This window comes from Parahaemophilus parainfluenzae, assembly GCF_001055095.1.
Classification (GTDB): domain Bacteria; phylum Pseudomonadota; class Gammaproteobacteria; order Enterobacterales; family Pasteurellaceae; genus Haemophilus_D; species Haemophilus_D parainfluenzae_Z.
Map to the genome: position 1 here is coordinate 57,672 of NZ_JVHG01000024.1, position 97,539 is coordinate 155,210.

Below are 97,539 nucleotides of genomic sequence, written 5' to 3' on the forward strand. Positions count from 1 at the left end.
AGAATCTTTCATCACAATACTGAGTGTTAAACCACCTCCGAATAAAACGAGTACGCCCCATTCAACACGTTCTTGGATTTCTTTCCAGCTTGCCACACCTGAGATACAAATAAAGATCACCACACATAGTGCAATCACCGTATCAAAATTTTCGATTTTTTTCGGCAATTCAAGAAGAGAGCTAATCCATGGATTTAGAAGAGAACTGAAAAGCAGCATAATCGCCATGCCGATAAAGATCAGTAAGGTAATGATATTTTTTCGGTTAAAACTGACTTTCTCAAGTGATGGATTAAATTCCACAGAAAAGTCTGGACGTAAAATCACCCATAAAGAAAAAATCATTGAAGGTACAAGCAATACCATCACTGGGAAACCATAACCTAGCCATTCCGTGAAAGTCACTGGAATTTGAGATGCCAAAATCGCATTCGGCGCACTTCCCACTAAGGTACCAATACCACCAATACTTGCACTAAATGCCATGCCTAATAACACGAAGGCGTACAACCGATGATTTTTTTCAGCATTGATACCTTTTAACATCCCCATCGTAAGCGGCAACATCATCGCTGCTACGGCGGTGTTGTTAATCCACATAGAAAGAAATGTAGTTGCAGTAAACAGATAGGTGATAGAAAGTTTTAAGTTTCCTTTCGCCAAACGGATAATGTAATTCGCAATAATCTTATCTAGATTCTGAATTTGTAACACCGCCGCCACCACAAATCCCCCAAAGAACATATAAATAATTGGCGTAGAGAATGGTGCAAGCGCTTTTTGTGTATTAATCAAGCCTAATCCTATGGCCACAACAGGTACCATCAGGGATGTTACGGTAATATTAAAGGCTTCCGTTAACCATAAGATACCAATAAAAATGAGCAAGGCTAGCCCGCGATTCTCTTGAGCAGAAAATGGCAATATTTTGATTAACACCAACATGAAGACAAAGTCTAGCGCAAGAATAATGAGACTTTTATATTTAGAGAGAAAGGTTTGTTGAGTTTGCATATACAATCTCCTATAAAACGATAGGGGAGATTATTAATTAGCATTTAACCGAAAAAATTGAAACATATTTTTAACAAATTTGTGACACGCTTCAAACTATTTTTGTATAAACAACAAACCGCACCTAAAAGTGCGGTCTGTTTTACTTTCGTTTTTTATCGTTGCACACGTGCTTGAATACGTTCTGGCAATCTTAATCCAACGAGAGCAACAAGGACAATTGTCCAGAATAAGGTCACATACACAAGAGCTGAACCAAGTCCGACTCTTTCGCTAAGTGCGGCGGCAATCACAGGAGATACCCCTCCACCAATCGCGGCAAAGTTATAGATGAAACCAATACCTGTGCTTCGCATTTCAGCTGGGAAGAAAGTCGCCATATATTTTGGTACTAAACCCGCAATCCCTAAGTTAGTTGCAAGTAAGAAAAAGAGCAACGCGCCAAGGGCTAATACATTATTTTCTGGCAAATAGAATACAGGGAAGAGGAAGAAAAGTGATAACAATAAGCTATACACAAAGGTTTTCTTCTCACCCAATTTATCACCGATAAAGCCTGCAATTAAGGTACCAATGAGGATACCAAATCCAGCCCAGAACATCAGTGATTTCACATTTTCAGCATAGCCGTTTTCTTTGAGATAAAGTGGAAGCAGCCCTACTACCGGCCAGTTTACGGAGAAAATTGAATAACAAACTAAGAAAATAATTAAGGTAATTGGTAATTGTTTTTTAGTGAATAGGTCAGTAAGTGGAACTTTATTCACTTTACCCGCCGCTTTTGCTTGTGCCCATTCCTCACTTTCAGGTGCATGACGACGAACGTAGAGCACTAAAGCGACTGGTGCTAAACCAATGAAGAAAGCCATACGCCAACCATAAGTTTGAGACACCCAAGGAATCACTTGAGAAGCAAGAATATTACCAATGGAGAAGCCACTCACTAAGAATGCACTGGCTTTTGTACGTAAATGTTGTGGCCAGCTTTCAATGGCATAAGAGGAAGAACACGCATATTCACCAGCCATCCCCATACCGATAATCATACGGAAGATGAAAAGCCAAATATAACTGGTGGATAAACCGCACAAGAATGTGCCGACGGAATACGTCACAATGGAAACAATCATTGCTAAACGACGACCATATTTATCGGCAAAGCTACCAAAAATCGCGCCACCTAATGGACGTGCGACGAAAGCTGCAAGTAATAATGTGGATGTTTCCGTTGTGCTCATGGCGAATTCTTTTTGAATATCCAAAAGCACGTAAGTGATAAGCATATAATCGAAGCCATCAAAAACATAACCTAACCAAGCCGCAAATAACGCTTTTTTTTGCGTAGGACTGACTTCTTTATACCATGGTAATGATGTTGCCATAACAACCTCCTTCCTTGTATTTGAGAATTTTGTGGTATAGATCACAGAATTTAAAATCACTGCTAATTTCTGCTTGCATAAATAAAGATAAGACGTATGATGTCTTATGTCAATGCAAGAGAATGAGAGCTGGATCACAAATTCAGAAAATAGGTTAGAAAATGAGAACAGAAATGAAAAAAACAAGTAAAAAAGAAGCAAGTCTCGTTTTGCAGGATAAAATCAAATCGCTCATCATTAAACAAAATCTTAAATCTGGCGATTTGATGCCAACAGAAAATGAACTGATTGAACAGCTTGGTGTGAGCCGTTCCAGTTTGCGTGAAGCCATTAAATCTTTAGAGGCACTACACATTTTAGACATTCGCCATGGTGTCGGCACCTTTGTGAGTGAATCCTCTCTTGTGCCAATGATTCGCGGATTAAGCTTTCACACCCAACTGAATTTGCATAATGATCATAATCAGCTGATTAATATTTTGGATATTCGGGAAATTTTGGAATACGGTTTTGCTCCGATGGTGTTGGGAAAAATTAGCCAAGAACAAACCGCACTTTTGCAAAAATCAGTGGCCGATATGGAAAAAAATGCCCGTGAGCAAAAATTTTCCCCAAAAGATGAATACAACATTCATTTAAAACTTTATGAACCATTAAATAACCCGTTACTGATTCAATATTTAGATGCATTTTGGCAAATTTATCAACAAGTAGAAAAAGGCTTACCGCCACCAATACTTTCTCCTGAAAAATTAGCCATGCAACACCGTGAATTAATTGATGCCGTAGAAGCGCACGATTTGGTGCGCATGCAACGCGCGATCTTGCAATATTTCCAAAGTATTCGCCAACGCTTACAACAAGGAGGGCATGATGCAAACTAATGGATTAAACATCGCCTTAATCGGCTGCGGCTTTTTTGGTGTTCAACTAGCTTCCGCATTTGACAAAGCCCAAGCAAACTTAATTGCAGTGACCGATATTAACCCTTCTCTTGCACAAAAACTCGCCGACCAATACGGCAGCCAAGCCTTTTTTAGTGTAGAAGAAATGTTGGCAGAAACCAAACCTGATTTAGTGGTTATCGCCACCCCAAACTATGCCCATTATTCCCCAGCTATCTTAGCGTTAAATGCTGGCTGTCATGTCTTTATTGAAACGCCTTTTACCTTAAGTTCTTCTCAAGGCCAACATTTACGTCGCCTTGCAGAAGAAAAAGGTAAAGTCATTTTTGTGGGCCATTTAGAACGTACGTTACCTGGCATGTTAAAAGTCAAAGCGGCTTTAGAACAAGGAAAATTAGGTAGAATTACGGTCGCACGAGCCATGCGTCAGCGTTGGATTGAAAACCTACCAAATAAAGAGTGGTGGAAATTAGATGCCAATCTTACGGGCGGCGAGCTTTTCCACCTCATTCACGAACTGGATTTACTCTGTTGGTTATTAGGCGATATTGAGGCTGTTTTTGCTCAAGCGGCTAATCAAGCACATCACGATACGCCAGACAGCCGTGATGTGTTGCAGTTGCTATTACGTTTTAAAAATGGCGTATTAGGTTCGCTCGAAATGGGCACTGCTTATCGATTACACCAATGGGGCATTCAAATTCATGGTGAAAATGGTGTGATTGAAGTCAATTTCTTTACCTCAAGTGTCACATTTAATTATCTAGATGGAAAAATAGAACACGTTGATTTATTTGATGAATTTGAGGCTGATTTATCTTTACGCGAAAGTGCAAAAGGCACTCAGCAATATAATGTCACCCACGCACCTTGCCAACTTTGGTTAAGCCGAGCGGCTGAAATCGAAGTACAAAGCGTGGTAGAGCACTTAACGCAAGGAAAAACCAGCCCATTAAGTCTATGTTTAACTGAAGCCATCGAAGTTGCAGAAGCAGCGAAACAATCCATGGTAACGGAAAAACAAATCTCAGTGAAAAAATAAGGAGTTTATTATGATGCGATATGGTGTTGTTGGCGTTGGCTATTTTGGTGCAGATTTAGCCCGTTTCATGAATGAATTTGATGATGCACAGATTACCATGGTATATGACCCTGAAAATGGTGAAACCATTGCTCAAGAATTACAATGCGTAGCGGCAAAATCTCTTGAAGAATTGGTCACTTCACCTGATGTGGACTGCGTGATTGTTGCCACCCCAAACTACTTACACAAAGAACCTGTCATCCTTGCAGCAAAAAACAAAAAACATGTTTTCTGTGAAAAACCAATCGCCTTAAGTTATCAAGACTGTGACGACATGGTGCGTGCTTGCGAAGAAAATGGCGTCACCTTTATGGCTGGCCATGTGATGAACTTCTTTAACGGTGTTCACCATGCCAAAGAATTAATCAATCAAGGCGTGATCGGTAAAGTGCTTTATTGTCACACTGCACGTAACGGCTGGGAAGAACAACAACCGACTATCTCATGGAAAAAAATCCGTGAAAAATCTGGCGGCCACTTATATCACCATATTCACGAATTAGACTGCGTACAATTCATTATGGGAGGCATGCCAAAAACTGTTACCATGGCAGCCGCCAATGTTGCACACAAAGGCGAAAACTTTGGTGATGAAGACGATATGATTTTTGTCACCATGGAATATGATGATAATCGCTTCGCAGTTCTAGAATGGGGTTCCGCTTTCCGTTGGGGTGAGCATTATGTATTAATTCAAGGGGAAAAAGGTGCGATCAAACTTGATATGTACAATACCAAAGGTACCCTTCGTGTGGATGGAAAAGACACCTATTTCCTTATTCACGAAACCCAAGAAGAAGATGATGACCGTACCCGTATTTACAACAGCACAGAAATGGACGGTGCGATTCAATACGGTAAACCGGGCAAACGCACACCGCTCTGGTTGAGTTCTATCATGAAAAAAGAAATGCGTTATTTAAACGATATTCTCCATGGAATGGAACCAACTGAGGAATTTGTAAAATTACTCACCGGTGAGGCCGCTCGTGCAGCTATTGCTACTGCCGATGCATGTACCCGTTCTCGTTACGAAAACCGCAAAGTTGATTTAGCAGAAATCATCGGTAAATAAAAATAACGTAAAAATAAACCGCACTTTGGTTGAGGAATCAAAGTGCGGTTACTTTGCATGAGATATATTACTCAAGGTTAAAGAAAAAACCTAAAGCTAAAAGCTAAAGGTTTAGATCTGAAAAGACATATAGATAATATTTTGCAGAAACTACAGCTTGCAGTTCTCTATAATAAATTAAAAGGAAAAATAAATGCTATCAGCCATATTACATGGAAAAAAAACCGGTAGTGGACTAGCTGGAACTCAGCTAAAAATAGGAGAAACTCAAGGAGCAGAGGATATTTTGACATCAAGTGTTTTTGAAAGAATAGCTTATTTACCCGATGAAGTATTTAGCCGATTTATTCAAAATCTTCTTGATGGTTATGATTTTGGTCACTTATACGAAATAGAATTCTGGCCATATTGGGAAATAAATAACGCCAAAATCGAGCCCGATGTCGTCTTATTTAATCAAATGCAACAAACCATTATTATCGAAGCCAAACGATACGATAACACCCAACAACAATATGCGCATCAACTCGCTAATGAAATTCAGGCTGCTTATAACAATGAAATAAACGATCCTATTTTACTAACTGTTGGTGGAATGTATGAATATAGCGCCAAAAACAAGAAACAATTAAAGAAACAAATAGACGATATACTACAAGCTAGAAATCTTGAAATCACTTATCAATTATATGTTAAAAGCTGGCAAGATATTTATTTGACTTTAGAGCGAACTATAAAAGAAGACAAAGCTCAATCTCTACAAAGACTACTTAGCGATATTAGGGAGGCTTACAATTGGCATGATATTCGTTATAAACCTTACCAATGGCTAAACGAATTAAAAGAACAAAAGATTACTTATACTGAATACCCTCAATTAATTAAGCAAAAAAACACATGGATTCAATTAAAACCCATTAATTTAACACATGAAAAATTTCCCTCTTTTCTAGGAGAATGCTAATGAACAAAAATGATATGAGCCTTATTCTACAAGATGTCAGGAAAGCCTACCGATTGCTAGCTGATTATCAACAAAGAATTATTGAATTAATTACTTTCATAAAAAAAGAACTAGATATTGAACATTATTACCACTCAATTCCAAACTATTGCGATCCACGTTCCCTTTATAAAATTTATAATATTGAGGATGGTATTGGTTGGCGATTTTTACCAATGATGAACTTAACCTTATTACTGCATAAAACTCGTAGCATTCCAGCTGGTGAAGAATGGCAAAATCACATTAAGCCAAATGATTTAGCCTTTAGTATAGTCATAGCCTCTGATGAAGATAACGACGGAGAGCTATCCCCTATTGACAGTAAAAGTGAGATCCACATCTATATTTATCAATGCCAAAAGCATAAGAGAAAAAAGGACTGGTATAGTGATGTGTGGTGGAATATAGAATACCCAGACTTTGGAACAGTTACTCACTATCAAGATAAATCAGGTGAAATTGAATACCAAATCTATGGAGAATCTTTAGATTTATCTGAAATGTATGACGAGGAAAGTGTGAGATCGACTCTTGATGCCTTTAGAAAACGCGCTTCTGAGAAACTAAAACAAGAAATCTAAAATATACTGTAGAATACCGCACTCCTAACCGCACTTACCAAAAAAGTGCGGTTGTTTTTTTAGAATGTTTTTAAGAAACTTACGGCGATAACCGCTCTATTTCCCATTTTCCATCATTGTATAAATAACAAATTCGGTCATGTAAACGACTTGGGCGACCTTGCCAGAATTCGATGCGATCAGGAATCACAAGATAGCCACCCCAATGTGGTGGGCGTGGGACATTTAATGGGTGTTTTGCTGCAATCAGTGCCGCTTTCGCTAATAAAGATTTGTGGCTAGAAATGACCGCACTTTGCTCACTGGCCCAAGCGCCAATTCGGCTGGTGTAAGGTCGAGTCGCAAAATATTCATCTGATTGTTCAGGCGAGATTTTTTCGGCTTTGCCCTCAATACGAACAGAACGTTCTAATTCTGGCCAAAAGAATGTCAGGGCGACGAAAGGATTATGTTCTATGGCGCGACCTTTTCGACTGTGATAATTCGTGAAAAATACAAAGCCTTGTTCGTTCACTTCTTTCAACAGCACCATTCGACTTGTTGGGCGGCCGTCTGCATTGACTGTCGCAACATTAACACCTGTCGGCTCGTTTACTTTAGCCGTAATCGCTTCGTTGAGCCATTTTTCAAATTGTTTTATTGGATTGGGATCGCAATCATGCTGAGAAAGCGCCTGTTTGCAATAATCCTCACGAATATCATGTAAGTCCATTTTCTTTCTCCTTTTGCTTGAAAACAAAAAGCCCTTGCAACTGCAAGGGCTAGTATAGTCCGTTAATTATTTACCATCAACACTCACGCCATAAAACGCATCATAGCCAAATGGACTTTGTACGTAGCCTTTTACGCGAGGGCTAAGTGGTGCGAAACCAACAGAATGCGCAACTGGAATCCATGGTGCTTGATCATGGAAAATTACTTGTGCTTGTTTATAAAGCGCCGCACGTTCTTCTTTATTCGTTAAGCCAATTGCTTTATCTAATAAGGCATCAAATTCTGCATTTTTGAAACGAGCAAAGTTTGAGTTGCCAGCGTTAGCACTTGCAAGTAATGGAGAAAGGAAGTTATCTGGATCACCGTTATCGCCTGACCAACCAAAGATACCAGCCGTTAATTCGCCTGCTTTAGCACGTTTTTGATAGTCAGCCCATTCAAATGTGACTGGATTTGCTTTTACACCTACTTTCGCCCAGTCTGCCATGACGAGTTCAGCCATACGTTTTGGATTTGGGTTAGATGCACGTACCACCGGTTGAATCCAGAAGTCCGTTTCAAAACCGTTTGGATAACCTGCTTCAGCTAAAAGCTGTTTCGCTTTCTCTGGATCATACGGATAATCTTGGATTTCGTCGTTATAACTCCAAATTGTTGGTGGCAATGGATTTTTCGCTGCAGTGCCTGCACCTTGATAAACCGCTTCAATAATCGCTTTTTTGTCTACCGCATAGTTCAATGCTTGACGCACTTTCACGTTATCAAACGGTGCTTTTTCCGTATTGAATGCGATATATGCCACGTTTAAACCTTTTTGTTCCAAAAGCTGTACTTTTGGATCAGTTTTCATTTTGGCTAAATCTGCCACATTCGGGAATAAAATTAAATCACAAGAACCCGCTTGTAACTTCGCATAACGCGTAGTCGCATCTGGCACGATGCTGATGACTAAGCGGTCAAGTGGTGTACGGCCTTTCCAATAGGTTTCATTCGCCACATATTGTGCCGCTTGGTCAGTTTTGTAATCCACAAAAATAAACGGACCTGTACCCACTGGTTTGTTATCGATTGTTTCTGGTTTACCCGCTTTCAGCATCGCATCTGCATATTCAGCTGAGTAAATTGAGATAAAGTCCATCCCCAAGCTTGCTAAGAAAGTCGCATCTTTTTTATTCAAGGTGATACGAACGGTGTTGTCATCCACTTTCTCAACTGATTTTAATAAATCTGGGAATTTCATTGCTTTGAAATACGGATAAGTCCCTTTTGATACATTGTGGTAAGGGTGATTAGGATCTAACTGACGTTGGAAAGAAAAGATCACGTCATCCGCATTAAAATCACGTGTTGGCGTAAATTCTTTTGTCGTATGGAATTTCACCCCTTTACGTAAATGGAAAGTATAAGTTAAACCATCGTCACTGATCTCCCAGCTTTCAGCCAAGGCTGGCTCAAGATCTGTAGAGCCTTTTTTGAATTCAACCAAACGGTTATACACTTGTTGTGAACTCGCATTGTAAGATGTACCTTCCATTACTAATGCTGGGCTAAAGCTAAGTGGTGCTTTCGCAGTACAGTACACAAATGTGTTATTACCTGAAGGTTTTGCTGTTTCTGCTTTCGTATTTTCTTTTGCCGCAGAACCAGATTGATCACAAGCTGCTAAAAACAAACTTGCAGCAATAAGAGTTAAGGTCGCTTTTAATTTCATAAGTTTTCCTTCTTTAATCGGGCAAAACACCCAAACATGAATATAAAATTTTACCTAAGATATAAGCAAATCAAACTTTTACGAAATAAGAAAAAGATCTTTCTTATAACCAATTAGACTAAGACATTCAATATCAGCATTTTTTCCGCAAATGATCCCCGTCTGTTTTGCGTAAATAACTCAATATCCAAACTAGTGCGATCGCAAAAACAGAAGTGGTCAGAAATGTATAACTGAAAGCATGTTGTAATGCGTCGCCGTCGTTACCCATAAATTGACGATATAACGTCAAAATAATCGATGCTACAGCGATACCAAATCCGATACCCACTTGTTGCACAATACTCAGCACCGTTGAGCCTACACCGCTTTGAGCCTGTGATAGATCGCCAACGGTAAGTGTATTAATTGAGGTAAAAATCATCGACATACAGGCACCATACCACATCAGATTACATATAATCCACGTCGTTGATGATGAGGTATCAAGCCATGACATGGAAACCGTTGAGCCTGCCATTAAAAGTGACGATAAAATTAACGTGGTTTTATAACCTAAAATATTTAAGATGTGCCCAATAAAACGTTTAAATACGACAGACATTAGCGCAATGGGTGCAAGCAACCAGCCTGACTCTTCAGCTGAATAGCCAAAAGAAAGTTGGAACATTAATGGTAATAAGAACGGCACAGCCGAACCGGAAAGGCGAATAAAGATATTGGCTGCAATACCTAATCGGAATGTTCTCGTATTGAAAAGAGATAAAGGTAAAATGGCACGTTCATTACCTTTTGCATAAAAATAATAGGCCACCAATAATGCAATACCAATCGACAATGCACTATATGTAGTCATATTGTCACGGTGACTTTCGCCCAGTAAATCAAGCCCGAGCGTTAAACCAACTAAACCAAATGCAAAGAGTAAAAAGCCTGTCCAGTCTAACTTACTCGCATTGCCCTTATGATTTCCCATCACTTTAGCGGCAGCCCAGAAGCCTAACATGCCGATAGGAATATTGATTAAGAAAATCCAATGCCATGACGTATGCACCACAAGCCAACCACCTAAAATCGGGCCAAGAATCGGACCGATGAGTCCTGCTGTAGCCATTAAATTCCAGGCATTAATTAATTGATTTTTTGGTACGGTTTGAATAATCGCAAGGCGAGCGACAGGCATCATAAATGCCCCGCCAATACCTTGAAGAATCCGTGCAAGTACAAGAGTTTCGAGAGAGGTTGCCATCGCACAAGCGACTGAACCAAATACAAAGGTAAAAACAGCTGAACGGAAAACCGTAAGCGTACCAAATTTCGCTGCTGCCCAAGCAGTTAAAGGAATAAATAAGGCAACGGCAAGAGAATAGGCGATAATCGCCATTTGCATTTCAAAGACCGGGGTTTGAAGATCTGTTGCAATAGTTGGTAAGGCAGTATTTAAAATAGTCGCATCCAAGCTTTGCATAAACAAAGCCATAGAAGCCACCCAAGCCAGCCCTTTATAGTGCTGACTTTCTATTACTGCATCTTTTTCCACCATTGATAAATAAACTCTGCGATCTGTTCAATGTGATTAATATCTAATAAAGTGCGGTCTGTTTCAAGCGAATAATCTGTTGCTAAAGCCAACACGTTTTCATCTAATTCCGGCAAAGGTTTTGTCATCTCTTGTCGATGCAACAGAATCTTTGGAATAGGTTCTTGTTTAAATCCTTCCACCAAAACTAAATCTGTTAAATGACGATCAAATTGTTGGCTTAAATAGGCTAATGAAACCGGCTCTTGAGGCGTTTCTGTCATCAATGCCCAACGAGTATCACAAGCCATAATAACTTGTGCAGACCCCGCCTCTTTCATTCGCCAACTGTCTTTTCCTTCTTTATCCACATGGGCATTGTGATGGCTGTGTTTAATCACTGAAACACGTAGGCCTTTTTTAATTAATTGAGGAAGCAATTTTTCCAGCAATGTGGTTTTACCACTACCGCTGTAACCCGTGATACCAAGAAGAGGAAGGGGATTATTCATTGTAAAAACCTTTAGAAAAATGACCGTACTTGATAAAACAAAACCCCGCAGGACGGGGTTTAGCTATCAAAATCCATTAGGTGAAGAAAGTATAGCAAGGGGAAGCAAAATAGCAACTTTCTTACGTCTACTGAATTATTTTAGGAATGTTACGCCTTGCACAATTCGCTTAGCTGCTGCAATTGGAAGCTGCCCGATAAAGGTAATTTCTTTATCGCCCATGACTTCACTATAAATCGTGTATGCCCCTTGTTTCCATGTATTTTCTGTTGCGGCAGTGCTATCCGCTTTATTGATATAAAGTGTGAAAGTAAAAAGGCCGTCACTAAATAACGCATTTTCAGTTACTTCACCATCTATCACATCATGATTTTGACGAATTAAATCAAAACCTTGTGGTAACCAATCCGTTTTCCAATTGATTGAAAGCGATGACTCTTGTTTCCCTTCATTTAAAAGTGGCGGCACTGACACCTTATTAAGGTAATCAGTCAAACCACGTAGACGATCATCGATATATAATGTCACGACACGGAACTGATCAAGTAACTTGCCTTCTCGATCAAGCATATCGCCACGCAATAACAAACCATTTTCTTCATCTAAGAAAACGAGATATTGATAGCGAAAATCATCTTTTGGCACAATACGAATGGTATCGACAAATCGGCCTGCAATTCGGTCTTTTCCAAGCTTAATAAAATCATAATTCTGACTCAGCTTGCTAAAATCAGTACGAATCACTGCCGGAAGCGCATCCACAATCTCACCACTGTTAATCGTGAAAGCACGTGAACCTGGCTGGAAATAGCTGACTAAATTACCGCGCTGGATGATCTCTTGTTGCTCACCGTCTAATGTCACCAACTGTGCATACACTTTTTGCCCTTGCTTAATATGGCGATAACGGAACGAGTCCATATTTGTTGGTGTCGTTTGCACAAAAGCAATCTCATAATTTAAATCTCGCATGGCTTGCGACATTTTATTTAATGACTGGATTGGCTCTTCTGCAAATGCTGTGAAAGGCGACAAGAATAAGCCTAAAAGTGCGGTTAATTTGAGAAACGTTTTTTTCATAAATAAATCAATTGATCCATAAAAAAATTCACCACGCCTAAGGTGGTGAATTATCGATTAATTGCTGTAATTATTTCGCTTGGTTGCTACCCACATTTAAGCTGTCTGCATGCATACGACGCTGTAATTCATAGTTTTGTAACATCGTACCAATACGGCGATTTTTTTGTTCAACCTGTTCCGAAGTGGCTACATCTTTGGTCGGAGCGTTGTAACTTACTTCTTGAACTGAACTGTTAAATGGTAAGGTTTGTAAAACAGGGTTTTCTGGTGTAACCGACGTGCTTTTCGCATTAAATGATTGCACACCTACTACTGCCACTAAACACACACCTGCAGCCACGGCAATTTGTGTCATTGGTGCAAAGAATGCTTTTAATTTTTGCACGAATGGTAAGCTGTCTGCTTCTTCTGGTGTTGGTTGAGAAACAGTAATCTCTACGTGTTTTACTTCTTCTAATTCAATTAAATCAGCCATTTTCGCAGTAAAATCAGCACCTAATAATACTGGTGACTCTTTACGCATAACTGCTCTTACTGTGTGATACGCCACCCAAGACTCTTGTGAATCTTTATCCTGACAAAGTTGTTCCGTCAACTCGGCACTGACTTCTTCTCCATCCATATAGGCTGAAAGTAACTCTTTTTGCATTTTATAAACTCCGACTTTATTTTAACGTTGCATAAGCGGTTGTATTTTGTTCTCAATCACTTCCCGAGCACGGAAAATGCGAGAACGTACAGTGCCTACTGGGCAATCCATTATTTCTGCGATTTCTTCGTAACTTAACCCTTCAAGTTCACGCAAGGTAATCGCGATTCTTAAATCTTCTGGCAAACTGTGAATGGTATCAAACACCACTTTTTCCAATTCGCTAGATAACATTTCATTTTCAGGGGTATCTACATCACGTAGATGGGTTCCCACATCATAGCTTTCGGCATCTTCAGCCAAAATATCTTCGCTCGGTGGACGGCGCCCCTGTGCCGTTAAGTAATTCTTTGCCGTATTAACGGCAATTCGATATAGCCAAGTGTAGAATGCACTATCGCCCCGAAAGGATTCAATGGAACGATAGGCCTTAATAAAGGATTCTTGTACAACATCTGGAATGTCGTTATGAGAAATGTAGCGGGTTAAAAGTCCGGCTACTTTGTTTTGATAACGAGAAACCAATAAATTAAAGGCTTTTTTATCGCCTTGCTGCACTCTTTCTACCAAAGCCTGATCTGTTAGCTGTTCAGCCATATATCTCCTATGCTACGTCTAACACGCCTTCATATATTCAAGACAGCAAGCTATTGTTGCTTTATCAGACAGAGTTAAAATTGAAAAGTTCCTTATGTATAAAAAATTTCAAAAAAATTAACGGACATTCGTTTTCTGCATATCTTGGATATATTCAACCATCGCTTGCACTTCAGCATCCTCTGATTGACTGCCATTAAAAAACCACGAAAAAAGTTGTAAATCCGTGGCGGCAAGTAAACGAATAAAAATATCTTTTTTGTCGTCAGTTAATTGGTCAAAATGCGCTTTATAAAAAGGCATGATGATTTTATCCAACTCAAGCATACCTCGACGACAATCCCATTCAATGCGGAGTTTATTGTATTTATCCATAATTTCTCCCTAAATCATTGTAATTATACCTGATAAATGAAAAGTGCGGTTAAAAATTACCGCACTTTTTTAATCAAAGAATTGGCTATTCTGTCGTCTTTGGTTTAATCACCGCGTAAACCACACCGGTTAATAATGCCCCCGTTGCAATTGCACCTAAGTAGAGTAATGGTTCTGAAACAAACGGAATCACAAATAAACCACCATGTGGTGCTTGCAGAGAAATATTTAATGCCATTGAAATCGCACCGGCAGTTGCTCCACCGATCACCGAGCTAATAATCACACGCAATGGATCAGCAGCCACAAATGGCAATGCCCCTTCAGAGATAAAGCACAAGCCTAAGACAAAAGAAGCTTTACCTGCATCACGTTGATTACTGGTAAATTTACTGCGTGCAATCCAAGTTGCAATCGCCATCCCAATTGGTGGCACCATACCAGCGGCCATAGCTGCGGCCATTGGGGTGTGAACTTGAGAGGCCAACATTCCCACAGAGAACGTATAAGCTGCTTTGTTTACTGGACCGCCCATATCAATACACATCATGGCACCGATAATTGCACCCAATACCATCGCATTAACTTCACCCATGGATTTTAACCAATCGCTTAAGGTGGTCATAATTTGTGAAACCGGTGGGTTAATCACATAAATCATGGCAAGGCCAACAATCAAGGTACCAAAGAGCGGGAGAATTAAAATCGGTTTTAAGGAGGTTAAACTCGCCGGCAATTTAATGGTTGCATTTAATCCTTTCACCACATAACCTGCTAAGAAACCCGCAATGATCCCACCTAAAATCCCAGCGCCTGCTGTGGTGGCTAACATACCACCAATGAGACCTACCGCAAGCCCCGGACGGTCTGCAATAGAAAAGGCCACATAGCCAGCAAATACTGCAATCATCAAATGGAATGCGGCACCACCACCGATATCCATTAAGGCTTTTGGAATACCATGAAAAATTGTTTCATCTTTGAAGGCTTCGATACCAAACATAAAGGAAATCGCGATTAGCAAACCACCAGCAACCACCAACGGCAGCATGTGCGACACACCGGTCATCAAATGTTTATAAACACCTTTTTTCTCACCGCTTTCTTCTGATTTAGCAGAAGATTTTGCTGCGCCACCTTCATAAATTTTCGCTTCTTTAAATGCCTTATCGAATTCCTGGGCTGTTTTCTTTAACGCTAAACCGGTCGAAGTTCGATACATCGGTTTACCTTGGAATTTATCTAACGGCACATCAATATCGGCCGCAACAAAGACTAAATCTGCTGCTGCAACTTCTTCAGGGGTAATTTCATTACCTGCGCCCACTTGGCCACGCGTTTCGACTTTTACCTGCCAACCTTGTTTTTTTCCATAGGCTTCAATAGCTTCAGCAGACATAAAGGTATGCGCAACCCCTGTCGGACAAGCGGTAACCGCAACAATATTTTTGATACCAGAAACACCGCCAAATCCAACCACACTTTGAGCGGGTTGAACATAGTACACTGCTTGATTGAGTGCATTCGTCAATGTTACTTCAGGTGATGCAATCGCCGCATCTTCGTTGGCTAAAAAGACTTTTTTGCCCACAAGTTCAGCAGAGTTTGGCAAAGTAGATCCGAAAACAATCACTAAATCCGCCTCTTTGGCTTGCTCAACCACAATATGATTGGCTTTTTTCGCTGCCATGCACAATGCTTGGCGAAGTAAATAGGCTTTTGCCGCACCAATTTGCGGAGATTGAGTTAAAAACAAATTCATTACATTATCCTTCAATCACAGAAATTTTGACATTCGCCAGAATTGGCTCAAGCAAGGCGATATCGCTCACGCCCACGTTACTTTGCGAAACTGCAAAGGCAGAAACCGCACTCGCAAATGCTAAGGTTTCCGCTTGAGACAAGCCTTTTTCAATACCGTAAATTAAGCCTGCCACCATAGAATCACCAGCCCCTACGGTACTCACCACGTTTTCACATTTAGGTGGTTGAGCTTGAATAACAGCTTGATCACTCAGCCATAAAGAACCATTCGCGCCCATCGAAATAATAACGTTAGCAATGCCTTCTGTTTTAAGTTTTTTAGCCGCCGCAATAATTTCATCAAGAGAATTTAGTGGGTGACCAATCCACGCTTCCAATTCACGATGATTTGGTTTCACCAACCAAGGATGCGCTTTCAAACCAGCCGTGAGTGCGGCATTACTGCTATCTAATACGACTTTCACACCAGCTTGATGCAACTGATTAAGCCAATCCGCAAACAATTCAGGACTCACACCACGCGGTAAACTGCCACATACCGCGACAATGTCAAAGTTTTGGCAGTACGCTAATGAATCTGCTGTAAATTGCTGCCAAGCTTCTGGGGTGATTTGATAGCCTAAGAAATTTAGGTCCGTCACATCAGCTTCGGTTTCCGTAATTTTTACGTTAATGCGAGTTTTACCTGCTACGCGATGAAATTTGTCTTCCAAGCCTTGTTTTTTAAATAAAGTTTCGAAATCACCAACGTTGTCTTCACCTAAGAAACCACCAACGGCCACATCCACATTCAAGTCTTTCAACACTTTGGCAACATTAATGCCTTTTCCGGCAGGGAAAAGACCAAGGGTTTCTACGGTATTCACTTCGCCGATTTCAATACGTGACAAACGCCCGACTAAGTCGTAAGCGGCATTTAAGGTAATTGTTGCTACTTTTGCCATCACTTACTCCTTACCTTCACCTAAACCACTTTCAATGACTGCACCAATACCGTCAATCGCTTGTTGAGCTTCTTCACCGCTCGCCACAAAACGTAAGCGATGACCTTTCACGACACCGAGCGCCACAATTTTCATCAGACTTTTCGCACTGACTAATTGGGTGTCACGATCTAAGTTTTGTACCGCAACAGATGCATTGTATTTTTTCACTTCATTAACAAGCACTGCACTTGGACGAGCATGTAAACCGTGTTCATTACGAATCATAAATACCGCTTCAATAGCATCCGCTGGTAAACCTGTTTTTTCTTCGTGAATTTGTGGTGCATGCTCACTGCTCACTTCAATGGTATCCGGTTCAGCCGGTGGCAAAGCTGATACGCTTTCGCCAAGCCCGCTAGCAATGATCTTACCTAAGGCTTCAATGGCTTGTTTCGCATCATCACCTTCAGCAACAAAACGTAAGCGATGACCTTGAGTGACACCTAATGCCACAATTTTCATCAAGCTTTTTGCACTAACTGGTGCGGTTTCTCGAGTAAGATTTTGTACGGTAATCTTGGAGGCGAATTTTTTTACTTCATTAACAAGCACTGCACTTGGGCGAGCATGTAAGCCATGTTCATTACGAATAGTAAAGGTACCAATCACTGCACCTGTCGCGATTTGGTCTTCAGATTTAGCAGCTGGCGAAGCCGACACTTTACCGCCATTAAGTGCGGTCAAAATTTGCTGCGTATTACCACTTAATAAAATATTTTGTACTTCATCATCCAATAAACGCGCTAATGTCTCATTGATTTGGTCACTGACAGCCGAAATCGTCAATACACCTTTCACTGCTTTGCCATTATGATTAAAAATGGTTTTCGCACGACTGAATGCCAACGCATTTTTCACGTTACCTGATACGGCATCGGTTACCCATAAACCTTTGCCAAGTGGCAGAGCAGAATTGGAGACCACTTCAGAAACAAAGCTATTTTCAACCGCACTTTGCTGTTGTAATTTGCCTGCATTGATAGCAGTAAGTGTGAGCAAACTTTGCGTTTCAATATCTAAGCTTAATGTTTCTTCAGTCATGCTAAAAGCATCACTTTCGCCTAACAAAATAGCACGGAATTGTTCAACATCTGTTAATGTCGCTAACTGTGCTGCGGTGTCTTCATCACCTAAAACATGCGTTAATTGACGAAGTAAAGCAAGATGTTCATCAGAACGGGCAGCAATACCAATCACAACATAAGCAATATTGCCTTCTCCCCACTCAATACCTTGTGGAAATTGGAAAACTTGCACACCGGTTTTTTTCACCATTGAACGGGTTTCTAATGTACCGTGTGGAATTGCAATCCCATTGCCTAAAAAAGTGGAGGTTTGTTGTTCACGTCCAAGCATGCCTTGCAAATAGCCTTGTTCAACATTGCCAGCTTGCTCTAACGCACTTGCAGCCATTTCAATAGCTTGCAGCTTATTTGTTGCCGTAGCATTTAAATGAATGTTGCTTTCCGAAAGTTCTAACATTCTTGCTCCTTCACATTGATGATTTTAAAAAAGAAAAGCTGCTGATGAGATCGCTCATCAACAGCTCAAATTGATTATTGGCCGGTACAGGCTTTGAGTAGCATTTCGCTACCTTGGGAAATGTAAGCGTCATTTTCACCGCGCTCTTTGCCTTTTTGCAAATCACGCATTGCATCGTAGATCCCTTGTGTCACACTTGGTGAATCCACTTTTTGCCAACAATTCGCGCTTAAGCGGCTGAAGTTGGTTTGTAATGCCTCTGCATGCAACACACCACTGTAGTAAGCATACACATCAGAATCATGGCCACCTGTGTAGAGTTTATCTTGAATTTGTTTGATTGGCACAACAATACGACCGAGATACCAGTCATTTGCACCACTTGCAAAATTATCTACAAAGAAATTTTTTGTTACACGATCTTTATAGGTTGCCACAGTGGCTTCATAAGCGGCGGCATAAGATTTTTGGTCGATTTTATCTTTATCTAAATCAATGACCTTTTTGTCTTTACCCATAAACGGAATATAAGAGGTCATATCTGAAATCGAAGAACAACCCGCAAGCATTACTGCAACAAAGAATATCGAGATTTTTTTAAACATTAAATTTTCCTTATTTATAGGCGGTTAAAACCGCTGTTAATTATACTTAGAATGGGGAGTTAAGCAAGGTAACACCTAGTACTACGCTGATTCTTTGCTCACTCCGCTGTCTTTGACAATCGAAACTAAAATTTGATCAATTTTGAAGTTTTCGGTATCAATGACTTCAAATTTATATTTATCGTATACGACAAAATCGGTTTTTTTCGGAATTTTGCGTAACATATACATCATAAAGCCACTAATAGTCTCGTAATTTTCTGAATCAGGGAAAGATTCAATATCCAAAACGCGCATCACATCTTCAAGTGGCGTTGCCCCATCAATCAACCAAGAGTTTTCATCGCGGCTAACGATTTGCTCTTCTTCGTTAGAAACCAATTCTCCCATCACAATACTCATCACATCGTTCAAGGTAATTAAGCCCATTACAAGCGCATATTCATTGACGATAATCGCAAAATCTTCCCCCGTAGATTTAAACAACTCCAATACTTCGTATAACGACAGCGTATCTGGGATAAATAACGCTTTGCGTAATAAACGGCTATCTGTTAAATCTACTACTTCTTGTTGAAGATAAAGCGTCAACAAAGTATGGGATTCCACATAACCTAAAATCTTGTCCAAACCATTATCACAGATCACTAATTTAGAATGAGAGTCAGCCGATAAGGTATTCAACACTTCCTGACGAGTAAAAGTGCGGTCTAAAAACACGATGTTTTCACGAGTCGTCATGGTTGAAGACACGGTACGCTCTTGCATTTCAAAGATGTTTTCAATCAAATAATGTTCTTGTGTTTTTAGTACGCCCGCTTCGGCACCAGCCTCCACAATCGCCACAATGTCTTCTGGAGTCATATTATCTTCGCGCTTAGTGGATATCCCCATTAAATGGAAGAAGATATTAGAAAGACCATCAAAAAACCATACAATAGGTTTTAAGAAGAAAATGAAGACTTGCATAATGCCAATAGTCCGTAACGCCACACCTTCAGGATTAATCAATGCGAGACGTTTCGGAATTAAATCGGCTAATAAAACAAATGTTGTGGTTACCATGAAAAAAGCAATCCAAGAGGAGGCTGGCTCAACCCATTCTGCCATAGTGTATTCATGTAAAAAACTCTGTAAGTGAAGACTAATGGTTGCTTCACCAATCACACCACCGAGTACGGCAACCATATTAAGTCCAATTTGTACTACAGTAATGAAACGCCCTGGCTGTTCCTGTAATTTTAAAACTTTCTCCGCTTTGATATTGCCTTCATTGGCCAACGTTTGTAGTTTAATGCGTCTTGCACCCGCGAGAGAAATCTCAGCTGATGACAAGATTGCACTGACAATAATTAATACGATTAAAATAAAAATCGCTGCAGATAAACTCATAATGTTCTCTTTATTGGCTTTAAAGTGCGGTCAATTTACCGCTGGTTTTTAAGCTAGAAATGTTATTATTAAATTGTGAGGGCGTTCTATGACGCCCCATATTTGAGAAACGCTAATTTTCGCTGTCGAACCAGCCACGTACAAATTGGATAGAAAGGAAAAGAGTAATTAATAAGAAAGCATAGAATACCCAAGATAAAATCGGATGGCTTGGTGTCACATCGCCACTGATTTCTTTCACTGCAACGGCATTGCGATATTCATCGAACATCGTCATCCGCCAACCGTAATACTTGATTTGCACTAATTTGTTTTCATTACCCAAGGCTTGAACTTGAGCCTGTAAGTTCGCTGAACCAAATTTAAAGTAGAATGGAAAACCCCAACGGGTATCTTCATTACGATACACCATGATTTTGCCATCATCATTTTGTGTATTGATAAAATACACATCGCGCGTTGGACCATCAGCCGGATTCGATTTTGTAATCGGGCCATCTTTATCCACACGTTTCACTTCCACACCGGTTACTCGCGTTACATCATAGTGTGGGAAAACGTAGTCTACCACCGCGAACATAAAGCCGTGGAAAACAAAGACTACTAAAAATAAAAAGTACTTAAAAAACTTACGCATAAAACTCCCTCATTTAAATCGATGATTTATTGTACATTAATTTTAAATAAACGCTCGAAGTTTTGTGTACTAATTTGTGCAAATTCTTCCATAGACAACCCTTTTAACGCTGCCACATACTCACACACTTCACGTGTATAGGCAGGTTGGTTCTCTTTACCACGATAAGGTACAGGTGCTAAATAAGGCGAATCCGTTTCAACTAACAAACGATCTGCCGGCACATAACGAATAGCTTCACGAATACTTTCCGCATTTTTAAAGGTTATAATGCCTGAACAAGAAATATAAAACCCTAAATCAAGTGCCTTTTTCGCAAAATCCAAGGTTTCCGTAAAACAATGAATTAATCCACCACACTTTTCTGCCTGGTGCTCACGCAACATGGCAATGGTATCTTCTGGCGCTGAACGAGTATGAATAATCACGGGTTTATCCACTTCATTAGCAATTCTGATTTGATCCGCAAAAACCGTTTGCTGCAATGCCTTATTATCTGCACTGTAATAATAATCCAAACCAATTTCGCCAATTGCGAGCACTTTTTTATCTTGGGATAAACGTAATAAACGATCGGCATCGTAAGGTTCTTCTTCAAGATCTAGTGGATGTACACCGCAAGCCAAAGACACATTCGGAAATTTTGCTAACTCAGGGTAAGCTTTTTCAAAACGGCTTAATGTTACGCCAATCGCCAATAAATGCTTCACATCTCGTGCTTGGGCTTTGGCCACAACATCAGCAATATCTTTGTGTAAATTTTCATAATCCAATGCATCTAAATGGCAATGGGAATCTACGATAAACATAATTTATTTAGTCCTTAAATACGTCGGTAATTAACTTTGTCAAACCATCTAGTAACATTAATTCCGTGTTAACGCCGTTGATAGTGAGTAAATCCGAGCGCACTTTTTGCATAATTTTATTTGCGGTTAATAACCCAAGCGCTGTTTGCTCGTCTGCAAATTGAGTTACACCTGTTTTAAGATCAAGTGTTTGCCAGCCATTTTGTATTTCGAGTTTGTATTTAATGGCATCACTTAAAAACGCTAAAATCCAATCCACTTGCTGTATGGTGCGTTCTTTTTCAAAGAAAGGCAAAATTTCCAAAGGTGAACGACGACGATAAAACAGCCAAAATTGACGTAGGAAATTTTTTCTCTGTTCAATTAATCCTTGCCGGAGTGTTTCTAATGCTAACAGTGGACGACCCAAATTCATCGCAAGTGCGGTCAATAATTCAGATGTTTCTGCCTGAAATTGAGAAGAAAGCCAAGTTAAGGCTTCTGCTTCCGTTGGCAAAGGCACATTCCACACTTGGCAACGGCTGTAAATAGTCGCTAACAACGAAGAGGAAGGCTCTGTTTGCAATAAGAAATACGTGTTCGGACGCGGCTCTTCCAAAGTTTTGAGCAATGCATTAGCTGCCGCTTCCGTAAGACGTTCTGCATCTTGAATATATACTAATTTATTGCCATTTTGTTGCGCGTGTTGGCTGACAACATCATTAATCGCCCGCACCTGATCAACACCAATGTCTTTGCCTTCTTGAGAGGCTAAAACATGAAAATCAGGGTGGCTGTGCGCTGCCATTAAGTGACAAGCATGGCAATGGCCACAAGGTGCATTATCCGGTGTTTGACACATAATGCGTTTTGTTAAAGCCTCAAACAAACCTTCAGCACCGAGACCTTGATCAGCTTTAATCAATAATGCATGATGCCCCAAACCTTCGCTAAAAGTTTGGCTAATTTTGTGATAAGTAGGCACTAACCAAGGATAAAGTTCGCTCATTTTGTTTGTGAAACCCACCAATTTTTGACCGCACTTTGAATGTCTGCTTGTACTTGTTCCAAAGGCTGACCTGCATTAACAATGGCGGCTTTCGGGTTGTTCTGCACCAATTCCAAATAACGTTGTCGGGTACGATGGAAGAAATCGAGTCCTTGTTGTTCAATGCGGTCTAATTCACCACGACCTCTAGCACGAGCAAGCCCTTCTGCAGGATCAATGTCTAAATACAGTACAAAATCAGGCTCAAAATCGCCTAATACCATATTTTTTAAATTCGCCATAAGTGTTTGGTCAAACTGACGCCCACCGCCTTGATAAGCCTGTGAAGACATATCATGTCGATCGCCAAGCACAATTTTACCTTCTGCCAATGCTGGCTTAATCACATTTTCTACCAATTGAATTCGTGCCGCATAAAGCATCAATAATTCCGCTTTATCCGTAACAAGTTCTTCTGTTTCATGTTTAATTAAATGGCGCAATTTTTCTGCTAATGGTGTACCACCCGGCTCACGAGTAAATACGATATCATTTACACCAAGGGATTTTAATGTATCCACCACCGTTTGCATGGCGGTACTTTTACCTGCACCTTCCAAGCCTTCAATCACGATAAATTTGCCTTGCATTAGTTGGCTCCTTTTTGTTGGCTACGATACCAACGTAAATATTCTTGCACTGCTTTATTATGCTCGTTCAGATTACGAGTAAATTTATGACCGCCACTTCCATCGGCAACAAAATAATAAAAGTCCGTTTTTGCTGGATGAGCCACGGCCTGCAAAGCACTCTCACTCACCATCGCAATTGGTGTTGGTGGTAGCCCCTCAATCATATAGGTATTGTAAGGGGTCATCGTTTCCAAATCTTTTTTACGAATATTGCCGGTATAACGCTCACCCATTCCATAAATCACGGTTGGGTCAGTTTGTAGTTTCATATTGGCTTTTAAACGATTAATAAATACGGAAGCGACTTGTGGGCGCTCCGCCGCAATACCCGTTTCTTTCTCCACAACAGAAGCCAAAATCAGCATCTGATATGGATCCGTTAATGGGAGATTTTCATCACGTTCATTCCACGCTTTATCTAAGGCTTTTTGTAAACGAGTAGTTGAACGCTTTAATAATTCAAGATCAGTCGAGTTAGGCGTGTAATTATAGGTATCTGGATACAACCAGCCATCCATGTTATTCCATTCGTAAACGGCTTTTGCAACGGCTGGAATATCCAATAACGCCATAATTTCTTTATCACTTTTACCTTGCAAGGTTTGTTTTAAGTGCGGTGCATTTTCAAGGTTTTTACGCCATTCCTTGAACGTTTTACCCTCAATAAACTTCACACTAAATTGCGCTTCCTTGCCGGAATTGAGCATATCCAATAAATCTTGCAACGTTTTCACGCCCGTTAAAGAATAAGTCCCCGCTTTCACTTTGTTGAGCTGCGGTTGTAATTTCAATAACCAAGGCAATAAATCGGCATGTTCAAGAATTTTTTCTTGCTCTAATAAAGCGGCGAGTTTACTGCCAGTAGTGCCTCGCTCAATTGTAAGCAATTGATCCTGCGTGACATTCACCGGCGTATGAACAAACTCAGTTAATTTTTGATAACCCCAAAAACCAACACCACCAAGAATTAGCAAGAGAATCAGTAAAAAGACAAAAAATTTTTTCATGCGTCACTCATTTTATAAAAACGACAAAAGGGGCAAAAATGCCCCCTTATTCTAACGGTTTCTGTTACTTATCGAAATATTGAATATCAGCATTTTTACGTAATGCTTTCACCCAGTCTTTGGTTGCATCTTGTAATTGGCTATTCACGATTTGTTCGTAAGCTTTTTGACGATAGGCATCTTCTGTTTTATCGCCATCACGACTACCGGTTACTTCGAGAATATGCCAACCAAATTCAGATTTAAATGGAGCAGAAATAGTACCTTGTGGGGTTGTTTCAACCATTTTTGCAAATGGACCTACATAAGCTTCTGGGAAAGCATAGCCTAAGCTTCCGCCATTCGCACCTGATAAATAATCTTTAGAATATTTTAATGCCGCATCAGCAAATGTCATTTTGCCAGAAATAATCTCGCTACGAATACGCTCTAATTCTGCTTTAGCTTGTGCATCATTCAGTAATGGGTTTAATTTTAATAAAATATGACGAACCTCATACTCTTTGCCCATCACTTTTTGCGCAGTGCCTTTTGCTTTTGCTTCATCGAGCATTTGTTTACCCAATGCATCCACTTGCTCGCGAGTCACATCCACGCTGTTTTGAATAGCATGGTTACGCACGCCCGCCATTAACATTTGGCGAGAAATTTGTTGTTTAAATGCATTTAAGGAAATGCCTTGATAATCCAATGCATCTAAGAATTGACCATAAGTTAAACCATTTTTCGCCGCAATATCTTCTACGATACGGTTTACTTCCGCTTGGTTTACTTTTATACCTGATTCTTTGATAGCTTTCTCTGTCAGCATATCATCAATAATCTTATCTAATGCTGCTCGTTGGCTACCTTTCTTGCCCATTACGGCATTCACTTGGCTTTGTAAAATTGGTGTACCATTTACGGTCGCCACAACGCGTTCTTCTGCTTGTACTTGAGAAAAAGTAAACAGACCGATCATGGCAAACAAAAGAGATTTTAACATTGATTTTTTCATTTTAGTTGTCTTAAAAAATAATAGGATAATGCTCGTTAGATTATCAATTTTATCAAAGGTTCACAATAGGCTGATCGTTATTTAGGCAATAATGCCACTTCATAACAACCATCATATTTTAATGTACGCACCTGAACTTGTTCATCGCGAGAGGTCGGCACATTTTTACCCACATAATCTGCCCGAATCGGCAATTCACGATGTCCACGATCCACTAAAATCACCAACTCAATTTTAGCTGCTCGACCAAAATCCGTTAACGCATCCATCGCGGCACGAATGGTTCTTCCGGTGAATAGAACATCATCGATCAAAATGACTTCTTTACCCTGAATATTCATATAACTGGAGGCACCACTATACACAGGAGTTGGATTTTCAGGTTCAACATACTCTAAGTCATCGCGGTAAAACGTGATATCCAATTCCATCATTGGAAGACTTACACCATTCAATTCTTCAATGCGGCGTTGAATCAATTCTGCAATTTCTGCTCCACGACGTTTTACCCCAACTAAAATCACATTATTGAAATCTTGGTGCTTTTCAATAATTTCATGGGAAATACGTGAAATGGTGCGTAAAAATCTGTCTGCATCAATAATGATTTTTTCCATTTTATCTCTCGCTTTGTTTATATCGCCTAAAGTGCGGTTAAAAAACACTGATTTTTTTGACCGCACTCTTACTGGAATATTAACCGAATTCTAGCTCTACCGCATTTTCACCGAGCAAATTCACCAATTCTGTTAGGATCTCATCTGTTGGTGTAATCGACCATTGAATCCCTAAACGCAACAACGCACGGCCTTTTGCACTTTGATAATATACGTTAATTGGTAAAGTACCGCCACTAACAGGCCCTAACATTTCTTTCAATTTCTTAATAAAACTTGGGCTAATCTGCTCCTCTGACAAACTGATTGCTAGAGATTTTGCATAACGGGAACGCGCCTCATCTAAAGTCATCAAATCCCGTACCGACATTTTTAATCCACCTGAAAAATCGTCAAAACTCACTTGACCAGATACCACCACAACCGTGTCTTTTTGCAGTTTCTCACCAAATTGGTCTAAGCTTTCCCCAAACAGGGTCAGGTCTAAACGCCCAGATCGGTCATCAATGGTTGCGATACCGATACGATTGCCTTTTTTCGTTGTTGCAAAACGCGTTGCCACCAACAAACCAGCTGCAGTGCTAATTTGCCCACGGCGGTTTGGCGTGAGATCTTTTAATCGCGTAGAGCTGTAATGAGAAAGCTCTTTTAAATAACGACTTACTGGATGACTGCTTAAATACAAACCTAGAGTTTCTCGCTCACCATCTAGAATTTGCTTTTCTGTGTAAGGTGGCGTATGGGCGTAAGCATTTTCCACTTCTTCGTGTGTTTCTGTCAGCACACCGAACATGTCGGTTTGCCCCATGGCCTCATCTTTTGCATGCTGATCAGAGGCTTTAAGTGCATCTTCTAGATTCTTAGATAACGCCGCACGATGTGGTCCTAGCTTATCAAATGCGCCCGACATAATCAGACTTTCAAAGGTACGACGATTAATTTTCTTCAAATCAACGCGAGCACATAAATCAAATAAGTCTCTGAAAATCCCACCTTCATTACGAGCGGTAATCAATGCATCAATCGGACCTTCACCCACCCCTTTAATGGCGCCGATACCATAAACAATCTCACCATTTTCATTCACACTGAAATGATGTTTCCCTACGTTGATATCCGGTGGGGTGACTTTTAAGCCCATACGTAAACATTCATCGTACAAGCCAACAATTTTATCGGTATTATCCATTTCCGAGGTCATTACTGCTGCCATAAACTCAGCAGGGAAATGGGTTTTCAGCCAAAGGGTTTGGTAAGATACCAATGCGTAAGCGGCGGAGTGCGATTTATTGAAACCATAGCCGGCAAATTTTTCCACCAAGTCGAAAATCTTCATGGAAAGCTCGCCATCAACGCCGTTTTTTTCCGCGCCTTCTTTAAACACTGAGCGCTGTTTCGCCATTTCTTCTGGCTTTTTCTTACCCATCGCACGGCGTAATAAGTCCGCACCACCAAGAGTATAGCCCGCTAGCACCTGAGCAATCTGCATAACTTGTTCTTGGTACAAAATAATACCGTAAGTTGGCTCTAAAATCGGTTTAAGGCTTTCATGTTGATAGTTTGCGTCAGGATAAGACACTTCTTCTCTACCATGCTTACGGTCAATAAAGTTATCCACCATACCCGATTGTAATGGACCTGGTCGGAATAACGCCACCAACGCGATAATATCTTCAAAACAGTCTGGTTGAAGGCGTTTAATCAAATCTTTCATCCCTCGCGATTCCAACTGGAATACTGCAGTTGTTTCAGATCGCTTCAGCAACTCAAAAGATTCGGGATCATCTAATGGAATAGCGGCAATATCGACTGGCGGTTTGCCTTCACGAGCAAGGCGGGCGTTAATCATATCCAATGCCCATTTGATAATAGTGAGTGTACGCAAACCTAAGAAGTCAAACTTCACTAAACCTGCATATTCCACATCATTTTTATCGAAGTGGGTAACGGGATGAAGCCCCTCGTTGTCACAATAAAGTGGTGCAAAGTCTGTAATCAAAGAAGGGGAAATCACCACGCCACCCGCGTGTTTACCCGCATTTCGCGTTACCCCTTCCAGCTTACGCGCCATATCAATTAGGGCTTTAACTTCTTCATCCGTATCATATGCTGTTTGTAATTGCGGTTCAGCCTCAAAAGCCTTGGCTAAGGTCATGCCGGGATCAGGTGGAATCATTTTCGAAATACGATCCACAAAGCCATAAGGGTGGCCTAATACGCGACCTACATCTCGAATTACTGCTTTTGCCGCCATGGTACCAAAAGTAATAATTTGTGATACCGCACCGCGACCATAGGTTTCTGCGACATGATCGATAACGCGATCCCGTCCATCCATACAGAAATCCACATCGAAATCGGGCATGGAAACACGCTCTGGATTGAGGAAACGCTCAAAAAGAAGATCGAATTCAAGGGGATCCAAATCGGTGATTTTTAGTGCATAAGCCACTAATGAACCCGCACCAGAACCACGTCCTGGTCCAACTGGGATATCATTGTCTTTTGACCACTGAATAAACTCCATAACGATTAAGAAGTAACCCGGGAAGCCCATTTGGTTGATCACATCGAGTTCGACTTGAAGACGCTCATCATATTCTGGTCGTCTTTCTGCCCGCACTTTTTCATCGGGGAATAAAAACGCCAACCGCTCTTCCAAACCTTCTTTGGATTTCATCACCAAATAATCTTCCGTACTCAGATCGCCTGTTGGGAATTTTGGGAGGAAATATTCGCCCAAACGCAAAGTGACATTACAGCGTTGCGCAATTAATACCGTATTTTCAAGTGCAGAAGGAATGTCCGCAAATAAGTCGCACATCTCTTCTTCTGAACGGAAATATTGTTGCTCGGTATAACGTTTTGGACGTTTCGGATCGTCAAGGGTATAGCCATCATGAATAGCAACTCGAATTTCGTGTGCCTCAAAATCATCAGGTGCGAGAAAGACAACATCGTTGGTTGCAACAAGCGGTAAATCATGTTCCTCAGCCAATTTTAATGCGGCTTGAATATAACGCTCTTCATCTGGACGCCCTGTTCTGGAAAGCGAAAGATAAAAATGGTCAGGAAAAAATTCTTGATAAAAACTGACCGCACTTTCCGCTTCGGAAATATTTTCTTTAAGGAGTTTTTTTGCGATATCGCCTTGTGTGCCACCTGATAAAACAATTACACCCTCACGGTGTTCAATCAACCATTCCTGGTCGATATAAGGCAAGTCCACATAGCCGCGTTGATAGGCTTTTGAAAGCAGTAAAGTGATGTTTTTATAGCCTTCATTGTTCTTGGCAAGTAAAGTGAGGGTGAATAATTCCTCGCCGCATAACTCACTTTTAACATGAACATCTGCGCCAATAATCGGTTTAATCCCCGAAGAAAGCGTTTCACCATAAAAACGCACCACACCACAGAAATTGGTAAAATCCGTTAATGCCAATGCAACCATATTGTTTGCAGCACACGCTTTGACTAATGGTTTTACTTTCACGATACCATCAATCATTGAAAAATCGGTGTGTGTACGAAGGTGTACAAAACGCGGTTGAGTTGACATGAATAATCCCTATGTTGATAGTTAAAACGAATAAATTAAGCTTTTTTAATATCTATTTTAGCTAAGCCTTCTTTAAAAGCGTATCCATAACGTCTTGGTATTGATGCTTCAAATCTACCATTCTCTACTGTGGTTTCATAGCTGCAAACTTTAAATTCAGGCACACGAATAAAGGAATAATCGACATTGACCATAGGCGATATTTTTGAATATAACGTCCATCTTACTTTGCACCCTTCTTCAAAAGAGGTTTTCGCATCAAAACTACTTGCTCCTTCGCAATGCGCAATTTGATAATTAGGGTAAAACTCTCCAGGGAAAGGTTTTGCATTGCAGAAATTAAATACCCTATCATGTGAGAATACATCTTGGCGAATATAGCCCCACAAGTCTTCAGCAAGGAAATCCTGATCAGCAAAATGACGAGAGTCATAACCCTTATCAACAAAACGTTGAATTCTCGCTTCCATATCAGGAACAGCGCCGGCTTTTGCTCCCCACATCCCCGCTAAAATAAGTGCGGTATGGGAGCCAGAATCACGCATCGTATGGAATAAACGACCACTTTCAATCCATTCAGCTACGGCCTCAGCTTCGCGGTGAGATACAACTGAGTCAGCATCACGGAAGATCACATACTCAGCTTCAGGATCATTAATTGCAAGAAAACGCCACATTGCACCAGGCCATTTATTCACAGGTGAAGTGACATAAACCACTTCTGCACCATTATTTTTTAATCGTTGAATCGCTTCAGGAGAAACTGAATCATCTACATAAAAACGGCATACCCAATCAGGGAATAACATCGGAGAAACTTGTGTATTTAATACAGCCGGCTCAATATATTTGGAGTTATTACCAAATAAAGAAAAGGCGATAATTCTCTTACCATTTTTAGGCGCAGACGCAGGAACCATTTCCTGTATTGGAACGGGAATAGCTTTATCTTTCAACTCAAGGGCTAAACTACCATAAAAACCTGAGCGCTCCCAATCATCTACTGCACCATAAGCATGTGCCAATAAATCTAAAGCTGGAATATATTGCGCATCTACTTTTAATGTTTTTAATTCTGCCTCAATTGCCTCTTCCCATTTTAATTGTTGCAAATAAACATAAGCAATTTTATGAGAGTATTCGGGATTATTAGGATCAAGTAAGCAAAGCGTTTCAGCCAACTTGACTGCTTCATCATATTCTTTATTTTCAAGTGAGGAAACGTAAGATCGCTCTAGCGCTTTTTGTGCGTCCATATTATTCATAATCAAAATAAATTGGTCATAATTATTACGCCGGAACTATAAAAGCACCGGCGTAACGAAATTTTATATTTAGGTTTTATTATTTTCTTGCCAATGGTGGCACAAAAGTTAAACCTAAATCCCAAGGTTGTTCAATCCAAGTATTTTGTGGAATATCAATCACATAATCATCCACTAACTCAGCACCTGCAGGTTTTGCGAATACTGTGACAAATTTTGCTTTCGGATACATTTCACGAATTGCACGAGCGGTATTGCCGGTATCTACTAAATCGTCTACCACGATCATTCCTTCACCATCACCACCTGCGCGGTGTAACACTTTTAATGCACCTTGTTCATCGTGATCATAACTCGCAATACACACGGTTTCTACGAAACGAATATTTAATTCGCGAGCAAGTACCGCTGCTGGGAACAAACCACCACGGCTTACTGCGATGATACCTTTCCACTGAGTGGCAGGAAGTAAACGTTCCGCTAATTTGCGGGCATGCATTTGGAACATATCCCAAGTCACAACATATTTTTCGCTCATAACAAATACCTTAAACTTTGTCGCTAAATAAAAAAATTGCGGAATTTTAACCTGAAATGGCGTTTTATGCTATGATTTCCGCAAAAATTTTAATGAAAAAAGGAGTTCATTATGTCAGAAATTACCACATTACAACCGCAATTACTTTGGAAATGGTTTGATCAAATTTGTGCGATTCCACATCCTTCTCATCACGAAGATGCGCTCGCAACCTTTATTGTCAACTGGGCGAAAGAAAAACAATTTTTTGCCGAGCGTGATGAAGCCGGTAATGTATTAATTCGTAAACCTGCCACAGCTGGTATGGAAAAAAGCCAACCTGTTGTGTTACAAGCACATTTAGATATGGTTCCGCAAGCGAATGAAGGCAATCCACATAACTTCGTTCAAGACCCAATTCGCCCTTATATTGATGGGGATTGGGTAAAAGCACAAGGTACCACACTTGGCGCAGATAACGGTATCGGTTTAGCCTCTACCTTAGCGGTATTAGAAAGTACCGATATTGCACATCCACCACTTGAAGTGTTACTCACCATGACTGAAGAAACCGGAATGGATGGTGCCGTACACCTTCGCCGTAACTGGTTAAAATCAGAAATCTTAATTAATACCGATACTGAAGAAATCGGTGAAATCTATATTGGTTGTGCTGGTGGGGTAAATGCTAATGTTGAACTACCTGTTCACCGTGAAACCAATTCATTCAACCATACTTTGCAAATTAACTTAAAAGGTTTGCGGGGCGGTCACTCTGGTTGTGATATTCACACCACACGCGCGAATGCAATTAAAGTATTGGCGCGTTTATTAGCAAAACTTTCACAAAATCAACTGCACTTTGTCCTTGCAGAAATTCACGGAGGCTCAATTCGTAATGCGATTCCACGTGAAGCGGCTGCAACCATTTGCTTCAATCATGATGTAGAAAGCGTAAAAAGTGCGGTTAAAAATTTTGAAGTTTTATTGAAAGAAGAGCTTACTATCGCTGAACCAAACTTAACCTTAACCGCTGAGCAAGTTGAAAATCCACAACAAACCTTCACACTTGAAACCACCAAAAAAGTGATTAATTTGCTGAATGTCTTACCAAATGGCGTCATCCGAAACAGCGATGTGATTAAAAATGTCGTGGAAAGCTCATTAAGTATTGGTGTGTTAAAAACCCTTGAAGATAAAATCGAAGGTACCATTCTTATTCGCTCATTGATTGAAAGCGGTAAAGAATATGTAGAAGAAACCTTAACTTCACTCGCCAAACTCACGGGTGCAACAGTTGAATTTTCAGGTTCTTACCCAGGTTGGAAACCAGTAAATGACACAGCAATTTTAGCCTTAATGAAAAAACATTATGCAGAAGTGCTTGGCAAAGAGCCTGAGATTAAAGTAATTCATGCAGGGCTTGAATGTGGCTTGTTGAAAGAACATTATCCGAATATTGAGATGATTTCTGTGGGGCCAACTATTCGCAATGCGCATTCGCCTGATGAAAAAGTCCAAATCTCAACAGTACAAACGTACTGGGAATTACTTACTAAAGTCTTAGCGGATATTAAATAATCTACAAATAAAAAGGGCTAAATATTACATTTAGCCCTTTATTTTTTTATCTTTTATAAACTACGTAATGCTTCGATACGTTTTTCAAGTGGAGGATGACTCATAAAGAGTTCGCTACGTTTGCCGTTAATCATAAAGGCATTAAGTGAACCTTCCATCTCTTGCGGCTCATGAATTTGTTGTAAACGTTGCAATGCTGCAATCATTTTTTCTTTACCAACAAGTTGTGCAGAACCTGCATCTGCGCGGTATTCACGATAGCGTGAGAACCACATCGCGATAATGCTCGCTAAAATACCAAATACAATTTCTAACACCATTGAAACTAAGAAGTAAATGCCTGAGCTGCGGCTTTCTTCATCACCATTACGGGAACTTGCCACCACATTGGCAATCACTCGAGATAAGAAAATCACAAAGGTATTCAATACGCCTTGTAATAAAGTCATCGTCACCATATCGCCGTTCGCGATGTGTGAGACCTCGTGAGCCAATACCGCCTCAGCCTCTTCTTCCGTCATGGAGTTTAGTAAACCCGTACTAATCGCCACTAAAGAATTATTTTTAGTCGCACCTGTAGCAAAAGCATTCGCATCATTAGAATGGTAAATCGCCACATCTGGCATTGGAATACCTGCTTGTTGCGCTTGACGACGTACAGTTTCTACTAACCAACGTTCCGCTTGATTACGCGGTTCAGTAATCACTTCTGCTCCCACAGAGCGCAATGCCATGGTTTTTGATAAAAATAACGAAATCAATGATCCGGCAAAACCGAAAAGCATTGCCATAATTAAAATGCCACCTGTACTATTTCCTGCAATACCAGTCACATTTAAAATAATCCCTAACACAAGCATCACAGCAAAGTTAGTGGCTAAAAATAAAAGGATTCGCATCATAATAAAGTTCCTCAATAAAATAGAAAGTAAACACTGCAATAATGGAGAATTTTTTGCAAAATTCAAGGTTAAACAAATAATTTATTGTAAATCTTCTAAGGTATTAAAATTTACAAATCGTCCTTCTTGTTCGTCAAATTGGACAGCAACCGCGCCATTTTTGTTCATAAATTGTAATAAACGACGTTCGCCTTCGTTTAAATAAGCGCGTAACTTCTCTTTAAGCTGAACGGACATTAAACAAAATGTCGGGTGTTCACGCTCTTTATCTTTTGCATAAGCCATTAAAGTGTGGTCATTTTTAACCGCACTTTTTAGTTTTTCTAATAAGTTTTGCGGAAAATACGGGCTATCACAAGGCACAAAAAGCACAAAATCCGTTTTAGCTTGTTCGAGTGCTGTCAACATACCACTCAATGGCCCCTGAAAATCAGGCAATTCATCTGAAAATACAGGAAAACCCCATTGTGCATATTCCGCATGGTGACGATTAGCATTGATAGAAATATCAACCACTTGAGGTTGTAAGCGTTCAATCACATGGCTAATTAATGGTTTATTTTGTAAAAGCTGCAAGCCTTTATCCGCCCCATTCATTCTCCGTGCTTTTCCACCCGCTAAAATAACCGCACTTATTGTGTATTCCATATTTTCTTATTGCCTTATTTGAAGTATGATCTAGCCTTATTTTTCTCCATTTAAAAGGAAATAGCAATGAAATGTAAGCGTTTAAATGAAGTATTGGAACTTTTACAACCTTATTGGTCTAAAGACCCAGATCTGAGCTTGTTACAAATTTTGCAAAAAATTGCTGATGAAGCAGGTTTTGATAAACCCGTAGCAGAATTATCTGATGAAGTGATTATTTATCATTTAAAAATGCACGGCACAGATAAACTTGAGCCAATCCCAGGCATCAAAAAAGATTATGAAGAAGATTTTAAAACCGCATTGTTAAAAGCGCGCGGAATTATTAAATAAGGAAAACAAATGAAAAAAGTTTTATTTTTACTCGGTGCTTTATTTTCATTTAACGCATTCGCAGCTAATCTAGAAGAAGGTAAACAATACGTTCAAGTGGGCCAAACCGCTTCGGCACAGCCTGAAGTGATTGAATTTTTCTCTTTCTACTGCCCGCATTGCTATGCCTTTGAAATGGAATACCACATTCCAAAACAAGTTGCAGAAAGCTTACCAAAAGGCACTGAATTTAAACAATATCACGTTAATTTCTTAGGTCGTCAATCTGAAAACCTCACTCGTGCATGGGCATTAGCGATGGCACTTGGTGCAGAAAGCAAGGTGAAAGCGCCTTTATTTGAAGCCGCACAGCAAGATAAATTAAGCTCAATGGACGATATTCGTAAAATCTTCATTGATAACGGCGTGACTGCTGAACAATTTGATAACAACATCAATAGCTTTGCTGTAAACGGTTTAGTGAACAAACAAGTGAATGCGGCTGAGCAGTTTAAAGTACATGGCGTACCTGATTTCTATGTCAATGGCAAATATCGTGTGAACCCTGAAGGCTTAAATTACGATGATTTCGTCAAAGATTATGTAGAAACCGTGAAAGGTTTATTGCAAAAATAAAAAAAAATTGGTTTAATGCCTGCCGTTTTTAAATATAAAGAAGAGAGATGATTATGGCTGCTAGTTTCAGTGTTACTCGTCGTTTTTTTGACGACAAAAACTACCCACGCGGATTTTCCCGTCATGGTGATTATACAATCAAAGAATCCCAAGTATTAGAGCAATATGGTCAAGCGTTTAAAGCATTAGATTCAGGCGAGCGCAAGCCGGCGACAAAAGAAGAAAAAGAATTTGTTGCTTTTTGCCGTGGTGAACGTGCACCGGAAACTTTCTTCGAAAAAACCTGGAATAAATATCGTACTCGCATTAACACAACAAAACGTGTTTACACCTTATCAGGTGATGTGAGCGAAGCGGCTTCTAGCGGCGAAGATTATTCTGGCGAATAATACATTTTAAAAGGCAGGCAGAAGCTTGCCTTTTACTTTTTTACTCAATCCCCATGCTTGCCAAGGGCTGTGGGATATTTATCATTCAAACGTAAACATCAATGCAACTACCCATTTCCCAATATACCGAACTCCTGCAAAAAAAGATTGAAAAACTGACCGCACTTTTGCAGCCCTTTAACGCCCCAGAAATAGCCGTGTTTGATTCGCCAACTAGCCATTATAGGATGCGTGCAGAATTTCGTATTTGGCATGATAAAGGCGATTTTTATCACATCATGTTTGATCAAAGCACCTTGCAGCGTTATCGAGTGGATGAGTTCCCGATTGCCAGCGAACTGATCAATCGCATGATAAAAGCCTTACTACCGTTGTTAAAAACTCAGGAAGTACTTCATAAAAAACTGTTTCAAATTGATTATTTGAGCACGCTTAGCAATAAGATTATTGTAAGCCTGCTTTACCACAAGCAACTTACGGAAGAATGGCAAAGCGCTGCTATACGCTTAAAAGAAGAATTACAACAACTTGGTTTTGATGTGCAGCTGATTGGTCGTGCAAGTAAACAAAAAATCTGTTTAGCGCAGGATTTTGTCGATGAAGTATTACCGGTGAAAGGGCGTAATTATGTTTATCGCCAAGTGGAAAACAGCTTTACCCAGCCTAATGCAGCTGTAAATTGCAAGATGTTGGAATGGGCGATTGATTGCACTCAAGGTTCTCAAGGGGATTTATTAGAGCTGTACTGCGGTAACGGCAATTTCTCTATCGCCCTTGCACAAAACTTCCGTAAAGTGCTTGCTACCGAAATCGCCAAGCCATCCGTGGCTGCCGCACAATTTAATATTGCGGAAAATGGTATAGATAATCTGCAGATTATTCGTATGTCCGCAGAAGAATTTACCCAAGCCATGAATGGCGTACGTGAGTTTAATCGCTTAAAAAGCATTGATTTAAAAGCCTATCAATGCAATACGATTTTTGTTGACCCACCACGAGCAGGGCTTGACCCTGACACGGTAAAGCTGGTGCAGAATTACGATCGTATTTTGTATATTTCCTGCAATCCACATACCCTTTGTGAGAATTTGCAAACCCTAAGCCAAACCCACCGAATTGAAAAAGCGGCGTTGTTTGATCAATTTCCTTACACAGATCATATGGAAAGCGGCGTATGGCTGGTGAGAAAATAAAAATTCAACTGCTTGCCGAAGCGGGAACATTGTCAGAATTGACCGCACTTTGTTCCCCTCTTGGTATCGAGCATTGTACTGAAAGTCTGCTTGCATTGGTGCGAACTGAAACCCATCTTGCCTTGCGTAAACTAGATGAGCCTAAATTGGGCGATGTGTTTGTGGATTTTGTTGCCGGTGCGATGGCTCATCGTCGTAAATTCGGTGGTGGACGTGGCGAAGCTGTTGCCAAAGCTGTAGGCATTAAGGGCACAGAATTGCCGAGCGTAATTGATGCCACAGCAGGACTTGGTCGAGATGCCTTTGTTTTAGCTTCTATCGGTTGCCAAGTACGCTTAGTAGAACGCCATCCCGTGGTGTATTTATTATTACAGGATGGGCTCAACCGAGCCTATCAAGATGCAGAAATAGGCGAAATGATGCAACAAAATATGCGTTTACTAGATGTTCATCATATTGCCGAACTTAATCCACAAATCGATAGTGCCGATGTGGTGTATTTGGATCCAATGTATCCACATAAACAAAAATCCGCCCTAGTTAAAAAAGAAATGCGTGTATTCCAATATTTAGTTGGTGCCGATTTGGATGCCGATGAGCTCTTGACACCTGCGTTACAATTAGCCCGTAAACGCGTGGTGGTAAAACGTCCTGATTATGCGGAATTTTTAGCGCAAAAAGCGCCCCATGTCAGTCGTGAAACTAAAAATCACCGCTTTGATATTTATATGGGAGAAGCACAATGCTAAAAGAAAGTGCAGTTGTGATGAGCTATGATGCAGAAACGGGTCTTGCTAAAGTGAAATGTCAATCACAAAGCGCCTGTGGAGCTTGTTCAGCTAGAGAAGCCTGTGGAACAGCTTCCCTTTCTGAGCTTAACGGAAAACGAGGCGAACATATCTTCACATTAGAAACCATCACGCCACTGCGCACAGGCCAAATGGTAGAAATCGGTCTAGAAGAAAAATCCATGCTTTTCTCCGCACTGTTAATGTATATCGTGCCACTTTTCACGCTATTAGTTGCAACATTACTTTCTAGCTATATCAGTGAAAATGAGCTCATCCGTGCAATTTTAATCTTTATTTTGACCGCACTTTCCTTTGTCATGGTTAAACGATATACCCACAAACTCGGCCAACAAACGGAATTTCAGCCTGTTTTGCTGAGAGTTTTATCCTAAATAAAAAGAGCGGTTAAAAACAAATTAATTTTCAACCGCGCTTTTATACTTTAAGTTTATTGCAACTCGAAAGGCCTACATGAAGATGTAGGCTTCTCTTTTTTAATTTGTTTGTGATTTTTTAAGGTCAAATTTGTAAGAAACAAAACCATACAATGTCCAACCGATAAAGGTCACAATTGAACCATATAACATCGCTTGTTCACCAGCTGCATAAAGCGCATAGATACTATAGAGTGAACCAATAAAGGCAACAAAGACGGTTGTTTTATATTTTTGTGGCGCAACATTCTCTGCTTTCAATAACACGGCAAGTGCTGCCATTGAGAGCAAGTATGGAATAACGTTTGTTACTACCGCTAAGTCCACCAACACATTGAATTGTTTATTTAATGATGGGCTGATTGTCATTAAAGAGAGTAAAGTTTGTAAGGCAGTTATGGTAATCATACCAACAACAGGCGCATCTTTACTGGTAACTTTTTTGAAGAATGCTGGGAAATAACCTTCTTCTGCTGAAGATTTGAATACTTGAGCAATAGTGAACTGCCAGCCTAATAATGAACCGAAGCAAGACATCACCATTAAGCCCATGATGACTTTACCGATTGTTTCATTAAACATATGAGCAAAGGCTAAACCGAATGGCGCTGTTGAATTAGCGAGTTCAAGGTTAGGTACAATACCTGCAATCACGTTAGTTGAAACGATATAAATTACCGCTGCCCCTAAAGTACCACCAAGTACTGCGATTGGTACGTTTTTCTCTGGGTTTTCAACGGCATCTGCGTTCGCACAAGCTGATTCTAACCCTAAGAACGCCCATAATGTCATTGAAATAGATACACCGATCGCTTCAAAAGTAGGTACGTTATGTGGGTTCCAAGAGTTTACATACATTGAACCATCAAACCATTTCCAACCGATGATAGAAATACCGACCACAGGAATAATTACGCCCCAAATGGTGAATGAACTGATGTGACCAGTGATTCTTGCACCACCAAAGTTAAGAACGGTTGCAAGCCAAAGGGTGAAGATTGTCCACAATGCGATAGAAAGTGGAGAAAGGGTTGCACCGAGAAGCTCTGAACCATAACCTACAGCAGAAATTGCGATTGCTGTATTCGCAATAACTAATGATACACCGTAAGTGTAGTTTGCCATGAAGTTACCGGCTTTACCGAAAGAGTATTCCGCATAACCGCCCATACCACCAGATTTTTTACTAAACATACCGCATTGTGCGAATGCATAAGCTAAGGCTGTTGAACCAACGGCTGTTACAAGCCAAGAAACGATGGAAATAGTCCCAATTTCGGCTAATTTGGTCGGTAACATAATGATACCGGAACCCATCATATTAACCATGGTAAGAATGGTGAGTTGTACCACACCAATTTTATTACTTTTAGCACTCATAATTTATACTCCTACAAGTGCGGTCAAAAATCAGATGTTTTTAACCGCACTTTTTTTGTTTGTGCTGAGAGGGTTATGAGGAAGAACCTCATAACCTCACTTTATTAATAGTCAGTTAAAACATAGCCATATGCACGAGTACGTCCATCAGGGTCTTTTTGTAAGTAAACCCCTTGGATTTCAGGTGCGAAGCCAGGTAATGTGTTAATACCTTCTTCTAATGCAAGGAAGTATTTTTGTGCAGTTGAACTCCATCTTTCTCCTGGAACCACACATAACACACCTGGAGGATAAGGTAACGCACCTTCCGCAGCCACACGACCAACAATGTCTGTTAATGGAACAAGTTCAACTTTGTTACGAACGAATTCAATATTCGCATCGTGTGGATTTAACGCATATTCCGGTAATGTTGCCTTGCGGAATAGGTCTTTTTGAAGTTGTTTTACATTACGACTTACATAAAGGTCATGCATTTCTTGGCATAATTGGCGGATGGTATAGCCTTTGTAACGGTCTTCATTGTTTTTATACACAGTTGGCAATACATCTTTTAATAAAGAGTCTTGTTTAATGTGTTTTTCAAACAAGGCGATTTGAGCGACCAAAGTTTGCATTTTGGTGAGGGTTTCTGCCGGAGTGAGCAAGAATAAGATTGAGTTCAAATCACATTTTTCCGGAATAATACCGTTTTCACGTAAGTAGTTAGCAAGAATAGTTGCTGGTACACCAAATTTTTCATATTCGCCAGTTTCTAAGCTGATACCTGGAGTGGTAAGCAAGAATTTACATGGGTCAACGAAGTATTGTTCATCAGCATAGCCTTCAAATTTATGCCATGTATCTGTTGGGTGGAATTTGAAGAATTCGAGATTAGTTGCGATTTCTTCTGTGTCATAATCTTGCCATTTTTTACCTTTAATTGTGGTTGGAATAAATGGACGAATTAATTCACAGTGATTTAATACTAATTTACGTGCTTCGATACCGACTTTCACACATTCATGCCATAAACGACGACCTGCTTCACTACCTTGAATTTTCGCATTCACATCTAATGCCGCAAATAATGGATAGAAAGGACTGGTTGATGCATGTAACATAAAGGCATTATTGAAACGTTTGTGGTTTACATAACGATCTTGACCTTTAATGTGTTTATCTTTTTTGTGAATTTGTGAAGTTTGTGAGAAACCTGCTTGTTGTTTATGAACAGATTGAGTCACTAAAATACCAGGATCATTTTCATTTAATTCAAGCAATAATGGAGAGCAGTCTTTCATCATTGGAATGAATTGTTCATAACCTACCCATGCAGAGTCGAATAAGATGTAGTCACAAAGATGACCAATTTTATCTACCACTTGACGAGCGTTATAAATTGTACCGTCATAAGTACCTAATTGAATAACCGCTAAACGGAATGGACGTTTTTGATTTAATTTTTCAGGTGCAACTTCTTTGATTAATGATTTCAAATAATCTTCTTCGAAGCAGTGACTGTCGATACCACCAATGAAACCAAATGGGTTACGTGCAGTTTCTAAGTAAATTGGGGTTGCACCCGCTTGAATTAATGCACCATGGTGGTTTGATTTATGGTTATTACGGTCAAATAATACTAAATCGCCCGGAGCAAGTACTGCGTTTAACGCAACTTTGTTTGAAGAAGATGTACCATTTAATACGAAATAAGTTTTATCTGCATTGAATACTTGAGCCGCATATTTTTGTGCATCACAAGCTGCACCTTCGTGAATTAACAAGTCACCTAATTTCACGTCAGCATTACAAATATCTGAACGGAAAATGTTTTCACCGTAGAAGTCATAAAGGAAACGACCTGCTGGGTGTTTACGATAGTATTGACCACCTTGGTGTCCTGGGCAGTCAAAAGCAATATTACCCATTTCTACATATTCACTTAACATTTTGAAGAATGGAGGCAACATTTTATCTTCATAAAATTTCGCTGCGGTTTCGATTTGACGACTATAAAGCTTAATGTCATAACCATTTAAATCTTGAATATGATAAATAGCATCATAGAATTTCGGATCAACTTGTTCTTCTTCAGTTTGAACAACAAATACTGGAATACCAAAGTTTGTCGCCTGAATACGTTCAAGGTATTCACCCACATCTCCTGAAGTCAACACAATAGCGGCAACATCAGTAAAGTCTGTTTTGTCAATTTCAACTAATTCTCTATTTGTAGAGAAATATTGTTCAACTTTTGGACTATATGCAATTTTTAAGTTTGGCATAATAAACTCCTTTTATTTATTTTTTGACGTAAAGTTACCCTGCATTATTAATTTTAATAACGCACTAGATTTATTTAGAATAAAACAACCCGCTCTAGTTTTTAATATAAAAAACCAAAGTAAGAATTTTTTTATTTTAAATTAAATAAGATTAGGTTAATTTCAAAAAATATTTCTTGTCTGTTCTAGACAATACAAAAATATTCAGAAATTAATCTGTGGAGACTCTCTAAACAGAGAGAACAACTCTGCTTAGAGAGCCGTGTTGGATGGTTTGTTTTGAGAAGCAAATAGTGAGTATGAGAAGCAAGAGCGATGCGACGGCATCATAATATGGCGTGTTCGACGGATATGCGCCATCAAAGAACGACCTTTTATCGGATTAAACCGTAAAAGTCTCAACACTTTTGTATGGACGTATCTGTGTATATATGTACGAAGTAGCATAGAAAAATTCCCTCTTTCTATCTAAACTAACCTTTGTTGGGTACATTCTCTGCTTGTGTAAATATCATGTCAATAATATTTTTCAAAAAATGTGATCATTATCAAAAAATAAATTTAATTTTTCACATAAAAAAATAAAACCACAAAAGTATGGAAATAAATTATTCTTAAAATAGATGATTAATAAATGTACTCATTTATCGAGATCTTTCCTAAGCCAAACTCGCTACCATGACTGCTTTAATCGTATGCATACGGTTTTCTGCTTGATCAAATGCAATATTCATCGGCGATTCAAACACCTCTTCAGTCACTTCAATGCCGTTTGCTAATTCAGGATACTTTTCAGCAATTTGGAGACCCACTTTGGTTTCGCTATTATGGAATGCAGGTAAACAGTGCATGAATTTTACTTTTGGATTACCTGTACGCTTCATGAGTTCTGGCGTTACTTGATAAGGAAGCAATAACTTAATACGTTCTCCCCAAGCCTCTAATGGCTCACCCATTGAGACCCAAACATCAGTATGCACAAAATCAACGCCGCTTACAGCTTTATCGATATCTTCCGTTACAGTAATCCGCGCACCGCTTTCTTTAGCAAAACCTTTACACATTTCAATAAAACTGGCTTCAGGTAATAGGGCCTCAGGGCCGCAAATTCGCACATCCATCCCGAGTTTTGATCCAATTAGTAAAAGAGAATTCCCCATGTTATTGCGTGCGTCACCAATATACACATAACTTATTTGATGAAGTGGCTTGTCACAATGCTCAATCATCGTGAGAACATCCGCAAGCATTTGTGTAGGATGAAACTCATCCGTTAAACCATTAAACACCGGCACACCAGCATAATCTGCAAGTTCTTGGACGGTACTTTGTTTAAAGCCTCGATACTCAATCGCATCATACATTCGTCCGAGGACTCTCGCGGTGTCTTTCATGCTTTCTTTATGTCCAATTTGAGAAGAGTTTGGATCGATATAAGTCACTCGAGCACCTTGATCATAAGCTGCAACTTCAAAAGCACAACGAGTACGAGTTGAGGTTTTTTCAAAAATAAGTGCGATATTTTTACCTTGAAGCTGAGGTTGTTCAGTTCCAGCATATTTAGCACGTTTCAAATCACGTGATAAATCTAACAAATAATTAATTTCGCGTTCTGAATGATGAACAAGACTTAATAGGTGTCTATTTTTAAGATTAAAAGCCATAGCGATCTCCTTATCGGATGCCATCAATAAATGCAGGCTACCTTACTGTGAATGACTTAATTTTTAGTGGATTGGATAGCCTATTTTTGTCCCAAATGCGGAGTTTTGCAACTGAATTCAATCCTTTATTTTGTGATGCTCATCACACTTCATCCCAGAACTTTATATTGCGCTTTCTTTATATATAAAAGAGATTTAAAATCCCGTCGATTCTCACACAACAGGAGCACATATGATCAACAGAAGAGATTTCATCCAACTTGGCGCAAGCAGTATTTTAGCGTTAAGTGCGAGCCGCTTTGCTTTTGCAAAAAGCGACACACAAGTCGATTTACGTATTGTGGCAACGACCGATATTCACAGTTTTTTGACTGACTTCGATTACTACAAAGATGCACCGACTGAGAAATTCGGTTTTACCCGTGCTGCAAGCTTGATTCGTCAAGCGCGTCAAGAGGTGAAAAACAGCGTTTTAGTTGATAACGGTGACTTAATTCAAGGTAACCCAATTGCTGACTATCAAGCAGCGAAAGGTTATAAAGAAGGCAAACCAAACCCTGCTGTAGATTGCTTAAATGCGATGCACTATGAAGTGGGCACATTAGGTAACCACGAATTTAACTATGGCTTAGACTATTTAGCCGATGCGATTAAACAAGCGAAATTCCCTATCATCAATGCCAACGTAGTGAAAGTTGGTACCGAAGAGCCCTATTTCACACCTTATGTGATTCAAACCAAAGAAGTGGTCGATAGCCAAGGTAAAAAGCACAAACTAAACATTGGTTATATCGGTTTTGTGCCACCACAAATTATGGTGTGGGATAAAGCGAACCTACAAGGAAAAGTAGAAACGCGCGATATCGTGAAAACCGCACAAAAATATGTGCCAGAAATGAAACAAAAAGGTGCAGATATTATCGTTGCTCTTGCGCACACAGGCCCATCTGACGAACCATATCAAGAAGGTGCAGAAAACTCAGCATTCTACCTTGCTGATGTACCACACATTGACGCGATTGTGTTTGGGCACTCTCACCGTTTATTCCCGAATAAAGAGTTCGCCAAATCACCAAATGCAGATATTGCTAAAGGTACCGTGAAAGGTGTTCCTGAAAGTATGGCGGGCTACTGGGCAAACAACATCAGTGTGATCGACTTAACCCTTGCTCAACACAATGGCAAATGGTTAGTGGCTGATGGTAAAGCGGCTCTTCGCCCAATTTACGATGCAGAAAACAAAAAAGCAACCACAGAAAGTGATGTCGAATTGACCGCACTTTTAAAACCTGTGCATGAAGCCACCCGTGAATTCGTGGCACAGCCAATCGGTAAAGCGACAGATAACATGTATAGCTACTTAGCCCTAGTGCAAGATGACCCAACCATTCAAATTGTGAACCAAGCACAAAAAGCTTACGTTGAAAAAGTAGCACCAAGTGTTGCAGCAATGGCGGGCTTACCAATTTTAAGTGCGGGCGCACCATTTAAAGCAGGCGGACGTAAAAATGACCCAACGGGCTATACTGAAGTTAACAAAGGTGAATTAACGTTCCGTAATGCAGCAGATTTATACCTCTATCCAAATACCTTAGTTGTTGTCAAAGCAACCGGTGAAGAACTGAAAGAGTGGTTAGAATGTAGCGCAGGTATGTTCAAACAAATCGATCCTACCAGCGACAAACCACAATCTTTACTTGATTGGGACGGTTTCCGTACTTATAACTACGATGTGATTGACGGCGTAAATTATGAATTCGACCTCACTCAACCACCGCGTTATGACGGCGAATGTAAATTGATTAACCCGAATTCACACCGTGTGGTGAATTTAACCTACCAAGGTAAACCGGTTGATCCAAAAGCAGAATTCTTAATTGCGACTAATAACTATCGTGCTTACGGTAATAAATTCCCAGGCACAGGCGATGCGCACATTGTTTACGCTTCTCCAGATGAAAACCGCCAAATTCTTGCGGATTACATCAAAGCAGAAAGCGAAAAAAATGGCCATGTAAACCCAAGTGCGGATAAAAACTGGCGCTTTGCACCGATTAAAGGTAACGATAAATTAGATGTGCGTTTTGAAACCTCACCAAGCGAACAAGCGGCAAAATTCATTCAAGACAATGCGCAATACCCAATGAAGAAAGTCGGCACCGATGAAGTGGGCTTTGCGGTATATCAAATTGATTTATCGAAATAACAAAAAAGGGCGTGCTCAGCACGCCCTACTTATTTCAAAGTGCGGTCAATTTTGACCTTATTTTTCTTCTTTTGGAAGTCTGATTAAGGAAAAGATCAAGCCGCCCCAAATTACTAAAAGCGCCACAATCATCATTGTAATTGCAATACTTGTCATCTTTATTCTCCTTTTTCTTCAAGCTTGAAGTTGTCTTCATTTTTCCATTTTAAACGAGAAAGAATGAACGAAACAACCACTAGCGAAATTGCCATACCCCAACCAAAGATATTTACAAACCAGCTTGGATAGCCTTCATAACCTTCTGTAAATACTTTCGCACCTTCACTCAATAACATAAAGGCGAGAATACCGGTGGTGATGACAATGCATAAACGCCATAGGAAACCGACTTTGAATGAAGAGCTTTGATTTAAGTGGTTGCCTAATAAGCCTAATTTTTCATTTGCTACAATCACAATTAATGAAACAAATGCCACTGCTACAATACCGAAGTAGTTCACGAATTTATCTAATACATCAAGCATTGGTAAGCCGGTTGTCGTACCAAATAAAATGACTGATACCACCATCATTGGTAAACCAACAACAAAGGTCGCTTTTGCTCGACGTAAACGGAGTTTATCTTGAATCGCTGAAATGATTACTTCAATAACAGAGATAAATGAGGTTAATGCCGCAAAGGTTAATGAACCGAAGAATAACACCCCTAATACTTCACCGAATGGTGCTTTGTTAATAATAGTTGGGAATGCAAAGAAGGCTAAACCAATACCACCTTTTGCTACTTCGCTCACTTCTACACCTTGCGCAGTTGCGATGAAACCTAATGCCGCAAATACACCGATACCAGCAAGCACTTCAAAACTTGAGTTCGCAAAACCAACAACCAAACCGCTACCTGTTAAATCTGAATCTTTTTTCAAGTACGATGCATATGTAATCATAATCCCGAAACAGATGGAAAGAGAGAAGAAGATTTGACCGTAAGCCGCAATCCACACACTCGGATTAGAGAGTTTTGACCAGTCTGGTGTAAATAGTGCGTTTAAGCCTTTTTCTGCACCTGGTAAGAATAAAGAATAAACGACCAACGCCACAAACATCACCACTAAAACAGGCATTAAGATATCTGAAGATTTAGAAATCCCTTTTTGAATACCTAAAGAAAGTACGCCTAACGCCACTAACCATACAGCAATTAATGGGCCAGTTACCATGCCGACAAACTCGAAGCTCACGCCGTTACTGATCTCACCCATTTTTAAGAATTCGTGTAGGAAGAAATCAATCGGCTGGTCGCCCCAAGCTGAATTAAGTGAGAAATAGGTATAGCTTGCCGCCCAACCTAATACTACCGCGTAGTAAAGACCGATGATGACATTCACCATTACTTGCCACCAACCAAACACTTCAAAGTGTGGGTTAAAGCGACGATAAGAAAGCGGTGCACCACCACGATGGCGATGACCGATTGCGTAATCTAAGAAAAGCAATGGAATACCAGCTGTTAAAAGTGCAATAAGGTAAGGGATAATAAATGCACCGCCACCGTTTTCATAAGTGGTATAAGGGAAACGCCAGATGTTTCCTAAGCCAACAGCGGATCCAATCGCCGCCATAATAAATGCTTTCCGACCAGAAAAGGTCTCACGCTTTGCGTTTGACTGCGTCATATTAAGTTCCTTTTGAATGAAGAAAGATTTCAATATAATGAATTCTAAAACCGAGTCAAGAATTTGATTTAAAGTGCGGTTAAAAATAATGAATTTTTTTAAAAAATCACTGTCTAAAGGCCGAATTTAATCTCTATTAACAACCAAAAGGAAACATTTATGGATCTCAACAGCATTTTAAATCAAGTTTTAGATGTGGCTAAAAACTCTGCAAGCAAACTTGAAACCGGCAACCAAACAATCGACTCTCTCACCAAAGTAGGCGGTGGTGCAGCATTAGGCGGTATTTTATCAATGATTTTAGGCCGCAGCGGTGGCGCAAGTTTAGCAAAATTAGGCTCACTTGCTGTATTAGGTAATCTTGCTTACCAAGCATACCAAAACTATCAAAAATCCCAACAAAATAGCCAACCAAACATTTCAGAAAATGCGTTTGATGTATTAAATTCATCAAGCCATGTCGATGCGGGTGAATTAATTTTACGTACTATGATCGCCGCAGCGGCAGCAGACGGTGAAATCACTGAAGATGAAAAACAAACTATCGCAAACGAAGCGGGTAACAACCCTGAATTAGCGCAATGGCTTGAACAAGAAATCCAAAATCCAATTTCTATCAATGAAATTGCACGTCTTGTAGGTAACGATACTGCACTTGCAAGCAATGTATACTTAGCGGCTCGTTTAGTAAGCAAAGATTTATCTCGCAAAGAAATCATTTTCTTAGCAGATTTAGCTCAAGCGTTAGGTTTAGATGATGCGCTTGTTGAACAATTAGAAAAACAAGCAGGCTTCTAATTTTGTGTGTAGAAAACATTACGTTTTCTGACCGCACTTCTTATCAAAAAACACGATAATCTTAGTTATCGTGTTTTTTTCATTTGTTTTTTCGCGAAAACCTAACCAAAGGCGAAAAATTCCGCTACAATGCAAAACTTCAATATTCATAAAATTATTTAATAATCATAAAAACGGGAAGCAACATGACAGGCGCACAACTCATTATCGAATGTTTAAAAGCGCACGGTGTAACCGATCTTTTCGGCTACCCAGGCGGGGCAATCATGCCAACCTATGATGCCATCTATGACTCAGGTCTTGACCATCTCCTTTGTCGTAATGAACAAGGTGCTGCAATAGCCGCGATTGGTTATGCGCGCTCTACAGGCAAAGTCGGCGTTTGTGTGGCAACCTCTGGCCCGGGTGCAACCAATTTAATTACCGGTTTAGGCGATGCCTTTGCTGATTCTGTGCCAATCGTGGCATTTACTGGCCAAGTGGCCGCCCCTCTTATCGGTACCGATGCTTTCCAAGAAGCTGATGTTTTAGGTTTATCTCTTGCTTGCACCAAGCACAGCTACATTGTGCAATCCATCGAAGAACTCCCCGAAATTATTGCCTCTGCTTTTCAAATTGCACAAAGTGGCAGACCTGGTCCAGTTCTCATCGATGTACCTCGCAACATCCAAGTGAGCGATGTACCTGAACATATCAAACCCATTGTCAAACCAGTCGTAAAACCAACCGCACTTTCAGAATTAAAATTAGCTGAAGCAAAACAATTATTGGCACAAGCGAAAAAACCAGTGCTTTATGTAGGTGGTGGTGTAGGTATGGCGAAAGCCACACAAGCGGTCAAAAAATTCCTACAAATCACCAAAATGCCATCCGTTTCAACATTGAAAGGTTTAGGCTCAATTGACCCAACCGATCCCGTTTATATGGGCATGATTGGTATGCATGGCACAAGAGCAGCAAATATTGCCGTACAAGAATGTGATTTATTGTTAGTATGCGGTGCGCGTTTTGATGACCGTGTGACCGGTAAATTAGACAGTTTTGCACCACACGCGAAGGTCATTCATTGTGATATTGATGCAGCAGAAATCAACAAACTTCGTGTGGCAAATGTTGCCCTTCAAGGTGATTTAATTCAAGCCTTAGAGGCTTTAAGTATCCCGCTTGCAATTGACGATTGGCGAGCACACATTCAAGCATTGAAAGCGAAACTCGATTTCACTTATATTGACAATGTAGGCAACCGACCTATTGACCCTTGGTCGTTGCTCAACACGCTTTCTCAGCGTAAACCTCAAAATGCGGTGATTTGCACCGATGTGGGCCAACACCAAATGTGGTCTGCACAACATATGCGTCATTTTGCACCAGAAAACTATATTACCTCCGCGGGTTTCGGCACCATGGGATTTGGTTTACCTGCAGCGGTAGGCGCGAAAAAAGCACGCCCTCATGATGAAGTGATTTTAGTGACGGGTGATGGTTCATTGATGATGAACATTCAGGAATTAGGCTCTATCAAACGCGGCAAATTACCGGTAAAAATTTTGCTGTTAGATAACCAACGCCTTGGCATGGTGCGTCAATGGCAAGACCTTTTCTGGAACAAACGCCGTTCTGAAACCATTTTAGAAGATAACCCTGATTTCGTGATGTTGGCAAAAGCCTTTGATATTCCAGCTGAACGCATTGAGCGTACTGATGAGGTGGATGCAGCACTTAATCGCTTATTAAATAGCGAAACCGCTTATTTACTACAAGTATGCATTCCACCGGAGGAATGCGTATGGCCATTAGTTCCACCGGGTGCGTGTAATGCTGATATGTTGGAGGAAATTTAAGATGAACCACTATACTTTTGAATTGACTACTCAACATCGCCCAGAGGTTTTAGAACGCGTATTACGTGTTATTCGTTTACGTGGCTTTACCGTGACCAATATGGATATGGCATTGGTAGACACCCAAGTACAGTTAAAAATCACTGTAAAATCTGACCGCACTTTTGATTTGTTGGTAAATCAGTTGGCGAAATTGCCGGATGTTATGGAAATAAAATAATGAAAAATATATGTTTGTTATTGGAGCTACTTATTACTTTCGTACTATTTGGATGCACTTCATTACAAGATAAAGAACTATCTTCTCAAAAAGAAGTAATACACTCTTTCTTTATAGCAGAAGACAACATTTATGCTATAGGGCAACTTAATAGTTATCACTTTGCCGGTTCAAAATATAGTGAAACTGGAGATTTAATTCGTATCTTACAATCACCTTACGTAAAAAACATATCATCTGTGAAAATTCATTCTATCGCTAAAGATGTTGAAAAAAACAAAGTGAAAGCTACATTAACATTATATTTTAATGATAAAGAGCTTACTCAAAAGCAATCTAATGAGCTCTATGGACAAAAATATTACTATATGCAGGAACATAATATATTTTTTATAATGGAATATGGTGAAATTGTTGATATTAAAAACAAAAATGAGATTTTGAAAAAAGCCAAATTGATTAAACCTTTAGAAACTAAGTACTTAGAATATCGTCAAGAAAAAAGATTCAGTGCTGAAGCAACAGAGGATAACGTTACAGTAGCTGGACGAGCATCAGCGGCAATGATTATTTTTGTACCGTTAGCAATTATCTCATTACCTTTTTATGCAATTCAGTCTTTATCTGGAAAATAAAAATAAACCCTAAAAATTTACTTGGAGAGATTATTTATGCCAAAACTACGTTCGGCGACCAGTACACAAGGTCGTAATATGGCGGGTGCACGTGCCTTATGGCGTGCAACAGGGATGAAAGAAAATGACTTTGGTAAACCGATTATTGCGGTGGTGAACTCATTCACCCAATTTGTACCAGGGCATGTTCATTTAAAAGACATGGGTCAACTAGTCGCGGCTGAAATTGAAAAAGCCGGCGGCGTGGCAAAAGAATTTAACACCATCGCAGTAGATGATGGGATCGCGATGGGTCACGGAGGCATGCTTTATTCCTTACCGAGCCGTGATTTAATCGCGGACAGCGTGGAATATATGGTTAATGCTCACTGTGCTGATGCGATGGTGTGTATTTCCAACTGTGACAAAATCACCCCGGGAATGTTGATGGCAGCAATGCGTTTAAACATTCCAACCATATTCGTTTCAGGTGGTCCGATGGAAGCGGGTAAAACCAAACTTTCCGACCAGCTCATCAAATTAGACTTAATTGATGCCATGATCCAAAGCGCTGATGTGAATGTCAGCGACAAAGATGTTGATGCCATTGAGCGCAGTGCTTGCCCTACTTGTGGTTCTTGCTCAGGGATGTTTACTGCTAACTCAATGAACTGCTTAACCGAAGCCTTAGGTTTATCTTTACCTGGCAATGGCTCGATGTTGGCGACCCATGCTGACCGTAAAGAATTATTCTTACAAGCAGGTCGTCAAATTGTTGAACTTTGCAAACGCTATTACGAGCAAGACGATGAAAGCGTATTACCACGTTCAATCGGCACCTTTGAAGCCTTTGAAAATGCAATGAGTTTAGATATTGCGATGGGTGGTTCAAGTAATACCGTTTTACACTTATTAGCGGCTGCTCAAGAAGCGGGTGTAGATTTCAAAATGGCGGATATTGACCGCTTATCACGCGTTGTGCCTTGCTTAAGCAAAATTGCACCAAACACCAATAAATACCACATGGAAGATGTACACCGTGCAGGTGGGATTATGGGATTATTAGGTGAATTAGATCGCGCAGGATTAATCCACCGTAACACCAAAACTGTGTTAGGTATGACTTTAGAAGAGCAATTAAATCAATACGATATCATTCGTAATAAAGATGAAGAACTACACAAATTCTTCCGTGCAGGTCCTGCAGGTATTCGCACCACGCAAGCCTTTTCACAAGATTGCCGTTGGGATAGCGTAGATGATGACCGTGTAGGCGGTTGTATTCGTAATAAAGAAAATGCGATATCTCAAGAAGGCGGCTTAGCTGTATTATTTGGTAACATCGCAAAAGACGGTTGTATAGTAAAAACTGCAGGTGTGGATGAGTCTATCTGGAAATTCACCGGTCGTGCAATCGTATTTGAAAGCCAAGAAGATGCGGTAGCCGGTATTTTAGGTGGCAAAGTGAAAGAAGGCCATGTGGTAGTCATCCGCTATGAAGGTCCAAAAGGTGGCCCTGGTATGCAAGAAATGTTGTATCCAACCAGCTACTTAAAATCCATGGGCTTAGGTAAGAAATGTGCCTTATTAACAGATGGTCGCTTCTCTGGCGGTACATCTGGTTTATCTATCGGTCACGCTTCTCCTGAAGCAGCTTCTGGCGGTGCGATCGGCTTAGTACATGATGATGATATTATCGAAATCGATATTCCAAATCGCGCGATTAATCTCAAAATCAGCGATGAAGAATTAGCAAAACGCCGTACCGAGCAAGATGCCAAAGGCTGGCAACCAGCTAACCGTGAACGTGAAGTGTCTTTTGCATTAAAAGTATTTGGCCACTTCGCCACTTCTGCGGATAAAGGTGCCGTTCGTGATAAAACACTTTTAAAATAGTGTATGATTCTCCCTCTCTTTTATGAGAGGGAGAAATAAAACAAAGAAAAAATTACCCGCACTTCATCATAAACAACAAATATCATGAAAAACCTACTCACCAATCCTCAACCCTCTCAATCGGATTACATTAACGCGATTGTTAAACTTGGCTCCAGAGTATATGAAGCCGCTACTGTAACCCCGCTACAAAAAATGGAAAAATTATCCGAGCGACTACATAATAATATTTGGATTAAGCGTGAAGACCGCCAGCCAGTAAATAGCTTTAAGCTTCGTGGTGCTTATGCAATGATTTCCAGCCTTTCTGATGAACAAAAACAGGCTGGTGTCATTGCTGCTTCCGCGGGTAATCATGCTCAGGGTGTTGCTTTATCAGCAAAACAGCTTGGATTAAAAGCATTAATTGTTATGCCACAAAATACACCGAGCATTAAAGTGGATGCCGTTCGTGGTTTTGGTGGTGAAGTGTTGTTACACGGAGCCAATTTTGATGAAGCAAAAGCTAAAGCTATTGAGCTTTCAAAATCTAAACATATGACATTTATTCCGCCGTTTGATCATCCATTGGTTATCGCCGGTCAAGGCACATTGGCGATGGAAATGTTGCAACAAGTTGCCGATTTAGATTATGTCTTTGTGCAAGTCGGAGGCGGTGGTCTCGCCGCTGGCGTAGCCATTTTACTCAAACAATTCATGCCGGAAATCAAAGTCATTGGTGTCGAGTCCAAAGATTCAGCTTGTTTGAATGCCGCCTTAGAAAAAGGAGAACCTACAGATCTAGCACATGTTGGGCTATTTGCCGATGGCGTAGCAGTAAAACGTATTGGTGATGAAACATTCCGTTTATGTCAAAAATATTTAGACGGTATGGTATTAGTAGACAGCGATGAAGTTTGTGCGGCAATGAAAGATTTATTCGAAAACGTGCGTGCTGTTGCTGAGCCATCTGGTGCCTTAGGATTAGCTGGTTTGAAGAAATATGTGAAACAAAACAATCTGGAAGGCAAAAATATGGCGGCAATTCTATCTGGCGCTAACCTTAACTTCCATACATTGCGTTATGTTTCAGAACGTTGTGAAATTGGTGAAAACCGTGAGGCTTTATTGGCGGTAACGATGTCTGAACAACCAGGCAGCTTCTTAAAATTTGCCCATGTCATCGGCAACCGTGCAGTAACAGAATTCAGTTATCGTTATGCAGATAATCAAAAAGCCTGTATTTTCGTTGGTGTGCGCACGGCTAATGAAGCTGAAAAATCGGAAATTATTGCTGATTTAACGAAAAATGGCTTTGATGTAGAAGATATGTCTGATGATGATATTGCGAAAACTCACGTGCGTTATTTAATGGGTGGACGAGTTTCTAGTCATCATGAAAGACTTTATAGCTTTGAATTTCCAGAACAAAAAGGCGCTTTACTTAAATTCTTAGAAATTTTGGGTAAACGTTGGAATATTTCATTATTCCATTATCGTGCGCATGGAGCCGATTACGGTAATATTCTTGCAGCTTTCCAATTAGGCGAAAAAGATAACGCAGAATTTGAAAAAGCTTTAGCTGAACTCGGCTATGTTTATGAAGATGTGAGTGAAAGTAAAGCGTATCGATATTTCTTACGATAAAAAACAAAAAGAGCGGTCAAAATAACCGCTCTTTTTTATTATCATTAACTTATCGTTTTGATTTAACGAGTTTTTCAGTAAGTTCGTAAGCACGAAGTTTCGCTAACTCTTTAGAAAGTTTAGCTACAAGTAAATCATGATCCACATCAACAGCGTGATTCACAATATTTTCTTCAGCTTTGCGTTTTGCTTTAAGAATACGATCTGCATCTAACTCGCTACCGCGAATTGCAACATCGGCAAGCACAGTCACTACTTTAGGTTGAACTTCTAAGAAGCCGCCTGAAACATAGATAACTTCTTCTTTGCCATCTTCAAGGGTGAATTTAACAATCCCCGGCTTAATAGCCGTCATTAAAGGGGTGTGGTTTGGTAAAATACCAAGTTCACCTTCCACACCTGTTGCTTGGACTTGTTTCACAGCACCTTCAAAGATTTTTCGCTCTGCGCTGACTATTATTAGGTTAAATGTCGCCATTTTTGTTCTCCTTCAAATGACTTGAAGCGATTACATATTTTTGGCTTTTTCTAGCGCTTCGTCGATTGTACCGACCATGTAGAACGCTTGTTCTGGAATATGGTCGTATTCGCCGTCTAAAATACCTTTAAAGCCGCGGATAGTTTCTTTTAAAGAAACGTATTTACCTGGTGTACCGTTGAATACTTCAGCAACGAAGAACGGTTGTGATAAGAAACGTTCAATTTTACGTGCACGTGCTACCACTAATTTATCTTCTTCAGATAACTCGTCCATACCAAGAATTGCGATGATATCTTTCAATTCTTTATAGCGTTGTAAGATACCTTGTACGCCACGTGCTACATCATAGTGCTCTTGACCGATAACAAGTGGGTCTAATTGGCGTGAAGTTGAATCTAATGGGTCAACCGCAGGGTAAATACCTAAAGACGCAATTTGACGACTTAATACAACTGTTGAGTCTAAGTGCGCAAAAGTTGTTGCCGGAGATGGGTCAGTTAAGTCATCCGCAGGTACGTATACCGCTTGTACAGAGGTGATAGAACCTGTTTTGGTTGAAGTGATACGTTCTTGTAGTACACCCATTTCTTCTGCTAAGGTTGGTTGGTAACCTACCGCAGATGGCATACGACCTAATAACGCAGATACTTCAGTACCAGCAAGGGTATAACGATAGATATTATCCACAAAGAATAATACATCACGACCTTCATCACGGAATTTTTCAGCCATAGTTAAACCGGTTAACGCAACACGTAAACGGTTACCTGGTGGCTCATTCATTTGTCCGTAAACTAATGATACTTTATCCAATACGTTAGAATCTTTCATTTCATGATAGAAGTCGTTACCTTCACGAGTACGTTCACCTACACCCGCAAATACAGAGTAACCTGAGTGCTCGATCGCGATGTTACGGATTAATTCCATCATGTTAACGGTTTTACCTACACCCGCACCACCGAATAGACCAACTTTACCACCTTTTGCGAATGGACAAATTAAGTCGATAACTTTGATACCAGTTTCTAGTAATTCCGTACTGTTAGATTGTTCTTCATAGCTTGGTGCTGGACGATGGATAGACCAATTTTCTTCCGCGCCAATATCACCTTGCTCATCGATTGGTTCACCCAATACGTTCATAATACGACCTAACGTTTTTGTACCTACTGGAACTTGAATTGGGTTACCAGTGTTTTCTACTTTTAAGCCACGTTTTAAGCCATCAGATGTACCTAATGCGATACAGCGAACTGTGCCGCCACCTAATTGTTGTTGAACTTCAAGGGTTAAACCTGATTCAACTTTTAATGCATCGTAAACTTTTGGTACTGCATCTTGTGGGAATTCAACGTCAATCACCGCACCGATGATTTGTACAATTTTTCCTGCTGACATTACCGTTCCTCTTTTATTAAATCGCTGCCGCGCCGGCGACGATTTCGTTTAATTCATTTGTAATACTTGCTTGACGGGCTTTATTGTAAACTAATCGCAAGTCATTGATTAAATTACCTGCATTATCAGTTGCCGCTTTCATTGCTACCATTCTAGCAGCTTGCTCGGAAGCAAGGTTATCTACCACAGATTGATACACTTGTGATTCCAAATAACGAGTAAGCAAACTGTCTAATAAGACTTTTGGCTCTGGCTCGTAAAGGTAATCCCAGGTGCTTTGTCTTTGCTCTAAATTATCGGTTTCTAATGCCGGTAATGGTATTAATTGTTGATAAACGGGTTTTTGTGCCATTGTATTAACGAATTTATTGTAGGCAATATAAACTGCATCTACTTCGCCGTCTTTATAGACATCAAACATGTCGTTTGCGACCCCGATTAAATCTTCCATTGCCGGATTATCACCCAAACCGGAAAGTTGTGCACGAACAGGTAATCCTAATGAGCGGAAAAAGCTGATACCTTTTGAGCCAATTAAGCCCAATTCAACAGTAACACCTTTATCTTTCCATTGTTTGATTTCTGTCATCACAGTTTTAAACAAGTTAATGTTCAAACCGCCACACATTCCGCGGTCAGTCGAGACCACTAAGATCCCGACTCTTTTTACTTCGCGTTGAATTAAAAATGGGTGTTTATAACCAACAGTTGCTTTAGAGACGTGGCTGATAACATTTCGTATTGTTTCAGAATACGGACGAGAAGCCGACATACGATCCTGCGTTTTACGCATTTTCGAGGTCGCCACCATTTCCATTGCCTTTGTAATTTTTTGTGTACTTTGTACACTGGCAATTTTGGTTTTTATCTCTTTTGCACCTGCCATCTTATTTCTCCGTTACTTTTACCACGCGCTGTTGGCTTTAAAGTTATCCAAAATCGATTTCAATGATGCTTTAACTTCATCATTGTAATTACCGGTTTTGGTCAATTCAGCCATAAACTCGCTGTGGTTACGGCGAGCATAATCTAAAAGTGCGGCTTCAAAACTTGCAATTTTTTGCAATTCCACATCTTCTAAATAGCCAAACTCAACCGCGAAAAGCAACACAGATTGGTCTGCTACGCTAAGCGGTACATATTGTTTTTGTTTCAATAATTCAGTAACTTTTTCACCGTGAGAAAGTTGTTTACGGGTTGCATCATCAAGGTCAGATGCGAACTGAGCAAACGCCGCTAATTCACGATATTGAGCCAATGCAGTACGGATACCACCAGCTAATTTTTTCACTACTTTAGTTTGTGCAGAACCACCCACACGAGATACCGAAATACCAGGGTTTACCGCAGGACGAATACCAGCATTAAATAAGTTAGATTCTAAGAAAATCTGACCATCGGTAATCGAAATTACGTTAGTTGGAACGAATGCTGAAACGTCACCCGCTTGAGTTTCAATAATAGGAAGAGCGGTTAAAGAACCTGTTTTTCCTTTTACTGCGCCTTGAGTAAATTTCTCTACGTATTCTTCATTTACGCGTGCTGCACGTTCAAGTAAACGTGAGTGTAAGTAGAATACGTCACCTGGATATGCTTCACGACCCGGTGGACGACGTAATAATAATGAAATTTGACGATAAGCAACAGCTTGTTTTGATAAGTCATCGTAAACGATTAACGCATCTTCACCGCGATCACGGAAATATTCACCCATTGCACAACCTGAGTAAGGTGCAAGGTATTGTAATGCCGCTGATTCAGACGCTGACGCTGCAACAACGATAGTGTTTTCAAGTGCACCGTGTTCTTCTAATTTACGTACTACGTTTGCGATAGTTGAAGCTTTTTGGCCGATCGCAACATAGATACATTTAATACCTGAATCACGTTGGTTGATGATTGCGTCGATTGCTAATGCTGTTTTACCTGTTTGACGGTCACCGATGATTAACTCACGTTGACCACGACCGATTGGCACCATTGAGTCAACCGCTTTATAACCAGTTTGTACTGGTTGATCAACAGATTTACGATCGATAACACCTGGCGCAATAACTTCAACAGGAGAGAAACCATCGTTTTCAATTTCGCCTTTGCCATCGATTGGTTGACCAAGTGTGTTTACCACGCGACCTAGTAAACCACGACCAACTGGTACTTCAAGGATACGACCAGTACATTGTACTTCCATACCTTCCGCTAAGTCTGCGTAAGGACCCATTACTACCGCACCAACAGAATCACGTTCAAGGTTAAGTGCCATTGCGTAACGGTTGCCTGGCAAGGCGATCATTTCACCTTGCATTACATCGCTTAAACCGTGAACACGAATAATCCCATCACTTACAGAAACGATTGTCCCTGTATTACGGGCTTCGCTCACCACGTCGAATTGAGCGATGCGTTTTTTAATCAATTCACTAATTTCAGTTGAATTTAGTTGCATCTTGTATTCCTCTTATAATTGCAACTCGTTTGCGAGACGAGCAAGTTGCCCACGGCTACTTCCGTCAATCACAAAGTCTTCAGTACGAATAACCACACCGGCAATCAGTGAGCTATCTACGTTGCAATTTAATTTTACTTTGCGAGCTAATCTCTTTTCCATTGCAGCTGCAATTTTTTCGATTTGTGTTGCATTCAATGGTTGTGCGGAAGTTACTTCAACTTCTGCAATAGCTTGGTGTTCTTCTACATAATGTTTAAATTCTTCAAACACGGTAGAAATCGCACTCAAACGCTTATTTTCAGCCATTAACCGAATAAGATTTTGCCCATATTGATCCAATTGTTCGCCACAAATAGAAATTACTGTATTAGCTAATTTCTGTGCAGAAAGAGAACTACTTAAGTAAGCTTTTACCGCTTCATCTTCAGCTACGGCAGCAGCGAAACCTAACATTTCAGTCCATTTTTCGACCGCACTTTGTTCAATGGCAAAGTCGAATGCAGCTTTTGCATAAGGGCGAGCTATTGTAGTTAATTCTGACATAAGCTAAGCCTCTTATAACTCTGCAACTAATTTATCAATAATGTCATTGTTTGCCGCTTCGTCAATAGAACGACCCACAATTTTCTCAGCACCAGCCACTGCTAATGAAGCCACTTTAACACGTAATTCTTCTTGAACACGTTTACGTTCTGCTTCTACTTCAGCATAACCTTGAGCAATAATTTTTGCTTTCAGTTCTTCGGCTTCTGCCTTCACTTCGTCTAACACTTCATTGCGACGTTTATTCGCAGCATCTAAAATCTCTTGAGCTTGTACTTTTGCAGATAAAAGTTCTTGTTCCACAAGATTTTTAGTATCTGCTTGCTCTTTTTTCGCTGCTTCAGCTGACGCTAACGCGTTCGCAATTTGGCTCTGACGTTCCTCAATTGCTTTAATAATTGGTGGCCATACATATTTAACACAAAACCATACAAAGATGATAAATGCTATAGTTTGGCCAATTAATGTTGCATTAATATTCACAACATACCCCCTTCTTTAATAGGCTGTTTGTTGTTTATTAACCTAATAATGAGGCAAATGGGTTTGCAAATGCAAAGTACAAGCCGATACCAACTGCAATCATAGCAATCGCATCCAATAGACCTGCAACGATAAACATTTTTGTAAGTAGTGAGTTAGCTAATTCAGGTTGGCGAGCTGCAGATTCTAGGTATTTACCACCTAAAAGACCGAAGCCAATTGCAGTACCTAAAGCAGCAAAAGCAAGCATAATCGCAGATGCAATAATTGTTGCACTAATTACAGTTTCCATAAGATTTCTCCAAGTTGAGTTAAGGCTTTCGCCCGGTTTGTTAATAAAAAAGTTAATTAATGTTCGGCTTTGTTATAAGCGATACTGAGATAAACAACAGTTAACATCATGAAAACAAAGGCTTGCAACGTTATAACCAAAATATGGAATATAGCCCAAACTAAATGCAATGGCACTCCCATAGCAGCAACGAAAGCATTAGCTGAATACATCACTGCGATAAGAATGAAAATCAACTCACCAGCATACATATTACCGAACAAACGTAAAGCAAGAGAGACTGGTTTTGAAATTAAAGTAACAGACTCTAATAGTAAGTTTACGGGAATAAAAGCCCAATGATTAAAAGGATGTAACGTATATTCTTTAACCAATCCTGTAATACCTTTAGATTTCACGGTATAAAACAGAATTAGAATAAATACAGAAATAGACATTGCGAAGGTCATGTTCATATCTGTAGTAGGCACGGCACGTACAGGAATATGATGATCTCCGCTAATTAAAGCAAAAAGTTGAGGGATGTAATCAACAGGTACAAGGTCAATTGCATTCATGATAAACACCCAAACGAAGATAGTTAATGCTAATGGCGCAATAACCCCTCGTTTTCCATGATAGTTTTCACGAACGACACCATCTATCCATTCTACAGCCATTTCAACTGCACACTGCAATTTTCCTGGAACACCGGTTGTCGTTTTTTTAGCTACTTTATAAAAAATACCAATAAAAACTAAACCGCAAACGATAGAAAAGAAAAATGTATCTAAATTAAAGGTCCAAAATCCTTCCCCTGTGGTTAGGTAAGTCAAATGGTGCTGGATATACTCAATCGAGGTTTGTCCTGACATAATAAATACCCTGTATAAAAAATAATAAAATGGATGCTGTTTTATCTAAACAAAAAAGGAAGCAAATTATTCAATAATAATGCCACCATAAAACCGCTAAAAAACAGTAAAAAATTAGTAATTTCAAACCATTTAAAAAAGGTTATAACCAACAAAATAGTGAATAGAAACTTAACTACTTCAGCAAGATAAAATGCCTTTAATTTTGTTGAAAAATCTTGTTTGCGAAAAAAAACAATATAAGCAAAAGCACAAAATGGTACAAAAGCACTGATAAATCCTAAACTGAAATCTACCGCACTTTCACCTTGCCAAATTGCAAGGAATACCCCAAAAACAACAAGACAAACCGACTCAATGATTATCGCCTTTTGATATCGATTTTTAGCCTGTGTTAAAACCTTAGACATTATCTTATTTTTTTAAAATACAAAAACCATCTAATTATACCCGTGCTACAAAGAGTTTCAACTTTTAAACCACTAAAAAATGTTAAACAAATCACACTTTTAAAAAAATATTCACAAAATCGTCACAAAAAAAGTGTGTTTTATCGTAAAACGATTAAATGTCGTTCACCTACAAGCTCAGGAACATGTAAAGTTATTACGTCTTTTACTTCGAATTTTTTGTCTAATTCTTGAACTTCATCTTCGTGATAAATGCCTTTCAAGGCATAAAAATATCCATCTTTCTTTAGCAAATGATGACACCAATCTGTCATATCTTTTAACGAAGCAAATGCACGACTTAGTACACCGTCGAATTTTTGTTCAGGTTGGTATTCCTCAACGCGGCTAAGAATGGGTTCTACATTTGTTAGTCCTAACTCACGTACTGCATTTCGAATAAAGCTAATACGCTTACCTAAACTATCTAACAAGACAAATTGCTTGGTAGGATTAATAATGGCTAAAGGCAGGCCTGGCAAGCCTGGACCCGTTCCCACATCAATAAAACGATCCCCTTGTAAATAAGGACTAACAACAATACTATCCAAGATATGTTTCACTAACATTTCCTGTGGATCACGCACAGAGGTTAAGTTATAGGCTTTATTCCATTTATTGAGTAATTGTACTAACTGGATCAGTTGATCTTTTTGTTGATCTGTTAATTGGATTTCAGCTTGAGTCAGTAAATTTTCGAGTTTTGCTTTCATTTTTCTATCTATCTTGTCTGTTTGTCGTCATTCTACTTGAAAGTGCGGTTAAAATCCTTAGTGTTTTTATTTCAGCAAAAATTTAACCTACTAATTACATCTTTTTAATTTGTAATATAAAAAAGTGCGATGAAAATTCACCGCACTTTTGCTTTCAATACCTGAGAAGTTTACTCCCCACGTTTTAGCATGCCTTGTTTTTTCAAATTCACCAGAATAATTGAAATTGCCGCAGGAGTAATGCCTGAAATTCGGCTCGCTTGACCAATGGAAACTGGACGATGCTGTTCCAACTTCGCACGTACTTCATTAGATAAACCGGAAACTTTGCTGTAATCAAAGTTAGCCGGGATAGCTGTATTTTCGTGGCGTTTTTGTTTTTCAATTTCTTCTTGTTGATGCTCAATATAGCCTTGATACTTAATGGCAATTTCCACTTGTTCTACGGCTTCTCGGTCTTCCATTGCCGGTTTGTATGGCGTTAAAGAAGTCAAAATATCGTAAGTTATTTCCGGACGGCGTAATAAATCTTCACCGTTGGCTTCACGCACAAGTGGGCTGCCAAGCACTTTATTGGCTTCTTCTAAATATTCAGAACGCGGATGCAACCAAATGCTGCGTAAGCGTTGGCGTTCCTGTTCAATATTTTCCATTTTTTGATTAAAGCGTGCCCAACGAGCTTCATCTATTAAGCCTAATTCATGGGCTATTGGCGTTAAACGAATGTCCGCATTATCTTCACGTAATAACAAACGGTATTCTGCACGAGAAGTAAATACGCGATACGGTTCTTTGGTACCAAGCGTGCAAAGGTCATCCACCAATACGCCACTATAGGATTGATCGCGGCGTGGATACCATGCCTCTTTTTCTTGTACATAAAGACCTGCGTTAATCCCCGCCAATAATCCTTGTGCCGCTGCTTCTTCATAACCGGTTGTACCATTAATTTGACCCGCAAAGAATAAACCCGAAATCAATTTAGTTTCTAACGTTGGTTTTAAGTCACGCGGATCAAAATAATCATATTCAATGGCATAACCTGGTTTAATAATGCGAGCTTTTTCCAAACCTTTCATCGAATTCACAATGCCCATTTGCACGTCAAACGGTAAACTGGTAGAAATCCCGTTTGGATACACTTCATTACTGGTTAAGCCTTCTGGTTCCAAATAAATTTGATGTGAATTACGATCTGCAAAACGCATCACTTTATCTTCAATAGATGGACAATAACGCGGACCAATCCCTTCAATTACACCGGTATACATTGGACTGCGATCCAAGTTATTACGGATCACTTCATGAGTTTGTTCATTGGTGTGGGTGATATAACAAGGAATTTGTTGAGGGTGATCATCCACTGATCCCATAAAAGAGAATACCGGTAATACGGCATCACCATGTTGTTTAGCCAATATATCGAAATTGATCGTGCGTGCATCAATACGTGGTGGTGTACCGGTTTTTAAACGATCTACACGTAAATTCAGATCACGTAAACGATGAGAAAGTGTAACAGATGCTGGATCACCTGCGCGACCGCCTTCATAATGTTCTAAACCAATATGGATCTTACCCGCTAAGAAAGTACCGGCAGTTAAAATGACCGATTTAGCACGAAATTTAAGTCCCATTTTGGTTTCCACACCACAAACGCGATTTTGCTCAATTAAAATATCCGTTACTTCTTGTTGGAAAATATCTAAATTTGGTTGATTTTCTAGTGCGATGCGTACGGCTTGACGATATAAAACACGGTCAGCTTGAGCACGAGTTGCACGTACAGCAGGTCCTTTGCTGCTGTTTAAAGTACGAAATTGAATCCCCGCCTTATCTGCAGCATGCGCCATTAACCCGCCCATGGCATCCACTTCTTTCACTAAATGGCCTTTACCAATACCACCAATAGCGGGGTTACATGACATTTGTCCAAGGGTATCAACATTATGTGTCAATAATAGGGTTTTTAATCCCATGCGTGCCGGAGCCAACGCGGCTTCTGTACCGGCATGACCGCCACCCACAACGATCACATCATAATTTTCGGTGTAAAACATATCTCTCTCTTCGTCTTCAATTTGATCTTCGATCTAAAAATAGGCGCTATTCTACTGAAAATTACGTGTGCTTGAAAGTAAGAATTCAATCTGTGATGAGATAAGATCGAGAGGTTATAAAGATAAGATCTATTTATATATAAAGATCTTATTATTGTTACTATTAGGATCCTTTCACCTTGTAAATAAGATCCTTTTCCTTTTTTAAATGAAGAAGTTAGATCGTTTTAGACTATGTTGAAATGTCGTCAGTTTGAAGGCTTTTTCTTGTGGATAACCTTTAATTTTATCCACAGTTAAAACAATCATCATATTTACTCAGTGGAAAAAAACAAGTTTTTGACAGGTTTTATTAAAGTTATCCACAGGTGATTTTTTTAGATAATGGATAAAGAAAAAGCGATAACTCAAATTATCGCTTTATTATGACTAAAGTGCATTTATAAATTGTGGTAGCCAATCTTCAGCAAATTGTTCTTGATCATCAACATGCAAGACATCGATTTTTAAACTGTTGCAAATTTTGACCGCACTTTTTTCACTTAATTGTGTTTCAACTTTATTCACGGCATGACAGAATGTATCGTAATCTGAATTGCCTAAGCCTACAACGGCAAAGCGGAGAGAAGAGAAATCTTTATCTGATGCCGCAATTTGTTCAAAGAGTGGTTTCAAATTATCAGGCAATTCACCTGCACCATGTGTTGAAGTGACAATCAACCAAATATTTTCATCAATCACATCATCAAGTTCTGGTCCGTGGAAAAGTGCGGTAGAAAAATTTTGTGTTTTTAACACCTCTTCTAAATGCTCTGCCACATATTCAGCGCCGCCTAATGTGCTGCCTGAAATCACGCAAATATTCATATTGTTTCCTAATAAGAAAAAAGGCTTAGATTTTCTAAGCCTTTATAGTCATTATACGTTGTCGAATTTACCCAATAATGAACGAATATGTTCTTGCCAGTTGCGGTGTTCATTTTTAAGTTGCTCATTTTCATGTTGCAACGCTTCTACCGCTTGTTGAGATTGATTTTTTTGTTCTTTTAATTCTTCTACTTCAAGTTGAAGTAATTGAATGGTTTCTACTGCTTGTCTAATTTTTTCTTCAAGCTGATCTAAAATTTCTAAAGACATAGTGATTTCCTTTTTTAAAATAAGTCCGAAACGGCTTTATTCTACCCACTTAATCCTATTTTTAAAAGCCTCTTGTCAAAATTTATTATGCAAACGTTTGCTTAGTGATAAAATAGCGAGACTTTTTGCATTGGGAGAGAAAAATGAATCGTGCATTAGCTATTGAATTTTCAAGAGTAACTGAAGCAGCTGCATTAGCGGCTTATACTTGGCTTGGACGTGGTAATAAAAATGCGGCAGATGAGGCGGCGGTCAAAGCCATGCGTTATATGCTGAATTTAATCCATATGGACGGTGAAATTGTGATTGGTGAAGGAGAAATTGACGAAGCACCAATGCTTTATATTGGCGAAAAAGTGGGGTCAGGTAATGGTGAGCTCGTTTCTATTGCGGTTGATCCGATTGATGGTACAAGAATGACCGCTATGGGCCAATCAAACGCCATTTCAGTATTGGCTGCTGGTGGTAAACGTACTTTTTTAAAAGCACCTGATATGTATATGGAAAAATTGGTTGTTGGCCCTGAAGTGAAAGGTATGATCGATTTAAGTTTACCGATTGAACAAAATCTTCGCCGTGTAGCTTCTCGTTTAGGTAAATCCTTATCGGATTTAACGGTGATGGTACTCGCTAAACCACGTCATGATGAAGTGATTAATCAAATGCATAATCTAGGTATTCGCGTGATGGCCATTCCAGATGGTGATGTGGCCGCTTCAGTTTTATGTTGTTTACCGGATGCTGAAGTGGATATGGTTTATGGCATTGGCGGTGCTCCTGAAGGTGTGGCAGCTGCCGCTGCAATTCGTGCATTAGGTGGGGATATGCAAGCTCGCCTGATTCCTCGTAATGAAGTGAAAGGCGATACAGAAGAAAATCGTAAAATTGCCGCTGAAGAAGTTCAACGTTGTGAAGCCTTAGGTGTGAAGGTCAATGAAATCTTAAAATTAGAAGATTTAGTACGTGATGATAACCTTGTTTTTGCTGCAACGGGAATTACGCATGGTGAATTGCTCAAAGGAATTTCTCGCCGTGGCAACTTGGCAACCACAGAAACCTTATTAATTCGTGGTAAATCACGCACCATTCGTAAAATCCAATCCATCCATTATCTCGATAGAAAAGATTCTGAAATCTATGAGATTTTAAGAAATTAGTGAAAATAAAAGAGCGGTCATAAAAAACAATGAATTTTTTGACCGCTCTTTTTATTTCTTATAGCATTTTCTTCAATTGATACAAATAAGCTAAGGCTTGTTTTGGGCTTAATTCATCTGGATCAAGTTGCTCAATGGCTTCGCGTAAAGCATCTGGTTCGGCTTCAAAAGCTAATTCACCTTGATGTTGATTTAACGCTCTTAAATGTTGAATTTGTTGATCACCATTTTGTGCTGACAGTTTTTCTAACTGATGCAATTTTTGCTTCGCCAGTTTAATGACGGATTGAGGCACACCAGCCAGTGCGGCAACAGCAAGACCATAACTTTTACTTGCTGCACCGTCTTGAACAGCGTGCATAAAGGCGATGGTATTGTTATGTTCTAATGCATCTAAATGAATATTAGCAATACCTTCAATTTGTTCTGGCAGCGCAGTGAGTTCAAAATAATGGGTCGCAAATAACGTAAGTGAACGAGTTTTTTTCGCCAACCATTCAGCACAAGCCCAAGCTAAAGAAAGCCCATCATAAGTAGACGTACCTCGTCCAATTTCATCAATCAGAACCAAACTTTGTGAAGTGGCTTGGTGAAGAATATTTGCCATTTCTGTCATTTCTACCATAAATGTAGAACGACCCGAGGCTAAATCATCAGAGGCACCAATTCGAGTGAAAATGCGATCAATTTGCCCGATAACTGCACTATCAGCCGGCACAAAACTGCCTATATAAGCCATTAACGTAATTAAAGCTGTTTGACGCATATAGGTACTTTTACCACCCATATTTGGGCCAGTAATAATCAGTAAATGACGCTGTTGATTGAGATTAACAGGGTTAGCAATAAAGGGGGCTTTTAAGACTTGCTCCACTACAGGATGACGACCATTTTCAATTCTTACACCAATTTCATCGCTAAATTGTGGTGTAACATAATTTAAGGTTTCTGCTCGCTCTGCCAAGTTAACTAACACATCCAATTCCGACAATGCCAAGCTCGCTAACTGTAATTGACCTAAATGTGGCAACAATAAATCAAATAATTCATCATAAAGTTGCTTTTCTAAAGCAAGCGCCGCGCCTTTTGATTTTAAAACCTTATCTTCGTATTCTTTTAATTCAGGAATAATGTAGCGTTCGGCATTTTTTAAGGTTTGACGGCGAACATAATGAATCGGTGCTTTATGAGCTTGTCCTTGGCTAATTTGAATGTAATAACCATGCACCGCATTAAAGCCAATTTTTAAGGTATCAATACCTGTGCTTTCTCGTTCGCGTTGTTCTAAATTTTCTAAATATTGTGTTGCGCCAGCGGAAAGAGTTCGCCATTCATCTAATTCGGCATTATAGCCTTCAGCAATGACTCCACCATCGCGAATTAATAACGGAGGAGTTTCAATAATTGCTTTTTGAAGTAGCTCGATTTGCGCTGAAAAATCCTCAATTTGCGCAGAAAGTGCGGTCAAATTTGATGATGTTTTTATATGAATCAGCGATTTTATTGGTTCAATTTGTTCTAATGCGGTACGTAAACGTGTGAGATCGCGAGGACGTGCAGAACGCAGTGCTACACGGGCAAGAATACGTTCCATATCGCCCACTTGTTGCAAATAAGGCTGCAATTCGTGATACAAATCTTGCTCAATAATTTCACCAATCGTTTTTTGGCGTTTTAATAGAATGTCTGTTTGACGGATAGGCTGATGGATCCAACGTTTTAATAAACGGCTACCCATTGGTGTAACACATTTATCTAATACCGAAGCCAGCGTGTTTTCTGTACCACCCGCAAGATTTTGAGTGAGTTCTAAATTTCGGCGTGTTGCAGCATCTAATTGAATATTATCGTTATTTTGAATAACACTGATGCTTTGAATGTGTGGCAGAGAAGCACGTTGTGTTTCTTTTGCATATTGCAATAAACAGCCTGCTGCTGCCAAGCCAAGAGGTGATTTTTCCACACCAAATGCACGTAAATCTTTCGTACCAAATTGACGATTAAGTTCTGAAATCGCCGTACTGAGTTCAAATTCCCAAATAGGACGACGACGTAGGCCTTTATAATGTTCGATAATGGCCATTTCGGCAAAATCTTCACAATAAAGTAATTCTACGGGATTAATACGCTGTAATTCAGCTTGCAAGGCTTCTTTTGAATGAGGTTCACAAAGCTGAAAGCGTCCAGATGTCATGTCTAATGTGGCTAAACCAAATTTTTCTTTTTCCTGATAAATCGCCACAATTAAGTTATCTTGGCGTTCTGGTAAAAGCGCTTCATCACTTACCGTACCTGGTGTCACAATTCGCACAATTTTGCGTTCAACCGGCCCTTTTGATGTGGCGGGATCACCCACTTGCTCACAAATGGCTACAGGTTCACCTAATTGCACTAATTTTGCTAAATAGCCTTCTACCGCATGATAAGGCACGCCAGCCATGGGTATTGGATTACCTGCTGATTGTCCACGTTTAGTTAAAGAAATATCTAACAACGCTGCTGCTTTTTTTGCATCATCATAAAAAAGTTCATAAAAATCCCCCATTCGATAAAATAACAAAATGTCAGGATTTTCTGCTTTTAACTTGATATATTGCTGCATCATTGGCGTATGCTGTTGGAAATTTTCTTCGGAAATCATCTAATTACCTGCTTTGAAACTTAATAAAGATAGGTTTTGTGGCAGTTATTTTAGGAGCCAAAAAGGGAAAAAGCTAGATAAAAAAGAGCGGTGAATATTTGTTGATATTTTTTCACCGCTCTTTAGGCTGATATTTATCCTTTAAAGGCAGGCAAGTAGTTAAACATTGCTAAAAAATGGAAAATAGCGACAAAAACACCAAATAATGCAATAAAGATTATTAAGCCATTTCCACCACAAACTCGGAATGTTGTTGCTGAATTTATTTTACGGGATTTATAAGCGAGAATAGCTGGAATTATACAGGTCCAAATTGTTGCTACTGCGCCAGCATACCCAATGGCTTTTAAGAAACCCAATGGAAATAAGATTGACATAATTAATGGAGGTAGGAAAGTCACAGCCCATGACTTTGTTCGTCCAATTTTACAATTATCAAATTTAAATAAATCAGCCAAATAATCAAATACTCCTAATCCCACGCCAATAAAAGATGACAAAATTGCAGCGATAGAAAAGGCATTAATCATTTGTTTAACCGTGTTAGATTCTATTACCCCGCCTAAAGCGTTAAGCAATATATCTAGATTTCCATCACTAGCTATTACCGGTGCAAATTGATCGCGAGGCAAATTTCCGAAAATTGAAAAAATCCAAAGTAAATAAAGCGTAAGAGCAATTGCTGTTCCACCTAAAATGGCGTATTTAGCTTTTTTCTCTTCCCCATAGTAGGCTCGCATCGTACAAACAGAATGATGGTAACCAAAAGATGTTAACGCAACAGGAAACATCCCTACCGCATATTTTGCATAGTTTGTATCTTTTCCACCTATATCTAATAAAGTATCTAAACTAATATTAGTTGCTAATCCATAAGTACTAAAAATAAAAGTAAACCCCATGAATACAATCAATAAAACAGATATTCTGTCTACAATGCGAGTGGAATGCCAAACAAAGAAGGAAAAGACTAATACAAATACAGTGGAACAAATTGCCAATGTAGATGAACCAAAATCAATCCACGGTTTAATAAGGTTTTCTAGTATACCGCCAGATGCAGTGGTATAAGCATAAAGCAAAATACCCCCGACAAAATACACCGCAAGATTATTAATAGAATTGATGGTTGAACCTAGCATATCTTTAGTTACGGTACTAAATGATGCTCTTAAATCATAAGTGGAATAGGCCTCAAGTAATAACCAGCCAGATAATGTCATGACTATCATCGTTAAGCAAATTGCTAATGCTGACCATAATGTCCAAGCTCCAACACCAGATGTTGGTAAACCAAGCATTCCAGCTCCAACGCAAACACTAGCAATAATACATGCGCCACCAAAAATGGAAGGTTGTTTTTTCATAGAACATCCTTATCAATAACAAATTATTGAGTTAGCTGTTTATAAAAAATGCAGTTCAAAATGAACTGCATTTTTCGTTATATTATTCAACTTCTTTTAAACGAGCCGTAAAGTGGCGGAGAACTTTTGGTTCATAAGTAAAAGTTAAACCTTTAATATTCTCTGCATTTTCTTTCACTTTTTGGAATGCCTCAATAATGAAATCCATATGAGTTTGTGTATAAGTTGCACGTGGTACAGTTAAGCGTAAAAGCTCTGCCGGACATGGTAGTTGTTTACCCGTCTTCGGATCTCGTCCTAATAAAAATGAGCCAATTTCTACCGCTCTTATACCTGCAACTTTATAAAGTTCGCAAGAAAGTGCTTGTGCTGGGAATTGATCGGCTGGAATATGTGGTAATAATTTACCCGCATCTACGAACGCTGCGTGACCACCTGGTTGTTGGCAAGGTACACCAATTTTTTCTAAGCCAGCAACCAAATATTCAATTTGCGCGATACGATAAGCTAGCCATTCTTGGCGCATACCATCATGCAAGCCAACAGCCAAGCGTTCCATTGCGCCACCTTCTAAACCACCATAAGTAGGGAACCCTTCTTGCACAACACAAAGCGTTCTACATTCGTGATAGACATCCTCCATTGATTTATCTTTAAACGCTAAAATACCCCCCATTGGTACCATAGCATCTTTTTTGGCGGACATCGCTAAACCGTCAGCATAACGATAGCTTTCGTAAGTAATTTGTTCAATAGTCCAGTCTTTATAAGCTTCTTCACGTTGTTGAACAAAATAGGCATTTTCTGCAAAACGAGCTGAATCCATGATGACTGGAATATCGTATTTACGTGCAATCTCATACATGCCTTTTAAGTTTGCAATAGAAACTGGCTGCCCACCCGCAGAGTTACAAGTAATGGTACATACAATGTAAGGTACATTATGTGCTCCTGCCTCTTGAATGCCTTTTTCTAATTTTTCTAAATCGAAATTACCCTTAAATGGATGTTTTGCTGTTGTATCAAATGCCTCTTTTATATAAACATTGCGAACCGTTGCCCCATTAATTTGGCTATGTCCTTGTGTTGTATCAAAGAAATAGTTAGAGAAAACCACCATTTTGCTACGATCTAAACCTTTTTCACGTTCACGTTTAGCAATCAATACCGGAATATAAATTTGTTCAGCACCACGGCCTTGGTGAGTAGGGATTGTATATTCATAACCAAAAATATCTTTCACTGCTTTAGCTAGCGCATAATAACTGCGACTGCCACTATAGGCTTCATCGCCACGTAACATTGCAGCTTGCATATCTTGTGTAACAGCGCCAGTACCGCTATCGGTGAGTAAGTCAATGAAAATATCTTCACTATCCAATAAAAATGGATTCATGCCTGATTTTAAGATCGCTTGTTCACGATACTCACGAGTAGTTCTTTTTACTGGTTCAATAACACGAATGCGGAAAGGTTCAGGTAAATGTTTAAAATTTTCCATAGAAAAATCCCCCAAAATTAATTTTCTTGGTTTAAATAAAAAATTTATTTTCTAAAATGAAAATACTTTGATAATTAATAAGAAAGGATTAATGAATTATGGGGAAATAAAAAGACAATCTTGGATCGATAATAACCCAAGTTTGGTTAGGAGATAGCAAGTTCAGCATATTAAAATCCTTTTAATAGAAGATAAACTTAATACAACTTAACACTTGCTTCCAACTGCGAAGCACCATCAGAATAATCTAAAAATCAAAATTGTCATCTTTTATTTTATCATTTTGTGATATTCGTCACAAAATATTTAAAGATAAAGTACTAATCTTTTATTAGTAATATACTATATTCTAAATATATACACTTAATAAATAATTTTTATTCAGTTTATTTTTGTTGGTAATAGCTATTAGTAATAATTTAATTTTCTACATCCACACTCAAAACTTCATCTTCTGTTTTTAACAGCGTATAGACATCTTTTAGCATTTCATTATCAATGTTGTAGCATCGGACTTGCAAGCGAACTTCGCCACTCGCTTGGTCTTTGACTGAGATATTTTCAATGCGGTAATCATGTTTCAGTAATAAATCCGTCACTTTACTGATGCCGTTAGCGGAGCTCAGTTGAATGGCTAAACGAGTACGTTTTTTATAGGTTTTACGACGAACATAACGTTGCACAATCGGGCTGATACGGATAGCGATTAAAATCATTAAAGTGGCAATAATGGCATCAAAAATAAAGCCTGCACCTGTTGCCACACCGATAGCCGCCGCTGCCCAAATAATGGCAGCTGTGGTTAAGCCTGAAATGGCATCATTTTTCTTGTGTAAAATTACTCCTGCACCTAAGAAACCAATGCCACTGATTACTTGTGCGGCAAGTCGCATAGGGTCAGTTCGAATATTATCTGAAACTTGTGCATAATGTTCTGCAGCTTGAATGGAGACAATCGTCAGTACACAAGTTGTCACCGCAATAATGGCACAGGTTTTGACCCCAACCGGTTTGTGTTTAAGTTCACGTTCTAAACCAATAATCCCGCCAAGTACAAGTGCGAGTAGCATTTTCCCTAGGATAAGTAAATAAGCCGTCTGTTCAAGAGCGGTCGAAAAAAGAAAAGAATTTTCCATGTTAATAATAAATATGAGTAAATAAAAAACGGGCGTTATTCTACCTGAAAAAAGGACTTTAATGGGCAAATTTACAATCAATTTACCTTTAATTTATCGCCTTTCTGCTTGAAATTGAGTAAAATCTAAAATTTTGAAAGATGATGATAGCTGAGAATAAATTTATGCAAAAATCAACGCCGAATATTGGCTTTGTAAGTTTAGGTTGTCCTAAAAATTTAGTGGATTCCGAACGTATTCTGACCGAATTACGTACTGACGGGTATAACATTGTGCCAAGTTATGAAAATGTGGACTTGGTCATTGTGAATACCTGTGGTTTTATTGATAGCGCCGTGCAGGAATCTCTAGAAGCCATTGGAGAGGCGTTGGAAGAAAACGGACGTGTGATTGTGACCGGCTGTTTAGGGGCGAAGGAAGATCAAATTCGCCAAGTTCACCCAAAAGTATTGGAAGTGAGCGGTCCGCACAGTTATGAAGCAGTAATGGCACAAGTACACAAGTACGTTCCGAAACCAGAGCATAATCCTTATACCAGTCTTGTACCAAAACAAGGGGTGAAATTAACACCAAAACACTATGCTTATTTGAAAATCTCAGAAGGCTGTGATCATCGTTGTACATTCTGTATAATCCCTTCATTACGTGGGGATTTAGAAAGCCGCTCTATCACGCAAGTATTGGATGAAGCAAAACGTCTTGCTGATGCGGGTGTGAAAGAATTGTTGGTTGTTTCACAAGATACTTCTGCTTATGCGATGGATACACAACGCAAAGAAGGTGGCGTGAAAACCGCTTTTTGGAATGGCATGCCAATAAAAAATGACTTAATGACCTTGTGTAAACAGCTTGGTAAATTAGGTATTTGGGTACGTTTACATTACGTTTATCCTTATCCGCACGTGGATGATTTAATTCCATTAATGGCGGAAGGTTTATTGTTGCCTTATTTGGATATTCCATTGCAACACGCAAGTCCAAAAATTTTAAAAGCGATGAAAAGACCAGGAAAAATTGACCGCACTTTAGAGCGTATCAAGCAATGGCGTGAGATTTGTCCGGATTTAACCTTGCGTTCAACTTTCATTGTAGGATTCCCAGGTGAAACAGAAGAAGACTTCCAAATGTTATTGGATTTCTTAAAAGAAGCACAACTTGATCGCGTGGGCTGTTTCAAGTTTAGCCCGGTAGAGGGAGCACCAGCTACCGAAATGGCCGACCAAGTGCCTGAAGATGTAAAAGAAGAACGTTTTCACCGCTTTATGCAATTACAACAAGAAATTTCGGCTGAACGATTAAAACAAAAAATTGGCCAAACGCTTGATGTAATCGTGGATGAAATTGATGACGAAGGTATTATCGGCCGTACAAAAGCTGATGCACCAGAAGTTGATGGCTTAGTTTATATTGAAAATCTAAGTGGCGCGCCTGTGAAAGTAGGCGAGTTTATTAAAGTAACCATTACCCATTCAGATGAATATGATCTGTGGGGAACCTGTTAATTATTAATCTTATTTATTTTTTACCAAAGGAATTTAGAAATGGCAGAAACACAAAAACAACCCAGTGTTATCCGTTTTGAACAAGAAGTTGCAGCAAAAAATTATGAAGCAGCTTGCGTAGAATTGCTCGATATTTTAAGCAAAATCGATACTAATTTTGGTGGTATAGAAGGTATTCAAATTGATTATCCTAGTCAATTAAACGATGAATTAGTACAAGAGAAAGTCGAGCATTTTTGTACCCGTGTAGCGGTAGCAATGAGTGAGTTATTTTCTGATCCTAAATTAGATATTTCTGAAGGTGGGGCGCAACGTTTCTTTACCTTACAACGTTGGATTAACATGATTTTCGCATCATCGCCATTTGTGAATGCGGATCATGTTTTGCAAGCTTATAACCGCAATCCAGATAAAACCAATTTATCCGATTTCCATTTAGACAATACGAGATCATCATTAATTAAATTCTGTATTTTCTATCTGCCAGAATCTAATGTGAATGTTAATCTTGATGCTTTATGGAATTTAGATCCAGAGTTATGCGCATCGCTTTGTTTTGCGTTGCAATCACCACGTTTTATTGGTACAGAACAATCGTTTTCTAAGCGTGGTACGCTTTTACAATGGTTCCCTGAAAAATTAGCGACAATTGAAAACTTAAATAATGTACCGAGTGCAATTTCACACGATGTGTATATGCATTGCAGCTACGATATTGCTGAAAATAAACATTGGGTGAAAAAAGCATTAAACCAAGTCATCCGTCGTCATTTATTGCAAGGTGGATGGACAGATCGTGATGTCACGAAATTAGGTGAGCGTAATGGCAAACCCGTCATGGTGGTGTTATTGGAGCATTTCCATTCATCTCATTCAATTTACCGTACGCATTCCACTTCAATGATTGCTGCACGTGAGCGTTTTCATTTAATTGGTGTGGGTAATGAAGCTGTAGATGCAGCAGGCCAAGCGGTGTTTGATGAATTCCATTTATTAAAAGGTGATAATATTTTTGGTAAATTGAATGAATTAAAAGATATTTGTGAAAAAAATGGTGCAGCCGTTCTTTATATGCCAAGTATTGGGATGGATTTAACCACCATTTTTACAAGTAACACCCGTCTTGCAGCGGTTCAAGTAATTGCTTTAGGCCATCCGGCTACGACACATTCTGATTTTATTGAATATGTGATTGTAGAAGATGATTATGTGGGTTCTGAGAAATGCTTTAGTGAGCAATTATTGCGTTTACCGAAAGATGCCTTACCTTATGTGCCTTCAGCACTTGCACCGCAACACATAGAATATCGCTTACGTGAAAATCCTGAAGTGGTGAATATTGGTATTGCTTCTACCACAATGAAGCTTAACCCATATTTCTTGGCGGCATTAAAGGCTATTCGTGATCGTGCTAATGTGAAAGTTCATTTCCACTTTGCATTAGGTCAATCTAGTGGTGTGACACATCCTTATGTTGAGCGTTTTATTAAATCTTATTTAGGCAATGATGCGACAGCTCATCCACATGCACCTTATGATCAATATCTTCGTATTTTGCATAACTGCGATATGATGGTAAACCCATTCCCATTCGGTAACACGAATGGCATTATTGATATGGTGACATTAGGTTTAGTGGGTGTATGTAAAACCGGTGCAGAAGTTCATGAACATATTGATGAAGGTTTGTTTAAACGTTTAGGTTTACCAGAATGGTTAATTGCGAATACGGTAGATGAATATGTTGAACGTGCAGTTCGTTTAGCAGAAAATCATCAAGAACGTTTAGCACTTCGCCGTCATATCATTGAGAATAATGGCCTCCAAACCTTATTTACAGGCGATCCAAGCCCAATGGGTAAAGTATTACTTGAAAAATTTGAGGAATGGAAAGCGGCAAATTTAGCTGAAAAGCCAAAGAAAAAAGCAACTAAATCTGCAACCACAAAAGAGAAGACCACCAAGTCTACCACAACAAAGAAAAGTGCGGTCAAATCTGAAGGTAAATCTGAGCCGAAAAAAACGGTAAAGAAAACCACGAAAAAAGCAGATAAATAATTAATAAATCCCCGAAAGGGGATTTTTTATTGAGAAAAATTAAACAAAGACTCATTTTTTCTAAAAAAACTTGATTTTGTGGCGTAAAGCCTGTAATTAATAGACCCATTCAACACAACATAAAATAAGGAAAAATTCATGAAAAACGTCGGTTTTATCGGTTGGCGCGGAATGGTCGGTTCCGTATTAATGGATCGTATGGTGCAAGAGCAAGATTTTGCCAATATTAATCCAGTTTTCTTCACCACTTCTCAAGCAGGTCAAAAAGCCCCTGTATTTGCAGGCAAAGAGGCAGGTGAACTTAAAAATGCATTCGACATTGAAGAACTTAAAAAATTAGACATTATCGTGACCTGCCAAGGTGGCGACTATACCAATGAAGTTTATCCAAAATTAAAAGCAACAGGTTGGGACGGTTATTGGGTTGATGCGGCGTCTGCACTACGCATGAAAGATGATGCAATTATCGTGCTTGATCCAGTAAACCAACACGTGATTTCTGAAGGTTTGAAAAAAGGCATTAAAACTTTCGTGGGTGGTAACTGTACCGTGAGCTTAATGTTAATGGCTATCGGTGGTTTATTTGAAAAAGATTTAGTGGAATGGGTGTCTGTTGCAACTTATCAAGCGGCTTCAGGTGCAGGCGCAAAAAATATGCGTGAATTGATTTCACAAATGGGCTTGTTAGAGCAAGCGGTTTCAAGCGAATTAAAAGACCCCGCTTCATCAATTTTAGATATTGAACGTAAAGTGACAGCAGAAATGCGTTCTGATAGCTTCCCAACAGATAACTTCGGTGCAGCATTAGGTGGTAGCTTAATCCCTTGGATTGACAAACTTCTTCCTGAAACTGGACAAACTAAAGAAGAATGGAAAGGCTATGCAGAAACCAACAAAATCTTAGGTTTAAGCGACAATCCAATTCCAGTAGATGGTTTATGCGTACGTATCGGTGCATTACGTTGTCATAGCCAAGCGTTCACCATCAAACTGAAAAAAGACTTACCGTTAGAAGAAATCGAACAAATTTTAGCGTCTCACAATGAATGGGTGAAAGTAATTCCAAACGACAAAGAAACCACATTACGTGAATTAACCCCAGCTAAAGTAACAGGTACATTAAGCGTACCAGTTGGTCGTTTACGTAAATTGGCAATGGGTCCAGAATACTTAGCGGCATTCACTGTAGGTGACCAATTATTATGGGGTGCTGCAGAGCCAGTTCGCCGTATCTTAAAACAATTGGTGGCATAAGTTTTATTTTCACGACAAAGGGCGTATTTACTACGCCCTTTTCATTACTACAAAAGATAATATGCTACGATCTATCTTTGTTTTTATTACAATTTCTTTAATGACATTTCTTTTGCAATATTGGTTTGTCTCACGCCTTGGTTATCCTGAAACCTTTGCAACAACATGCCAAGATTACACGGGTGAATTCTTATCTGAGGCACGTTGTGAATATACGTTTAATATATTATTTACAACGATAACTGTTGCGTTTTTAGCATTGTTTCCTTTTATTATTTCTCATAAATTATCTTGCTTTATTATCGGTTGTTTGTGGCTTGGGCTTTTATGGTTATTGGGTTCAGTTTTTATTACCTTTGATAGTACTGATTTAGGAAATACGCTTGAGCTTTCAAGTTTATTTCACTATGCTTGGATCGAATTAAAAATACCTTATATCATCATATCTGTTATTACTATCCCTACACTATTTTTTGTTAAAAAATTATGATCAGAGAACCTCATTTTCATCAATTTGCTCTTGCAGAGTTATTGCCTTTTTTTGAGCAATTTCCGACGCAATATCTTTCTGGCGAACGAAATATCAAATTAGCTTATCGTCATTTGGTTCAGCCTGAAAGTGCGGTCAGAAAATTGATGATTTTGGTCAATGGTCGAGCAGAAAATATGCTGAAATGGACTGAGTTGGCTTATGACTTTTACCAACAAGGTTATGATGTTTTGCTTTTCGATCATCGAGGACAAGGCTATTCACAGCGTATTATTCCTCAAAAAGGGCATTTAGATGAGTTTCGTTTTTATACCGATGATATGGCAAAAATCATTGAAAAAACGACCGCACTTTATGCTTATCAAGCGCAATATATTCTCGCGCACTCCCTCGGTGCGTTGATTTCCACCTATTATCTAGCCAATTACGATCACCATATTAAAAAGGCTGTGCTTTCTTCGCCTTTCTTTGGTGTTCCAATGAAACATCCATTACGAGATGAACTCATCATTGCAACGATGATGGCATTTGGTCAAGGTCATCGCTATGTTTTTGGTAAAGGACATTACAAACCGGCAGATTTAAACTTTAATGAACTTAGCCATTCTAAAACGCGAATGAAATGGATGAACCGTATTAATCGAAAACGTGCTGCTATTCACTTAGGCGGTCCGACTTTCCGCTGGGTACATTTGTGTTTAAATGCAATAAAAGCACTCCCTAAAATCATTCCAAGAGTAGAAACACCTGTGCTTATTTTAAAAGCGGAAAAAGAAAAAATTGTGGATAACAAAAATCTTGAAAAATTGACCGCACTTTTTCCGCATGCAGAATCCATGCTTGTACCTCAAGCAAAACATGAAATTCTTTTTGAAAAGGATAACGTGAGAAAAGCCGTACTTGAACACGTGAATCAATTTCTTCATTCTTAAAGTTGTTTTTTAATCTGCATCAAGTTTTCATCAAATTTTATTAAAAACATCGCTTAAACCTTTACTCGTACTAAATAAGTGGTATCTTTATAACCGCTTATTTAATCGATTGCGTCACGGTCGTTATACGTGATGAATTATTTTTTGTTCATTTATCTAGGAGTTATCCTATGGAAAGTAAAATTCCAGCAGTAGAAGTCAAACTTGGCTTTAAATGGCAGGGGCTGCTGATTGCCGTCATCGTTGGTTTAGGGATTTGGTTAATCCCGACACCAGAAGGTCTATCCGCTAAAGCATGGGGAATGCTGGCACTGTTTGTCGCAACCATTGTCGCTATTATCGCTAAAGCAATGCCTATGGGTGCTGCAACACTCGTTGCCTTGGTGATCAGTGGATTAACTGGGCTTACACCAATTTCGCCAAAACAAGGTGATGTTGGTATGTTATCTGGCTTTGCAAACGGCACAATTTGGTTGATTGCTATTGCTATGTTTTTATCTCGCGCGGTGATTAAAACCGGTTTAGGTAAACGTATCGCGCTGTACTTCGTTGGTCGTTTTGGTAAAAAAATGATGGGTGTGGCCTATGGTATGGCGTTGGCTGATGTTGTTATCGGTCCGGGTATTCCTTCGGCTTCTGCGCGTGGTGGCGGTATTATGTACCCAATTATGCAATCTATTGCTGATGCGTATGAATCCAAACCGGGTCCAACTGCTCGTCGTGCAGGTGCATTCTTAGCGATTGTTGTCTCTCAAATTGATACGATTATTTGTACCATGTTCTTAACTGCGATGGCGGGTAACCCGTTAATTGCAGAACTCGCGAAAAGCCAAGGTGTAGAAATCACTTGGATGACATGGTTCTTAGGGGCGATCGTACCAGGTATTGTGAGCTTAATCGTCTTGCCTTATTTCGTGTATTTAATTTATCCGCCAGAATTAAAAGATACGCCTAAAATGGCAGAAATGGCACGTGAAGAATTAAAAAGCATGGGCCCAATGAGCAAAGCGGAATGGATTCTTGCCCTAGACTTTATCCTTCTTTTATTCCTTTGGACAGTGGGTGATTTAGTCTTCCATATCCCTGCAACAATTTCAGCGTTTATCGGTTTAGTGATTTTATTATTAACCAATATTATGAGCTGGAAAAATATCGTAGCAGAAACCACCGCATGGGATACGATGTTCTGGTTTGCGGTATTGGTGATGATGGCAAATGCACTTAATAAATACGGTGCAATCACTTGGATTTCTACCCACATTTCTTCATCTGTGGGTGGTTTCAGCTGGCCAATTGCCTTTACTATTTTAGTGTTGGTGTATTTCTATACCCGCTATTTCTTTGCTTCAGCCATGGCGCATATTTCCGCAATGTATCTCGCTTTCGTGGCTGCGGCTATTGCTGTGGGTACACCACCAATCATTGCTGCAATTGGTTTAGGTTACACCTCAACATTATCCATGAGTTTAACGCAATACGCAGGTGGTCCTGGCCCAGCTTTATACGGTTCAGGTTATAACTCAACCGGTCAATGGTGGGGCGTGAGCTTTATTGTTTCCATCCTTTCATTAGTGATTTGGTTCGGTGTGGGTGGATTATGGATGAAACTCCTTGGTTGGTGGTAATCCTTATTAATTCATAAATAATCCCTAAAAAAATGACCGCACTTTGATTTGTATCTCAAAAGTGCGGTCATTTTTATCTGTATTTTGGCTTAATCATCCCAGTCATCATCCCAATCACGGTGTTTTCTGTGGTGATGATGGTGTTTTTTATGATGGCGATATTCTCTGTCATCGTAGTCTCCGCCCTTGTTCACTTGACTACCGATTACGCCACCCAATGCTGCGCCGCCGAGTGTTGTGGCAATATCTCCACCTAATAAACCACCGGCTACGCCGCCGATTGCTGCACCTGTTGCAGTATGACGTTGTTGTCTGTCCATTTCACAAGCGGTTAAGCTTCCTGCTAATGCAACAATCACTAACCCTTTCATCAATTTAGATTTCATAAATCTACTCCTCTATTTTTGTCGGGATTGCTTGCCTAAGCACTTATGCAATCCGGCGTGTAAAAGCATTCCTTTTACGATTGCTTTGACTATGTGGAAAATTAGTTAGTTCAAATGGCTTGTTCAATTGGTTTAAGAATGAGCAATTTTTGGTATGATTGTTGAGAGGTTTAATTAGTGATTCAGTCAGATGTTGTAAAATCTATTTTAACTAATTGAAGTTAGGGATTAATAATGTTTGGTATTTTCTTTAAAGATAAAGGCGTGTCTATTAATAATGAAAATGGAATGCATGTTTTGGCCTCGATCTCTTTGGGTGAATATGTAGAAGAATTGCATATTCCAATAGACTACTGGGGCATTGAAGAATATAAAAAGAGCTGGGCTACATCCATAGCTGATGGGATAGAAAAAAAGAAACATTCAGTACTTATTACATCTATGCATAAGCCAGAATCTTTAAATTTTATTTCTGCATGGATTATTTATTATGATGGGGAAAATTCTTATGTTCAAAATAAGATAATATTTGTAGATGATTTCCCAGAATTTGATGCGTCTAAAATCAATGAATATGTAAATGAACGAGAGGTCTTAAATGAAGATGGTTTTAAGATATCTGAATGGATAGTAAAAACAAAAGATATAATTGACTTTTACAATGATATTATTAACTTGGCAAGATAGAATGTATGAATCCTTGATTCATGCGACGAAGGATAGCAAAAATAATGGAGAATAAGTAATGATGAATATATTTGCTATTCTTAAAAAGGCTTTTTTTTCTTCAATTATTATGACAGTGTTACTTTCTATAATGATGTATTTAAGAGGATATCCTGCAGAAATTTCATTTGTTATAAAGTATATATTCCATTTTTTCTTCTTTTCTATGATATTAGTTATATCTTTTGGAAACTATCTAAAAAAAGAAGAAAAAAACATTGCTAATAAAATAAAGAAAAAAAGGGGAAGAAATGGGAATTAATGATGCTTTTTTTAGGCATCTCTTAGAAGAAAGGCTTCGTCTTGAAAGTAATGGTCTTCCCACTTATCAAGAGGGCTTAGGGATGAATTTTATTATTAGGTGCAATGGTAATGCCAATGAGGTAATGAGATTAGCAAGAGATGTGTTATTAAAGGTCAATTATCAATATGATTTATATACTAAGTCTAAATGGGACGATGTAGAAGCTTGGAAAAAAATATTACCAATAAAATTTATTAATGGTTTTAAAAAAGTTAAAAGCCGTTTTGATATTTTTGGTTTTTTTTGTAGAAAAAGAGAGGACGATTGGACTTTTGATAACTGGATATTTCTTATGGATCCTATAGATAGAAGCTGGTTTTGGTGGGGAGCAACTATTTTAGATGAAGACCACTTTTTATTTGCAACTAAAGTTCTAGATGATCCATTTTTATCGGGAACATTAAGATGGTTATTTATAGGATGTGGTGCTATTGAGGTTATAGAAGAGGGGGATTTTTAGTAAGGTGGAGTATGTGAATAATTTATTATTGGCACTCCCAGATAGGCGTGTCTCCTGACGCGTGCTTGTATCTATCTAAAAAACTATACATCTGAAGAAGTTATTGAAGTATTGATAATTTAAGTGCGGTCAATTTTCAAAGAGTTTTAAAACCTCTCAAAATTGACCGCACTTTTGTATTTTTGATACTTCTTCTGCCGAACTATCACTCTCTCATGGCAATTCTGCCTGCAACACCATTCCTATGCCCGCTTGTTCTGTTGAGAAAATTGGATAGTCCAACCTGGCTTGTTTAATTGCTCTAAAAATCAGAAAGCTTATAAATTTGATACAAAATTATCAAATAAAAATATTTTTTCACGAATTTGATAAAAATTTATTGATTTGTGACTTTGATCACAGTATTGCAGAAAAAAATTCAGTACTATGCTTGCAACTCGATGATAGATGTTTTTGATAACGGGTTAATAATCGTTTGGACTTAAACCTAACATAAATAGGAGATTTATTATGGCATACTATCCAGCAGAACCGTTCCGTATTAAAAGTGTTGAACCTGTTTCAATCTTACCAAAAGCAGAACGTGAAAAAGCGATGAAAGCGGCAGGCTTCAATACCTTCTTACTTGACTCAAAAGATGTTTATATCGACCTTTTAACCGATAGCGGTACGAATGCAATGAGTGACCGTCAATGGGCCGGTATTATGATGGGTGATGAAGCTTATGCAGGTAGCCGCAACTTCTACCATTTACAAGAAACAGTTCAAGACTTATTTGGTTTCAAATATATTGTGCCAACTCACCAAGGTCGTGGTGCTGAAAATATTCTTTCTCGTATCGCGATTAAACCGGGTCAATACGTACCAGGCAATATGTATTTCACTACTACACGTTTCCACCAAGAAGCCAATGGCGGTATTTTCTACGATATCATTCGTGATGAAGCGCATGATGCAACATTAGATATCCCATTCAAAGGTAATATTGATGTTAAAAAATTAGAAAAATTAATTAACGAAAAAGGTGCTGAAAATATTGCTTATGTGTGCTTGGCGGTAACAGTAAACTTAGCGGGTGGTCAACCGGTTTCTATCGCAAACATGAAAGCTGTTCGTGAATTAACCGCAAAACACGGCATTAAAGTGTTCTACGATGCAACTCGTTGTATTGAAAATGCTTATTTCATTAAAGAACAAGAACCAGGCTATCAAGATCGTTCAATCAAATCTATCGTTCAAGAAATGTTCAGCTATGCAGATGGTTGTACAATGAGTGGTAAAAAAGACTGCTTAACCAATATCGGTGGTTTCTTATGTATGAATGATGAAGAATTATTCATGAAAGCGAAAGAATTGGTTGTGGTGTTCGAAGGTATGCCATCTTACGGTGGTATGGCTGGTCGTGATATGGAAGCAATGGCGATCGGTTTGAAAGAAGCAACTCAGGAAGAGTACATTGAACACCGTGTTAAACAAGTACGTTACCTCGGTGAAAAATTAAAAGCAGCAGGTGTACCGATTGTAGAACCAATTGGTGGTCATGCGGTGTTCTTAGATGCACGTCGTTTCTGTCCACATTTGAAACAAGAAGAAGACTTCCCGGCACAAGCATTAGCGGCAGCAATCTATGTTGAATGCGGTGTGCGTACAATGGAACGTGGTATTATTTCAGCTGGTCGTGATATCAAAACTGGCGAAAACCATCATCCAAAACTTGAAACTGTACGTATTACTATTCCGCGTCGTGTTTACACCTATGCACACATGGATTTAGTTGCTGATGGTATTATCCACTTATTCAAACATAAAGAGGATATTAAAGGGCTTCGTTTCGTGTATGAACCAAAACAATTACGTTTCTTCACTGCACGTTTTGAACAAAAATAGGCCTACCGCCCTTACCTCAGTAACGGGGTAAGGGCTTTTTGTATCTAAACAATATTTGGTTAATGAGAAAAATGCGAAAACATTCTAATGACATTGTGGTTTGATGTATTGTCAAATAAGGAAGTGACTAGCCTTTCTACGATAATCGGAAAGGAGAAAACTCATGAATAAAACATTGGGAAGTACCTTGATTACCTCAGGGACGATGATTGGGGCAGGGATGCTTGCCATGCCTCTCACCTCTGCAGGAATAGGTTTCACGTTTACAGTTGTTCTACTTGTTCTTTTATGGATTCTGCTCACCTATAGCGCATTATTATTTGTTGAGGTTTACCAAACTGCTGAACATGATGCTGGTATTGGCACGCTTGCCGCACAGTATTTTGGTCGACCAGGACGAATTGTCGCAACCAGCGTATTAATGATTTTCCTTTATGCGTTACTTTCCGCCTATGTAACCGGTGGTGGTGCAATTCTTGCTTCAACTTTACCTGATTTTGCGACACCTGATCTCAAAATGAAAGGTTCTATCCTAGCATTTACGATCTTCTTTGGTATCTTCGTAGCAATTGGCACAAGCTTTGTGGATGCCTTAAATCGCTTCTTATTTATCGCGATGATTGCAGCGCTATTCATTGTGCTTGGATTGATGATTCCAGAAATTAAAATCGATAACTTAATGGCCATGCCAATTGATAAAGCGCTATTGATTTCGGCTAGTCCAGTTTTCTTTACCGCTTTTGGTTTCCACGGCTCAATTCCTTGCTTAAATAAATACTTAGAAGGTGATGTAAAAGCCTTAAGATTTTCTATTATTGTGGGCTCTGCAATCACATTAGTGGGTTATCTTTTATGGCAATTTTCTACTCACGGCGTGTTAAGTCAAAGCCGATTCTTAGAAATCCTTAATCAAGATCCAACATTAAATGGATTGATTGAAGCCGTTCGAGTGATTACAGGCAGCACCATCATTGCGGCTGTCGTGAAAATCTTCTCTGCCTTAGCACTGATTACCTCATTCTTAGGGGTCGCACTAGGCTTACTAGAATGTATTGACGACTTGTTAAAACGTGTATTCAATTTTTCTGCAAACCGTTTAAGTTTAGGTTTCTTAACGTTCCTTCCGCCATTGCTCTTTGCATTCTTCTATCCAGAAGGCTTCATCCTTGCATTAGGTTATGCAGGACAAATGTTTGCTTTCTATGCAGTGGTATTGCCAGCAGCATTGGTTTGGAAAGCTCGCCATCAACATCCAAACTTACCTTATCGTGTGCCGGGTGGTTCAGGGGTCCTACTCTTTGTCTCAATTCTAGGGATTATTATCGTGAGTATCCCATTCCTAATTAAATTAGGTATATTGCCTGAAGTAGTGGGCTAATAACACGATTAAAATAAAAAAGTGCGGTTAAAAATCAGTGTGTTTTTAATCGCACTTTTTTATGCTTTCTCTTTGATCGCTTTGAGATAGCGATATACGCTAGGTTCTGAGATTTTCAAATATTTAGCGACCATCGGAATGGCACCCTTGATATTGAAAATACCCTTATCAAATAAGACTTGAACGGCGTTTTCCCGCTGTCTTAAGCTGAGTGGTTTATCGGAATGTAATAGGGTGAAATCAAGGTATTCACAAAGGATATCTTCGATGGAGTTTTCGAGTTTTTCTTTATTAATTATTTCGGCTTCTTCTACTTCGGCAAAGGCAGCATCAATACCTAAAATATTGACGAAGTTTCCAAGGTTTTCCAGTGAAATTAATTTGGTCATCACATCAACTAACTCAGAGGTGTCATGATTAATACAAAGGATACCTTCTAATTTATCCCCATTTTTAATGAAATAAGTTGCACCTCGAATGACCTTTTCGGAATCTGCCACCGCTTTGTAGTTAAAGATAAAATCCTTATCTAAATACACTTTATCCTGCAACAAACTTGAAGCAAAAGAGCTAAGTGGAGAGGAAAGAGTCCGCCCGCTAACGTGGCTATTCGCAATGGCTTCCATATGAGCCTTATTCTTATCAAAAGAATGAAATACGACTTCGTATTTAGGGCCGAGAACATTTCCCAAAAAATGGGTTAGGCCAATAAAATATTTCTTTTGTACGTTATTCATACCAACTTAATCTCATTAATTTCAGCTTGCTATAGGTATTCTATAACCGCTTATTTTTTATAGCAAATATATTGTAAAAAACGGCAGGTTATCTGTGGTGTTTTACTTTAAGTGAATCTTATAACGCTTAGAGGATATGGTTAGACAATACTTCTGTGATATTCTTTGGCGCTGGGATTTGTATCTTATTCAGTTGATGGTAAGCAATTTAAAAGAATCATGAAAAATACTCAGAGGGAAGTAGAATTGCGGATGTCCCTTCTAATGGCATCTTAGGTGGGAAAGTATTAAGAGGAGAATATATTTTAGAGGTGCCTAAACAGCATAATCCTATTCCATCTAAGATATTAGATAAGGCTAATGAATTGAAAATAATTATTCGTGATAGTGAAGGTAATGTTTATTAATTTACAAGAGGTTGTTGTATGGAGAAATATTTTTACAGTAAAGGATGGTCATTTGTTAAAAAAAAATCTTGGGGGGAGTTTTCTGTCGAAGATGCCTTAAGGAGACATGGAAAGGAGGAATATACTGTTTTAATCAATTCTTCTAGTAGACCTGATTCCTATATTGTTATTGGGAAAGATTATGTCATTGTGTACTTTTTAGATGATAATCTTAATGAGGTTTTATCATATGAATTTAAATTTAGTAAATTAACAACTGATAAATTATTTTTATCTTTTATTACATCTAAAAAATATGGGGTAGGTAAGGCTCCTATTATTATACATCAATTTAAAATTTTAGAGGATGGACACGTTTTTTCAGAAAGAATGGACTATGAGTCTAATATTGTTGATAGTTATGAGGTTATTATAAATACTAATTCTAATTATTATAATTATCCTAAGTTTGGATGCTATGAGGAGTTCCTAAAGTTGGATCGATATTTTGATAGTTGGTAATTAGCGTGTTAAGAAATAAAGCCTAGATAATCTGGGTTTTATTTGAGGTTATATGGGCTATTATAGTTCATTAATGATAAATTGCGGTCAATTTTAAAAGAGTTTTAAAACCTCTCAAAATCCATCCCGCATTTTTGTATTAAAAATATTAGTTTATAGAATTTTAAAACAACTTTTGATATTATATGGAAAATTTATCAACAACTTAATCTCTGCAGTATAATGAAGAACTTATCTCGCTCTTTTCTTTCTAGTTTATTATTTATTTCCTCTTTCGCTTTGGCAGCACCTAGCTCACCAAATGTAAATGTAGAAAAACAAATCGATGCCAAACAACAGAGGCAACAAGCGGAACAAGATGCAGCGATTTTAGCGCAGCAAACGCAATCCGCAAATGTACGCTTGGAGGGTGAAAAAGAAGCCTCACTTGGCTTTCCACAAAATGAAGCACAATGTTTTCCTATCAATCAATTGGTACTGACCGATTATCAAGCTGAAGAAGAAAATTCATCAGCGTCTTCTCTTAAATTAATCCAACCAAGCCGATTCTCTTGGGTGTTAAAGTCAGTTTATGCTGAGCGTGATTTTGCGCTGCCTGCTTGTATTGGCTCAGAGGGGATTAATGTCTTACTTCGCCGTATCCAAAATCGTTTAATTGATTTTGGTTATGTCACGACCCGCGTGGTGGTGGAGCCGCAGGATTTGCGTTCAGGCATGCTCGTACTCACCGTGATTCCAGGTAAAGTAGGTCGTATTCAATTACAAGACCAAAGTGCAATTCCGTTTGCCACCCGTGGCACCTTATGGTTTGCCATGCCAATGGCGCAGGGGGATATATTAAATATTCGCAATATTGAACAAGGTTTAGAAAACTTAAAACGTGTACCGAGTGCTGATGCGAATATGGAGCTTGTGCCAACAGATGCGGTAGGTGAAACAGACGTGGTGATTGCTTATAAGCAAAGCTTACCTTTCCATTTAACCTTGGGACTAGATGACTCAGGCAGTAAAGCTACGGGTCGCTTACAGGGCTCAGCCACGTTTTCCTGGGATAATGTGCTAACACTTAATGATATGTTCTATATCAGTGGTACACGCAGCTTTAAACGTAATAGCGATGATGCGGAAGGCGATTATGGCAGTAAAAATGTCAGCCTCTATTATTCTATTCCTTGGAAGAACTATCTCTTAACCCTTTCTGGTTCAAAATATTCTTATCACCAAACGGTGGCGGGCGCGTTTGAGTCTTATACCTATTCGGGTGAAAGCCAACAAATGAAAGCCAATTTAAGTCGCTTATTATCTCGTGGAAGTCTTCATAAAACCTATGTGAATGCCGCGTTATGGACGAAAAAATCCCATAACTATATCAATGACACCGAAATTGAAGTGCAGCGTCGTCGAACAGCCGGTTGGGAAGTGGGCTTAAATCACACTCAATATATTGGCGAAACAGTGTTACAACTGTTTGCGAACTATAAACGTGGTACGGGTGGGAATAAAGCCTTACCTGCTCCGGAAGAGGAATTTGGTGAAGGGACTTCCCGTATGCAGATTTTTACTGCAGGCATTGATTTTACCTATCCTTTCACTATCGGTAATCAGCCTTTCCGTTTTAACACCAGTTGGAATGGACAATGGAACGGCACACCTTTAACACAACAAGATAAATTTAGTATTGGTGGTCGTTATACCGTGCGAGGGTTTGATGGTGAGCTATCACTTTCCGGTGAAAAAGGTTGGTTATGGCGAAATGAGTTGGGTTGGGATATTGCCAATAAAGGACATGAGCTTTATTTAGGGATTGACCGAGGTAAAGTGCGCTCCAGCCAAGAAGAGCTTCAAATTGGTGATAGCTTAATGGGTGGTGCAATTGGACTTCGTGGTAAATTATGGGGCATTAACTATGATTATTTTGTGGGCGTCCCAATTAAAAAACCGGAAGGATTTAGAACCAGTCATGTGACAACCGGATTTAATGTGAGCTACCGTTTTTAATGCTCACGCTTTTAGATGAATAAATTGATTAAAACCAAACAGAATTTAAAACTTTAAAGGAAATTAAAAAATGAATAAACGTCATTATAAAGTGATTTTTAGCCGTGTATTAAACCAGCTTGTCGTGGTATCTGAGCTGGCAAAATCTCAAGGTAAAGCACAAAGTGAAAATGTGAGCTCAGAACAAGAAAAAACAGGACTATTTTCAAGTACACTTTCACTTAATCCTATTCATTTTAGCTTAATGTTAGCATTGGGCTTTGTCTTCTTATCCCCTTCTGTTCATGCAGAAGATATGGCCATTCGTGCAGATAAATCTGCACCGGGTAATCAACAACCCACAGTACTTCAAACCGGCAATGGTTTACCGCAAGTAAATATTCAAACACCAAGCGCAGGTGGGGTATCACGTAACCAATATTCACAATTTGATGTGGCAGAGAAAGGCGCCGTGTTAAACAATGCTCGTAAAGCGGCCCAAACACAAATGGCGGGCTGGGTGCAAGGTAACCCGAATCTTGCTCGCGGTGAAGCGAAAGTCATTCTTAACGAGGTGAACTCCGCTAATCCAAGCCGTTTAAAAGGTTATGTGGAAGTTGCAGGTAAAAAAGCGGATGTGGTGATTGCCAACCCAAGTGGTATCCAATGTGATGGCTGTGGTGTGATTAATGCGGGACGCACCACGCTGACAACGGGTAAAGCGGAAGTTGAAAATGGTGAGTTGAAAGGCTATCGCGTAAAAGGCGGTAAAGTGACTGTTGGTCAAAAAGGCATGGATAACAGCCAATCTGATTACACCGATATTATCGCGGAGAAAGCCGAAATCAAAGGTGGGGTTTGGTCGAAGAAAGGGATTAAAGTTACCACAGGTAAAAACAACGTTGACCGCACTAACGATTCAGTTGTGTACGTGGGTGATAAAAACACCGATAACACTGACCGCACTTCAGACACGCAAAGTGAAAACCAAAGCTACAGTGTGGATGTGAGCCAATTAGGTGGGATGTATGCTGAAAAAATCCATTTAGTGGATAACGGCCAAGGCCTTGGTGTGCGTAATGCGGGACACATTGGTGCATCTGCGGGTGATGTGAAGATTGATAGCCAAGGGAAAATTGTCAATAGTGGTACTATCAGTTCGACACAACAAGCTGAGCTCAGCGCAAAGAAAACGATTGAAAATACCGGGAAAATTGAGACTAAGCAAGGTAATGTATCATTACGTTCTCAAGCTAATGTAGCACAACATGGTTCGATTGTTTCGCGTCAGGGTGGGATCTCAGTTCAAGCTAAGGATAATCTCACTCAAACAGGTGAAACTGTAGTGAAGGGTAATGTTACTTACCAAGCGAAGAATATTGAAGCTAGTAAAGGTGCGTTAATCGCTGCAGGTGTAACTGCTCAAGAAACTACACAAGGTGAGAGTCGTTCATTAGATAGTCAAAGTGCCCAAGGTGCTAGCATTATGCTCTCAGCTGAAAATTCTGTTTCATCTAAAGCTCAGCATCTAGCTAGTGGCCAAATTAATGCTAAAGCAGGTACCCTTGATTTATCTGAAAGTCAATCAACAGCTGATAGTATTGCTTTCCAATCTACTTACTCACCTTTAAATTTGAAGCAAGCAACATTATACAGTGAGGGGAATACTACATTAATCAGTCCAGACGCTATTCTAGCGGAGAATACTAACCTAAATGCAGGGCATTTTCTGATAGATACTGCACAACTTAATAATAAGAAGAGTAGCTGGATTCAACGTGGTAAAGAAGCCTTTTCACTGAATTTAAAGAAAGGGTTAGATAATACTCAAGGGAAAATCGCTGCTGAAGGGTTGATCTCTATTCAAAGTCCGTTAATTCAAAATAATCAAGGTGTGATTTGGTCAAATCAAGGTGTGAAACTTAACACAAATGCCGGACATATAGAGTCTCAATCTGGTTATTTATTTGGAAAAAATAGTCTTGATATTAGTACTTCAACCTTGAATAACCAAAAAGGTGAAATATTAGGTGGACAGGTTTTATTGGCTTCACAGCAAGTTAATAATGAGGAAGGAAAGTTAATTGCCGGAAATCGCGCAGATTTATCAGTTAATCAATTTAATAATCAGCATGGTATTGTTTATAGCCAAGATGAACTATCATTAAAAACAGAAAATTTACACAACCAAGATGGCATTATTTCATCTGTTTCTCGTGCGACATTGCTTGCAAATGATTTAAATAACCTTAAAGGAGTGATTCAGGGAGAGTCTGATTTAACGATTCAAACCAAAAATTTGAATAACACACAAGGTGATATTTCAGCGAAAACAGCAGCGATTTCTTTTGCTGCAATAAATAATGCACAAGGTGTAATTTCGTCTCAGAATTTAACATTATCTGGTACAAATTTAAATAACAAAGGTGGCATTGTTCAAAGTGTGAATTCAACATTAAATTTGACCACGATGGATAACCAGGCTGAAGGTGATAAAGGCTCTTTAGTTAGTGCAACAAATCGTTTAGTGTTAAATGTTACAAATGTAAATAATAAAAATACAAAAGCTAAGCAAGATACCCCTACTCAAGGTATTCAAACAGCTAATTTAGTAATGAATGCAGAGCATATTGAAAACCAATCTGGTGGTATTTATGCAGGAAAATCAGCAAATATTACGGTTAATCAATCTCTTGATAATCAACAAGGTGAGATTTTATCAACTGGTCGAGTTGATATTGTAAATCCAGATTTGACCTTAGTTGTAAATAATGCACTAGGAAAAATTGAATCAGTGATTGGCACAACATTACAAGCCAAAACATTAGCGGATGAAGGTTCGATTAGAACAAAAGGTGATTTAGGCATTGAGTTAAATGATAGCTTTACGCTTAATAAAGCCTTTGGTGTAGGTAATAATCTTACTTTTAAAACAAAAGGTGATTTTGTTAATAATTCTAACCTTGTGGTAGGTAATTCAGCATCAGTTGAAGGCGCGACTATTCAAAATAATGCTAATGCGGAAATTTCCTCGATAAACACTCGTATTCAAGCCAAGAAACTGGATAACTTTGGTTTAATAGATGGTGACACCACAGTGATTAAAGCCAATGATGTCAATAATATCGGTACTGCACGTATTTATGGTAGTCATCTTGCCATTCAAGCAAATAATTTAAATAATCTTGAGAACTCTGACGGAACAGCAGCGACTATCGCTGCTCGCGAGAGACTTGATTTAGGTGTTGGTAATCTAGTAAACCGTAATCATTCACTTATTATGAGTTTAGGTGATATCTATATTGGTGGGAAGTTGAATGAAAATAATCAAGCTACTGGTTATGCAAATAGTATTGATAACGGTAGTGCGACAATTGAAGCTTTAGGAAGTGGTTGGATTAAGACACATCATCTTTTAAACCAAGATTTACACCTAAGATTAGGTAAAAAAGTAGAAAAAGAATGGATTAATGAATATTCGTTAGGAAGTGATTCACATCGTTATCGTGGTGGTGTTGACGGCTACTATAACTTGAATAATGGTAGTCGTAATCCAAATTCATATTTCCAGTTAAACAATGGGACTCGTATTGAAGGGTTTGGTTGGAAAGAATGGCGTTATACTAGAACAACAACTACTTCAACAATAGAACATCAGGATCCAGCAAAAATATTAATTGGTGGAGAGTTACACCTTTCAGGTGAAGATCTGAATAATAACCAAAGTCAAATTTTTGTAGGCCAAAAATTATTACTTGACGATAAGGTCTTTACTCAATCAACAAATGAACGTTTAAGTGGTGCAATTTCAAAATTAAATAATGATGATATACACGGTACGATTAATATCACTGATGAAGGTCTATTCGTTCAAGAATATAAAGTGAAACGCAAACGTGGTAGAAAGGGACATAAGCACTATCATTATTATAGTAATTTTACGGATGTTCATCCAACCCAAGATTTTAGTTTTGGTTTGAAATTATTGACAATTGGTGAACCTGTCGAAAAAACAGGGACAACTGTTAATGGTAAATCTGATTTTCAAGGAGTATCTCTTGAACAGAAAACACCTTTAAAAACAGATCTCAATGCAAATCGTGTTGATTTAGCAGCGCTTACCTCTGGTTTGGTAAAAAATAAAGATAATCTTGGTATAAAAACACACTTACCGGATATTTCATTACCACAGGCAAGTCTTTATAAAATTAACCCAGCAGCATCAGGACAGTTTTTAGTTGAAACAGATCCACGTTTTACACAGAAATCAAAATGGCTAAGTTCTGATTATATGTTTAAGCAATTACGCAATGATCCTCAAAATTTGCTTAAACGTTTAGGTGATGGTTTCTATGAGCAACGCTTGGTGAATGAGCAAGTTAATAAGCTGACAGGAAGACGTTTCCTTGATGGGTATTTATCAGATTATGATCAATATAAAGCTCTGATGGATAATGGGGCACAATATGCTAAGCGTTTAAATTTGATTCCAGGCGTAGCATTAACATCAGAACAGATGAAAGAACTAACATCTGATATGGTGTGGATGGTTAAACGTGAAGTTACACTCAAAGATGGTAGTAAAGCAGAGGTATTGGTACCACAAGTTTATATTGTTGGGCGTAATACGGATATTGACAGTCGTGGTGCAGTGATTTCTGCAAATGATGTGATTATCAATACGCAAGGCGATATGAAAAATAGTGGTGTGATTGCAGGTCGTAACCTTACCCACTTAAGTGCCAATAATATTGAAAACTTGGGTGGAAAACTGCAAGGCAGAGAACTTTATTTGTTTGCGAAAAATCGCCTAGATAATTTAGGGGGTGAACTTAACGCTACAGAAAATTTGGTTGGTCATGCGAAAAATATCAACATTTCCAGCACACTTTCTGAAACAGCAGATAATGAACACTTTAAGCATAAAACGATTAATCGTGTTGGTGCAATTAATGTAGGAGAGAAAAATAATCCAGGGCAGTTGTTATTACAAGCCACGGAAGATATTACCTTCAAAGGTGCACAGATTAATGTGAAAGGGAATGCGGATATTCAAGCTGGCAATACGCTTAATGTTGGTACGGTAGAAACTGAAAATAAACAATATTTTGTAAAAGACAGTAATAACTATTATAAACTCAACCAGAATAATGAGATTGGGTCAGAATTTAATATTGAAGGCGATGCTCGTTTTGTTGGTAAAAATGCTATTGAAATGCGCGGGGCTTCTGCGGTCAGTAATGGCACAATGAGCGTGCTTTCAGAAGGTGATATTAATATTCATGAAAGTCGTCAGCAAGAACGTTTATCAGAGGCAACAAAATGGACTAAGCATGGTGTATTCCAATCAAAAGGCGAAACTCGTCGTCATAATCATAATTATGATATTGCAGAGGGCTCAACCTTAGATGCAGATAAAATTTATATTCATTCGAATAATGGTAATGTCGATATTCAGGGTTCAAATGCTGTAGCTGAAAATGGATTGGTTATTAAAGCAAATAATATTGATATACACGAGGCAGAGAACCGAGTTTACTCCGATGATTATTACAGCAAAAAAAGATCTGGAGCGCTTAGTGGTGGTATTGGTATTACCTTTGGTTCTCAAAAGCAAACCGCAGAAAGTGACGAAACGAAGCGTTATGCACAAAGTAGCCAAGTGGGCAGCTTAAACGGCAATACGACGATGATTGCTAAAGACACTTATACTCAAACAGCGAGTGCAGTGAGTGCCATTAAAGGCGATGTGAATATTCTGGCGAAAAAAGCTGATATTAAAGCGGCAGATGACAAATATGAAACCAATACCAAACAAAAATTTGAGCAAAAAGGTTTAACTATTGCTATTACCTCCCCTGTTATTTCTGCTATTCAAGCAGTACAAGGTGCAGTGCAATCAACTAGACAAGTAGGTGAAAGTAAGCATGGTCGTGTGAATGCTATGGCAGCAGCTAATGCTGGTTTTGATGCTTATCGGGCAGCTGATAGCGTAATGAAAGCTGGCGACTCTATTCAAAAAGCAATGAGTAATAGCGATGTGGATTCCGTAGTAGGGGTGCAAATCACTTACGGCCAACAAAAGAGCGAATCACGTACTCATACTGAAGGAAAAACCGCAGCCCAATCTCAAGTTAATGCGGGCGGCAAAGTGAATATTATGGCGACAGGCGCAGGAAAGGATTCCAACATTAATATTGAAGGTTCAGACATCTCAGGCAAGCAAGGCACGACTTTGATGGCAGACAATCAAGTAAACATCAAAGCAGCAGAACAAAACCATCAAGAACGAAGCACTAATAAATCGAGTGGTTTTAATGCAGGGGTAGCCATTAAAGTGAGTAATGGTGCGGCTGCTGGGGTTACTTTAGGTGGTAATTACGGAAAAGGCTATGGCAATGGTGATGAAACCACTTATGTCGCAAGCCATGTAGGTGATAGCCAAAGTAAAACAGTGATTCATGCAGGTGGTGATGCCAATATTATTGGTAGCCAAGTAAAAGGCAAACGAGTAGAACTTAATGCTGAAAACTTGAATATTGAGAGTTTGCAAGATAAATCTCGCTACCATGGTAAACAGATGAATATGCAAGGTAGTGTGACAGTAGGCTATGGTTTTGCCGCAGGTGGTAGTTTCAATAAATCGAAAATCAATGCTGATCATGCAAGCGTGAATGAACAGGCAGGAATTTATGCCGGAGATGAAGGCTATGATATTAATGTTAATAAGCATACCGATCTTAAAGGTGCATTGATTACCTCTACACAAAAGGCAGAAGCAGATGGTAAAAATCATTTTAGCACTGGTAGCCTGACTCATTCAGATATTGAAAATCACTCAAATTATAGTGGCAGCAGTTTTGGTGTAAGTGGCAGTGTGTCAGCTAACTTTGAAACACCATTTGGCGAAAATGGTGCAGCTCAAAGTACAAAACAAGCCACAGATAAAGATGGTAATCTGCTTTATACCGATAAAAATGGCAACACAACTGTTAATTCTAAAGGAGTAGATGGACAAGAGAACACCAAGAAATTGGCTGAAGGCAAGGAATCTCTCCAATTCTCCTATGGCATGGGCTATGGTAAAGATTCCGATAGCCAATCTAGCACAACAAAAAGTGGTATTAATACACAAAATATCATAATTAAAGATGAAGCAGAGCAATTAAAACGTACAGGCAAAACGGTACAAGATAAAATTGCTGCGATAAAAACAGATATCACTACAGAGAGTGCACAAAGTCAAAGTGGTAAATTAGAGAATCGTTTTAATAAAGATGATGTTCAAAAAGAACTTGATTTCCAACGTGAGGTGACAGAGAAATTTGGACCAAATGTCGCGGAAGCAGGAAGTTTGCTTGCTAATAAATTTGGCGAAGAAGCGAAAGCGAAGCGTCATGAAGCCGCAATTGCGTTAGAAGAAGCAGAAAAAGCCAAGGCAGAAAACAACAACGAAACTAACCGCGCTTTAGTCAAACAAGCACGAGATAATTTTGAGACAGCGAGTCGCGAAGCTAAAGAATGGGAAACGGGTGGAAGTCAACGTCTTGTCATTGATTCGGCATTAAATGTTATCAGCACCGCTTTAGCCGGCAGACCGGCAGCGGAAGTGGTGGCTTCAGGATTATCACCTGCGGTGAATAACCAAATTAAGAAAGCGACCACAGATGCAAAAGG

At 39.2% G+C, this 97,539-nt stretch carries 87 protein-coding genes (1 of these 87 cut by a window edge); 34 read left to right on the forward strand and 53 right to left on the reverse strand.

Annotated features, from left to right (window positions below):
- Together ADA56_RS07290 and ADA56_RS07295 are read right to left on the reverse strand one after the other, a co-directional pair.
- Nucleotides 1-1,014: the 5' portion of an SLC13 family permease gene (locus ADA56_RS07290; protein WP_005699102.1), read on the reverse strand. It extends 372 nt beyond the left edge of the window; 1,014 of the gene's 1,386 nt are visible here — the first part of the coding sequence; it begins with the start codon at nt 1,012-1,014; its stop codon lies beyond the left edge, outside the window.
- Nucleotides 1,015-1,169: 155 nt separating this feature from the next.
- Entirely contained in the window at nt 1,170-2,396 is a 1,227-nt protein-coding gene (locus ADA56_RS07295) for an MFS transporter (RefSeq protein WP_049369979.1), read from the reverse strand.
- Between the two features lie 173 nt (nt 2,397-2,569).
- Here ADA56_RS07295 and ADA56_RS07300 point away from each other — a divergent pair, with 173 nt between their 5' ends.
- The 5 genes from ADA56_RS07300 (at nt 2,570) to ADA56_RS07320 (ending at nt 7,047) form a co-directional block, all read left to right on the forward strand.
- On the forward strand, nt 2,570-3,280 hold the full coding sequence (locus ADA56_RS07300; protein ID WP_049370047.1) for a FadR/GntR family transcriptional regulator: 711 nt from the start codon (nt 2,570-2,572) through the stop codon (nt 3,278-3,280).
- Nucleotides 3,270-4,343: a Gfo/Idh/MocA family protein gene (locus tag ADA56_RS07305; RefSeq protein ID WP_005699319.1), complete on the forward strand. Its 1,074-nt coding sequence runs from the start codon at nt 3,270-3,272 to the stop codon at nt 4,341-4,343. The genes ADA56_RS07300 and ADA56_RS07305 overlap by 11 nt, the downstream gene beginning before the upstream one ends.
- A 10-nt stretch (nt 4,344-4,353) precedes the next feature.
- Nucleotides 4,354-5,460: a Gfo/Idh/MocA family protein gene (locus ADA56_RS07310; RefSeq protein ID WP_049369980.1), complete on the forward strand. Its 1,107-nt coding sequence runs from the start codon at nt 4,354-4,356 to the stop codon at nt 5,458-5,460.
- Between the two features lie 193 nt (nt 5,461-5,653).
- Nucleotides 5,654-6,424 carry a hypothetical protein gene (locus tag ADA56_RS07315; protein ID WP_049369981.1) on the forward strand — a complete coding sequence of 257 codons (771 nt, stop codon included), beginning with the start codon at nt 5,654-5,656 and terminating at the stop codon, nt 6,422-6,424.
- Nucleotides 6,424-7,047 (forward strand): hypothetical protein, encoded by a 624-nt coding sequence (locus ADA56_RS07320; RefSeq protein WP_049369982.1) that lies wholly within the window; start codon nt 6,424-6,426, stop codon nt 7,045-7,047. The genes ADA56_RS07315 and ADA56_RS07320 overlap by 1 nt, the downstream gene beginning before the upstream one ends.
- Nucleotides 7,048-7,126: 79 nt before the next feature.
- Here ADA56_RS07320 and pdxH read toward each other — a convergent pair whose 3' ends face one another.
- The 23 genes from pdxH to gpt all read right to left on the reverse strand — a co-directional run bounded on the left by pdxH (nt 7,127) and on the right by gpt (nt 31,524).
- Nucleotides 7,127-7,759, reverse strand: a complete 633-nt coding sequence (gene pdxH / locus ADA56_RS07325) for a pyridoxamine 5'-phosphate oxidase (RefSeq protein ID WP_049369983.1) — start codon at nt 7,757-7,759, stop codon at nt 7,127-7,129.
- 66 nt (nt 7,760-7,825) lie between these two features.
- The gene (locus ADA56_RS07330; RefSeq protein WP_049369984.1) at nt 7,826-9,472 is read right to left on the reverse strand and encodes an ABC transporter substrate-binding protein; all 1,647 of its coding nucleotides are present in this window, start codon (nt 9,470-9,472) and stop codon (nt 7,826-7,828) included.
- A gap of 133 nt (nt 9,473-9,605) precedes the next feature.
- Complete coding sequence (locus tag ADA56_RS07335; RefSeq protein WP_049369985.1) at nt 9,606-11,015, reverse strand: MDR family MFS transporter; 1,410 nt, start codon at nt 11,013-11,015, stop codon at nt 9,606-9,608.
- Entirely contained in the window at nt 10,994-11,503 is a 510-nt protein-coding gene (mobB, locus tag ADA56_RS07340; RefSeq protein WP_049369986.1) for a molybdopterin-guanine dinucleotide biosynthesis protein MobB, read from the reverse strand. Before mobB ends, ADA56_RS07335 begins: the two co-directional genes overlap by 22 nt.
- Before the next feature lie 135 nt (nt 11,504-11,638).
- Entirely contained in the window at nt 11,639-12,583 is a 945-nt protein-coding gene (rseB, locus tag ADA56_RS07345) for a sigma-E factor regulatory protein RseB (RefSeq protein WP_049369987.1), read from the reverse strand.
- Nucleotides 12,584-12,653: 70 nt separating this feature from the next.
- Entirely contained in the window at nt 12,654-13,235 is a 582-nt protein-coding gene (locus ADA56_RS07350; RefSeq protein ID WP_049369988.1) for a sigma-E factor negative regulatory protein, read from the reverse strand.
- A 21-nt stretch (nt 13,236-13,256) separates the two neighbouring features.
- On the reverse strand, nt 13,257-13,832 hold the full coding sequence (rpoE, locus tag ADA56_RS07355) for an RNA polymerase sigma factor RpoE (RefSeq protein ID WP_049369989.1): 576 nt from the start codon (nt 13,830-13,832) through the stop codon (nt 13,257-13,259).
- 117 nt (nt 13,833-13,949) lie between these two features.
- Nucleotides 13,950-14,207 carry a succinate dehydrogenase assembly factor 2 gene (locus tag ADA56_RS07360; protein ID WP_049369990.1) on the reverse strand — a complete coding sequence of 86 codons (258 nt, stop codon included), beginning with the start codon at nt 14,205-14,207 and terminating at the stop codon, nt 13,950-13,952.
- An 85-nt stretch (nt 14,208-14,292) separates the two neighbouring features.
- Complete coding sequence (locus ADA56_RS07365) at nt 14,293-15,969, reverse strand: fructose-specific PTS transporter subunit EIIC (RefSeq protein WP_049369991.1); 1,677 nt, start codon at nt 15,967-15,969, stop codon at nt 14,293-14,295.
- A 4-nt stretch (nt 15,970-15,973) separates the two neighbouring features.
- Nucleotides 15,974-16,915 (reverse strand): 1-phosphofructokinase, encoded by a 942-nt coding sequence (fruK, locus tag ADA56_RS07370; protein WP_049369992.1) that lies wholly within the window; start codon nt 16,913-16,915, stop codon nt 15,974-15,976.
- A gap of 3 nt (nt 16,916-16,918) precedes the next feature.
- Nucleotides 16,919-18,439 (reverse strand): fused PTS fructose transporter subunit IIA/HPr protein, encoded by a 1,521-nt coding sequence (gene fruB, locus ADA56_RS07375; RefSeq protein ID WP_049369993.1) that lies wholly within the window; start codon nt 18,437-18,439, stop codon nt 16,919-16,921.
- A gap of 74 nt (nt 18,440-18,513) precedes the next feature.
- On the reverse strand, nt 18,514-19,044 hold the full coding sequence (locus tag ADA56_RS07380) for a hypothetical protein (RefSeq protein WP_049369994.1): 531 nt from the start codon (nt 19,042-19,044) through the stop codon (nt 18,514-18,516).
- 81 nt (nt 19,045-19,125) lie between these two features.
- Nucleotides 19,126-20,436, reverse strand: coding sequence for a hemolysin family protein (locus ADA56_RS07385; RefSeq protein ID WP_049369995.1), 1,311 nt, complete (start codon nt 20,434-20,436; stop codon nt 19,126-19,128).
- Nucleotides 20,437-20,548: 112 nt separating this feature from the next.
- Nucleotides 20,549-21,073: a DUF1523 family protein gene (locus ADA56_RS07390; protein ID WP_049369996.1), complete on the reverse strand. Its 525-nt coding sequence runs from the start codon at nt 21,071-21,073 to the stop codon at nt 20,549-20,551.
- A gap of 26 nt (nt 21,074-21,099) precedes the next feature.
- Nucleotides 21,100-21,882 (reverse strand): YchF/TatD family DNA exonuclease, encoded by a 783-nt coding sequence (locus tag ADA56_RS07395; RefSeq protein ID WP_049369997.1) that lies wholly within the window; start codon nt 21,880-21,882, stop codon nt 21,100-21,102.
- 7 nt (nt 21,883-21,889) lie between these two features.
- The gene (locus ADA56_RS07400; RefSeq protein WP_049369998.1) at nt 21,890-22,870 is read right to left on the reverse strand and encodes a DNA polymerase III subunit delta'; all 981 of its coding nucleotides are present in this window, start codon (nt 22,868-22,870) and stop codon (nt 21,890-21,892) included.
- On the reverse strand, nt 22,867-23,499 hold the full coding sequence (gene tmk / locus ADA56_RS07405) for a dTMP kinase (RefSeq protein ID WP_049369999.1): 633 nt from the start codon (nt 23,497-23,499) through the stop codon (nt 22,867-22,869). Before tmk ends, ADA56_RS07400 begins: the two co-directional genes overlap by 4 nt.
- The gene (gene mltG / locus ADA56_RS07410; RefSeq protein ID WP_049370000.1) at nt 23,499-24,548 is read right to left on the reverse strand and encodes an endolytic transglycosylase MltG; all 1,050 of its coding nucleotides are present in this window, start codon (nt 24,546-24,548) and stop codon (nt 23,499-23,501) included. Before mltG ends, tmk begins: the two co-directional genes overlap by 1 nt.
- 64 nt (nt 24,549-24,612) lie before the next feature.
- Nucleotides 24,613-25,545, reverse strand: coding sequence for a peptidylprolyl isomerase (locus ADA56_RS07415; RefSeq protein ID WP_049370001.1), 933 nt, complete (start codon nt 25,543-25,545; stop codon nt 24,613-24,615).
- A 77-nt stretch (nt 25,546-25,622) separates the two neighbouring features.
- Nucleotides 25,623-26,162 carry a bifunctional pyr operon transcriptional regulator/uracil phosphoribosyltransferase PyrR gene (gene pyrR, locus ADA56_RS07420; protein ID WP_041918208.1) on the reverse strand — a complete coding sequence of 180 codons (540 nt, stop codon included), beginning with the start codon at nt 26,160-26,162 and terminating at the stop codon, nt 25,623-25,625.
- A gap of 79 nt (nt 26,163-26,241) precedes the next feature.
- The gene (dnaE, locus tag ADA56_RS07425; RefSeq protein WP_049370002.1) at nt 26,242-29,721 is read right to left on the reverse strand and encodes a DNA polymerase III subunit alpha; all 3,480 of its coding nucleotides are present in this window, start codon (nt 29,719-29,721) and stop codon (nt 26,242-26,244) included.
- Nucleotides 29,722-29,756: 35 nt separating this feature from the next.
- The gene (locus ADA56_RS07430; protein WP_239658990.1) at nt 29,757-30,977 is read right to left on the reverse strand and encodes a CDC27 family protein; all 1,221 of its coding nucleotides are present in this window, start codon (nt 30,975-30,977) and stop codon (nt 29,757-29,759) included.
- Between the two features lie 88 nt (nt 30,978-31,065).
- Nucleotides 31,066-31,524 (reverse strand): xanthine phosphoribosyltransferase, encoded by a 459-nt coding sequence (gpt, locus tag ADA56_RS07435; RefSeq protein WP_005694918.1) that lies wholly within the window; start codon nt 31,522-31,524, stop codon nt 31,066-31,068.
- 111 nt (nt 31,525-31,635) lie between these two features.
- On the opposite strand from gpt, the gene ADA56_RS07440 reads away from it, so the two are divergent.
- Nucleotides 31,636-33,084, forward strand: a complete 1,449-nt coding sequence (locus ADA56_RS07440) for an aminoacyl-histidine dipeptidase (protein ID WP_049370004.1) — start codon at nt 31,636-31,638, stop codon at nt 33,082-33,084.
- Between the two features lie 53 nt (nt 33,085-33,137).
- Here the strand turns inward: ADA56_RS07440 and htpX are convergent, their stop codons facing one another.
- Together htpX and mobA are read right to left on the reverse strand one after the other, a co-directional pair.
- Entirely contained in the window at nt 33,138-33,989 is an 852-nt protein-coding gene (gene htpX, locus ADA56_RS07445) for a protease HtpX (RefSeq protein ID WP_192829122.1), read from the reverse strand.
- Between the two features lie 78 nt (nt 33,990-34,067).
- Nucleotides 34,068-34,634, reverse strand: a complete 567-nt coding sequence (gene mobA / locus ADA56_RS07450) for a molybdenum cofactor guanylyltransferase MobA (RefSeq protein WP_049370006.1) — start codon at nt 34,632-34,634, stop codon at nt 34,068-34,070.
- 66 nt (nt 34,635-34,700) lie between these two features.
- Between mobA and ADA56_RS07455 the strand changes: the two genes are divergently transcribed.
- The 6 genes from ADA56_RS07455 to ADA56_RS07480 all read left to right on the forward strand — a co-directional run bounded on the left by ADA56_RS07455 (nt 34,701) and on the right by ADA56_RS07480 (nt 38,347).
- The gene (locus tag ADA56_RS07455; protein WP_005694923.1) at nt 34,701-34,967 is read left to right on the forward strand and encodes a YihD family protein; all 267 of its coding nucleotides are present in this window, start codon (nt 34,701-34,703) and stop codon (nt 34,965-34,967) included.
- A gap of 9 nt (nt 34,968-34,976) precedes the next feature.
- The gene (gene dsbA / locus ADA56_RS07460) at nt 34,977-35,582 is read left to right on the forward strand and encodes a thiol:disulfide interchange protein DsbA (RefSeq protein WP_049370007.1); all 606 of its coding nucleotides are present in this window, start codon (nt 34,977-34,979) and stop codon (nt 35,580-35,582) included.
- 53 nt (nt 35,583-35,635) lie between these two features.
- Nucleotides 35,636-35,971: a DUF413 domain-containing protein gene (locus ADA56_RS07465; protein WP_049370008.1), complete on the forward strand. Its 336-nt coding sequence runs from the start codon at nt 35,636-35,638 to the stop codon at nt 35,969-35,971.
- Between the two features lie 101 nt (nt 35,972-36,072).
- Nucleotides 36,073-37,164, forward strand: coding sequence for a tRNA (uridine(54)-C5)-methyltransferase TrmA (gene trmA / locus ADA56_RS07470; protein ID WP_049370009.1), 1,092 nt, complete (start codon nt 36,073-36,075; stop codon nt 37,162-37,164).
- Complete coding sequence (locus ADA56_RS07475) at nt 37,146-37,913, forward strand: class I SAM-dependent methyltransferase (protein ID WP_049370010.1); 768 nt, start codon at nt 37,146-37,148, stop codon at nt 37,911-37,913. The genes trmA and ADA56_RS07475 overlap by 19 nt, the downstream gene beginning before the upstream one ends.
- The gene (locus tag ADA56_RS07480; RefSeq protein ID WP_049370011.1) at nt 37,907-38,347 is read left to right on the forward strand and encodes a SoxR reducing system RseC family protein; all 441 of its coding nucleotides are present in this window, start codon (nt 37,907-37,909) and stop codon (nt 38,345-38,347) included. Before ADA56_RS07475 ends, ADA56_RS07480 begins: the two co-directional genes overlap by 7 nt.
- 102 nt (nt 38,348-38,449) lie before the next feature.
- Here the strand turns inward: ADA56_RS07480 and potE are convergent, their stop codons facing one another.
- From potE to ADA56_RS07495, 4 genes are all read right to left on the reverse strand, one after another.
- A complete protein-coding gene (gene potE / locus ADA56_RS07485) occupies nt 38,450-39,769 on the reverse strand; it encodes a putrescine-ornithine antiporter (protein ID WP_049370012.1) in 1,320 nt (439 codons plus the stop codon).
- A 104-nt stretch (nt 39,770-39,873) separates the two neighbouring features.
- Entirely contained in the window at nt 39,874-42,036 is a 2,163-nt protein-coding gene (speF, locus tag ADA56_RS07490; protein WP_049370013.1) for an ornithine decarboxylase SpeF, read from the reverse strand.
- A gap of 252 nt (nt 42,037-42,288) precedes the next feature.
- Nucleotides 42,289-42,483 carry a leader peptide SpeFL gene (gene speFL, locus ADA56_RS09970; protein WP_197545070.1) on the reverse strand — a complete coding sequence of 65 codons (195 nt, stop codon included), beginning with the start codon at nt 42,481-42,483 and terminating at the stop codon, nt 42,289-42,291.
- Nucleotides 42,484-42,695: 212 nt separating this feature from the next.
- Entirely contained in the window at nt 42,696-43,700 is a 1,005-nt protein-coding gene (locus tag ADA56_RS07495) for an ornithine carbamoyltransferase (RefSeq protein WP_049370014.1), read from the reverse strand.
- 232 nt (nt 43,701-43,932) lie between these two features.
- On the opposite strand from ADA56_RS07495, the gene cpdB reads away from it, so the two are divergent.
- Nucleotides 43,933-45,906, forward strand: coding sequence for a 2',3'-cyclic-nucleotide 2'-phosphodiesterase (gene cpdB / locus ADA56_RS07500; RefSeq protein ID WP_049370015.1), 1,974 nt, complete (start codon nt 43,933-43,935; stop codon nt 45,904-45,906).
- 57 nt (nt 45,907-45,963) lie between these two features.
- On the opposite strand, the gene ADA56_RS09755 is transcribed toward cpdB, so the two are convergent.
- Nucleotides 45,964-46,062 carry a methionine/alanine import family NSS transporter small subunit gene (locus ADA56_RS09755; RefSeq protein ID WP_032804161.1) on the reverse strand — a complete coding sequence of 33 codons (99 nt, stop codon included), beginning with the start codon at nt 46,060-46,062 and terminating at the stop codon, nt 45,964-45,966.
- Between the two features lie 2 nt (nt 46,063-46,064).
- On the reverse strand, nt 46,065-47,579 hold the full coding sequence (locus tag ADA56_RS07510) for a sodium-dependent transporter (protein ID WP_049370016.1): 1,515 nt from the start codon (nt 47,577-47,579) through the stop codon (nt 46,065-46,067).
- Nucleotides 47,580-47,738: 159 nt separating this feature from the next.
- On the opposite strand from ADA56_RS07510, the gene ADA56_RS07515 reads away from it, so the two are divergent.
- The 6 genes from ADA56_RS07515 (at nt 47,739) to ilvA (ending at nt 54,574) form a co-directional block, all read left to right on the forward strand.
- Nucleotides 47,739-48,377: a tellurite resistance TerB family protein gene (locus tag ADA56_RS07515; protein ID WP_049370017.1), complete on the forward strand. Its 639-nt coding sequence runs from the start codon at nt 47,739-47,741 to the stop codon at nt 48,375-48,377.
- Nucleotides 48,378-48,562: 185 nt separating this feature from the next.
- Nucleotides 48,563-50,218 (forward strand): acetolactate synthase 2 catalytic subunit, encoded by a 1,656-nt coding sequence (gene ilvG / locus ADA56_RS07520; RefSeq protein WP_049370018.1) that lies wholly within the window; start codon nt 48,563-48,565, stop codon nt 50,216-50,218.
- Nucleotide 50,219: 1 nt separating this feature from the next.
- On the forward strand, nt 50,220-50,438 hold the full coding sequence (ilvM, locus tag ADA56_RS07525; RefSeq protein ID WP_049370019.1) for an acetolactate synthase 2 small subunit: 219 nt from the start codon (nt 50,220-50,222) through the stop codon (nt 50,436-50,438).
- Nucleotides 50,438-51,073 carry a hypothetical protein gene (locus ADA56_RS07530; protein ID WP_049370020.1) on the forward strand — a complete coding sequence of 212 codons (636 nt, stop codon included), beginning with the start codon at nt 50,438-50,440 and terminating at the stop codon, nt 51,071-51,073. The genes ilvM and ADA56_RS07530 overlap by 1 nt, the downstream gene beginning before the upstream one ends.
- 36 nt (nt 51,074-51,109) lie before the next feature.
- Nucleotides 51,110-52,948: a dihydroxy-acid dehydratase gene (gene ilvD, locus ADA56_RS07535; protein WP_049370021.1), complete on the forward strand. Its 1,839-nt coding sequence runs from the start codon at nt 51,110-51,112 to the stop codon at nt 52,946-52,948.
- An 84-nt stretch (nt 52,949-53,032) separates the two neighbouring features.
- Nucleotides 53,033-54,574 (forward strand): threonine ammonia-lyase, biosynthetic, encoded by a 1,542-nt coding sequence (gene ilvA / locus ADA56_RS07540; RefSeq protein WP_049370022.1) that lies wholly within the window; start codon nt 53,033-53,035, stop codon nt 54,572-54,574.
- 49 nt (nt 54,575-54,623) lie between these two features.
- Here the strand turns inward: ilvA and ADA56_RS07545 are convergent, their stop codons facing one another.
- From ADA56_RS07545 to ADA56_RS07605, 13 genes are all read right to left on the reverse strand, one after another.
- The gene (locus ADA56_RS07545; RefSeq protein ID WP_049370023.1) at nt 54,624-55,052 is read right to left on the reverse strand and encodes a F0F1 ATP synthase subunit epsilon; all 429 of its coding nucleotides are present in this window, start codon (nt 55,050-55,052) and stop codon (nt 54,624-54,626) included.
- Nucleotides 55,053-55,082: 30 nt separating this feature from the next.
- Entirely contained in the window at nt 55,083-56,456 is a 1,374-nt protein-coding gene (atpD, locus tag ADA56_RS07550; protein ID WP_049370024.1) for a F0F1 ATP synthase subunit beta, read from the reverse strand.
- Nucleotides 56,457-56,472: 16 nt separating this feature from the next.
- Nucleotides 56,473-57,342 carry a F0F1 ATP synthase subunit gamma gene (gene atpG / locus ADA56_RS07555; RefSeq protein WP_049370025.1) on the reverse strand — a complete coding sequence of 290 codons (870 nt, stop codon included), beginning with the start codon at nt 57,340-57,342 and terminating at the stop codon, nt 56,473-56,475.
- Nucleotides 57,343-57,360: 18 nt separating this feature from the next.
- Entirely contained in the window at nt 57,361-58,902 is a 1,542-nt protein-coding gene (atpA, locus tag ADA56_RS07560; RefSeq protein ID WP_049370026.1) for a F0F1 ATP synthase subunit alpha, read from the reverse strand.
- A 12-nt stretch (nt 58,903-58,914) separates the two neighbouring features.
- Nucleotides 58,915-59,448 carry a F0F1 ATP synthase subunit delta gene (atpH, locus tag ADA56_RS07565; protein WP_049370027.1) on the reverse strand — a complete coding sequence of 178 codons (534 nt, stop codon included), beginning with the start codon at nt 59,446-59,448 and terminating at the stop codon, nt 58,915-58,917.
- Nucleotides 59,449-59,460: 12 nt separating this feature from the next.
- Nucleotides 59,461-59,931, reverse strand: a complete 471-nt coding sequence (atpF, locus tag ADA56_RS07570; protein WP_005699345.1) for a F0F1 ATP synthase subunit B — start codon at nt 59,929-59,931, stop codon at nt 59,461-59,463.
- A 37-nt stretch (nt 59,932-59,968) separates the two neighbouring features.
- Nucleotides 59,969-60,223, reverse strand: coding sequence for a F0F1 ATP synthase subunit C (gene atpE / locus ADA56_RS07575; RefSeq protein WP_005699353.1), 255 nt, complete (start codon nt 60,221-60,223; stop codon nt 59,969-59,971).
- 56 nt (nt 60,224-60,279) lie between these two features.
- The gene (gene atpB, locus ADA56_RS07580; protein WP_005699269.1) at nt 60,280-61,077 is read right to left on the reverse strand and encodes a F0F1 ATP synthase subunit A; all 798 of its coding nucleotides are present in this window, start codon (nt 61,075-61,077) and stop codon (nt 60,280-60,282) included.
- A gap of 41 nt (nt 61,078-61,118) precedes the next feature.
- Nucleotides 61,119-61,487, reverse strand: a complete 369-nt coding sequence (locus ADA56_RS07585) for an ATP synthase subunit I (protein ID WP_005699282.1) — start codon at nt 61,485-61,487, stop codon at nt 61,119-61,121.
- A gap of 140 nt (nt 61,488-61,627) precedes the next feature.
- Nucleotides 61,628-62,239, reverse strand: coding sequence for a 16S rRNA (guanine(527)-N(7))-methyltransferase RsmG (rsmG, locus tag ADA56_RS07590; RefSeq protein ID WP_005699323.1), 612 nt, complete (start codon nt 62,237-62,239; stop codon nt 61,628-61,630).
- Nucleotides 62,240-62,409: 170 nt separating this feature from the next.
- Entirely contained in the window at nt 62,410-64,299 is a 1,890-nt protein-coding gene (gene mnmG, locus ADA56_RS07595) for a tRNA uridine-5-carboxymethylaminomethyl(34) synthesis enzyme MnmG (RefSeq protein WP_049370028.1), read from the reverse strand.
- Between the two features lie 429 nt (nt 64,300-64,728).
- On the reverse strand, nt 64,729-65,166 hold the full coding sequence (mioC, locus tag ADA56_RS07600) for an FMN-binding protein MioC (RefSeq protein WP_049370029.1): 438 nt from the start codon (nt 65,164-65,166) through the stop codon (nt 64,729-64,731).
- 51 nt (nt 65,167-65,217) lie between these two features.
- Nucleotides 65,218-65,436, reverse strand: a complete 219-nt coding sequence (locus ADA56_RS07605) for a cell division protein ZapB (protein ID WP_049370030.1) — start codon at nt 65,434-65,436, stop codon at nt 65,218-65,220.
- Nucleotides 65,437-65,579: 143 nt separating this feature from the next.
- On the opposite strand from ADA56_RS07605, the gene glpX reads away from it, so the two are divergent.
- Complete coding sequence (glpX, locus tag ADA56_RS07610) at nt 65,580-66,593, forward strand: class II fructose-bisphosphatase (RefSeq protein WP_049370031.1); 1,014 nt, start codon at nt 65,580-65,582, stop codon at nt 66,591-66,593.
- Nucleotides 66,594-66,651: 58 nt separating this feature from the next.
- Here glpX and mutS read toward each other — a convergent pair whose 3' ends face one another.
- The 5 genes from mutS to ADA56_RS07630 all read right to left on the reverse strand — a co-directional run bounded on the left by mutS (nt 66,652) and on the right by ADA56_RS07630 (nt 73,238).
- Complete coding sequence (gene mutS, locus ADA56_RS07615; RefSeq protein ID WP_049370032.1) at nt 66,652-69,234, reverse strand: DNA mismatch repair protein MutS; 2,583 nt, start codon at nt 69,232-69,234, stop codon at nt 66,652-66,654.
- Nucleotides 69,235-69,368: 134 nt separating this feature from the next.
- On the reverse strand, nt 69,369-70,601 hold the full coding sequence (locus ADA56_RS07620) for an aromatic amino acid transporter (RefSeq protein WP_049370033.1): 1,233 nt from the start codon (nt 70,599-70,601) through the stop codon (nt 69,369-69,371).
- Between the two features lie 82 nt (nt 70,602-70,683).
- A complete protein-coding gene (gene tnaA, locus ADA56_RS07625) occupies nt 70,684-72,102 on the reverse strand; it encodes a tryptophanase (protein ID WP_005635246.1) in 1,419 nt (472 codons plus the stop codon).
- A gap of 88 nt (nt 72,103-72,190) precedes the next feature.
- Nucleotides 72,191-72,271: a tryptophanase leader peptide gene (tnaC, locus tag ADA56_RS10005; RefSeq protein ID WP_080972355.1), complete on the reverse strand. Its 81-nt coding sequence runs from the start codon at nt 72,269-72,271 to the stop codon at nt 72,191-72,193.
- 250 nt (nt 72,272-72,521) lie between these two features.
- Nucleotides 72,522-73,238 carry an MgtC/SapB family protein gene (locus ADA56_RS07630; protein WP_014064479.1) on the reverse strand — a complete coding sequence of 239 codons (717 nt, stop codon included), beginning with the start codon at nt 73,236-73,238 and terminating at the stop codon, nt 72,522-72,524.
- Nucleotides 73,239-73,402: 164 nt separating this feature from the next.
- Here ADA56_RS07630 and rimO point away from each other — a divergent pair, with 164 nt between their 5' ends.
- The 6 genes from rimO to ADA56_RS07660 all read left to right on the forward strand — a co-directional run bounded on the left by rimO (nt 73,403) and on the right by ADA56_RS07660 (nt 81,099).
- Nucleotides 73,403-74,740, forward strand: coding sequence for a 30S ribosomal protein S12 methylthiotransferase RimO (gene rimO / locus ADA56_RS07635; protein ID WP_049370034.1), 1,338 nt, complete (start codon nt 73,403-73,405; stop codon nt 74,738-74,740).
- 39 nt (nt 74,741-74,779) lie between these two features.
- Complete coding sequence (locus tag ADA56_RS07640; protein WP_049370035.1) at nt 74,780-76,798, forward strand: UDP-glucose:protein N-beta-glucosyltransferase; 2,019 nt, start codon at nt 74,780-74,782, stop codon at nt 76,796-76,798.
- A gap of 138 nt (nt 76,799-76,936) precedes the next feature.
- Nucleotides 76,937-78,052, forward strand: coding sequence for an aspartate-semialdehyde dehydrogenase (asd, locus tag ADA56_RS07645; RefSeq protein ID WP_049365091.1), 1,116 nt, complete (start codon nt 76,937-76,939; stop codon nt 78,050-78,052).
- A gap of 112 nt (nt 78,053-78,164) precedes the next feature.
- On the forward strand, nt 78,165-78,542 hold the full coding sequence (locus tag ADA56_RS07650; protein ID WP_239658991.1) for a hypothetical protein: 378 nt from the start codon (nt 78,165-78,167) through the stop codon (nt 78,540-78,542).
- On the forward strand, nt 78,539-79,474 hold the full coding sequence (locus tag ADA56_RS07655) for an alpha/beta fold hydrolase (protein WP_049370036.1): 936 nt from the start codon (nt 78,539-78,541) through the stop codon (nt 79,472-79,474). Before ADA56_RS07650 ends, ADA56_RS07655 begins: the two co-directional genes overlap by 4 nt.
- Before the next feature lie 170 nt (nt 79,475-79,644).
- Entirely contained in the window at nt 79,645-81,099 is a 1,455-nt protein-coding gene (locus ADA56_RS07660) for a DASS family sodium-coupled anion symporter (RefSeq protein WP_049370037.1), read from the forward strand.
- A gap of 89 nt (nt 81,100-81,188) precedes the next feature.
- Here ADA56_RS07660 and ADA56_RS07665 read toward each other — a convergent pair whose 3' ends face one another.
- Nucleotides 81,189-81,485, reverse strand: a complete 297-nt coding sequence (locus ADA56_RS07665) for a hypothetical protein (protein ID WP_049370038.1) — start codon at nt 81,483-81,485, stop codon at nt 81,189-81,191.
- Between the two features lie 234 nt (nt 81,486-81,719).
- On the opposite strand from ADA56_RS07665, the gene ADA56_RS07670 reads away from it, so the two are divergent.
- The 5 genes from ADA56_RS07670 to ADA56_RS07690 all read left to right on the forward strand — a co-directional run bounded on the left by ADA56_RS07670 (nt 81,720) and on the right by ADA56_RS07690 (nt 86,240).
- Entirely contained in the window at nt 81,720-82,172 is a 453-nt protein-coding gene (locus ADA56_RS07670) for a hypothetical protein (RefSeq protein ID WP_049370039.1), read from the forward strand.
- 58 nt (nt 82,173-82,230) lie between these two features.
- On the forward strand, nt 82,231-82,473 hold the full coding sequence (locus ADA56_RS07675; protein WP_049370040.1) for a hypothetical protein: 243 nt from the start codon (nt 82,231-82,233) through the stop codon (nt 82,471-82,473).
- Nucleotides 82,463-82,975: a hypothetical protein gene (locus tag ADA56_RS07680; RefSeq protein WP_049370041.1), complete on the forward strand. Its 513-nt coding sequence runs from the start codon at nt 82,463-82,465 to the stop codon at nt 82,973-82,975. The genes ADA56_RS07675 and ADA56_RS07680 overlap by 11 nt, the downstream gene beginning before the upstream one ends.
- A gap of 510 nt (nt 82,976-83,485) precedes the next feature.
- Complete coding sequence (locus ADA56_RS07685) at nt 83,486-84,862, forward strand: tyrosine phenol-lyase (RefSeq protein WP_049370042.1); 1,377 nt, start codon at nt 83,486-83,488, stop codon at nt 84,860-84,862.
- Between the two features lie 163 nt (nt 84,863-85,025).
- On the forward strand, nt 85,026-86,240 hold the full coding sequence (locus ADA56_RS07690; protein WP_049365085.1) for an aromatic amino acid transporter: 1,215 nt from the start codon (nt 85,026-85,028) through the stop codon (nt 86,238-86,240).
- Between the two features lie 59 nt (nt 86,241-86,299).
- On the opposite strand, the gene ADA56_RS07695 is transcribed toward ADA56_RS07690, so the two are convergent.
- Nucleotides 86,300-86,977 (reverse strand): helix-turn-helix transcriptional regulator, encoded by a 678-nt coding sequence (locus ADA56_RS07695; protein WP_049370043.1) that lies wholly within the window; start codon nt 86,975-86,977, stop codon nt 86,300-86,302.
- Nucleotides 86,978-87,402: 425 nt separating this feature from the next.
- On the opposite strand from ADA56_RS07695, the gene ADA56_RS07700 reads away from it, so the two are divergent.
- The 3 genes from ADA56_RS07700 to ADA56_RS07710 all read left to right on the forward strand — a co-directional run.
- Nucleotides 87,403-87,885, forward strand: coding sequence for a hypothetical protein (locus tag ADA56_RS07700; RefSeq protein WP_049366723.1), 483 nt, complete (start codon nt 87,403-87,405; stop codon nt 87,883-87,885).
- Between the two features lie 222 nt (nt 87,886-88,107).
- Complete coding sequence (locus tag ADA56_RS07705) at nt 88,108-89,883, forward strand: ShlB/FhaC/HecB family hemolysin secretion/activation protein (RefSeq protein ID WP_049370044.1); 1,776 nt, start codon at nt 88,108-88,110, stop codon at nt 89,881-89,883.
- Between the two features lie 70 nt (nt 89,884-89,953).
- Nucleotides 89,954-97,539: hemagglutinin repeat-containing protein (locus ADA56_RS07710; RefSeq protein WP_239658992.1), on the forward strand; the 7,586-nt coding region annotated here is incomplete at its 3' end.

Coding starts and splice junctions, on each gene's coding strand:
- ADA56_RS07295 (WP_049369979.1), bottom strand. CDS start 2,396: ATGGCAACATCATTACCATGGTATAAAGAAGTCAGTCCTACGCAAAAA.
- ADA56_RS07300 (WP_049370047.1), top strand. CDS start 2,570: ATGAAAAAAACAAGTAAAAAAGAAGCAAGTCTCGTTTTGCAGGATAAA.
- ADA56_RS07305 (WP_005699319.1), top strand. CDS start 3,270: ATGCAAACTAATGGATTAAACATCGCCTTAATCGGCTGCGGCTTTTTT.
- ADA56_RS07310 (WP_049369980.1), top strand. CDS start 4,354: ATGATGCGATATGGTGTTGTTGGCGTTGGCTATTTTGGTGCAGATTTA.
- ADA56_RS07315 (WP_049369981.1), top strand. CDS start 5,654: ATGCTATCAGCCATATTACATGGAAAAAAAACCGGTAGTGGACTAGCT.
- ADA56_RS07320 (WP_049369982.1), top strand. CDS start 6,424: ATGAACAAAAATGATATGAGCCTTATTCTACAAGATGTCAGGAAAGCC.
- pdxH (WP_049369983.1), bottom strand. CDS start 7,759: ATGGACTTACATGATATTCGTGAGGATTATTGCAAACAGGCGCTTTCT.
- ADA56_RS07330 (WP_049369984.1), bottom strand. CDS start 9,472: ATGAAATTAAAAGCGACCTTAACTCTTATTGCTGCAAGTTTGTTTTTA.
- ADA56_RS07335 (WP_049369985.1), bottom strand. CDS start 11,015: ATGGTGGAAAAAGATGCAGTAATAGAAAGTCAGCACTATAAAGGGCTG.
- mobB (WP_049369986.1), bottom strand. CDS start 11,503: ATGAATAATCCCCTTCCTCTTCTTGGTATCACGGGTTACAGCGGTAGT.
- rseB (WP_049369987.1), bottom strand. CDS start 12,583: ATGAAAAAAACGTTTCTCAAATTAACCGCACTTTTAGGCTTATTCTTG.
- ADA56_RS07350 (WP_049369988.1), bottom strand. CDS start 13,235: ATGCAAAAAGAGTTACTTTCAGCCTATATGGATGGAGAAGAAGTCAGT.
- rpoE (WP_049369989.1), bottom strand. CDS start 13,832: ATGGCTGAACAGCTAACAGATCAGGCTTTGGTAGAAAGAGTGCAGCAA.
- ADA56_RS07360 (WP_049369990.1), bottom strand. CDS start 14,207: ATGGATAAATACAATAAACTCCGCATTGAATGGGATTGTCGTCGAGGT.
- ADA56_RS07365 (WP_049369991.1), bottom strand. CDS start 15,969: ATGAATTTGTTTTTAACTCAATCTCCGCAAATTGGTGCGGCAAAAGCC.
- fruK (WP_049369992.1), bottom strand. CDS start 16,915: ATGGCAAAAGTAGCAACAATTACCTTAAATGCCGCTTACGACTTAGTC.
- fruB (WP_049369993.1), bottom strand. CDS start 18,439: ATGTTAGAACTTTCGGAAAGCAACATTCATTTAAATGCTACGGCAACA.
- ADA56_RS07380 (WP_049369994.1), bottom strand. CDS start 19,044: ATGTTTAAAAAAATCTCGATATTCTTTGTTGCAGTAATGCTTGCGGGT.
- ADA56_RS07385 (WP_049369995.1), bottom strand. CDS start 20,436: ATGAGTTTATCTGCAGCGATTTTTATTTTAATCGTATTAATTATTGTC.
- ADA56_RS07390 (WP_049369996.1), bottom strand. CDS start 21,073: ATGCGTAAGTTTTTTAAGTACTTTTTATTTTTAGTAGTCTTTGTTTTC.
- ADA56_RS07395 (WP_049369997.1), bottom strand. CDS start 21,882: ATGTTTATCGTAGATTCCCATTGCCATTTAGATGCATTGGATTATGAA.
- ADA56_RS07400 (WP_049369998.1), bottom strand. CDS start 22,870: ATGAGCGAACTTTATCCTTGGTTAGTGCCTACTTATCACAAAATTAGC.
- tmk (WP_049369999.1), bottom strand. CDS start 23,499: ATGCAAGGCAAATTTATCGTGATTGAAGGCTTGGAAGGTGCAGGTAAA.
- mltG (WP_049370000.1), bottom strand. CDS start 24,548: ATGAAAAAATTTTTTGTCTTTTTACTGATTCTCTTGCTAATTCTTGGT.
- ADA56_RS07415 (WP_049370001.1), bottom strand. CDS start 25,545: ATGAAAAAATCAATGTTAAAATCTCTTTTGTTTGCCATGATCGGTCTG.
- pyrR (WP_041918208.1), bottom strand. CDS start 26,162: ATGGAAAAAATCATTATTGATGCAGACAGATTTTTACGCACCATTTCA.
- dnaE (WP_049370002.1), bottom strand. CDS start 29,721: ATGTCAACTCAACCGCGTTTTGTACACCTTCGTACACACACCGATTTT.
- ADA56_RS07430 (WP_239658990.1), bottom strand. CDS start 30,977: ATGGACGCACAAAAAGCGCTAGAGCGATCTTACGTTTCCTCACTTGAA.
- gpt (WP_005694918.1), bottom strand. CDS start 31,524: ATGAGCGAAAAATATGTTGTGACTTGGGATATGTTCCAAATGCATGCC.
- ADA56_RS07440 (WP_049370004.1), top strand. CDS start 31,636: ATGTCAGAAATTACCACATTACAACCGCAATTACTTTGGAAATGGTTT.
- mobA (WP_049370006.1), bottom strand. CDS start 34,634: ATGGAATACACAATAAGTGCGGTTATTTTAGCGGGTGGAAAAGCACGG.
- ADA56_RS07455 (WP_005694923.1), top strand. CDS start 34,701: ATGAAATGTAAGCGTTTAAATGAAGTATTGGAACTTTTACAACCTTAT.
- dsbA (WP_049370007.1), top strand. CDS start 34,977: ATGAAAAAAGTTTTATTTTTACTCGGTGCTTTATTTTCATTTAACGCA.
- ADA56_RS07465 (WP_049370008.1), top strand. CDS start 35,636: ATGGCTGCTAGTTTCAGTGTTACTCGTCGTTTTTTTGACGACAAAAAC.
- trmA (WP_049370009.1), top strand. CDS start 36,073: ATGCAACTACCCATTTCCCAATATACCGAACTCCTGCAAAAAAAGATT.
- ADA56_RS07475 (WP_049370010.1), top strand. CDS start 37,146: ATGGCTGGTGAGAAAATAAAAATTCAACTGCTTGCCGAAGCGGGAACA.
- ADA56_RS07480 (WP_049370011.1), top strand. CDS start 37,907: ATGCTAAAAGAAAGTGCAGTTGTGATGAGCTATGATGCAGAAACGGGT.
- potE (WP_049370012.1), bottom strand. CDS start 39,769: ATGAGTGCTAAAAGTAATAAAATTGGTGTGGTACAACTCACCATTCTT.
- speF (WP_049370013.1), bottom strand. CDS start 42,036: ATGCCAAACTTAAAAATTGCATATAGTCCAAAAGTTGAACAATATTTC.
- speFL (WP_197545070.1), bottom strand. CDS start 42,483: ATGCTACTTCGTACATATATACACAGATACGTCCATACAAAAGTGTTG.
- ADA56_RS07495 (WP_049370014.1), bottom strand. CDS start 43,700: ATGGCTTTTAATCTTAAAAATAGACACCTATTAAGTCTTGTTCATCAT.
- cpdB (WP_049370015.1), top strand. CDS start 43,933: ATGATCAACAGAAGAGATTTCATCCAACTTGGCGCAAGCAGTATTTTA.
- ADA56_RS09755 (WP_032804161.1), bottom strand. CDS start 46,062: ATGACAAGTATTGCAATTACAATGATGATTGTGGCGCTTTTAGTAATT.
- ADA56_RS07510 (WP_049370016.1), bottom strand. CDS start 47,579: ATGACGCAGTCAAACGCAAAGCGTGAGACCTTTTCTGGTCGGAAAGCA.
- ADA56_RS07515 (WP_049370017.1), top strand. CDS start 47,739: ATGGATCTCAACAGCATTTTAAATCAAGTTTTAGATGTGGCTAAAAAC.
- ilvG (WP_049370018.1), top strand. CDS start 48,563: ATGACAGGCGCACAACTCATTATCGAATGTTTAAAAGCGCACGGTGTA.
- ilvM (WP_049370019.1), top strand. CDS start 50,220: ATGAACCACTATACTTTTGAATTGACTACTCAACATCGCCCAGAGGTT.
- ADA56_RS07530 (WP_049370020.1), top strand. CDS start 50,438: ATGAAAAATATATGTTTGTTATTGGAGCTACTTATTACTTTCGTACTA.
- ilvD (WP_049370021.1), top strand. CDS start 51,110: ATGCCAAAACTACGTTCGGCGACCAGTACACAAGGTCGTAATATGGCG.
- ilvA (WP_049370022.1), top strand. CDS start 53,033: ATGAAAAACCTACTCACCAATCCTCAACCCTCTCAATCGGATTACATT.
- ADA56_RS07545 (WP_049370023.1), bottom strand. CDS start 55,052: ATGGCGACATTTAACCTAATAATAGTCAGCGCAGAGCGAAAAATCTTT.
- atpD (WP_049370024.1), bottom strand. CDS start 56,456: ATGTCAGCAGGAAAAATTGTACAAATCATCGGTGCGGTGATTGACGTT.
- atpG (WP_049370025.1), bottom strand. CDS start 57,342: ATGGCAGGTGCAAAAGAGATAAAAACCAAAATTGCCAGTGTACAAAGT.
- atpA (WP_049370026.1), bottom strand. CDS start 58,902: ATGCAACTAAATTCAACTGAAATTAGTGAATTGATTAAAAAACGCATC.
- atpH (WP_049370027.1), bottom strand. CDS start 59,448: ATGTCAGAATTAACTACAATAGCTCGCCCTTATGCAAAAGCTGCATTC.
- atpE (WP_005699353.1), bottom strand. CDS start 60,223: ATGGAAACTGTAATTAGTGCAACAATTATTGCATCTGCGATTATGCTT.
- atpB (WP_005699269.1), bottom strand. CDS start 61,077: ATGTCAGGACAAACCTCGATTGAGTATATCCAGCACCATTTGACTTAC.
- ADA56_RS07585 (WP_005699282.1), bottom strand. CDS start 61,487: ATGTCTAAGGTTTTAACACAGGCTAAAAATCGATATCAAAAGGCGATA.
- rsmG (WP_005699323.1), bottom strand. CDS start 62,239: ATGAAAGCAAAACTCGAAAATTTACTGACTCAAGCTGAAATCCAATTA.
- mnmG (WP_049370028.1), bottom strand. CDS start 64,299: ATGTTTTACACCGAAAATTATGATGTGATCGTTGTGGGTGGCGGTCAT.
- mioC (WP_049370029.1), bottom strand. CDS start 65,166: ATGAATATTTGCGTGATTTCAGGCAGCACATTAGGCGGCGCTGAATAT.
- ADA56_RS07605 (WP_049370030.1), bottom strand. CDS start 65,436: ATGTCTTTAGAAATTTTAGATCAGCTTGAAGAAAAAATTAGACAAGCA.
- glpX (WP_049370031.1), top strand. CDS start 65,580: ATGAATCGTGCATTAGCTATTGAATTTTCAAGAGTAACTGAAGCAGCT.
- mutS (WP_049370032.1), bottom strand. CDS start 69,234: ATGATTTCCGAAGAAAATTTCCAACAGCATACGCCAATGATGCAGCAA.
- ADA56_RS07620 (WP_049370033.1), bottom strand. CDS start 70,601: ATGAAAAAACAACCTTCCATTTTTGGTGGCGCATGTATTATTGCTAGT.
- tnaA (WP_005635246.1), bottom strand. CDS start 72,102: ATGGAAAATTTTAAACATTTACCTGAACCTTTCCGCATTCGTGTTATT.
- tnaC (WP_080972355.1), bottom strand. CDS start 72,271: ATGCTGAACTTGCTATCTCCTAACCAAACTTGGGTTATTATCGATCCA.
- ADA56_RS07630 (WP_014064479.1), bottom strand. CDS start 73,238: ATGGAAAATTCTTTTCTTTTTTCGACCGCTCTTGAACAGACGGCTTAT.
- rimO (WP_049370034.1), top strand. CDS start 73,403: ATGCAAAAATCAACGCCGAATATTGGCTTTGTAAGTTTAGGTTGTCCT.
- ADA56_RS07640 (WP_049370035.1), top strand. CDS start 74,780: ATGGCAGAAACACAAAAACAACCCAGTGTTATCCGTTTTGAACAAGAA.
- asd (WP_049365091.1), top strand. CDS start 76,937: ATGAAAAACGTCGGTTTTATCGGTTGGCGCGGAATGGTCGGTTCCGTA.
- ADA56_RS07655 (WP_049370036.1), top strand. CDS start 78,539: ATGATCAGAGAACCTCATTTTCATCAATTTGCTCTTGCAGAGTTATTG.
- ADA56_RS07660 (WP_049370037.1), top strand. CDS start 79,645: ATGGAAAGTAAAATTCCAGCAGTAGAAGTCAAACTTGGCTTTAAATGG.
- ADA56_RS07665 (WP_049370038.1), bottom strand. CDS start 81,485: ATGAAATCTAAATTGATGAAAGGGTTAGTGATTGTTGCATTAGCAGGA.
- ADA56_RS07670 (WP_049370039.1), top strand. CDS start 81,720: ATGTTTGGTATTTTCTTTAAAGATAAAGGCGTGTCTATTAATAATGAA.
- ADA56_RS07675 (WP_049370040.1), top strand. CDS start 82,231: ATGATGAATATATTTGCTATTCTTAAAAAGGCTTTTTTTTCTTCAATT.
- ADA56_RS07680 (WP_049370041.1), top strand. CDS start 82,463: ATGGGAATTAATGATGCTTTTTTTAGGCATCTCTTAGAAGAAAGGCTT.
- ADA56_RS07685 (WP_049370042.1), top strand. CDS start 83,486: ATGGCATACTATCCAGCAGAACCGTTCCGTATTAAAAGTGTTGAACCT.
- ADA56_RS07690 (WP_049365085.1), top strand. CDS start 85,026: ATGAATAAAACATTGGGAAGTACCTTGATTACCTCAGGGACGATGATT.
- ADA56_RS07695 (WP_049370043.1), bottom strand. CDS start 86,977: ATGAATAACGTACAAAAGAAATATTTTATTGGCCTAACCCATTTTTTG.
- ADA56_RS07700 (WP_049366723.1), top strand. CDS start 87,403: ATGGAGAAATATTTTTACAGTAAAGGATGGTCATTTGTTAAAAAAAAA.
- ADA56_RS07705 (WP_049370044.1), top strand. CDS start 88,108: ATGAAGAACTTATCTCGCTCTTTTCTTTCTAGTTTATTATTTATTTCC.